93 protein-coding genes and 1 pseudogene are annotated in these 115343 nt (G+C 58.0%); 63 read left to right on the top strand and 31 right to left on the bottom strand.

What is annotated here, in order from left to right; all coding sequences use genetic code 11:
* The first annotated feature begins 124 nt into the window (after positions 1 to 124).
* The 5 genes from AOZ07_RS18820 to AOZ07_RS10745 all read left to right on the top strand — a co-directional run bounded on the left by AOZ07_RS18820 (position 125) and on the right by AOZ07_RS10745 (position 9100).
* Positions 125 to 685 carry a hypothetical protein gene (locus tag AOZ07_RS18820; protein WP_194943643.1) on the top strand — a complete coding sequence of 187 codons (561 nt, stop codon included), beginning with the start codon at positions 125 to 127 and terminating at the stop codon, positions 683 to 685.
* 92 nt (positions 686 to 777) lie between these two features.
* Positions 778 to 1437 (top strand): hypothetical protein, encoded by a 660-nt coding sequence (locus AOZ07_RS10760; protein ID WP_171918568.1) that lies wholly within the window; start codon positions 778 to 780, stop codon positions 1435 to 1437.
* Positions 1437 to 2684: a CpaE/TadZ family protein gene (locus AOZ07_RS10755; RefSeq protein ID WP_060701994.1), complete on the top strand. Its 1248-nt coding sequence runs from the start codon at positions 1437 to 1439 to the stop codon at positions 2682 to 2684. The genes AOZ07_RS10760 and AOZ07_RS10755 overlap by 1 nt, the downstream gene beginning before the upstream one ends.
* Before the next feature lie 110 nt (positions 2685 to 2794).
* A complete protein-coding gene (locus AOZ07_RS10750; RefSeq protein ID WP_060703418.1) occupies positions 2795 to 7603 on the top strand; it encodes an NAD-glutamate dehydrogenase in 4809 nt (1602 codons plus the stop codon).
* 9 nt (positions 7604 to 7612) lie between these two features.
* Entirely contained in the window at positions 7613 to 9100 is a 1488-nt protein-coding gene (locus tag AOZ07_RS10745; RefSeq protein WP_060701993.1) for a sensor histidine kinase, read from the top strand.
* A gap of 76 nt (positions 9101 to 9176) precedes the next feature.
* On the opposite strand, the gene AOZ07_RS10740 is transcribed toward AOZ07_RS10745, so the two are convergent.
* On the bottom strand, positions 9177 to 10871 hold the full coding sequence (locus tag AOZ07_RS10740) for a lytic transglycosylase domain-containing protein (protein ID WP_194943642.1): 1695 nt from the start codon (positions 10869 to 10871) through the stop codon (positions 9177 to 9179).
* 207 nt (positions 10872 to 11078) lie between these two features.
* Between AOZ07_RS10740 and AOZ07_RS10735 the strand changes: the two genes are divergently transcribed.
* The gene (locus tag AOZ07_RS10735) at positions 11079 to 11432 is read left to right on the top strand and encodes an Rv2175c family DNA-binding protein (protein ID WP_060701991.1); all 354 of its coding nucleotides are present in this window, start codon (positions 11079 to 11081) and stop codon (positions 11430 to 11432) included.
* 109 nt (positions 11433 to 11541) lie between these two features.
* Here the strand turns inward: AOZ07_RS10735 and AOZ07_RS10730 are convergent, their stop codons facing one another.
* On the bottom strand, positions 11542 to 12648 hold the full coding sequence (locus AOZ07_RS10730; protein WP_084793217.1) for a polyprenyl synthetase family protein: 1107 nt from the start codon (positions 12646 to 12648) through the stop codon (positions 11542 to 11544).
* A gap of 162 nt (positions 12649 to 12810) precedes the next feature.
* Between AOZ07_RS10730 and dinB the strand changes: the two genes are divergently transcribed.
* The 24 genes from dinB to nrdR all read left to right on the top strand — a co-directional run bounded on the left by dinB (position 12811) and on the right by nrdR (position 41232).
* Positions 12811 to 13977 carry a DNA polymerase IV gene (gene dinB / locus AOZ07_RS10725; protein WP_060701990.1) on the top strand — a complete coding sequence of 389 codons (1167 nt, stop codon included), beginning with the start codon at positions 12811 to 12813 and terminating at the stop codon, positions 13975 to 13977.
* A 182-nt stretch (positions 13978 to 14159) separates the two neighbouring features.
* Positions 14160 to 14543, top strand: coding sequence for a DUF3040 domain-containing protein (locus AOZ07_RS10720; protein WP_060701989.1), 384 nt, complete (start codon positions 14160 to 14162; stop codon positions 14541 to 14543).
* A gap of 559 nt (positions 14544 to 15102) precedes the next feature.
* Positions 15103 to 15516, top strand: coding sequence for a division/cell wall cluster transcriptional repressor MraZ (gene mraZ, locus AOZ07_RS10715; RefSeq protein WP_060701988.1), 414 nt, complete (start codon positions 15103 to 15105; stop codon positions 15514 to 15516).
* 171 nt (positions 15517 to 15687) lie between these two features.
* Positions 15688 to 16680, top strand: a complete 993-nt coding sequence (gene rsmH / locus AOZ07_RS10710) for a 16S rRNA (cytosine(1402)-N(4))-methyltransferase RsmH (RefSeq protein ID WP_060701987.1) — start codon at positions 15688 to 15690, stop codon at positions 16678 to 16680.
* A 1-nt stretch (position 16681) separates the two neighbouring features.
* Entirely contained in the window at positions 16682 to 17461 is a 780-nt protein-coding gene (ftsL, locus tag AOZ07_RS10705; RefSeq protein WP_060701986.1) for a cell division protein FtsL, read from the top strand.
* Positions 17462 to 17534: 73 nt separating this feature from the next.
* The gene (locus AOZ07_RS10700) at positions 17535 to 19349 is read left to right on the top strand and encodes a peptidoglycan D,D-transpeptidase FtsI family protein (RefSeq protein ID WP_236995171.1); all 1815 of its coding nucleotides are present in this window, start codon (positions 17535 to 17537) and stop codon (positions 19347 to 19349) included.
* Entirely contained in the window at positions 19343 to 20935 is a 1593-nt protein-coding gene (locus tag AOZ07_RS10695) for a UDP-N-acetylmuramoyl-L-alanyl-D-glutamate--2,6-diaminopimelate ligase (RefSeq protein WP_060701985.1), read from the top strand. The genes AOZ07_RS10700 and AOZ07_RS10695 overlap by 7 nt, the downstream gene beginning before the upstream one ends.
* 50 nt (positions 20936 to 20985) lie before the next feature.
* Positions 20986 to 22443: a UDP-N-acetylmuramoyl-tripeptide--D-alanyl-D-alanine ligase gene (locus AOZ07_RS10690; protein WP_060701984.1), complete on the top strand. Its 1458-nt coding sequence runs from the start codon at positions 20986 to 20988 to the stop codon at positions 22441 to 22443.
* Entirely contained in the window at positions 22440 to 23543 is a 1104-nt protein-coding gene (mraY, locus tag AOZ07_RS10685; protein ID WP_060701983.1) for a phospho-N-acetylmuramoyl-pentapeptide-transferase, read from the top strand. Before AOZ07_RS10690 ends, mraY begins: the two co-directional genes overlap by 4 nt.
* Positions 23525 to 25069: a UDP-N-acetylmuramoyl-L-alanine--D-glutamate ligase gene (murD, locus tag AOZ07_RS10680; protein WP_060701982.1), complete on the top strand. Its 1545-nt coding sequence runs from the start codon at positions 23525 to 23527 to the stop codon at positions 25067 to 25069. The genes mraY and murD overlap by 19 nt, the downstream gene beginning before the upstream one ends.
* A gap of 49 nt (positions 25070 to 25118) precedes the next feature.
* Complete coding sequence (ftsW, locus tag AOZ07_RS10675) at positions 25119 to 26357, top strand: putative lipid II flippase FtsW (RefSeq protein ID WP_236995170.1); 1239 nt, start codon at positions 25119 to 25121, stop codon at positions 26355 to 26357.
* A 97-nt stretch (positions 26358 to 26454) separates the two neighbouring features.
* Positions 26455 to 27576 (top strand): undecaprenyldiphospho-muramoylpentapeptide beta-N-acetylglucosaminyltransferase, encoded by a 1122-nt coding sequence (murG, locus tag AOZ07_RS10670; protein ID WP_060701980.1) that lies wholly within the window; start codon positions 26455 to 26457, stop codon positions 27574 to 27576.
* Between the two features lie 4 nt (positions 27577 to 27580).
* A complete protein-coding gene (gene murC, locus AOZ07_RS10665; protein ID WP_060701979.1) occupies positions 27581 to 28978 on the top strand; it encodes a UDP-N-acetylmuramate--L-alanine ligase in 1398 nt (465 codons plus the stop codon).
* Positions 28979 to 29039: 61 nt separating this feature from the next.
* Entirely contained in the window at positions 29040 to 29774 is a 735-nt protein-coding gene (locus AOZ07_RS10660) for a cell division protein FtsQ/DivIB (protein ID WP_060701978.1), read from the top strand.
* Positions 29775 to 29992: 218 nt separating this feature from the next.
* Positions 29993 to 31189: a cell division protein FtsZ gene (gene ftsZ / locus AOZ07_RS10655; RefSeq protein ID WP_060701977.1), complete on the top strand. Its 1197-nt coding sequence runs from the start codon at positions 29993 to 29995 to the stop codon at positions 31187 to 31189.
* 21 nt (positions 31190 to 31210) lie between these two features.
* A complete protein-coding gene (locus AOZ07_RS10650; RefSeq protein ID WP_060701976.1) occupies positions 31211 to 31933 on the top strand; it encodes a purine nucleoside phosphorylase YfiH/LACC1 family protein in 723 nt (240 codons plus the stop codon).
* Positions 31934 to 32058: 125 nt separating this feature from the next.
* Positions 32059 to 32610, top strand: a complete 552-nt coding sequence (locus AOZ07_RS10645; RefSeq protein ID WP_060701975.1) for a cell division protein SepF — start codon at positions 32059 to 32061, stop codon at positions 32608 to 32610.
* A gap of 23 nt (positions 32611 to 32633) precedes the next feature.
* Positions 32634 to 32930, top strand: a complete 297-nt coding sequence (locus AOZ07_RS10640; protein WP_060701974.1) for a YggT family protein — start codon at positions 32634 to 32636, stop codon at positions 32928 to 32930.
* Positions 32931 to 33159: 229 nt separating this feature from the next.
* Positions 33160 to 33915: a DivIVA domain-containing protein gene (locus AOZ07_RS10635; RefSeq protein ID WP_060701973.1), complete on the top strand. Its 756-nt coding sequence runs from the start codon at positions 33160 to 33162 to the stop codon at positions 33913 to 33915.
* A 109-nt stretch (positions 33916 to 34024) separates the two neighbouring features.
* Positions 34025 to 34594 carry a signal peptidase II gene (gene lspA, locus AOZ07_RS10630; RefSeq protein WP_236995168.1) on the top strand — a complete coding sequence of 190 codons (570 nt, stop codon included), beginning with the start codon at positions 34025 to 34027 and terminating at the stop codon, positions 34592 to 34594.
* Positions 34591 to 35535 (top strand): RluA family pseudouridine synthase, encoded by a 945-nt coding sequence (locus AOZ07_RS10625; RefSeq protein ID WP_060701971.1) that lies wholly within the window; start codon positions 34591 to 34593, stop codon positions 35533 to 35535. The genes lspA and AOZ07_RS10625 overlap by 4 nt, the downstream gene beginning before the upstream one ends.
* Positions 35536 to 35632: 97 nt before the next feature.
* Entirely contained in the window at positions 35633 to 39196 is a 3564-nt protein-coding gene (dnaE, locus tag AOZ07_RS10620) for a DNA polymerase III subunit alpha (protein WP_060701970.1), read from the top strand.
* Positions 39197 to 39307: 111 nt separating this feature from the next.
* The gene (gene hisD, locus AOZ07_RS10615) at positions 39308 to 40660 is read left to right on the top strand and encodes a histidinol dehydrogenase (RefSeq protein ID WP_060701969.1); all 1353 of its coding nucleotides are present in this window, start codon (positions 39308 to 39310) and stop codon (positions 40658 to 40660) included.
* An 83-nt stretch (positions 40661 to 40743) separates the two neighbouring features.
* Positions 40744 to 41232: a transcriptional regulator NrdR gene (gene nrdR, locus AOZ07_RS10610; protein ID WP_060701968.1), complete on the top strand. Its 489-nt coding sequence runs from the start codon at positions 40744 to 40746 to the stop codon at positions 41230 to 41232.
* Positions 41233 to 41312: 80 nt separating this feature from the next.
* Here the strand turns inward: nrdR and map are convergent, their stop codons facing one another.
* Positions 41313 to 42188, bottom strand: a complete 876-nt coding sequence (gene map / locus AOZ07_RS10605; RefSeq protein WP_060701967.1) for a type I methionyl aminopeptidase — start codon at positions 42186 to 42188, stop codon at positions 41313 to 41315.
* A 134-nt stretch (positions 42189 to 42322) separates the two neighbouring features.
* Here map and AOZ07_RS10600 point away from each other — a divergent pair, with 134 nt between their 5' ends.
* Positions 42323 to 42517, top strand: coding sequence for a hypothetical protein (locus tag AOZ07_RS10600; RefSeq protein ID WP_060701966.1), 195 nt, complete (start codon positions 42323 to 42325; stop codon positions 42515 to 42517).
* Between the two features lie 101 nt (positions 42518 to 42618).
* On the opposite strand, the gene panB is transcribed toward AOZ07_RS10600, so the two are convergent.
* Positions 42619 to 43455 carry a 3-methyl-2-oxobutanoate hydroxymethyltransferase gene (gene panB, locus AOZ07_RS10595; protein ID WP_060701965.1) on the bottom strand — a complete coding sequence of 279 codons (837 nt, stop codon included), beginning with the start codon at positions 43453 to 43455 and terminating at the stop codon, positions 42619 to 42621.
* A gap of 135 nt (positions 43456 to 43590) precedes the next feature.
* Here panB and glnA (AOZ07_RS10590) point away from each other — a divergent pair, with 135 nt between their 5' ends.
* From glnA (AOZ07_RS10590) to AOZ07_RS10580, 3 genes are read left to right on the top strand one after another with little or no spacing between them, the layout of a single operon-like run.
* Positions 43591 to 44931, top strand: coding sequence for a type I glutamate--ammonia ligase (glnA, locus tag AOZ07_RS10590; RefSeq protein WP_060701964.1), 1341 nt, complete (start codon positions 43591 to 43593; stop codon positions 44929 to 44931).
* Between the two features lie 53 nt (positions 44932 to 44984).
* The gene (locus AOZ07_RS10585; protein ID WP_060701963.1) at positions 44985 to 48011 is read left to right on the top strand and encodes a bifunctional [glutamine synthetase] adenylyltransferase/[glutamine synthetase]-adenylyl-L-tyrosine phosphorylase; all 3027 of its coding nucleotides are present in this window, start codon (positions 44985 to 44987) and stop codon (positions 48009 to 48011) included.
* A 6-nt stretch (positions 48012 to 48017) separates the two neighbouring features.
* The gene (locus AOZ07_RS10580; protein WP_060701962.1) at positions 48018 to 48506 is read left to right on the top strand and encodes a DUF1990 family protein; all 489 of its coding nucleotides are present in this window, start codon (positions 48018 to 48020) and stop codon (positions 48504 to 48506) included.
* 33 nt (positions 48507 to 48539) lie between these two features.
* On the opposite strand, the gene AOZ07_RS10575 is transcribed toward AOZ07_RS10580, so the two are convergent.
* Together AOZ07_RS10575 and glnA (AOZ07_RS10570) are read right to left on the bottom strand one after the other, a co-directional pair.
* Complete coding sequence (locus AOZ07_RS10575) at positions 48540 to 48917, bottom strand: hypothetical protein (RefSeq protein WP_060701961.1); 378 nt, start codon at positions 48915 to 48917, stop codon at positions 48540 to 48542.
* 95 nt (positions 48918 to 49012) lie between these two features.
* Positions 49013 to 50437, bottom strand: a complete 1425-nt coding sequence (gene glnA, locus AOZ07_RS10570; protein ID WP_060701960.1) for a type I glutamate--ammonia ligase — start codon at positions 50435 to 50437, stop codon at positions 49013 to 49015.
* A 417-nt stretch (positions 50438 to 50854) separates the two neighbouring features.
* Between glnA (AOZ07_RS10570) and AOZ07_RS10565 the strand changes: the two genes are divergently transcribed.
* Positions 50855 to 51157, top strand: a complete 303-nt coding sequence (locus AOZ07_RS10565) for an RDD family protein (protein WP_236995167.1) — start codon at positions 50855 to 50857, stop codon at positions 51155 to 51157.
* Positions 51158 to 51224: 67 nt separating this feature from the next.
* Here AOZ07_RS10565 and AOZ07_RS10560 read toward each other — a convergent pair whose 3' ends face one another.
* The 3 genes and pseudogenes from AOZ07_RS10560 to lipB all read right to left on the bottom strand — a co-directional run.
* Entirely contained in the window at positions 51225 to 51977 is a 753-nt protein-coding gene (locus AOZ07_RS10560) for a DUF4191 domain-containing protein (protein WP_060701958.1), read from the bottom strand.
* Between the two features lie 168 nt (positions 51978 to 52145).
* Positions 52146 to 53144 (bottom strand): lipoyl synthase, encoded by a 999-nt coding sequence (gene lipA / locus AOZ07_RS10555; RefSeq protein ID WP_060701957.1) that lies wholly within the window; start codon positions 53142 to 53144, stop codon positions 52146 to 52148.
* Between the two features lie 32 nt (positions 53145 to 53176).
* Positions 53177 to 53842, bottom strand: a pseudogene (gene lipB, locus AOZ07_RS10550) (lipoyl(octanoyl) transferase LipB); the annotation flags it as partial.
* A 210-nt stretch (positions 53843 to 54052) separates the two neighbouring features.
* On the opposite strand from lipB, the gene AOZ07_RS18205 reads away from it, so the two are divergent.
* On the top strand, positions 54053 to 55438 hold the full coding sequence (locus AOZ07_RS18205; protein WP_194943641.1) for a serine/threonine protein kinase: 1386 nt from the start codon (positions 54053 to 54055) through the stop codon (positions 55436 to 55438).
* 71 nt (positions 55439 to 55509) lie between these two features.
* Here AOZ07_RS18205 and AOZ07_RS10540 read toward each other — a convergent pair whose 3' ends face one another.
* The 4 genes from AOZ07_RS10540 to AOZ07_RS10525 form a co-directional block, all read right to left on the bottom strand.
* Positions 55510 to 55860, bottom strand: a complete 351-nt coding sequence (locus AOZ07_RS10540; RefSeq protein WP_060701954.1) for a hypothetical protein — start codon at positions 55858 to 55860, stop codon at positions 55510 to 55512.
* Positions 55861 to 55968: 108 nt separating this feature from the next.
* A complete protein-coding gene (gene sucB / locus AOZ07_RS10535) occupies positions 55969 to 57690 on the bottom strand; it encodes a 2-oxoglutarate dehydrogenase, E2 component, dihydrolipoamide succinyltransferase (protein ID WP_060701953.1) in 1722 nt (573 codons plus the stop codon).
* A 116-nt stretch (positions 57691 to 57806) separates the two neighbouring features.
* Positions 57807 to 59186, bottom strand: a complete 1380-nt coding sequence (gene lpdA / locus AOZ07_RS10530) for a dihydrolipoyl dehydrogenase (protein WP_060701952.1) — start codon at positions 59184 to 59186, stop codon at positions 57807 to 57809.
* 284 nt (positions 59187 to 59470) lie between these two features.
* The gene (locus tag AOZ07_RS10525) at positions 59471 to 60982 is read right to left on the bottom strand and encodes a leucyl aminopeptidase (RefSeq protein WP_060701951.1); all 1512 of its coding nucleotides are present in this window, start codon (positions 60980 to 60982) and stop codon (positions 59471 to 59473) included.
* Positions 60983 to 61260: 278 nt separating this feature from the next.
* Here AOZ07_RS10525 and AOZ07_RS10520 point away from each other — a divergent pair, with 278 nt between their 5' ends.
* The 4 genes from AOZ07_RS10520 to AOZ07_RS10505 all read left to right on the top strand — a co-directional run bounded on the left by AOZ07_RS10520 (position 61261) and on the right by AOZ07_RS10505 (position 66107).
* Complete coding sequence (locus AOZ07_RS10520; RefSeq protein ID WP_236995166.1) at positions 61261 to 62205, top strand: proteasome assembly chaperone family protein; 945 nt, start codon at positions 61261 to 61263, stop codon at positions 62203 to 62205.
* A complete protein-coding gene (locus AOZ07_RS10515; protein WP_060701949.1) occupies positions 62202 to 63464 on the top strand; it encodes an MFS transporter in 1263 nt (420 codons plus the stop codon). The genes AOZ07_RS10520 and AOZ07_RS10515 overlap by 4 nt, the downstream gene beginning before the upstream one ends.
* Positions 63465 to 63546: 82 nt before the next feature.
* On the top strand, positions 63547 to 64650 hold the full coding sequence (locus tag AOZ07_RS10510) for a DUF4192 domain-containing protein (protein WP_075972480.1): 1104 nt from the start codon (positions 63547 to 63549) through the stop codon (positions 64648 to 64650).
* 254 nt (positions 64651 to 64904) lie between these two features.
* The gene (locus AOZ07_RS10505; RefSeq protein WP_098945506.1) at positions 64905 to 66107 is read left to right on the top strand and encodes an RNA polymerase sigma factor; all 1203 of its coding nucleotides are present in this window, start codon (positions 64905 to 64907) and stop codon (positions 66105 to 66107) included.
* A gap of 126 nt (positions 66108 to 66233) precedes the next feature.
* Here AOZ07_RS10505 and AOZ07_RS10500 read toward each other — a convergent pair whose 3' ends face one another.
* Positions 66234 to 66458 carry a DUF7455 domain-containing protein gene (locus AOZ07_RS10500; protein WP_060701946.1) on the bottom strand — a complete coding sequence of 75 codons (225 nt, stop codon included), beginning with the start codon at positions 66456 to 66458 and terminating at the stop codon, positions 66234 to 66236.
* A gap of 221 nt (positions 66459 to 66679) precedes the next feature.
* Between AOZ07_RS10500 and AOZ07_RS10495 the strand changes: the two genes are divergently transcribed.
* The gene (locus AOZ07_RS10495; RefSeq protein WP_060701945.1) at positions 66680 to 68788 is read left to right on the top strand and encodes a DNA gyrase/topoisomerase IV subunit B; all 2109 of its coding nucleotides are present in this window, start codon (positions 66680 to 66682) and stop codon (positions 68786 to 68788) included.
* Positions 68789 to 68875: 87 nt separating this feature from the next.
* On the opposite strand, the gene AOZ07_RS10490 is transcribed toward AOZ07_RS10495, so the two are convergent.
* Both AOZ07_RS10490 and AOZ07_RS10485 read right to left on the bottom strand, forming a co-directional pair.
* Positions 68876 to 69838, bottom strand: coding sequence for a M56 family metallopeptidase (locus AOZ07_RS10490; protein ID WP_060701944.1), 963 nt, complete (start codon positions 69836 to 69838; stop codon positions 68876 to 68878).
* 23 nt (positions 69839 to 69861) lie between these two features.
* Positions 69862 to 70233 (bottom strand): BlaI/MecI/CopY family transcriptional regulator, encoded by a 372-nt coding sequence (locus tag AOZ07_RS10485; RefSeq protein ID WP_060701943.1) that lies wholly within the window; start codon positions 70231 to 70233, stop codon positions 69862 to 69864.
* 383 nt (positions 70234 to 70616) lie between these two features.
* Here AOZ07_RS10485 and AOZ07_RS10480 point away from each other — a divergent pair, with 383 nt between their 5' ends.
* The 3 genes from AOZ07_RS10480 to cydC are packed head-to-tail and all read left to right on the top strand — an operon-like array spanning position 70617 to position 76607.
* The gene (locus AOZ07_RS10480; RefSeq protein ID WP_060701942.1) at positions 70617 to 72218 is read left to right on the top strand and encodes a cytochrome ubiquinol oxidase subunit I; all 1602 of its coding nucleotides are present in this window, start codon (positions 70617 to 70619) and stop codon (positions 72216 to 72218) included.
* A 23-nt stretch (positions 72219 to 72241) separates the two neighbouring features.
* A complete protein-coding gene (gene cydB / locus AOZ07_RS10475) occupies positions 72242 to 73267 on the top strand; it encodes a cytochrome d ubiquinol oxidase subunit II (RefSeq protein WP_060701941.1) in 1026 nt (341 codons plus the stop codon).
* Positions 73268 to 73292: 25 nt separating this feature from the next.
* Positions 73293 to 76607, top strand: a complete 3315-nt coding sequence (cydC, locus tag AOZ07_RS10470; protein ID WP_075972479.1) for a thiol reductant ABC exporter subunit CydC — start codon at positions 73293 to 73295, stop codon at positions 76605 to 76607.
* Positions 76608 to 76677: 70 nt separating this feature from the next.
* Here the strand turns inward: cydC and AOZ07_RS10465 are convergent, their stop codons facing one another.
* Positions 76678 to 79302 (bottom strand): DNA gyrase/topoisomerase IV subunit A, encoded by a 2625-nt coding sequence (locus AOZ07_RS10465; protein WP_060701939.1) that lies wholly within the window; start codon positions 79300 to 79302, stop codon positions 76678 to 76680.
* A 98-nt stretch (positions 79303 to 79400) separates the two neighbouring features.
* On the opposite strand from AOZ07_RS10465, the gene AOZ07_RS10460 reads away from it, so the two are divergent.
* The 3 genes from AOZ07_RS10460 to AOZ07_RS10450 are packed head-to-tail and all read left to right on the top strand — an operon-like array spanning position 79401 to position 83886.
* Positions 79401 to 82061: a bifunctional acetate--CoA ligase family protein/GNAT family N-acetyltransferase gene (locus tag AOZ07_RS10460; protein WP_060701938.1), complete on the top strand. Its 2661-nt coding sequence runs from the start codon at positions 79401 to 79403 to the stop codon at positions 82059 to 82061.
* Between the two features lie 50 nt (positions 82062 to 82111).
* Positions 82112 to 82699 (top strand): DUF5998 family protein, encoded by a 588-nt coding sequence (locus AOZ07_RS10455; RefSeq protein WP_060701937.1) that lies wholly within the window; start codon positions 82112 to 82114, stop codon positions 82697 to 82699.
* Positions 82700 to 82701: 2 nt separating this feature from the next.
* On the top strand, positions 82702 to 83886 hold the full coding sequence (locus AOZ07_RS10450; RefSeq protein ID WP_060701936.1) for an alkaline phosphatase family protein: 1185 nt from the start codon (positions 82702 to 82704) through the stop codon (positions 83884 to 83886).
* A gap of 64 nt (positions 83887 to 83950) precedes the next feature.
* Here the strand turns inward: AOZ07_RS10450 and sepH are convergent, their stop codons facing one another.
* Positions 83951 to 85012 carry a septation protein SepH gene (gene sepH / locus AOZ07_RS10445; protein ID WP_060701935.1) on the bottom strand — a complete coding sequence of 354 codons (1062 nt, stop codon included), beginning with the start codon at positions 85010 to 85012 and terminating at the stop codon, positions 83951 to 83953.
* Between the two features lie 261 nt (positions 85013 to 85273).
* Between sepH and AOZ07_RS10440 the strand changes: the two genes are divergently transcribed.
* Entirely contained in the window at positions 85274 to 85573 is a 300-nt protein-coding gene (locus AOZ07_RS10440) for a DUF4193 family protein (protein WP_060701934.1), read from the top strand.
* 69 nt (positions 85574 to 85642) lie between these two features.
* Here the strand turns inward: AOZ07_RS10440 and AOZ07_RS10435 are convergent, their stop codons facing one another.
* A complete protein-coding gene (locus AOZ07_RS10435) occupies positions 85643 to 86176 on the bottom strand; it encodes a DUF3093 domain-containing protein (protein ID WP_060701933.1) in 534 nt (177 codons plus the stop codon).
* 140 nt (positions 86177 to 86316) lie between these two features.
* Here AOZ07_RS10435 and dut point away from each other — a divergent pair, with 140 nt between their 5' ends.
* The 4 genes from dut (at position 86317) to AOZ07_RS10415 (ending at position 88674) form a co-directional block, all read left to right on the top strand.
* Complete coding sequence (gene dut, locus AOZ07_RS10430) at positions 86317 to 86775, top strand: dUTP diphosphatase (RefSeq protein WP_060701932.1); 459 nt, start codon at positions 86317 to 86319, stop codon at positions 86773 to 86775.
* 38 nt (positions 86776 to 86813) lie between these two features.
* A complete protein-coding gene (locus AOZ07_RS10425) occupies positions 86814 to 87503 on the top strand; it encodes a DUF3710 domain-containing protein (protein ID WP_060701931.1) in 690 nt (229 codons plus the stop codon).
* Positions 87504 to 87505: 2 nt separating this feature from the next.
* Positions 87506 to 87880, top strand: coding sequence for a hypothetical protein (locus AOZ07_RS10420; RefSeq protein WP_060701930.1), 375 nt, complete (start codon positions 87506 to 87508; stop codon positions 87878 to 87880).
* A 65-nt stretch (positions 87881 to 87945) separates the two neighbouring features.
* Positions 87946 to 88674 (top strand): DUF3159 domain-containing protein, encoded by a 729-nt coding sequence (locus tag AOZ07_RS10415; protein ID WP_060703415.1) that lies wholly within the window; start codon positions 87946 to 87948, stop codon positions 88672 to 88674.
* Here AOZ07_RS10415 and AOZ07_RS10410 read toward each other — a convergent pair.
* Both AOZ07_RS10410 and AOZ07_RS10405 read right to left on the bottom strand, forming a co-directional pair.
* Complete coding sequence (locus AOZ07_RS10410) at positions 88671 to 89336, bottom strand: potassium channel family protein (RefSeq protein WP_060701929.1); 666 nt, start codon at positions 89334 to 89336, stop codon at positions 88671 to 88673. The two genes, AOZ07_RS10415 and AOZ07_RS10410, sit on opposite strands and share 4 nt — an antisense overlap.
* A 13-nt stretch (positions 89337 to 89349) precedes the next feature.
* Positions 89350 to 90027 carry a potassium channel family protein gene (locus AOZ07_RS10405; RefSeq protein WP_060701928.1) on the bottom strand — a complete coding sequence of 226 codons (678 nt, stop codon included), beginning with the start codon at positions 90025 to 90027 and terminating at the stop codon, positions 89350 to 89352.
* A gap of 145 nt (positions 90028 to 90172) precedes the next feature.
* Between AOZ07_RS10405 and AOZ07_RS10400 the strand changes: the two genes are divergently transcribed.
* From AOZ07_RS10400 to acnA, 3 genes are all read left to right on the top strand, one after another.
* Positions 90173 to 92167: an APC family permease gene (locus AOZ07_RS10400; RefSeq protein WP_098945505.1), complete on the top strand. Its 1995-nt coding sequence runs from the start codon at positions 90173 to 90175 to the stop codon at positions 92165 to 92167.
* A 26-nt stretch (positions 92168 to 92193) separates the two neighbouring features.
* A complete protein-coding gene (locus tag AOZ07_RS10395) occupies positions 92194 to 93516 on the top strand; it encodes a class I SAM-dependent RNA methyltransferase (protein ID WP_060703413.1) in 1323 nt (440 codons plus the stop codon).
* Between the two features lie 191 nt (positions 93517 to 93707).
* On the top strand, positions 93708 to 96416 hold the full coding sequence (gene acnA / locus AOZ07_RS10390) for an aconitate hydratase AcnA (protein WP_060701927.1): 2709 nt from the start codon (positions 93708 to 93710) through the stop codon (positions 96414 to 96416).
* A gap of 93 nt (positions 96417 to 96509) precedes the next feature.
* On the opposite strand, the gene AOZ07_RS10385 is transcribed toward acnA, so the two are convergent.
* Positions 96510 to 97145, bottom strand: coding sequence for a class I SAM-dependent methyltransferase (locus tag AOZ07_RS10385; RefSeq protein WP_060701926.1), 636 nt, complete (start codon positions 97143 to 97145; stop codon positions 96510 to 96512).
* 81 nt (positions 97146 to 97226) lie between these two features.
* Between AOZ07_RS10385 and AOZ07_RS10380 the strand changes: the two genes are divergently transcribed.
* The 7 genes from AOZ07_RS10380 to AOZ07_RS10350 all read left to right on the top strand — a co-directional run bounded on the left by AOZ07_RS10380 (position 97227) and on the right by AOZ07_RS10350 (position 102824).
* Positions 97227 to 97793, top strand: coding sequence for a GNAT family N-acetyltransferase (locus AOZ07_RS10380; RefSeq protein ID WP_060701925.1), 567 nt, complete (start codon positions 97227 to 97229; stop codon positions 97791 to 97793).
* Entirely contained in the window at positions 97790 to 98647 is an 858-nt protein-coding gene (locus AOZ07_RS10375) for a phosphotransferase (RefSeq protein ID WP_060701924.1), read from the top strand. The genes AOZ07_RS10380 and AOZ07_RS10375 overlap by 4 nt, the downstream gene beginning before the upstream one ends.
* 164 nt (positions 98648 to 98811) lie before the next feature.
* The gene (dxs, locus tag AOZ07_RS10370) at positions 98812 to 100779 is read left to right on the top strand and encodes a 1-deoxy-D-xylulose-5-phosphate synthase (RefSeq protein WP_060701923.1); all 1968 of its coding nucleotides are present in this window, start codon (positions 98812 to 98814) and stop codon (positions 100777 to 100779) included.
* Entirely contained in the window at positions 100776 to 101366 is a 591-nt protein-coding gene (locus AOZ07_RS10365; protein ID WP_060701922.1) for a DUF402 domain-containing protein, read from the top strand. The genes dxs and AOZ07_RS10365 overlap by 4 nt, the downstream gene beginning before the upstream one ends.
* 44 nt (positions 101367 to 101410) lie before the next feature.
* Positions 101411 to 101980, top strand: a complete 570-nt coding sequence (locus AOZ07_RS10360) for a hypothetical protein (protein WP_060701921.1) — start codon at positions 101411 to 101413, stop codon at positions 101978 to 101980.
* A 6-nt stretch (positions 101981 to 101986) separates the two neighbouring features.
* Positions 101987 to 102466 (top strand): GNAT family N-acetyltransferase, encoded by a 480-nt coding sequence (locus AOZ07_RS10355; protein WP_075972478.1) that lies wholly within the window; start codon positions 101987 to 101989, stop codon positions 102464 to 102466.
* A 22-nt stretch (positions 102467 to 102488) separates the two neighbouring features.
* On the top strand, positions 102489 to 102824 hold the full coding sequence (locus AOZ07_RS10350; RefSeq protein ID WP_194943638.1) for a hypothetical protein: 336 nt from the start codon (positions 102489 to 102491) through the stop codon (positions 102822 to 102824).
* A 352-nt stretch (positions 102825 to 103176) separates the two neighbouring features.
* Here the strand turns inward: AOZ07_RS10350 and argG are convergent, their stop codons facing one another.
* Positions 103177 to 104604, bottom strand: coding sequence for an argininosuccinate synthase (gene argG / locus AOZ07_RS10345; RefSeq protein ID WP_060701918.1), 1428 nt, complete (start codon positions 104602 to 104604; stop codon positions 103177 to 103179).
* Positions 104605 to 104736: 132 nt separating this feature from the next.
* Between argG and AOZ07_RS10340 the strand changes: the two genes are divergently transcribed.
* On the top strand, positions 104737 to 105711 hold the full coding sequence (locus tag AOZ07_RS10340; protein WP_060701917.1) for an aldo/keto reductase: 975 nt from the start codon (positions 104737 to 104739) through the stop codon (positions 105709 to 105711).
* A gap of 78 nt (positions 105712 to 105789) precedes the next feature.
* Here the strand turns inward: AOZ07_RS10340 and AOZ07_RS10335 are convergent, their stop codons facing one another.
* The 8 genes from AOZ07_RS10335 to AOZ07_RS10300 all read right to left on the bottom strand — a co-directional run bounded on the left by AOZ07_RS10335 (position 105790) and on the right by AOZ07_RS10300 (position 115242).
* Positions 105790 to 106263, bottom strand: a complete 474-nt coding sequence (locus tag AOZ07_RS10335; protein ID WP_060701916.1) for a QcrA and Rieske domain-containing protein — start codon at positions 106261 to 106263, stop codon at positions 105790 to 105792.
* 186 nt (positions 106264 to 106449) lie between these two features.
* Positions 106450 to 108573 carry a 3-hydroxyacyl-CoA dehydrogenase NAD-binding domain-containing protein gene (locus AOZ07_RS10330; RefSeq protein WP_060701915.1) on the bottom strand — a complete coding sequence of 708 codons (2124 nt, stop codon included), beginning with the start codon at positions 108571 to 108573 and terminating at the stop codon, positions 106450 to 106452.
* A gap of 10 nt (positions 108574 to 108583) precedes the next feature.
* Positions 108584 to 109834: a thiolase family protein gene (locus AOZ07_RS10325; RefSeq protein ID WP_084793214.1), complete on the bottom strand. Its 1251-nt coding sequence runs from the start codon at positions 109832 to 109834 to the stop codon at positions 108584 to 108586.
* 157 nt (positions 109835 to 109991) lie between these two features.
* Positions 109992 to 111242 (bottom strand): HRDC domain-containing protein, encoded by a 1251-nt coding sequence (locus AOZ07_RS10320; RefSeq protein WP_060701914.1) that lies wholly within the window; start codon positions 111240 to 111242, stop codon positions 109992 to 109994.
* Between the two features lie 49 nt (positions 111243 to 111291).
* On the bottom strand, positions 111292 to 111930 hold the full coding sequence (locus AOZ07_RS10315; RefSeq protein ID WP_060701913.1) for a DUF3000 domain-containing protein: 639 nt from the start codon (positions 111928 to 111930) through the stop codon (positions 111292 to 111294).
* Between the two features lie 61 nt (positions 111931 to 111991).
* A complete protein-coding gene (locus AOZ07_RS10310) occupies positions 111992 to 113053 on the bottom strand; it encodes a threonine aldolase family protein (protein WP_060701912.1) in 1062 nt (353 codons plus the stop codon).
* Between the two features lie 74 nt (positions 113054 to 113127).
* The gene (locus tag AOZ07_RS10305; protein WP_236995165.1) at positions 113128 to 113832 is read right to left on the bottom strand and encodes an SDR family NAD(P)-dependent oxidoreductase; all 705 of its coding nucleotides are present in this window, start codon (positions 113830 to 113832) and stop codon (positions 113128 to 113130) included.
* 24 nt (positions 113833 to 113856) lie between these two features.
* Positions 113857 to 115242 (bottom strand): DUF6421 family protein, encoded by a 1386-nt coding sequence (locus tag AOZ07_RS10300; RefSeq protein ID WP_060701911.1) that lies wholly within the window; start codon positions 115240 to 115242, stop codon positions 113857 to 113859.
* Positions 115243 to 115343 lie beyond the last annotated feature (101 nt).

Below are 115343 nucleotides of genomic sequence, written 5' to 3'. Positions count from 1 at the left end.
TATCGAAAACACTTCCTTAGATATCGTTTCATAGTATTTGGTGCTATTTGATAAAGATAATGACACTTAGAAGTGTTTTTGTGAAGACCTGTTGGAACAAGAATTTGTCTCGTACAGTTGGCACATGCGCTGGGATTCACTCTTTGACGATCTTGAGGCTCAACTTGCTGAACAAGGCCGCGCTCAACTGCGAGACGAAATCGCTGAGAATACTCGGATTGAGCGGGCGACTGCTGAACTGAGTGGAAGTTTGTCGCGATTTCACGGGTGCGAACTTTCAGTCAAGCTGGCCGGCCATACAGAGATCCGCGCGCGGCTGGGTCCTTGCGCTGAAGATTACTTTTGCCTGGAAACAGACCTGTCCCAATGGGTTATTCGATATCAAGCCGTCGAATCCATTGCCTTGCCTGCCGCCACTAGACCGGCTGCTGCAAGCAGTACACAAGGTAGGGCAATTAGATTTTCGGCGGTCATCCGCGGAATGCTGAGGGACAGGTCCCGCTGCCAAATCTACGGAATTCATGGGCTACCGATTGCGGAAGGAACTTTGGGCCAGGCTGCCAAGGATTTTCTGGTCATTTCAACGCACCAGCGTGATGAGTATGTGCGTTCCAGCGAGCCATCGGCGCAGCTGATGATTCCGCTGGGATCCATTGGCTGGGTCGTCGCGACGGCGCTAAATTAATCCACACCTAGTAAACGGGTCTTTTCTACCGGAGTAACTTGTCGTAGGCTCACCATCCATAAGCACAATTCCCGGTGGAAGGATGGGCCTCGATGAGTGAGCAAGGCGTCCAAGGGGCACAAGCGGCAAAAGCTGCGAGAATCAGGCGTCCAGGATGGAAGGATCCACGCTTGGCACTGGGCACGGTCCTCGTTGTCGCATCAGTGGCCGGAACCATGTACCTCGTCGGGGAAATGCATGAAACAACCACCGTATATGTGGCCCGCTCCAACATCACCCTCGGCGAGCAGCTCACGTCGGAGAACATGAAAACTCAAGAGGTTCAGCTCGGCGAGACGGCCGGTCGATACCTCCACCCGGAATCAGGCATGGATGAGCTGGCGCGAGCCAACACCTTCATCAGCGCAGGGGAATTAATCCCGGTAACCTCGGTGACGCATAGCGAACTTGGATCGCGTCGACCCATCAATGTCGAACTGCCAGCGGACCTAACTTCATCCATCGGACCGGGAAGCTTCGTTGACGTATGGATCGCTAAACGCGAGTCAGGCGGAAGCGCATACGGTGTCCCGGAAAAGCTCTCCTCGATGGTCGAGGTCGCAGCGCGTGTCGAAAGTGGAGGCGGACTAGTCAACCGGCGAGGCACCAATCTCGAACTCTTGGTGGAGCCGAACCAGCTGGAACCCCTGTTGCAAGCACTGGCAAATGAATCCCGGATTATCGTGATTTACAACCCTGCTGGAGCCGAATAATGAGTATCTCCGTAGTCCTGTTGGGTGAACAGGAATCCATGGTTCGCCAAATTGAGAGCTATCAAGGCGAACTGATCGTCACCAGAGTCTGTTCCGAAATCGCAGAAGCGGTTGCAGCCTGTCTAACGGCTGGCGCGGAGGTGCTTCTGATCGCCGATGCTCAACAATTTCCCCTCATGGAACAGGTTGATGAACTGTTGAGTCAGGGCACCGCGGTTGTATATTTGCTCGATGGCTCAGCTGCTATCAGTCCGATGCCCGAGGTGCTGCAGCTTCCGGCCGATATCGCGATGTCCGACTTGGAACAACGAATCACGGCAACCGTTCGATCCCTGAAACTGCCAGAAGGGAGCCCGGAAAAGGATGATCGGGAGACGACAGATCTCGAACCAAGGGACAAGGGGAGGATAGTTTCCTTCTGGAGTGCTCCGGGGTCTCCAGGACGCAGCACAGTGGCTCTGAACTTTGCCGTCGAGGCAGCGGCTGCAGGCAGATCCGTTGTCTTGCTGGATGCCGACACGTACGCTGCGTCGATCTCTATTCAACTTGGCCTGATGGATGAGTCAGCGTCCGTAGCGCAAATTTGTCGCATCATGGATTCCGGAAGCGCCGACATTAGCCGCCTCAATGCAGCGTGCTCGCTTGTCCAAGTAGGGGACACAACCATCCGGGTGGGCACCGGGATTCCCCGATCCAGCCGTTGGCCAGAAGTCAGGCCGTCCGCACTGCGTCGAGCGACTCTGGCGTTCAAGGACCATTACGATTTGGTTGTCTTGGACGTCGCACCGCATATCGCATTGGATGAGCAGTTAAGTTTCGATACCCAAGCACCGCAACGCAATGCCGTGACGGTTGAGATGCTGGGCTGCTCGGATGACATTTTCATGGTGGTGCAATCAGATAGCGTCGGCATTCCACGAGCCCTTCGAGCTATTGATGAACTTGAAGAATCCCATGCTGATCTACAACCGAAAATCATCTTCAACAGAGTCAGCGTTTCCCGTAGCGGAAGAAGCCCGAAGCGCAGACTTATCGAAGCTTGGGATCGCTTTGGTCCGATGCACGACGTCGTTGGCTTTCTGCCTAATGACAGCGCGGTATGCAGTGCGTCAGTGTTAGCAGGGAGCCCTTTACTCGAGATAGCTCCCAGAAGTTCATTGCGTATGGAAATACGTTCCTTGGCAGGCATAAAATCTTCGAATCTACCCAAGAAACGGGTTAGTCGTCGTTTTAGCAAGTCGGCATGAACTGAAGGCGTAAAAAACGGGTAGGGTTGACTAGACTAGTGACCCGCAACGGCGCGGGTCCATCGAACTTTGTTCTTGGAGGCGTTCAGTTGAACTCGTCGGAATCCAGCATGTCAGAATCATTCATGGATGCGACTCTCACCCCAAAATTGGTGAGCGAGTACTATAGCCAAATTGCGACCGAGGACGTGGCGGCCTACCGGCCAGACGAACTCGAGTCCCGCGTGGCTGCACACCTAGAAATCGGCTACGAACGCGAAGCGGAAAGCCCCAACGTCGCGATTACGCGAAACAACGGAATCTCGGTGGTGCACATTGTCACCGATGACATGCCGTTCTTGGTTGACTCGGTCACCGCGGCATTGGTGCGGCTTAATTCACCGATCCAGCTGGTAGTGCACCCAACGTTCGTGGTTTCCCGCAAAGCCGAGACGGGCGAGATCGTGAAGATCAGCCACGCCGGTCTGCAGCACGTGGCAAGCGGCGACACCGCGGCCCTGTCGGATCTGAGCACGCTCATTTCTGCAGGAACCGAAACTCACGTTGAATCGTGGATTTCTGTTGAGCTTGCACGCGAGCTGAGCGACGAACAGGCGGAGGAATTCGTAGATCGCCTGTACAGTGTCCTGGGCGATGTGCGCATTGCCGTCAAGGACTGGCCGTCAATGCTCGACCGCGCCAAGGACATCGCACGTACCTTGCCGCAGACCGCGCATGCAGAGCAGATTGCCGAGCTTCCCCAAGCTGCGGAATTGCTGGACTGGATGGCGGACGGACAATTCACCTTCCTTGGCTACCGAGAATATGACCTTGAATCCGTCAATGGCGAAGATGTCCTGGTAGCACGCGCCGGCAGCGGCCTGGGACTCATGCGCGAATTGGAAACGCAGGGGCCACAGCACCTGACCAAGCGCGGTCGCATTACCGCTCGCGACAAGAGCGCACTGATCATCACCAAGGCCAACGCCCGCTCAACGGTGCACCGTGGCGTGTACTTGGACTACGTCGGCGTCAAGAGCTTTGACGCTAACGGCGAGGTAAACGGCGAGCGTCGTTTCATCGGCCTGTTCTCGTCAAGCGTCTACACCTCGAGCGTCAAGACCGTACCCGTGGTCCGCGAAAAGGTCCAAGCCGTGTTGAAAAGCACCGGATTTGCCGCGAACTCCCACTCGGGCAAAGACATCACGACGATTCTGGAAACCTATCCTCGTGATGAGATGTTCCAGATTTCCGTCGACGATCTGACCCAGGCTGCCTTGGGCATCCTGCGCCTGCAGGAACGCCGGCGAACCTCCGTGTTCCTGCGCACCGACGACTACGGCCGCTTCGTGACGGCAATGGTGTTCTTGCCGCGAGATCGTTTCTCGACGGACGTGCGACTGCGCGTTGAAAAGGAACTCAAGGACAGCTTCGTCGCGGAATCCATTGAGTATGAAGCTCAGCTCGGTGCCGGCGCACTGGTGCGCTTGTTCTACCGCCTGCGCCTGCAGCGCGATGGCCAGCTTCCTGCAGTGGATCACGCCGCGCTGGAAGAGCGCATTGCCAAGGCAGTTCGCTCGTGGTCCGACGCCATCGTCGATACCGCGCGGGCAAGCCTGGAGCTAGGCGACGCCAATACCCTTTCGAACGCGTGGTCCGAAGCTTTCCCGGCCTCGTACAAAGTTCAGTTCGAGATCGAAGACGCGCTCAAAGACATCAACCTGCTCTCCAGCCTGAACGACTCTGCTGACAGCGGCCCGATCGTATCCTTCTACGACCCAACCCCGGTTGACGCAGATTCGCCAGTGTCCAAGCGCATGAAGATCTTCGTGACTCAGCCGCTGCTGCTGTCACGTATTTTGCCGGTCTTGCAGGATCTCGGTCTTCAGGTCGTCGATGAGCGTCCCTACCAGCTGAACCCGGAGGGCGTCGGACAGCGCTACATCTATGACATGGGCCTGAAATTCGACCCGGAGATCGAATTCAGCCGCATCGAAGGCAAGCTGGCTGAAGCTTACTGCGCCGTAGTACGCAATGAGGCGGAATCCGATAGCCTCAACGCCTTGGTGCTGCGTGAAGGCCTTTCCTGGCAGCAAGTAGCCATGCTTCGTGCCTACGCCCACTACCTCTTGCAGCTCGGGGTGCCGAACTCGACCGGCTTCATCGCCAACACCCTGGTCGGCAACGCCTCGGTCACGCACAGCATCGTCGAGCTGTTCCAAGCGACCTTCGATCCTGCGCTCAGCGCGGAAGCATCTGAGGCTGGCCGTGAACAGGCAAAAACGAAGATCACCGAGGCCTTGGAAGCTGTTCCAACTCTGGACGCAGATACGCTGCTTCGTCGTTTCGTGAAGGTCATCGAAGCCACAAAGCGCACCAATTACTTCACCGGCCACCAGGCTTTGGCCTTCAAGCTTGCGCCTGAGGAGATCGACTTCGCGCCGTTCCCTCGCCCCAAGCACGAGCTTTGGGTCTATTCGCCGCGTGTTGAGGGAACCCACTTCCGTTTCGGCGCCGTGGCCCGAGGCGGGCTGCGCTGGTCGGACCGTCGAGAAGATTTCCGCACCGAAGTCCTGGGCCTGGTGAAAGCCCAGATGGTCAAGAACTCCGTGATCGTTCCGACTGGTGCCAAGGGCGGCTTCTACGCCAAGCAGCTTCCGAACCCGGCACAAGATCGCGCTGCCTGGATGGAAGAAGGCAAGGGAGCCTACAAGGTCTTCATCCGCACGCTCTTGCAGCTCACGGACAACATGGTCACGGACGGAACCGGGGAGCACATTGTTCCCCCTGAAAACATCGTCCGCCGTGACGGTGATGATTCGTACCTAGTTGTTGCCGCCGATAAGGGCACCGCCAGCTTCTCCGACATCGCTAACTCGCTCTCTGCGGAAAAGGGCCATTGGCTGGGCGATGCCTTTGCCTCCGGAGGCTCCGTGGGCTACGACCACAAGGGCATGGGCATTACAGCCCGCGGTGCTTGGGAGTCCGTGAAGCGCCACTTCTTCCAGTTGGGTATCGACACCCAGCGCGATGAGTTCACCGCGGTAGGTGTCGGCGACATGTCTGGCGACGTGTTTGGCAACGGCTTGCGTCGTACTCCAACGGTCAAGCTCGTGGCTGCCTTCGATCACCGTGATATCTTCCTGGATCCGAATCCTGATGCCCAAGTCGCGTTTGACGAGCGCCAACGCCTCTATGACCTGCCCCGCTCCAGCTGGGCAGACTACAACAAGGACCTGATCTCGGCCGGCGGCGGCGTGTACTCACGCAGCTTGAAGTCGATTCCCATCAGCGCCGAGATTCGTGCCGTGCTGGGCTTGGCGGAGAACACCGTCAAGATGAGCCCCAATGAATTGCTGAAGGCAATCTTGTCGGCTCCGGTTGACCTCCTGTACAACGGCGGCATCGGGACGTACGTCAAGGCCTCCAGCGAAACCCATGGCCAGGTAGGCGACCGTGCGAACGATGCGATTCGCATCGACGGGCAGGATCTGCGCGCCAAGGTGGTTGGCGAGGGCGGTAACCTCGGCATGACCCAGCTTGGCCGTATCGAAGCTGCGCGCCGTGGCGTCCTGTTGAACACCGACGCCATCGACAACTCGGCCGGTGTGGACACCTCGGACCGCGAGGTCAACATCAAGATCTTCGTGGACCGCCAGATTGCCGCCGGCAATCTCACCGCCGATGAGCGCACTGATTTCCTGCTGTCGATGACCGACAATGTGGGAGACCTGGTTCTGAAAACCAACTTTGAGCAAAACATACTCTTGCTCAATGAAAAGCATGCCGCGTTGACGTGGGCTCCTGCCTACGAGCGTCTGATGCAATGGCTGGAAAGCGCAGCGGATCTGAACCGCGAGCTCGAATTCCTGCCAAGCACCGCAGCGCTGGAGGAACGCCGCTCCTCAGGTGGATCGATGACAACGCCGGAACTGTCGGTGCTGGCTGCCTACTCCAAGATCCAATTGGCCAATGCCCTGACAGAATCAGATTTGGCCGACGATCCGTACTTTGCTGAAACCCTGCGCCGCTACTTCCCTGAGAAGCTCGTGGAACGCTTTGGCGATCAGTTGGAGAGCCACCCGCTGCGCAAGGAAATCATCGCTACGGTGATCGCCAACGACATTGTGAACGTCGGAGGCATTACCTATGTCTTCCGCGCAATGGAAGAGACCGGCGCTAGCGAGGTCCAGATTGCCAAGGTCTTCTGCGCGTTGCGTGAGGTGTACGGCTTCGATCGACAGTTCGATGCAATCAACGCCCAGCCAGCCGGAACGAGCCTGAAGCACTGGGGACGCCAGCACCATGACATGCGCCGACTGCTGGATCGGGCCACGCGCTGGTTCATTAACCGTGTTGATGAGACCCTGCTGGTCACCGAGGCCGTAACGCGGTTCCAGAACACCGTGACCGAGCTGCGCAAGGCATTGCCATCGATCCTTCGGGGCAACGACCTGGTTCGCTTTAACGAATGGCGCGACGAAGCCCTGGGCTTCGGCATTCCGGAGTTGCGTGCCAGCATGTGGGCTACTCAGTTCGAGTCCTATGCCTTGCTCGATATTGCAGAGTATGTGCACCGTGCTTCGGTTGCCCCGGTCCAGGTCGCCGAGACGTACTTCGTGCTCTACGATCTGTTCGGCGTGGACAGCCTCTTGAACCGGATCACCATGTTGCCGCGTTCGGACCGCTGGCAGGCACTGGCTCGCGCGGCGATGCGCGATGACCTGTACACCACCATCATGGACCTGACCGGTAACATCTTGGATGCTCATGGCGACATTGCGGATCCTGCAGAGCGTGTTGCTGCGTGGGAAGAGGCAAACGCGGCTAACCTTGATCGTGCGAAGACTATGTTCGAGGAAGTAAACAGCCTCGAACGCGACGACATGGCTTCACTGTCCGTGGCACTTCGCCTGTTGCGTTCCATCGTAAGAAGGTAAACACCGCCAATGGCCCTCATCACCGAAGAATTACGTCAACGTGCCGCGCTAGCACCCGGTGATGAGGACTGGCTCCATCTCCTGGTGGGGGACTGGCAGTTGGTCTCGGACCTTGCGTTCTCAGACCTCGTGCTGTGGTTCCCCACTGGAGATGGTTCATATATCGCCTTGGCCCATGTTCGCCCTTCCACGTCCCATACGGCGTTCCATAGCGATTTCGTGGGAGAGCGAATCCGCAAGGATCTGCGCATCATGGTTGACCGGGCGTGGGAAAGCTTGCAGGTCCAGCGTTCCGCCGAGCAAGCGGGCAACGACATCATCATGGGCCTCACCACCGTCCAGGCGATCCCGCTGGTCCGTAAAAACCGCCCAGTTGCCGTGATCACCTCGCATTTCGACCCAAATCAGTCTCGCACCCCGTCCAACTTGGAATTGGTCTACCGGCAGAGCGCGGATGATCTGCTGCAAATGGGAACTCAGGGTCTATGGCCAGAGTTCTCCAGCCCAACAGGTTCCCGTCGAGGAGCTCCACGTGTGGGGGATGGATTCATCCGCTTGAACGTCGATGGTGCCGTCGAATTCGCCAGTCCCAACGCGGTTTCAGGATTCCGCCGGCTTGGAGCAGCCGATGTGCTCCAAGGCCAGCCCTTGGCGGACCTCACCATGGCCCTGGTTAGCGACCGGCGTGTGGTTGATGAGACGCTTCCCCTGGTGCTTCAGGGCAAAATGCCGTGGCGTACCGAAGTGGAACACCGCGGTGTGACCTTGTCGCTGCGAGCGATCCCCTTGCGCAACAAATCCAAACGCTGGGGTGCCTTGGTGCTCTGCCGCGATGTGACCGAACTTCGTCGGCGAGAAAAAGAACTCGTCACCAAGGATGCCACGATTCGAGAGATCCACCATCGGGTCAAGAACAACTTGCAGACTGTCGCGGCATTGCTGCGCATGCAGTCGCGCCGTATGAAGTCTGAAGATGGCAAGCAGGGCCTTGAACAGGCGATGCGCCGCGTCTCGACCATCGCCTCGGTCCACGATTTCCTGTCCAAGGGATTGAACGAGACAGTGAAGTTTGACGACCTGATGGATCGCCAGTTCCGGCTCATCGTGGAAATCGCTTCGCCTGAACAGCGGGTGTCAACACGACGCGAAGGCGAATTCGGCATGCTCGATGCCGATTTGGCTACGCCATTGTCGCTGGTTATTAATGAGCTGGTGACCAACGCCGTTGAGCATGGGCTGGCGCAACGTGACGGTGAGGTATCGTTGCTGGCCGAACGCTATCTCGGTGCGGATCGGACTGATTGGTTGCGAGTGGTCATCGAAGATGATGGGCACGGCTTGCCTGCGGAGCCTCGCCGCGAAGGGCTGGGCCTGCAGATTGTCCGTACGCTCGTCACGAGCGAGCTCTCTGGTGAAATTCGTTGGGACGCGGGGGAGAGCGGTGGCACCAGGGTTGTCATCGATATGCCATTGGACCTTGAACGCCGAAACTCCTGACTTTTTCACAGCGGACTTAAAAAGAATGATGGCGGGGCCAGCACCTAGGTGCTGGCCCCGCCATCATCGCGTTGTCTTAGCGGAAGTTCTTCACGTGTGCCTTGATGCTGGCAACATATCGCTTGGTATCTTCGTACATGCCGTTCTTGTTGACGCCAGCGAGACCCTGGTAGTACGCCGCAATGGCGGTATCCAAGTCATCGGTGTTGTCCAAGTTGTAGGCAATAACAGCGACACCAGCGGTGACATTGTCCCGAGGGTTCAAGACGTTGAGGTCCTGGCCGATTCGGGAAGCAATCCAGTCGCTTGTGCTAGGAAGTACCTGCATGACGCCCACAGCGTTGGCAGGTGATACTGCACGCATGTTGAATCCGGATTCCTGGTACGCGTGTGCCATGGCCAAAGCAGGGTCTACACCCATGCTCCGCGCCGTGGAGCGGATAAGCGCCTGCATTTCGGAGCGGCTTGGGACATTAATCGAGTCCAGGTAATCCTTGTTCGCGTTGGCATCGCGAACAACATGATCAGCGTAGGTGCGGCCTTCGAAGGTGTTACCGATTTTGTCCTTCTTGGTCTCACCAGTCGGAGCTACCGAGGAACCTGAAACCTTGAGCTTGGCACCAATCTTCAAAGGCGTGCTAGCGCTGAATTCAGGGTTCAGATCCAACAGGGACTTCAAGGACATGCCGTGCTTTACTGCAATGCCACCGAGCGTATCGCCTGACTTGACGGTATAAGTCGAGGTCGTAGCCTTGGGCTTGCTTGGGGCCTGCGGCTTCGACGTCGAAGATCCGCCCGACACCTTGATCTTGTCTCCAGGATAAATGCGCTTGCTCGAGGAGATGTTGTTGATCTTGAGCAACTCCGAGAGGCCCATTTGGTGCTTGGCCGCAATCCCACTGAGCGTATCGCCTGACTTGACGGTGTAGCTGGAAGTGTTCGATGAGGACTTCTTGTCAGAAGCATTGGACTCGTTCTTCGAAGCTGACCCGTTGATCTTGAGCTTGTCACCAGGGTAAATGACCTTGCTTGCCGAGATGTTGTTCTTGCTCAGCAAGGAGGACAGGCTCATATTGTGCTTGACCGCGATGCTACCTAGCGTGTCGCCTGACTTGACTGTGTAAGTCGCGGACCCCGACGAGGAGCCCTTGCTCTTGGTATGTGAGCTTGGCGACTTGGTATCTGAGCTGGAGCCGTTGACCTTGAGCTTGTTGCCAGGGTAGATGACCTTGCTTGCCGAGATGTCGTTCTTGCTCAGCAGCGAAGACAAGCTCATATTGTGCTTGCTGGCAATTGCACTGAGCGTATCGCCGTTCTTCACCGTATAGGTCGTCGTTCCTGAGGAGCCGCCCTTGGTCGACTTGGAGCTCGACGAATTGCCGGAGATCTTGAGGGTCTTGCCCGCAATGATCACGTCGCTCTTGAGCCCGTTGAGCTTCTTCAGCTCGGAGACAGAAGTGTGGTACTCGACAGCGATGCTCGACAAAGTAGCGCCAGCAGGAATCTTGATTTCCTTGACATCGCGCTTGGCGGGCAAACCGAGGGTTGAGACCCGCGACGCGATCAAATGAGCTTTGATCTGGTCTTCGGCGACCTTGATTGATTCTGGGGTGACCGCCTTAGCCAGGCTGCCTGAGGTCTTGGGGAGGGATACGGGGGCTGCCTGCGCGGCAGGTGCCAACGCGAGGCTACCAATGACCGCGGCTGGGATGGCCGCGCCTGCTACTACGCCTAACGCATGCTTCGAGACATGTTTGGATTCGTGGGGCATGGAGTCGATCCTCATATATACGGTGAAAATAACGGGCATTGCGTCACAGGTAACACCAGAGGCTTACGTTCCTAATGTTGTCTGTGATGCAATTGTTATCAAAGTGATACAAGGAAATTTACACTACTCATGTGGCGCATGGAAACTGCTGAGGCGAGTTTTCCCAAAGTTTCTGCGGAGTTTCCGAATTTGTGGGAACCTTGATGGGTGAAGGAAATCGTAGAATTAGTCGGCCAGTGGCTGACCCTGCCAGATGTGGCAGAAGAATTAGATGTAGACATTCGCCGCGTGCACCGCTTGCTGGACGAGCGTGCAATTATCTCGGTGCGAATCGGTGAACGGAACATCCGTTCCATCCCAGCTGATTTTCTCCAAGATGGCTCGGTGGTAGAGAGCCTGAAGGGAACTCTTTCGGTTCTATTGGACGCTGGTTATTCTGACGAAGAGTCAATTTCGTGGCTGTTCACGGACGATGACTCGCTGCCGGGTACGCCGATGAATGCCCTGCGTTCCGGACGTAAAACTGAAATTAGAAGGAGGGCGCAGGCGCTGGCCTGGTAGCTCTTTTCTTTGCGGAGTTTTGCTTGAAAAACAACGAACGGGTCTCAACCTGGCCCCGAGTGATCGGGGGGGGGTGAGACCCGTTGTTATATGCCGGTGATTATTGCATCTATTTTGTGCGCTTGGTGACGGCGTCGCTTAGTTGTTGGAGCCCGGCACGAGCCTGCGAGTCGATTGGCAATTTTTCGAGTGCTTGACGCGATTGTTCCGTTAGTTCGCTGATGCTGTCCTCTGTTGCTTCGAGAGCGCCGCTATCGCGGAGTATGCTGCTGAGCTGTTCTACTTCCTGTACGGACATATCTGCAGCACCGAGGCGCGACTGAATGAAGCTGCGCTCTTCCAAGGTTGAAAGCAGCAGGGCATGGGCGATGAGCTCTGTTCGCTTACCTTCCAATAGGTCTCCACCGGTTGGCTTGCCGGTAACGTCTGCGTCGCCAAATACCCCTAGGACATCGTCGCGAAGCTGGAAGGCTTCACCGAGGGGCAAAGCGAAGGCTGAATAGCTGTTCATGAGCTCGGCGTCAGCTCCGGCTAATGCGCCTCCTAGCAAAAGCGGATTTTCCGTGGAGTACTTCGCTGACTTGAACCTTACGATGGTGCGCGCGCGCTTCACCGCTTCACGAGGATCATAGGCTGGGCCGGCTGATTCCTCGAGAACGTCCAGATATTGACCGGCCATTACTTGAGTTCGCATCTGGTTGAAGATGACGCGAGCCTCTTTAGGAAGATGGTCGATTTCGGAGAATGCTTCTTCACTCAACGACAGGCAAAGGTCCCCGGTCAGAATGGCGCTCGCACTGCCGTACGCCGCGGCGCTTCCCGCTAATCCCAATTTTTGATGTTGCGCCTCGAAGCGCTTGTGCACGCTAGGTTGTCCGCGGCGCGTATCCGAATTGTCGATGATGTCATCGTGTATCAGCGCGGCCGCCTGGAACAGTTCCAATGCAACACCGAGGCGGACAATGTCGGTTGAATCTTTGTTCCCGCCGGCTCCTAGGTATCCCCAGAAAGCAAAGAGCGGACGCAAACGCTTTCCGCCCTTGGTGAGCGAGCTGATGGCGTTGACGATTTCGACTGCACTGGAAGTAATCCGGCTAACTTCAACACCTTTCGTGGCCAAGAATTCTTCTAGCAACCGTGCAACTTCAACGGTGTACGTTTGGCTCAAGTCCAAGGCTTTGGCCTCGACGGATGGCAAAGAATCAGGCAGCGACATGCAAAATCATTTCTTCGGGTAAGTGCGACTGGTTAGACACAACTCTACCGGTGATTGTTTGGGATCGCGCTTCGCAGGTCCTCAAATGCAACCAGAGTGTAATCCGAACATATATTCGAGTATGGTGGAGTTGTTCGTTGTATTAGGGACGGGGAGGCCTAGATGGTGCATCGCGCGGTATTGCATGTCGATATGGACGCCTTTTTCGTTTCCGTGGAACTGCGCAATCGTCCCGAATTGGTCGGCAAGCCAGTCATCGTCGGATTCCCCGAAGGGCGGAGCGTTGTGCTCTCAGCCTCGTACGACTGCCGTGCCAGAGGGATCCATTCTGCGATGCCAATGAGCCAGGCTATTCCGCTTATGCCAGAGGCGACAATAATTGAACCGAGCCACCACTTGTACGCTCAGGCTTCTGGGGAAATCATGGCCTACTTCCGCACGCTGACGCCCTTGGTTGAGCAAGTCAGCGTTGATGAAGCATTTTTGGATGTCACTGGAAGCATGCGCATGCTTGGCGGCCCTATGGAAATAGGCCGGACTATTCGAGAGCACATACGGAAAAACATGGGTTTGCCAGCGAGCGTGGGCATTGCCAAGAACAAATTCATCGCAAAGCTTGCATCCACTTATGCCAAGCCTGATGGCATGGCCGTAATCGCACCGGATCGCACGGAGGAGTTTCTCGAAGATCTTCCGGTGTCCAAAATGTGGGGTGTAGGAAAGCGCACCGGGCAGCAATTGCACGCACTGGGTATCGAGACCGTCGGGCAGCTGTCACGCGAGCCCGAAGAGCGATTGATTGTCCGGATGGGGGAGCATGGTCGATCCTTGCATCGACTTGCCAATGGGATTGATGAACGTCCAGTGGAGGTAACCCGTGACGAAAAGAGCATCTCAGCCGAACACACGTTTGCTGTTGATGTCTCTGAAGTGCGGGTGCTGGAAGATGAACTGCTGCGCCTGAGTCACCGTGTGGCCAAGCGCTTGAGGGATCATGGCAAGTCGGCTGGTGGCGTCGGGCTGAAAATTAAATATCGTGATTTCACTGGTCTGACGCGTTCAAGGGCGCTCGGAGCGGCGACGGACTCCTCGGCAACCGTGGGCGAGGCAGGCATGCTGCTCTTGAAAAAGTTGTTGCCGCTAACCCAGCCCGTGCGATTGATTGGTATTCGCGCTGAGCGGCTTGAGGATTCTGCCGCTGGACTGCAGCTGAGCCTTGATCCAAAGGATGAGAAGGTGAGGGATGCTGAACGGGTGGCTGACCTCATCGGACAGAAGTTCCCGCAATCGTTGGTGACTCCGGCACGTTTTTTGCGACCGAGGGAATAAAGGTATTCTGTGAGCCAGGTGAGTATATGAGACCAGTGGTGAAGATCAACTGGCAGGCTGGCCGTAAAAGAGACTATCCTAGTAGTAAGGCTCATAAGAATCGGGGAACTTTTTCCCTTGACTCGGCGTTGAACCTAAGGACGGTAAACGACCGTCGAGTTTGCCTTTGGAAGGAGAAGACGATGCCGCTATCGGAACACGAGCAGCGTTTGTTGGAGCAGCTTGAAAAGCAGTTGCATGAAGACCGTCGCTTCGCCTCTAGTATGAAGGGGCCTGCAAACGTAGGGCGCCTTTCTACGCGAAACATTGCGCTGGGCATTCTTCTGGTCATCATTGGCCTGGCCGGTCTGATTTTTGGTATCTCGCAGCACATCATCATCCTCGGGGTTGCTGGTTTCGCTGTCATGTTTGGCGGCGTGCTGTTGGCGCTGACCAAATCAGCCACAGGAAAAGTCGGTCGCGCAGCCGGTAATGGCGCGAAGTCTGCTGCGAAGAGCAATTCACAGTTCATGTCTAGCCTTGAAGAACGATGGAATCAGCGCAAACGGGATCAGTCCGACAGCTGATACGCGTACATTTAGACATTGAGGTGTAGCCCAAGGGTTACACCTCTTTTTTGCTTTAAAGCCTGTCTTTGATTAGAATCTCCAGTCGCATTGGCCACCTAACCCGCTTCTGACAGCCGACGGCATTGAAGCAGGCGCGGGATGGCTTCGCAGTGCCCCTGGGGCAGCGAGTCTCGCCGGGGGCGGTCACGGTTCGCGACACGCCTCAATCCGGGAATTCGGATTCTCTGGAGATTCCAAGATTCAGTTTTCAGCGGCGTTGCGAACCGTGCCCCACTTTCCTCCCCAAGGTCCTCCACTTCCCACCACGGGCCGTAGATTTGCCTAGATTCCGCAGGTTCCGCAGGAAAAATCCATGAAGCGAAGCTCGTATCCGAGTGTGATCTCCATTTTCGCTCCACCGGGAGTTGGCGCAAGAAACCGCTAAATTTAGCCAATTTTTAACTCCAGACTCTCGCGAAACCAGCAAAATCGCATTGACAGTGGGGGGTTGTGGAGTAAAGTGGAGGCAAGTAGAGAAGAGTGGGGGTTCCGGCCACTTCGCGGAAAGGCGGTGTGCATGTTCCTGGGAACGTACACGCCGAAACTTGACGAGAAGGGTCGACTGATTCTTCCTGCTAAATATCGTGATGAGTTGTCCTATGGGCTGGTGCTTACTCGTGGTCAGGAACGTTGTATTTACGTTTTTAGCCAGCGGGAGTTCGAGAAGCAGCACGAACAACTAGCGCAGGCATCTTTGACCTCACGACGAGCACGCGACTACGCACGTGTGTTCCTCTCTGGGGCCTCTGATGAAGTTCCGGACAAGCAGGGACGCGTCACGATTCCGCAAGTGCTTCGCACTTACGGCGGCCTTGACCGTGAAGTGACAGTTATTGGTGCGGGCAACCGCATTGAAATCTGGGACACGCAGGCTTGGCAGCAGTATTTGGACGAACAGGAAGATGTTTTCTCCGATACTGATGAGGACTGAGGCCGCCAGGCCAAGGTTCAATCCAGCAACAGATGATGTTGGGATGAGATCTCCAGCCACCTAGCGGGGCAAATCATCTGGCTTCACTTCCCCGGAGCCAGAGGGTGGACCACCACTTGGTTGGAGGGGGATCTGATCTCAACAACAGATCGAACAGCGAAAGGGGGCGCAGTGCCAAATCAGGATTCCCAGCGACCAGCATCCGAACGCCATGTTCCAGTACTTCTGGACCGTTGCGTCAATCTCCTCGCACCAGGTATTCAGCGTGCAAATGCTGAAGGCCGTAGGGCAATCGTTGTGGACTGCACCCTTGGAATGGGCGGACACTCGGAAGCAATTCTGAAACGATTCGACAACCTCCACCTCATCGGTCTCGACCGTGACGAGCAAGCTCACGAGCTGGCCGGCGCCCGGCTGAAGCCATTTGAGGATCGCATTGATCTCGTCCACGCCGTATATGACGAAATTGCCGACGTCGTCGAGGACCTGGGTTTTCCCGGTGTCGACGGGGTGCTTTTTGACCTCGGCGTTTCATCGCTCCAGCTTGATGAGCGCGAACGTGGTTTCGCCTACTCCTATGACGCTCCGCTGGATATGCGCATGGACACCTCGGTAGGGCCAACCGCCGAGGATCTGGTTAATGACTTGGAGCGCGACGAGTTGCTGCGAATCATTCGCCAGTGGGGTGAAGAGAAATTCGCGGGACGGATCTCAACAGCCATCGTTGAAGCACGCGCAAAATCGCGGATTACGACGACGGCGGAACTTGTCGAGATTATTCGGAATGTGGTTCCTGCCGCCGCCGCCAGAAATGGCGGACATCCAGCCAAGCGGACCTTCCAGGCCCTGCGCATCGCAGTCAATGAGGAACTCGACGTGCTGGAGCGCGCAATTCCTGCGGCGATGGGCGCTCTGAATGTCGGTGGCCGAGTCGTCGTGATGAGCTACCACTCCCTGGAAGACAAGATCACCAAGAGGCACTTTGTGCAGGGTGCAACCTCTTCTGCTCCTCCAGGATTCCCGGTGGAGCTGGAAGAACATAAGGCCGAATACAAGGTCCTGACCAAGGGCACCGAAAAGCCAAGCGACCAGGAAATTGCGGAAAATTCCCGTGCAGCCTCAGCTCGTTTGCGAGCTGTGGAGCGAGTGTTGAAGAGGAGCTAGGATGAGCCAACGAGCCCCGCGTCGCGTGCAGAAAATTGCAGCCGTGAACAACCAGCCAGTTGTCGAAGGCAGCGCTGCACGAGCCTTGCGCCCAGAGCCCGTGCTTGCCAGCCAATTGCCTAAAGGCGAGTCTCGTCAGCGAGTGACCCTTTCCTTGGTGCCTCGGATCAAGGAATCGAACCGTCGCTCCATGGTTACGATGTCCGCGATCCTCGTACTGCTGGCCTTCAGCGTCATTGTCACCCTGGTGCTGCTCAACACCTCCGTTGCCCAGCGACAGTACGACATAGTTTCGCTGCGCAACCAGGAGCGCGCACTGTCCCAAGAGAACCAGGCCCTGCTCAAGGAAGCCCAGTCACTGGCTGCACCGCAGGCTTTGGCGGCAAAGGCCAAGGACCTTGGACTGGTCTCGCCAGGGGCTCCCGGTCTGATCAGCCTCTCCGAAGGCAAGGTAACCCAGGAAGCCGAAGATGCCGTCAAGGCCAAAGGCAATAAGCAGGAATATGGAACCCTGCCATTGCCTGGTGCCAGTGTCAGCGAAGGCGAGGGGACCCAGGCGGACGCTGAATCCAAAAAATCTTCAACGCCAAAGACCACTGTGGGCAAGACCTCAACTGAAGCAGAGAAGAAGACCGAGTCTGCACAAGACTCCAAGGAAGCCGAAGTGAAGGCCGAAAAGCGCGATCGGGAGGTCGCTGAGGATGGTCGCCCGGTCTTCCAGGATGCCGAACTCAATGGCGGCACGATCCCGGCCCCAAGCATCAAATCCCCAGCAAATTAGCGAGATCTTTCTAAGCTGGAACTGAGCTAGCTGATACTGCTGGAAACCACGCTGAGGGAAAGTTAGGTTCATTGTGAGTTCGACGGCAATCGATACTGCGAAAAAGCGGATGCGCTTCGTACTGATCCTCTCGGTGACCCTGCTGGTAATCATTCTCGCCCGGCTCGTCTGGGTCCAGGGAATCAACGCCGCCACGGTTGCCAACGCGGCCCAGCAGAACCGCGAACGCGAAGAGGTCATTGCGCCCATGCGCGGTTCCATCGAAGACCGCAATGGAACCACCCTCGCCGTTTCCGTCGACCGCTACGACCTCGTCATCGATCAGCGCGAACAGAATGAGGATATTCGCCGCGCCAAACGCGACGGCTCCAACGGCCACGAACGCATCAGCTGGGACCAGGCCATCCAGGAATTGGCCAAGGCGCTCGATCAGGATCCCGAGGAACTGGCCAAGAAGGTTCGCCCGCAAGGGGACGCCAAGCCCAAGGGGTACGTGGTGCTCGCCAAGAGCGTCACCCCGGAAGTTCGCAACGAAGTCCGTGAAATCGGAATCCCTCGCCTCTCATCGCTGTTGCGCAGCGAACGCCAGTACCCGCAGGGCGTTATCGCCGGCCCGCTGCTCGGCTTTGTGCGCAACTCGGAGGACCAGACATCCGTGGTCGGTGCCGAGGGGCTCGAACTGAGCCAAGAAGACCACCTCGCCGGCACCGCGGGCAGCCGCAAATACGAAATCAGCGCCGACGGTGTGCGCATTCCGGTCACCGAGGTTGAAGAAACTCCAGCGGTCAATGGACAAGACGTCATCCTGACCATCGACTCGGACATCAACTACGTCGCCCAGCGCGCAGCTGAAAAGAAGCAGGCGCAGTTCAACGCCGAGTGGGTGTCAGTGATCGCCATGGAGGTCAAGACGGGCAAGATCCTGGCCATTGGCGATTCTGCAGAGCTGGATCCCAACGACCCCGGTGCCACCGCTCCGGAGTTCCGGCGCTCAACGTCGATCACCCGTGCCTTCGAACCAGGCTCGACCGGCAAGGCACCGATCTTCGCCGCTGCCCTCGACCAAGGGGTAATCAAGCCCACCGACGAATTCACCGTCCCGAACAAAAAGACCTTTACCAAGGAAACAATCAACGACTCCTTGGAACACGCCACCTATGACATGACCGCCGCGGGCATCTTCGCCCGCTCGTACAACACCGGTACCGTGATGGTCGGCAACAAGATGAGCAAGCAGACCCGCTATGACTACATGAGGGCCTTCGGCCTTGGCACTCCAATCCAGGTTGGACTGAACGGTGCCAGCGCTGGCCAGCTTGCGGCTCCAGAAAATTGGGATCGCCGACAGCAGTACACCACCATGTTCGGCCAGGGCTACTCGCAAACCGTGCTGCACACGGCATCGATCTTCCAGACCCTGGCTAATGGCGGCGTCCGCTTGTCGCCGAGCCTGATCGAAGGCTACCGGAACGATGATGGCTCGGTCACGAAGATTCCAGACCCCGAAGAGAAGCGCGTCGTCAAGGAATCCACCTCCAAGGAAATGCTGAAGATCATGGAATCCGTGGTCGACTTCGGAACCGGCTACAAGGAAGCGATTCCCGGCTACCGCGTGGGAGGCAAGACCGGTACCGGCCAGGCCGCCAGTGCCAAGGGCTACGACGGCTATACTTATTCATTTGCAGGTGTTGCCCCGCTGGAAGATCCGCAGTTCGTTGTTGTTGCGACCATGTACCGCCCCAAGGGCAACTGGAAGGACTTCTCGGTAGCGGACACGTTTACCGACGTGATGAGCCATGCGCTCAACACATTCAATGTGCCACCGAGCACGACTAAGTCAGAGGCGTACGACGTCTTTGTAGGCAAGGAACAAAAGAAATCTTGGTAGTCCAGAATCCCGGTACTCCGCGCGAGTTGGAACGGTACCTTCGTCCAGAGAATATGGCCGGCGTGGGCTTTGACCAGGTGTGCGGCGCTGCCGGCGCCGTGCGGACCGGAGCGCAATTCAACGCCGCTCCGCAGATTCTCGGTGTCAGCCTGAACCCGCAGATCGTCCAGCCAGGCGACGTCTTCCTGGGCATCTCGGGGGCTAAGCGCCACGGTGCCGAATTCGTTGACACTGCCATTTCCAACGGTGCCCGCGCCATCATCACCGATACCGCTGGCTTGGACTTCCTGCCAGAAGAACTATCGATTCCTGTGGCTGTTGTCGCCGATGTGCGCAAGGCCGCCGCCCAGGTTGCCCAGGCGGTCTACGGCACCGATCAGCGCAGCCCTCAGCTATTTGCGGTGACCGGCACCAACGGCAAGACCACCACGACGTTCATGATTCGCGCGATCCTCGAGGCCCTCGGTGAAGAAACCGGCCTGATTGGAACCATCGAGATGTCCGCCCGCGGACAGATCATCCCGAGCGTGCTGACCACCCCGGAATCCACGCAGCTCCATGGCGTCTTGGCTCGTATGGCACAACAAGACGTGAGTTCTGTGGCGATGGAGGTTTCCAGCCACTCGCTGAGCTACGGACGCGTCGATGCATTGAATTTTGCCGTCGCCGGCTATACCAACCTGACCCAGGATCATCTGGACCTGCACGGGACGATGGAAGACTACTTCCAGACCAAGGCCCAGCTGTTCACCCCCGAACACAGCGCCTCGGCGGTCGTCATGGTTGATGACCCCTATGGCGCTCGCCTCGCCGAGCATGCGCAGATCCCCACCCAGTCGCTGAGCCTGGACGAGAATAACGAATTAGCCGACTGGCGTGTCACCGACTTGGCGCACTCCGGGCTCGGACATAGCTTCACGCTGCGCAACCGTGACGGACGACTGCTGCGCACGCGCACCGCACTGCCCGGCATGTTCAACGTCGCCAACGCCGCTTTGGCCACCGTCATGGTGCTGGCCAGCGGGGCAGAGCTTGATGCACTTCAGAAGGCCCTTGACGCCAAGGACCCGCTGTCGGTAGCAGTACCGGGACGCATGCAGGTGGTTGCCGAATCCCCAGTGGCCGTAGTCGACTTCGCGCATAACTCCGACGCACTGGCCAAGGCCCTGGATTCCATCCGTCCGGGCGCCAACGGGCGCAGGATCGTGGTCTTCGGTGCCACCGGTGAGCGGGACAAGACCAAGCGCCCGGATATGGGAGCGGTGGCCGCACGCCACGCAGACATCGTAATTGTCACCGATGACGACCCGCATGGCGAAGCGCCGGAGCCGATCCGCGAGCAACTAGCTGCCGGTGCGCAAGGCGCCATTGACACCGAACGGGCAGAAACCCAGCTTTTCAACATCGCGCCACGCGCTAAAGCCGTGGAATTCGCTGTGAGTTTAGCGCAGGCCAATGACGCGATCCTGGTCGCTGGTCGCGGACACGAAGTCAGCCAAGACGTCGCGGGAATCGATGTAGAACTCGATGACCGGGTTGAACTGGCAAATGCCCTGAAACTTCATGGATTTGTGACCAATTCCTAGTCGGCACAAGACCACGATCACCACCGCTCAAGTGTAAAGTCCTTAATGCCATGATTGAACTGTCTTTAACCGACCTTTTGAAGATCACCGGGGGAGAAGCGACTGCTTCAGCCGCTTCCGACACGGTGGTTACTTCTGTGACCACGGATTCACGCGAAGTCACCGCTGGTTGCTTATTTGTTGCCAAGCCCGGGGAATTTTCCGACGGGCACGCTTTCATTGATAAAGCTCTGGCCTCCGGCGCCGTATTGGCATTGGCCGAGCGCCAGACCTACGACGATGCCCGCGCGGTGCACCCCTCGATCATCGTCGACGACGCTGTTGAAGCCATGGGCAAGATTGCCGCTCACATCGTCGAATACCTTAAAGCCAAAAACGATGCCAAGGTCATCGGGATAACCGGTTCAGCCGGCAAGACCACGACCAAGGACCTGCTGGCCGGAATTCTGTCCCGGGTAGCCCCGACCGTTTCACCGATCGGCTCCTACAACGGCGAAGTTGGCGTGCCGCTGACCGTCTTTAGCGCGACCGAAGATACCAAGTTTTTTGTCATCGAAATGGGCGCTACCGGGGTAGGCCACCTGACCTACCTGACCGATATGGTGCATCCGCACGTTGGCGTGGTGCTCTGTGTTGGCACCGCGCACGCGGGAGAATTTGGCGGGGTAGAGAATATCGAGAAGGCCAAGGGCGAACTTGTAGAAGCCCTGGACGCCGACGGCATTGCCATCCTGAATGCAGAGGATCCCCGCGTTGCCCGCATGGAATCGCGGGCCCGGGCGCAGGTGCGATTCTTCGGCACCAGCGAGCAAAAGCCCGAACGCGCAGGGGTCTGGGCCGCCGACGTGGTCGTCAACGGCTCCGGCCAGCCGCAGCTGACCTTGCAGTTCCCCGACGGCTACAGCCAGCGGATTACTTCCGGTTTGCTGGGCCGCCACCATGTGGGCAATATCCTGGCTGCCGCCAATGCCGCCTATGCGCTGGATATCAGCCCGCAGATCATCGCCGAAAGCCTGGAGGGCCAAAGAGCCAACAGCCGATGGCGCATGGAACGCAGCGAGCGTGCCGACGGCGTGAGCATCATCAACGATGCCTACAACGCCAATCCGGAATCCATGCGTGCGGCCCTGGTGACACTGGCCGAGCTGGGCCTGGGCGAGGACGGTGCACCTGGCCGCCGCACCTGGGCTGTCCTGGGCGAGATGCTGGAGCTTGGCGACAAGAGCATCCACGAACATGATTTGCTCGGACGCATGGCAGTTCGAATGAACATCAAGAAACTTGTTGTGGTTGGCCGGGGAGCGAAGCCAGCATATAACTCTGCAGTGCTTGAAGGCAGCTGGGGTGACGAAGCCTTCTACGTGGAGAGCGTGGACGAGGCTCGTGACCTGCTGCAAAAGGAACTCCAGCCAGGCGATATCGCCTTGTTCAAGTCCTCTAATGGGGCCGGTCTGCGCTTCCTCGGCGACGACATCGCAGCGTTCGTGAAGGAAGGCGAAGACGCGTGATCGCATTGATCCTGGGCGCAGGTATTGCCCTTGTACTAACCATGGTGGCCATGCCGCTGTACATCCGGCTTCTGACCAAAAAGCAGTATGGCCAGGTGGTTCGCGATGATGGGCCGAACTCCCACGCCGTCAAGTCCGGTACCCCCACCATGGGTGGTGTCGTCTTTGTCCTGGCCGTCTTCGTTGCCTACTTCGCCACCCATGGCATCCTGGCCTTGATGGGACGTTCCTCCTCCGGGATTACGGCCACTGGCCTTCTCGTCCTCCTGCTCTTCGGCGGCATGGGCCTGGTTGGCTTCCTCGATGACTTCATCAAGATCTTCAAGAAGCGCTCGCTGGGCCTTCGCGCCTGGCAGAAGATCGTGCTGCAGGCTGTCATCGGCATCAGCTTCGCCGTGCTGGCCCTTCAGTTCCCGAACGAGCAGGGCCTGACCCCAGGTTCTACCGCGATTTCCTTCCTGCGCGACAGCAATATCGATTTGGCCTTCGCCGGCCCGATGCTGGGATTGATCCTGTTTGTCATCTGGGCGAACTTCATCGTTACCGGCACCACCAATGCCGTCAACCTCACCGACGGACTCGATGGCCTGGCCACCGGTGCCTCGATCATGGTCTTCGGCGCCTACACCCTGATGGGCATCTGGCAGCAGAACCAGGCCTGCTCCAATATGAACTCGCTGGATGTTTGCTACTCGGTGCGCGATCCCCAGGACCTCGCCCTGCTGGGCGCCACCCTTTCGGGAGCGCTCATTGCCTTCCTCTGGTTCAATGCCAAGCCGGCAAAGATCTTCATGGGCGATACCGGTTCGCTGGCCATCGGCGGTGCTGTCGCCGCCTTCGCGATCCTCTCGCGCACCCAGCTGCTGCTGGTGGTGATCGCCGGCCTGTTCGTGATCATCTCGCTGTCGGTGATCATCCAGGTGGGCTACTTCAAGCTCTCCGGTGGCAAGCGCGTGTTCAAGATGGCGCCGCTGCAACACCACTTCGAGCTCTCAGGCTGGTCCGAGGAAAATGTCGTTATCCGCTTCTGGATCCTGGCCGGCCTCTTTGTCGCCGCCGGACTGGGACTCTTCTACTCTGAATGGGTTGTCGCACTGTGAGCGCAGATGCCAAGAAAATGCTGGATTCGCTAACCAGCTGGGATGCCGACTGGAAAGGGCTGCGGGTCGTCGTTGCGGGCCTCGGGCTCTCCGGATTCTCCGCGGCCGACACGCTGATCGAGCTGGGCGCGATCGTCACCGTCATTGACGGCAAAGACGACCAGCTGAACCAGCAGCGGGCAGAAACCCTGAAGATCGTCGGCGCACACGATGTGCTGCTTGGCGCCCACAATGTCCAGAGCCTGCCCCTGGTGGATGGCCAGCCGGCACAGCTGGTGATGGTGTCGCCAGGCTGGAACCCGCGCCACCCGGCTATCGCCGAGGCCGATGAAGCCGGGATCGAGATCTGGAGCGATATCGAGTTGGCATGGCGCGTGCAGAATCGTGCCGGGCACTCGGCTCCGAAGTGGCTGGCGATCACCGGTACCAATGGCAAAACCACCACCGTGGGCATGACCGAGTCGATTCTGCAGGCTGCAGGCCTCAAGGCCATCGCCGTGGGAAACGTCGGCACCCCGATCTTGGACGCGGTCCGCGAACCGGTGGACTACGATGTTTTCGCGGTGGAGCTCTCCAGCTTCCAGCTGCACTATACCCACAGCATTTCCCCGCTGGCCTCCGTGGTGCTGAACATCGCCGAGGACCATGTGGATTGGCATGGCGGATTCGAGAACTACAAGGCAGCCAAGGCCAAGATCTACGAGCGCACCCAGGTCGCTGCGATCTTCAACGCCGAAGAAGAAGCCACCATCCGCATGGTTGAAAATGCCGACGTGATCGATGGCTGCCGAGCCATTGGCTTCACCACCGATTCGCCGGCGGTGTCCATGATCGGCGTTGTCGAAAACCTCCTGGTGGATCGCGCCTATATCGAGGACCGCAGGACCAATGCGGTTGAACTGATTCCGCTGGACCAGATCGGCGAGATTGTCCCGCGGCACACTGCCGCCAACGCCGCTGCCGCAGCCGCCCTGACCCGCGCCTATGGTGTGGAACCCGAGGCAATCGCCCAGGGACTGAGCGGATTCGATGCCGGGGATCACCGCATCCAGGCAGTCGCGCGCAAGAACGACATTCTGTGGATCAACGATTCCAAGGCCACCAACCCCCATGCAGCCGATGCCTCGCTGGCAGCATTTACGCGCGTCGTATGGATCGCTGGCGGCCTGTCCAAGGGCGTGGAATACGACGAGCTGATCGCCAAGCACGCCCACCGGCTGGCGAAGGTGCTGCTGATCGGCACCGATACCGCAGGCCTGGTTGAGGCACTGGTTGCCAAGGCGCCCCAGGTGGAAGTCATCAACATCACCGCCCAGGCGCTAGCCGCTGATGGGATCGCGCCATCCGGTACGCAGGTGATGACCCGGGCTGTCCACAAGGCAGCCGAGGTGGCCCAGCCAGGAGACACCGTCCTGATGGCGCCGGCGGCAGCTTCCATGGATCAATTCAGCTCCTATGCCCAGCGTGGCAACGCATTTATCAGCGCCGTCAGTGATCTGATGGATAGAGCTGGCGAAGGCAACTAGGCAACCGTTTACCGAACAGATGACACCGAGGCAGGAGGCACCGATGGCGATGAAGCAGCAACGACCGTCCACGGGCGCCAAGCAGAAAACGCCCTGGTTCGCCAAGCTGATCGGCGGCGTCGAAAACGCCAGCGGTCGCATGGCTTCGATGGACTACTGGCTAGTCGTTGTGGTCTCCATCGTGCTCGCGATTTTCGGCGTGCTGATGGTGCAGTCCTCCGCATCGGTTGAGGCAATTGCCAAAGGCAAGGACGGATTCACTGTCGCCTTGTCGCAAGCGATGTTTGCCGGCATCGGAATAATTTGCATGCTCGGGATGCAGTTCATAAAACCCGAGAATCTGAAGAAGCTCGCGTGGTTATCGGTAATCGCGGCATTCCTCCTGCTGTTCCTCGTTGCCTTTACGCCCCTTGGGCATACCGTCCTCGGCAACCGAAACTGGATCAAGATCGGCCCCGTCGGCCTGCAGCCCAGTGAGTTCGCCAAGCTTGCCCTGGCAGTTTTTGCAGCATTCATGCTTGAACGGAAACAGCACATGCTGCATGACATCAAGCACCTGGTGGTTCCGGTGGTGGCACCGGCAGGCATTGCCATCGTTGGCCTCGTGGTTGTCGGCAAGGACGTTGGCACCGCGCTGGTGCTGCTGATGATCATTGCGTCGGCGATGTTCCTCGGTGGCATCAAGATGAAGTGGCTCGCGGGGTTCGGCTTTGTCGGCATGGTGGGCCTGGCGGTTGCAGTGATGGGATCTTCCAACCGCCGACAGCGCGTTTTGGCATGGCTTGATACCGACTGCGGTCCAAGCGATCAGCTGTGCTACCAGGCGAGCATGGGCCTTCACGCCTTCGCCTCCGGCGGATGGTTCGGTGTTGGCGCCGGCCAGTCGCGCATGAAGTGGTCCTACGTGCCCGAAGCGCAAAATGACTTCATCTTCTCCATCTTGGGTGAAGAGTTCGGCCTGATCGGCGTCCTGTTCGTGCTGGTGATGTTCATCCTGCTGGCGCTGGCCATGTACCGCATCGCTTTGCGTGCCAGCGACCTCTACACCAAGGTCCTGATGGGCTGCTTGATGTCGTGGGTCATCGGGCAGACTTTCGTGAACCTTGGCACCGTGACCGGCGTCCTGCCGGTAATCGGCGTGCCGCTGCCGTTCATCTCTTCTGGTGGTTCGGCCATGTTGGCAATCATGCTGGCCATGGGGTTTGTACTGTCTTCGGCCAGGGCCCAAAAACTTGCCTTTGATTCCTCGGAAGAGAAGAAAACCGCTAAGCCGAATAACGCAAAGTAGCCTGTGATTTTCACATGCTAAGTGAAGTTGTAGCCCTTCGAATCGATAACGTCGGGCGCTGATCCCGCATGATCGGGACGAAGGAGCATAAGACCAGATGACTGAAGCAATGCGTCTTGTTGTTGCCGGCGGCGGAACCGCCGGTCATATCTCGCCCATGCTGGCAATTGCTGACGCCGTCAAGGATGAGCAAGCCGATGCTCAGATCACCGCACTTGGTTCACCTGGCGGCCTGGAAACAAAATTGGTTCCCGACGCCGGCTACCCGCTTGAATTGATTCCCAAGGCGCCGATGCCACGCAGCCTCAACCTTGATTTGCTGAAGTTCCCGTTCCGATTTATCGCTGCCTTGAATCAAGCCAAGCGCGTCTTGAAGCAGACGGGCGCTGAGGCAGTTCTGGGCGTTGGCGGATATGTGTGCACCCCCGCCTACCTGGCAGCCAAGCAACTCAGGATTCCAATTTTTGTCCACGAAGCCAATTCTGTGGCAGGCATGGCCAACAAGCTGGGCGCAAAGTCCGCTGCCTTTGTCGGGACGACTTTCGCCAATACCGGCTTGCCCGGTGAAGTGAAGGTGGGCATGCCAATGCGTTCGAACGTGGCCCAGATGAACCGCGAAACTCTTCGAGATGAGGCCCGCGAGTATTTCGGTGTGACCGGTGAGAAGATCGTTCTGCTGGTGACTGGCGGATCCTCCGGCGCTCAAAGCATCAATACCTCCATCGCCGCCTCGCTGGCGGAACTGAATGAGGCCGGGGTGCACACGGTGCACATCACCGGTCGAGGGAAACAGATTCTCGATGCGGATGGCCAGGTCTTGGCCCACGAGGGATACACCCAGATCGAGTACGTGGACCGCATGGACTACGCATACGCCGTCGCGGATCTGATGGTGTGCCGCTCGGGTGCCGGAACGGTGTGCGAGCTCGCCGTCGCCGGAACCGCTGCTGTTCTGGTTCCGCTGCCCATTGGCAACGGGGAACAGAAGCTCAATGCCCGCGAACTTGTAGCAGCCGGTGGAGCAGTTCTTGTCTCGGACGATGATTTCACCAAGTCCTACATCACCGAAAATGTCATTAAGTTGCTTGGCGATCAGCATAAACTTGAACAGATGTCTCAGGCAGCCAGCTCGCTAGGGCAACGCGACGCCGCACAAATCATGGCGCGTCGAATTATTGAAGAAGTTTCAACCCGTCGTCGTGCGGGGCAGGAAGGGTAGGACCATGGCATTGCGCGCCAACGAACTGCACGCTGAACTTGGCAAGGTACACCTCATGGGCGTTGGCGGTGTAGGCGTTTCAGCGGTTGCTCGATTGCTGCTGGATTATGGCCTGGAAGTTTCTGGAACAGATGCCAAGGACCTGCCGGTGCTGGAGGATCTGCGCCAGCGCGGAGCCCGAATTGAGGTCGGATATGATCCTGCCAATTTGGGCGATGCGCAAACCGTGGTGATTTCTTCGATCATCAAACCGGGCAACCCGGAATATGACGAGGCAGTTCGCAGAGGCCTGAAGATCCTGCACCGCTCTGAAGGCCTGGAAGCCACCATGCGCGGCCACGAGAAGATCGTGACTATCGCGGGCACCCACGGAAAGACCACCACAACTTCGCTCACCGCCCACATGCTCAAGGCTGTTGGCGCTCGTCCCAGCTTCGCCGTAGGAGCCAACATAGCGAGCCTGGGTACCAACGCCGAGCTGGGAGAGGGTGGCTACTTTGTTGCCGAAGCCGATGAATCCGATGCCTCGTTCCTGAACTACCGTCCTGACGTCATCATCGTGACCAATGTGGAAGCGGACCACCTGGACCACTACGGCACCGAAGAGGCAGTTCACCAGGCCTTTGTCGATTTTGCCCGGTTGCTTCCGGAGGATGGGCTGCTGATTTGCTGCGCCGATGATCCGGGTGCCAATAACCTTGCTCGCAAGATGCGCCATGAACGCAGTGACCTTCGAGTTCAGACCTATGGATTCAGCGACCATGCGGACCGCCGACTCTCACAAGCACAAGCAACCGACAACGGCCGGTTCACCGCACGCGTCGAGTGGGGCAGCGGCCAGAGCTATACCTTGGACCTGGCTGTTCCCGGCCAGCACAACTTGCTCAATGCCACTGCGGCCCTGTCGGTTGGCATGGATGCCGGTCTCGACGTCGAGGAAGCACTGGCAGCTCTGGCGAGCTTCTCGGGTGCTGCCCGTCGATTCGAGCTCAAGGGCAGCGTCGGCGGTGTGAGGGTTTACGACGACTACGCCCACCACCCGACCGAGGTGCTCGCTGCGCTCTCCGCAGGCCGTACGATGGCGGGGGAAGGGCATCTTCATGTGGTGTTCCAGCCCCACCTGTTCAGCCGCACAAAGGAGTTCTACCGCGAGTTCGCGAAGGCTCTTTCTCTTGCCGACTCAGTGGCAGTTCTTGAAATCTACCCTGCGCGTGAAGAACCAATTCCAGGCGTTACCAGTGAATTAATTGCCTCGCGTGTTGAGGTCCCAGCTCACGTGCTGAATCCTGCCGCGGCGGTCGCGCATGTGGTGGAGCAAGCCGAGCCAGGAGATGTTGTGATGACCATCGGTGCCGGAGATGTTACGGCGCTGGGTTCGCAGATCATTGAGTCCCTGAGCTAGCGTCAACTTGAAATTGTCATAGGCCACTGACGTTGGTCGTTTCAACCAAACAAGGTGTTCCATGGGTGAAGAAGCAAAAGTCGTAGAACTTCCAGAAAGTCCAGAGAAGAGACGGCGCAAGCTCTTGATTATTATCGCTGCCTGCATCGTGGTCTTGAGCCTGGCAGCGGTATTGATTTTGAGTTTTTCACCTGTCCTTGCGGCAAAGAAAATTGAGGTCACTGGAACGAAACTGGTCAATGCCGGCAAGCTGGCCGAATCGCTGGAACCGCTCAAAGGCACCCCGTTGCCGAGAATTTCCGAATCCAAGGTTCAAGAGCTGATGGGCAACCAGCCGGCCATCGACCAAATCGTGGTGAAGGCGCAAATGCCTGACACCCTGGTAGTCGAAGTCATCGAAGCAGTTCCTGTGGCCATCCTGGTGGAAGGCGACAAGCAGTATTTGGTGGCGGATACCGGCAAGAAGCTGCGAACCTTGGGCAAGAACGACAAGACGAAGCTGCCCAAAGTCAAAGCCAGTGATGAAACCAAGGACCCGGAGAAGTTCAAGCTGCTGACCGGGATCTTGAGCACGGTTGACGAGTCGGTGCTGAAACAGGTTTCCACTGCGTCGCTGTCCAAAGCAGGGTTCGCCGAATTGTCGTTGCCGAAGAAACGGACGTTGATTTGGGGGGACGCTTCAAAACCGGCACTGAAAAACGAGGTCGCGAAAATCTTCGTCAAAGGCTTGAGCGACAAATACGCCTCAAAGACCACTATCGACGTGACCAATCCAGAGAATCCGGTGGTTTATTAAGTCGCGTTCCTCTGGGCGCGGGAAGACCAATAAGCCGACAAATTCTGGAAAGATAGTTTTGAATAAGCGACACGCCTCAGCGGTCGTTGCAGAAAGACCATACGGCTCATAGCGTTTCTAATAGCGATAGCTTGACAGATCCTAAACCTTAAGGCTAAAGGTGAAGGTTTTTGGCTGGAGTCGTAAACATGTAGCACATCTAACAAGGGAAGCGGGACGTGGCAGCTCCACAGAATTACCTCGCGGTCATTAAAGTCGTCGGAATCGGCGGTGGCGGTGTAAACGCAGTCAATCGAATGATCGAAGTCGGTCTCAAGGGCGTTGAGTTCATCGCCATTAATACCGATGCCCAGGCTCTGCTTATGAGTGATGCCGACGTCAAGCTCGACGTGGGACGCGAACTTACTCGTGGCCTGGGCGCCGGCGCCAACCCTGATGTGGGACGCCAGGCAGCTGAAGATCATGTAGAAGAAATCGAAGACGTCCTGCGCGGCGCCGATATGGTCTTCGTGACCGCAGGCGAAGGCGGCGGTACCGGTACCGGTGGCGCACCAGTCGTGGCACGCATTGCCCGTTCGCTCGGCGCACTGACCATCGGTGTCGTCACCCGTCCATTCACCTTCGAGGGTCGCCGCCGTGCGAACTCCGCCGAGTCGGGCATTGAAGCCCTGCGCGACGAAGTAGATACCCTCATCGTGATCCCGAACGATCGACTGCTGTCGATCTCGGATCGCAACGTATCGGTGCTCGATGCATTCCGCCAAGCAGACCAGGTGCTGCTTTCCGGTGTGCAGGGCATTACCGACCTGATCACCACCTCGGGCCTGATCAACCTCGACTTCGCCGACGTGAAGTCCGTGATGCAGGGTGCAGGCTCGGCACTCATGGGCATCGGTTCGGCACGGGGCGAAGACCGCGCAGTCAAGGCAGCCGAACTGGCTATTGCCTCGCCACTGCTCGAAGCTTCCATCGATGGCGCCCACGGCGTCCTGCTGTCCATCCAAGGCGGCTCGGACCTCGGCCTGTTCGAAATCAACGAAGCTGCACGCCTGGTGCAGGAAGTTGCCCACCCGGAAGCCAACATCATCTTCGGTGCCGTCATTGACGACGCCCTGGGCGATGAAGCACGCGTTACCGTGATTGCTGCCGGCTTCGACGAGCCAGATGTCACCAGCAAGCCAATGGCACCGGTCGCAGCAAAGCCAGCTGTATCATCGCGTCCAGTTGAGCCGGTACCTGCTTCGGTTCCAGAAGCGCAGTCGCACCCAGCGCCAGAAGCTGCAAAGCCAGCACCTGTAGCTGAGGAAAAGCCTGCCGCTGAAAGCGCGGGCTCGTTCCAGGACCTTCCTGATGTTGTCGATTCGGATCTCAACGGTTCCAATGACGACCTGGATGTCCCTGACTTCCTGAAGTAAATAACAGCGAGAAGCTGAGCAGTGCTACATTTCACGTCGGACCTTGATCCGAGTATTCAACTGGCGTTCACATCGCAGGATGAGGGAAACCTTGCCCTGCATGTGAACGATGATCCTCGCCGTGTGGCAGAGAATCGAAGCCGGCTGGAGGACTTGATCGGGGTCCGGCGTTTCTCGCTTTATTTCATGAACCAGGTGCATTCGGCAGATGTCCTGACGGTGCAACCTGCGGCGCGCACGTCATGGTCAGAGCCTCCGGCTCCAACCTGCGACGGACTTGTTGATCCGACTGGGACCCAAGCCCTGGCGGTCATGGTTGCAGATTGCCTACCGGTTCTTTTTGTCGGACGAAGCAAAAACGGCCAAGAAACGTTGACAGCCGCGACGCATGCAGGACGCCGTGGATTGCTGGACGGCATCCTTACCCGCACCGTGGAGCAGCTGAGCATGCTGGGCGCCACAGAGATCGAAGCAGCTATCGGCCCATCGATTTGCGGGTCTTGTTATGAAGTTTCCCCTGAGATGGCAGAAGAGTCTGAGCGCATCAGAACCGGGATTCGTTCAGAGACTCGTTGGGGCACGGCCGGATTGGACCTTCCAGCCTCAGCCGGTCAAGAACTAGCCCAGCTTGGAGTCGTAGTGCGACAAAGTGGCGTGTGCACTTTGGAAGATGAAAACTACTTCTCCTATCGCCGTTCAAGCGACGCCGGACGGCTGGCTGGTCTGATCTGGCCCGCAGCCTAGGCGTGCGCGACACACCGCGCAAAATTGAGCGAATGAACGTTATCTGCCGAAATTTGTGCGGTAGCGTCGAAGTAGCGGAAGCATGCACTGGGGTTGCGTGCAAGGGATAAACAAGGAGAAACATCGTGGCTGACGGACTGCGTAAAGCAATGGTATATCTCGGCTTGGCGGATGCCGTCGAGCAAGAAGAAACCCAAACAGCACAAGCCGAGCCTAGGAGCCAGGTACGTGTTGTCGAAGATGCAGCCCCCAAGCGCACTGCTGAAGCCCCACGCCCGCAGGCTGTCGCACGGCCGGCTGCACCGCAAACACAAGCTAGAGAACCAGAGTCGGAATACCGCGCTCCGGTCACCCCAATCAAGCGTGCCCCTTCAGTACGGGATGAGGATTCCGAATTGCGTCAGATTACAACCGTTCACCCGCGTTCTTACAACGATGCCAAGATCATCGGTGAGAACTTCCGTGACGGAATCCCAGTGATTATGAATGTCACTGATATGGGAGAGACCGATGCCAAGCGCCTCGTAGATTTCTCCGCAGGGCTGGTTTTCGCCCTGCACGGCTCCATCGAGCGGGTTACCAACAAGGTGTTCCTGCTCTCTCCAGCGACCGTTGAGGTGCTTGGAGAAGACCGTAAGCAGTCTGAAGCCCAGGCTACTTTCTTCAATCAGAGCTAAGTTACCAGGAGCACAAGCGCAAAATGGTGTTCGGGATCATCTATCTCGCTTTAGCAATCCTGCAAATTCTGCTCTTGATGCGAATTGTGCTGGATATAACTGAAAGCTTTGCTCGCCACTGGCGTCCCACGGGTATCGCCTTGATCGCTGCAACGGCGATTGTGTCGATAACCGACCCTCCTCTGCGGTGGTTGCGCAGAAGAATTAAACCCCTAGATCTCGGCGGAATCCGTCTTGACCTGTCGTTTCTGCTGCTGTTTATCGTTGTAATGCTTCTCAAAGCTGTGGTAAGTAGTTTAGGCAGTACTACAGGGATCTGATTAGGCGATTTTCGTCTAAACCGGGGATTGTTCTAAGAGTTCAAACCCTGTAGATTCAAAGAATATGAGACACGGGCGTAAGCTCGATTTCGTATTTAGTGTCCAAATCGTTATATCCTTTAGGAAATGGTGCTCCGACTTCACCGGTCGCGACACTGACAACAACGGTAAGTGTTTCGCAAGGCAAGACATGGTCGTGCGGAAATGATCCCAGTATTGAGGTGACCCAATGGCTTTGACGCCAGAAGACGTAGTCAATAAGCGGTTTCAGCCGACCAAGTTCCGTGAAGGCTACGACCAAGACGAGGTAGATGACTTCCTCGACGAAATCGTAGTGGAGCTGCGTCGCCTAACCGGTGAGAACGAGGCTCTTCGTAGTCGACTTGCCGAACTTGGTGAGGATGCCGGTTCGGTATCGAAGGAGCAGGCAGTGCCTGCACCTGTTTCGGCTGCTCCTGCTGCAAAGCCAGCTGAGGAGAAGAAGGCTGAGGCTAAGCCAGCTGAGCCAGCCAAGGCTGCAACTCCAGCTCCGAAGCCGGCCGAAGAGAAGAAGGCCGAAGCCAAGCCTGCTGCCGCAGAGAAGCCAGCCGCAGCTCCTGCTGCAGCTGCTCCAGCAGCTCAGGCTGCCCCAGCTGCAGCTCCTGCCGCAGCACCACGTACCGAATCCGCCGAGTCTGCAGCCAACGTGCTGTCGATGGCTCAGCGTTTGCACGACGAGTACGTTGCTGCCGGTGTAGAACAGCGCGACAAGATCATTTCGGAAGCAAAGACCGAGGCGAACTCGCTGGTTACCTCTGCTGAAGAAAAGAGCCGCAAGACCTTGTCCGCCCTTGAACAGCAGAAGTCTGTTCTTGAGCGCAAGCTTGAGCAGCTGCGCGGATTCGAGCGCGACTACCGTGCTCGCCTGAAGACCTACATCGAAGGTCAGTTGCGCGACCTCGAGTCCCAGGGCTCGATTGATGCAGACGCAAGCAAGTCGAACTAGTCGCTGACAGGTAAGAACCTGATCTAGCTTTCTAGTAAGATCAACGGTGGTGCACGGATTTTATCCGGGTACCACCGTTGACGTTTAAGAGGAACTAATAGGTATCACTGTGGACGCAGTTCAAACTGGGGGTAAGTCCCCGTCACCGAAGAAATTCTTGGGCACGGGCCTAGTAATTGCGCTGATCGCTTTGGTCATTGACCAGGTCGTGAAGATTTTGGTGGAGCGGAACATGCGGCTCGGCGAGTCGATTGAAGTCATCCCCGGGATCTTCAATATTCATTACATCTTGAATCCAGGCGCCGCATTCTCCATCGGTGAAGACTTTACGATCATCTTCGCGCTGCTCCAAGCAGCAGTGGCCATTTTCGTGATCTACCTTCTGGCACGCAAGGTATTGGTTCGCAGTTGGGCAGTCGTATTGGGCTGCTTGCTCGGCGGTGTTCTCGGAAATCTGGGAGACCGAATTTTCCGCCAGCCAGCCTTCGGATTCGGCCACGTCGTGGACATGTTCTCCGTAACCCATTTTGCGATCTTCAATGTTGCGGACTCATTCATCGTTTGTTCGATGATCGTTGTCGCTTACATGCTGATTCGAGGACGCAACTTGGACGGAACCATCGGGGATGCTCCGGCTAAGCAGAAATCAGACCAGGGCGAAACGGAATCCAAAGAATGATTTCTGACGAAACCGTTATCCAGGATCTCCTTGTCGAACCAGCTGATGCTGGAGCCCGGCTCGACGCCTACCTCGCGCGACATCTTGACATTCCTCGTACTTTGGCCTCAAGCCTGTGCAAGGACTCTCACGTTCAAGTAAATGGGCGCATCATTGCAAAATCATTGAAGCTCAAGGCTGGCGATCGTGTGAACGTGACGATTCCTCCGCAACGAGACCCATTGGAAATTAAGGTTGAGAAAGTGGAAGAGCTGAAGATCATCGCGGATGACGATGACTATGTAGTCATTGACAAGCCGGTTGGAGTTGCCGCTCACCCTTCTCCGGGCTGGGTAGGACCCACGGTTGTCGGCGCCTTGATGGCAGAGGGATATAACATCTCGACGTCCGGTGCCTCGGAACGCCAGGGCATTGTTCATCGCCTGGATGTCGGTACCAGCGGCCTGATGGTGGTAGCCAAGTCCGAACGCGCGTACACCGCGTTGAAGCGGGCTTTTAAAGAGCGCACCCCCAAGAAGATTTATCACGCAGTGGTTCAAGGATTGCCTGATCCATTGGAGGGCACCATCGATGCTCCTATCGGGCGCCATCCAGGGCACGATTGGAAGTTCGCAGTCCTGGAAGGTGGACGCCAATCGGTCACGCACTACACGGTGATCGAAGCCTTCGGCCGTGCATCACTGGTGGAAGTGCATCTGGAAACCGGGCGTACCCACCAGATTCGAGTCCACTTCTCAGCCTTTGGCCATCCTTGTGCAGGCGACCAGACCTATGGCGCTGATCCAAAACTTGGCGCAGCACTCGGGCTCACCCGCCAGTGGCTGCATGCCAAAAAGCTCGGTTTCAGCCACCCGGTCTCGGGCCAGTGGGTGGAATATGAAAGTGATTACCCGGCCGACCTTGAAGGTGCCGTCGAACTCCTTCGTAGCGGCGACTACTAGGCCAACGGGCAGAGGAATCCATGCTGTCGCAATAACCACATCTACCGCTCGGGCTTTGCTGAACCCCGCCAAGGGTTTTCATCGCTAGACTGGATGGGTGAGTGCAACACGCGACGGATTCGTTCATCTTCATACCCATACCGAATACTCCATGCTGGACGGTGCTGCGCGTCTCGGCGAGCTTTTTGCCGAGGCCAATCGCCAGGGCATGGAGGCTTTGGCGATCACTGACCACGGTTATCTCTTCGGTGCCTTCGACTTCTGGCGGCAGGCAACTGGTGCTGGGGTGAAGCCCATTATCGGCGTTGAAGCCTACGTAACTCCGGGCACTGCGCGTGATGACAAGACGCGCGTCAAATGGCGCACCGACGAATCGCAAAAAGGCGACGACGTTTCCGGTGGTGGCTTGTACAACCACATGACGCTGCTGTCCTACAACAACGTGGGCATGAACAACCTTTTCAAAGGTTCCTCCCGCGCATCGCTGGACTCCGTTTTCGGAAAGTACCCTCGATGGGACCGCGAGCTGCTCAACGAACACCACGAAGGCCTTATTGCGACCACCGGTTGCCCTTCAGGCGAAGTGCAAACGAAACTTCGCTTGGGACAGTATGACGCGGCCAAGGCAGCGGCGGCTGAACTGCAGGACCTCTTTGGCAAGGAGAATTACTTCTGCGAGATCATGGACCATGGCCTGGAGATCGAGCGACGGATCACCAAGGACCTGCTGCGCCTCGCCAAGGAACTGAACATTCCGCTGGTCGCCACAAATGACCTGCATTACACTCACGAGGCAGACGCCAAGGCGCACGAAGCCTTGCTCGCGATCAACTCGGGGTCCACGCTTGATGAGCCGACCTATGATCAAGGCGGAAGCCGCTTCGCCTTCTCCGGCACCGGCTACTATCTGAAGAGCGCGCGCGAAATGCGCGAACTATTTAAAGAATTTCCTGACGCGTGTGACAACACCCTGGAGATCGCAGACCGCGTTGAGGTTTCATTCGACACCAGCGCGAACTACATGCCAAAGTTCCCATGCCCACCGGGCGAGGATGAAACCAGCTGGCTGATCAAGGAAGTCGATAAGGGGCTTCACTACCGTTACCCCGATGGAGTGCCCGAAGCCTCGCGCAAGCAGGCTGACTATGAGCTCGACGTCATCATCAAGATGGGCTTCCCGGGCTACTTCCTCGTGGTGGCCGACTTTATCAACTGGTCCAAGGACCACGGAATCCGTGTAGGTCCCGGCCGTGGCTCCGGTGCAGGTTCCATGGTTGCCTACGCGATGCGAATTACCGACCTGGACCCGCTCAAGCACGGTTTGATCTTCGAACGCTTCTTGAACCCGGAACGCGTTTCAATGCCCGACTTCGACGTCGACTTCGATGATCGCCGCCGTTCTGAGGTCATCAAGTATGTGACCGAGAAATATGGCGATGAACGTGTATCAATGATCGTGACCTACGGTTCCATCAAGACCAAGCAGGCCCTGAAGGACTCCTCGCGCGTACTCGGATATCCATTTAGCATGGGCGAGACCCTGACCAAGGCGTTGCCACCGGCCGTGATGGCCAAGGACATTCCGCTCAACGACATCGAGAACCAGAACTCCAAGCGCTACTCGGAAGCAGGGGACTTCCGCAATTTGGTCGCCAACGACCCTGAAGCCGCACGAGTCTTCGAAACCGCCAAGGGGCTTGAAGGCCTGAAGCGCCAATGGGGCGTGCACGCGGCAGGTGTCATCATGAGCTCGGATCCGATTATTGATGTGATCCCAATCATGCGACGCATCCAGGACGGCCAGGTTATTACCCAATTCGACTACCCGACCTGCGAGGGCTTGGGCTTGATCAAGATGGACTTCTTGGGATTGCGAAATCTCACCATCATCTCCGATGCGCTGGAGAACATCCGGTATAACACCGGAGACGAGATTGACCTTGAAACCCTGAGCATCGAGGATCCGGAAGCCTATAGCTTGCTGGCCCGAGGCGATACCCTCGGCGTGTTCCAGCTCGATGGCGGCCCGATGCGCTCACTGCTGAAAATGATGCGCCCGGATAACTTCGAAGACATCTCCGCAGTGATCGCGCTGTACCGCCCGGGTCCCATGGGCGCCAACTCGCACACCAACTACGCTTTGCGCAAGACTGGGCTGCAGGAAGTTACCCCGATCCACGCCGAGCTCGAAGAGCCGTTGGCTGAAATCCTCGGCGGTACCTATGGCTTGATTGTGTATCAAGAGCAGGTTATGGCTATTGCCCAGAAGCTGGCTGGGTACTCCTTGGGCCAGGCTGATATCTTGCGTCGAGCCATGGGCAAGAAGAAGAAGTCCGAGCTGGACAAGCAGTTCGCTGGCTTCAAGCAGGGCATGAACGATAACGGATATTCCGACGCTGCCGTTCAGACGCTGTGGGATATTCTGCTGCCGTTCTCCGACTATGCGTTCAACAAGGCCCACTCGGCCGCCTACGGTGTGGTGTCGTATTGGACCGCATATCTGAAAGCGCATTATCCTGCCGAATACATGGCTGCGTTGCTGACTTCGGTCGGTGACGACAAGGACAAGCTGGCCCTGTATCTGAATGAATGCCGGCATATCGGTATTACCGTGTTGCCACCTGACGTGAACGAATCGGCCTTGAACTTCACTCCTGTCGGCAAGGACATCCGCTTCGGCATGGGCGCTATTCGCAACGTGGGCACCAACGCCGTGGCTGGCATCGTAGAAGCCCGCAAGGAAAAGGGGCACTACAACGACTTCAGCGACTTCCTGGGCAAGGTCCCGGCGGTTGTCTGCAATAAGCGAACCATTGAATCGCTGATCAAGGCCGGTGCCTTCGACTCCTTGAAGCACCCGCGCCGCGCGCTGGTCGCCATTCACGAAGAAGCTGTTGATTCAGTTATCCAAGTCAAGCGCAACGAAGCTGCCAACCAGTTTGACTTGTTCAGCGCGCTCGGCTCCGAAGAGGCCTCGGAATCTATGAGCGTGGCCATTCCGGATTTGCCCGACTGGGACAAGAAGGAAAAGCTCGCGTACGAACGCGACATGCTGGGCCTGTACGTATCGGATCACCCGTTGCAGGGGCTGGGGTCCGCCCTGGACCAGTACGCGGACATGCCAGTGACCCATGTTCTCTCGGATGACGGTCCGCAGGACGGGCACATCATCTCCATTGCGGGCATGATTTCAGGTTTGCAGCGCCGCATCGCCAAGAAGAGCGGCAATCCCTATGCGCGCTGTGAAATCGAAGACCTGTCCGGTTCCATGGAAGTGATGTTCTTCGGACAGGCCTACCAGCCGATTGCCGAGATCCTGGCCGATGACCTGATCGTGGTGATCAAGGGACGCGTCCAGCGGCGCGACGACGGCTCGATTACGTTGAACGCCCAGGAAATGATGATTCCCGAAATTTCAGAGGACGCCAATGGCGGCCCTGTGGTGATCGGCATCCCGACGCACAAGGCCACCGAGTCGCTGGTGCAACGCCTTGGCGACGTGCTTAGGACCCACAGCGGGAACACCGAAGTGCGCGTTAAGCTCACCGGCAGCCGAGGGACGTCGCTGATGCGACTGGGGATGAACTTCCGAGTCAACCCGAATCCAGCGCTCTTTGGCGACTTGAAGGTGCTGCTTGGCCCGCACTGCCTGGATGTGTAGCGCCGGAAATCAGCTAGTTCGTTGACCTGTCAGATCCCATAATGGTGGCTTGAATGACCGGGTGAGGTAATCAATAAAACCTCACCCGGTCATCGACGTTAAACTAGGTAGGTGAGCACAATTCCAGAGACCGAATTTTCAGACCTCGCCACCATCGACTGGCGCAACGAATCCCTGAGCTATGCACAGCTCAAAGCTCATTTGCCGCGTCCCGAGATGAACACGCAGACCGCTACCGAGACCGTGCAGGCGATCATCGATGACGTCCGCAGTCGTGGCATGCATACTCTCAAGGATCTTGCCAAGAGATTTGACCATGTGGATCTGGACCACACGCGCGTGCCCCAGCATGAGCTGGATCGGGCCCTTGAAGAGCTCGATCCGCAAGTCCGCCTGGCCCTGGAAGAGTCGATTGACCGTGCCCGGGTATTTGCCGCAGCCCAGCGCCCACAGGACACGGAAGTGAACTACGCCAATGGCGCAACGGTAACCCAGCGTTGGGTTGCCGTACGGCGCGTTGGCTTGTACGTGCCAGGTGGCCTGGCCGTGTATCCATCCTCGGTCATCATGAACACCGTGCCGGCCCAGGCCGCCGGTGTTGCTTCCCTTGCGCTGGCCAGCCCGCCGCAGCAAGAATTCGGGGGATTGCCGCACCCAACCATCTTGGCTGCTGCCAAGCTGCTGGGCATTGATGAAGTCCACGCCATGGGCGGGGCGCAGGCCGTGGCCGCCTTCGCCTACGGTGTTGAGGTCGACAATGACGAGCGTGGAGGGATCGAGCCGGTTGACGTGATCTCCGGGCCGGGCAACGTTTTTGTGGCCACTGCCAAGCGCCTGGTTAAGGGTGTTGTCGGCATTGATGCTGAAGCCGGTCCTACGGAAATTGCGATCCTTGCCGACCAGGGCGCGGATCCCAGCTTTGTCGCTGCCGACATGATCTCCCAGGCCGAACACGACGCCAACGCCGCTGCGGTGTTGATTACCGACTCTGCTCAACTAGCAAGCTCGGTACGGGGCGAACTGCTCAAGCAGGTTGCAGCCACGAAGCACTCCGAGCGTGTTCGCCAGGCCTTGTCGGGAACCCAGTCAGCCATCATCCTGGTCAAGGACTTGGAACAGGGCATCGAGGTCTGCAATGCCTATGCGGCCGAGCACCTTGAAATCATGGTCAGCGATCCAGAATCTACGGCGGCACGCATTACCGCTGCCGGGGCAATTTTCGTAGGACCGTATGCCCCGGTATCGCTAGGGGACTACTGCGCCGGATCAAACCACGTACTTCCCACCAACGGCACTGCCCTGCACGCCTCGGGCCTGAACGTGAATACCTTCTTGAAGGCAATCCAGGTGATCAATTACAACAAGGCCGCGCTTGGCGATGTGGCTGCGCACGTGATCAATCTTGCCAATGCCGAGGACCTGCCAGCGCACGGCGACGCTGTCGCAGTGCGAAACGCGCAATAGACGCTAAACTGGTAGGTGACATGAGTGGATTCTCGTCACCGTGAATAGCCGAGAATGCTTCGATAGCTACAGATGGAGGTGCCGTGAATTGCCCGTATTGCCGTAATGCTGATTCCCGCGTGGTCGACAGCCGAGTTGCTGACGACGGCGTGTCCATCCGCAGGCGTCGCCAGTGCACCGCGTGTTCTCGGCGCTTCACGACCACTGAGACAGCGAGCCTCAGCGTGCTCAAGCAGTCCGGCGCGGTGGAGCCATTCTCGCGCAATAAGGTCATCAACGGCGTGCGCAAAGCCTGCCAGGGCCGTCCGGTTACCGACCACGATCTGGCAATTCTTGCTCAAGAAGTGGAAGAAGCTGTGCGTACGTCGGGAGCGGCCGAAATTCCGGCGCACCAGGTGGGCTTGGCCATCCTTGAACCGCTATCGCGTTTGGACGAAGTGGCCTATCTGCGATTTGCCAGCGTTTATCACAATTTCCAGTCGTTGACTGATTTTGAAAACGCGATCGGACGACTGCGCGACCGCCGAAGCAACACTCCGCAGGGCAACCAGCGGCCGCTGACCGCGGAGTGACAATGTAATAAAGAATGAGCAAGGCCGGCGTTCAATCCCAACTGGGAGATGAATGCCGGCCTTGCTCTTTCCTGCGGGGGCTATGGGAGAGTCAGGATTTCCGCGCCGGTGTCGGTCACCAGCAGGGTGTGCTCGAACTGCGCGGTGCGCTTCTTGTCCTTGGTCGTTACGGTCCAGTCATCCGCCCACATGTCCCATTCAATAGTTCCAAGGGTGAGCATCGGCTCGATGGTGAAGACCATGCCCGGTTCAATCAGCGTGTTGTAGGCCGGGGCCGCATCGTAATGCGGAATGATCAAACCCGAATGGAAGGATTCGCCCACGCCGTGGCCGGTGAAGTCCTTGACTACGCCGTAGCCAAAACGCTTGGCATAAGTTTCGATGCTGCGGCCAATCACGTTGATTTCACGGCCAGGCATGACGGCCTTGATGGCACGCTTCAGCGAGTTCTCCGTGCGTTCAACCAACAAGCGCGATTCTTCGTCGACGTCACCGACCAGGAACGTAGCGTTATTATCGCCATGAACGCCACCAATGTAGGCAGTGATATCAATGTTGATGATGTCGCCATCCTGGAGCACCGTGCTATCAGGGATGCCGTGGCAGATCACTTCATTGAGCGAGGAGCACAGGGACTTCGGGAAGCCGCGGTAGCCGAGCGTCGAAGGGTAGGCGTTGTGGTCCATGAGGAACTCGTGTCCAAGACGATCCAATTCGTCCGTGGTGGTACCCGGCTGGCACGCTTTGCCAACCTCTTGGAGGGCCTGTGCCGCGATTCTGGAAGCCACGCGTATGCGTTCAATTACTTCGGGGCTCTTGACTTCCGACGCAGTGTTCTCTGACGGTTCTTTTTTGCCCACGTACTCAGGTCGCTCGATATGTTTCGGGACTGGAAGCTCGGGGGAGATGGTTCCGGCGGTGAGGTTTCCAATGGGTGCGGTTGAAGCTGTAGCCATAGGACTCATTCTAGCTTCACACGGGTTTTGGCTTGCTCAGGATTGGCCGTGGCATAGGGTGGTGTTCCACCTATTTCTCTCGTGGTGGTCTAACGTGGAGATGGAAGTACCAACCTAGAATTGAGGAGTTTCCAATGAGCTCAGCTGGCACCCCTGGTGAAGGCCAGTACTGGTATAACGTTTCCACCAAGAGCGTGGAAAAGGGACCCCAGTCAGATTGGTCGCAATTATTAGGTCCATATGAGACTGCTGCGGAAGCAGAAGCCGCAATGAGCAAAGTCCAGGCGCGCAATGAGGCGTGGGATGAGGCCGAGGAAAACGACGAGTAGTCCAAATGGCCCATCGCCCTGTAGGCAACGGCAAAGGCGGTGCCCGGAACCAGATCAAAACTTGGTTCGGGGCACCGCCTTTGGCGTGCGGCACGAAGGGGCTATTCCTTGAATTCGTACTCTTCCGAGGGGAACGAACCGGAAATGACGTCCTGGTGGTATTCGCTGACGGCCTGTCCTATGACGCTGCGAAGATCGGCGTACTTTTTGACGAATCGAGGCGTGCGGCGCGCGCCGAGGCCCAGCATGTCCTGCCAAACCAGCACCTGTCCCGTGGTCGATGCTCCTGCGCCAATGCCGATGGTCGGAACCCTCAAGGCGGCGTCAATTTCGGCTGCAGCCGTGCTTGGCACCATCTCCATCAAGATGCAGAAGGCTCCCGCGTCCTGCAACGCCAGTGCATCAGCCTTCATTTGAGACATGGCATCGCCGCGGCCCTGAACTCGGAATCCTCCAAGAGCATGCTCTGACTGCGGAGTGAACCCGATGTGGCCGATGACCGGGACGCCGGCGAGCACCATGGCGCGAACATGTTCCGCATACTGGGCGGTGCCCTCCATCTTGACGGCTTGGGCGCCGCCCTCTTTCATGAGGCGAACTGCAGTCTCAACCGCTTGTGCAGGAGATTGCTCGTAACTTCCGAAAGGCAGATCTGCAACCACCATGGCTCGTTGGGTGCCATTCGCCACGGCCTTGGTGAAGACCACCATTTCGTCGAGGGTGATGGGCAGGGTTGAGTCGTAGCCAATGACCGTATTGGCTGCTGAATCGCCAACCAGCAGGATCTCGATGCCGGCTGAATCGAAAATTTCGGCCATCATTACGTCGTAGGCAGTTAACATCGCGAATTTTTCACCGCGATCTTTTGCCTGCTGCAAATGATGAATTCGGATGCGGGATGGGCCTTTCTCAGGATTCCCTAGGTAAGGTTGAGGCATAAAATGACTTTATCGTACTTGAACTGGGCGATGCTTACTGGATGCCCCGGTGGGAACCGATATAGTGTTGCCACAGGTCAATTTTCTTACCGGCCGTAATCAGTGCCGGTATTAGAAATTCAAAGGTGGTGGAAAATGGATCGTCAGCAGGAATTTGTGCTGCGCACCATTGAAGAACGTGATGTTCGATTTGTGCGAATGTGGTTTACCGACGTCGTTGGATCACTGAAATCCGTGGCGTTGGCTCCTGCTGAAGTTGAAGATGCCTTTGAAGAGGGTCTGGGCTTCGACGGTTCGTCCATTGACGGGCTTTCCCGGATCTCGGAATCTGACATGCTGCTTCAGCCGGATCCGTCCACTTTCCAGATTTTGCCATGGCGAGGTGAGGTCGAGCCGACCTCTCGCATGTTCTGCGACATCCTGACACCAGAGGGCCAGCCATCCAGTGCTGACCCGCGCCAGGTTCTCAAGCGCCAGCTGGGCGAAGCCTCCGATATGGGCTTCACATGCTACACCCATCCAGAAATCGAGTTCTACCTTCTGGAATCCTCGGAGCTGGATGCCAACGGGCGCCCGCGTCCCATCGACACTGGTGGCTACTTCGACCATGTGCCCGACGGCGTAGGACAAGATTTCCGCCGCGCCTCCGTGACGACCTTGGAAGCGCTGGGCATTTCGGTGGAGTTCTCCCACCATGAAACCGGTCCAGGCCAGAATGAAATCGACCTGCGCTACGCGGATGCGCTGCAAACAGCCGATAACATCATGACCTTCCGCACTGTCATCAAGGAGATGGCAATGCAGAAGGGGATTCATGCCACTTTCATGCCCAAGCCCTTCTCTGAGCACCCGGGCAGCGGCATGCACACGCACTTCTCGCTCTTCGAGGGAGACAGCAACGCCTTCTTTGAGGCTGGGCGCGAATACCAGCTCTCTGATGTTGCCCGCTCCTTCATTGCAGGCATATTGCACCATGCTCCGGAAATGACCGCGATCACCAATCAGTACGTGAACTCGTACAAGCGCTTGTGGGGCGGGGGAGAAGCCCCAAGCCACCGTTCGTGGGGCCACAACAACCGATCGGCGCTGCTTCGTGTTCCGCTGTACAAGCCGGGCAAGGGGCAAAGCGCTCGAGTTGAGTACCGCGGCATCGACTCTGCAGCCAACCCGTACCTCGCCTACGCCTGCCTATTGGGCGCTGGCCTGAAGGGCATCCGTGAAGGCTACGAGCTCGAAGAGCCAACCGAGGATGACGTCTGGAACCTGTCCACCGCGGAGCGTCGTGCTTCGGGCCACGTGCCGTTGCCAGGCAGCCTGCATGAAGCGCTGCGTGTGATGGAAGAATCCGAATTCATGGCCGAGATCCTCGGTGAACAGGTATTCAATTCCTTCATCTCGAACAAGAAGGCCGAATGGGAAGAATACCGCCAGGTCGTGACTCCCTACGAGCTCAATAAAAATCTAAGTATCCTCTAGAAATGTCGCCGTGTGCCCGCACACGGCGACTTGTGGGAGAAACAAGAATCACCATGCCGGACGTATCCTCTCGATCATTGATCAACGCTGGTTTCAGCGATATAGAACGGGCCAAGAAATTCCTTCAAGCCAAGGAACTGGCACCGATTGATCCGAAATTGATCGTGAGCAAGATGGCTCATGCGCCCGATCCTGACCAGGCCCTGCTTTTGGCCCTGCGCCTGGTTGACCGCCATCCTGAAGCCATTGATATCTTCATGGACCCGGAGAGCTGCCAAGGGCTGGTCCGAATACTGGGCAGTTCGTCGGCGCTCGGTGAATTCCTGATACGTTGCCCCCAGGCACTCGACACAGTCCGCACTGCGCCATCGGCAGAGTTCGTGCAGGTCACCAGCGAGCACCTGGTGCAAAGCATGCTCGCATCCATCGATGCCCAGCGCACCAGCCGAGGCCATTGGGTCTCCTCGGTTACCGGTGCCGAAGCCAGGCAACGTTTGCGCACGAGCTACCGGATGGCACTGCTCTCCTTGGCACACCGTGATCTGGGCTCGGGCAACCCGCAACGAATCCTGCCGAACGTCGCGGCCGAGCTGGCCGACATGGCCGGAGCGGTGCTGGAAGGCGCACTGGCCATCGCCCGCGCTGAGGTAGCTGAACAATACGACCCGGTTGATGTGGACCTCGTTAACATCGCCGTTATCGGCATGGGCAAATGCGGCGCCCGAGAGCTCAATTACATTTCAGACGTTGATGTCATTTACGTCCACGGTTCTGCGCCGGGCATTGAAGAGGACCTGGCAGCGGCCATTGCCACCGTGATCTGCGGGAATACTGCCCGTGCCCTGATGGTCCCCGGCCCCGAGCCGATGCTCTGGGAAGTGGATGCGAACCTGCGCCCAGAAGGCAAAGACGGGGCGCTCACCCGAACCTTATCCTCCCATGAGGCCTACTACCGCAGGTGGGCACATTCGTGGGAGTTCCAGGCATTGCTCAAGGCACGCTGTATCGCCGGCGACGCAGAACTCGGTCGTTCCTACGAGCGCATGGTCTCGCCCATGGTCTGGTCCAGTTCCGAACGCGATGGCTTCGTTGAATCTGTTCAAGCCATGCGTCGACGGGTCAGCAACAACATCGACAAGGACGACGTTGCGTGGCAAATCAAACTCGGCCCGGGCGGCCTGAGGGATGTTGAATTCACCGTCCAGCTTCTCCAGCTGGTTCACGGCCGTGTAGATCCGGATATCCAGATTCCCACGACCACCTTGGCAATCCACGCCATGAGCGAGATTGGCTATATCGGACGCGAAGACGCAACGCATTTTGATGATTCGTACCGCTTCCTGCGGCTGCTGGAACACCGAATTCAGCTGAACCAGCTCCGGCGGACCCACCTGATGCCACGCGTGGAAAGCGCACAGCGAGTTCTGGCACGCTCGATTCGCGGCGCAGGGGATCTGCAGCCGACAAGCCCAGAGAAGCTCATGCGCCGATGGAACGAGACCAAGCGCATGGTGCGTTCCCTCCACGAACGGATTTTCTACCGCCCATTGCTGGTCAGCAGCTCCAATCTCTCGGCAGACGACGTCAAGCTCACCGCCGAATCTGCACAAGCGCGCCTTCGAGCTCTGGGCTATCTGGATCCCAAGGCGGCCATGCGCCATATTGAAGCGTTGACCGGGGGAGTATCCCGCAGGTCCTCGCTGCAACGCCAGCTGCTGCCCGTTCTGCTGGACTGGTTCGCCCGTGGAGTCGATCCCGACGCCGGGCTGCTGGGCTTCCGGCGGTTGAGCGAGTCGCTGGGCAAGTCCCATTGGTTCCTTGGCATGCTGCGCGATACCAACGCGGCGGCGGAGAGGCTGAGCCATTTGCTTTCCAACACCCGTTTCCTGACCGACCTGCTGGCTAATGAACCGGCCGCCGCCGCGTGGCTGGGCTCGGATTCATCCTTGATGCCACAGAACCTTGAAAGCCTGTTGCAGCAGAACCAGTCGATCATTCACCGCACCAAGCAGCCCGAAAGCGCCATTCGGATGATCCGCATGGTGCGCCGGCGTGAGTTCTTGCGTGTGGCCCTGGCCGATGGCGCGGGATTGCTGTCGGTCGATGAAGTGGGCAAGGCCCTGTCGAATATTGATGGAGCAATGGTCGACGGCGTGCTTCAGGTCCTGCTCGCGGCAGACCGCCAGAAGCATGGCGAACACGCCGTAATTTCAGTGATCGCGATGGGGCGCCAAGGAGGCCAGGAAATCGGCTACGGCTCCGATGCCGACGTATTGTTCATTCAGCGCCCGCTTCCCGGAGTCGAGGCCCAAGCGGCGCAGGAACAAGCCTTGCGCGTGGTGACCGAGCTCGTTTCGTGGACTTCCAAGCCCTTGAAGCCGGCAATTCCTGCTGAAGTGAAACTCAAGGTCGATTCGGACCTGCGTCCCGAAGGACGCCAGGGAATTCTGGTTCGGTCCATCGATGCCTATGCGAGCTATTACGAGCGCTGGGTTGAGGTCTGGGAGCGGCAGGCCCTGCAGCGAGCGCGTCCCTTCGCTGGTGATGCCGCGCTGGCGCAGGACTTCATCGACCTGATCAAGCCCGTGCGCTACGGCAAAGGCCTGGACGACAGCGAAATCCGGGACATCCGCAAGATCAAGGCCCGTGTTGAATCTGAAAGGCTTCCACGCGGCGCCGATCCCAATCGCCATTTGAAGCTAGGTCGCGGTTCGCTGTCCGACATTGAATGGCTAGTCCAGTTCTACCAGCTCCAGCACGCATGGAAGCATGAGACGCTGCAAACCACCTCGACCCTGAAAGCCCTCGAAGAGCTGGCGAAGCTGGAGTTCATCACCGAGGACGACAGCGAACAGCTCGCCGTCGCCTGGCGGTTGGCAACGCGTATCCGAAGCGCCGAAATCATCACTTCGGGACGCTCCAGCGATGTCCTGCCAAGTTCATCGAGGGATATGGAAGCTGTGGCACGATGGTGCGGCTATGAGCCGCACTTCGGCGTTGAGCTAGAGGAAGATTACCTGCGCGCCACTCGTCATGCCCGAAGCGTTTTTGAACAGCTCTTTTACGGCTTCGAAGACTGACTCGGCATGTCGCTGACCCGCATCCAGCAAGAGCATTGGGCCCCAGAAACCACCACCCATCGGGTTTGGCAACGGCGGCACTACCTGGGCTCTGGTGACTTGGTGTGGAGCGAAGCTGCCGAGTCGCTCATGCGCTGGGAAATAAAAACCCGCAGCGGGTTCGTCGTACAACCGCAAGAACCGGTGCGAATGGGCGCACGTCCCCAGCTCCGTGCCGTGCTCGGGCCCATAGCCATCGACGAGCCCATTGAAGTTGTGGATACAGTCCACAGCGCTGATCGCGTGGGATTCGCCTACAAAACCCGCCCCGGGCATCCCGTCAGTGGCGAGGAAGCGTTTATTCTCACGCGTAGCGCTGCGCACGTCTTCCTGGAGATCCGTTCCTTGACCGCGCCTTCTGATCTTCTTGGGTGGCGGGTCGTATTTCCATTGCTATTGGTGGCGCAAAAATTCACGCGGTGGAGGTATGGCAGGGCGCTCACCCTCAATTGTTGAAAAATGGCCGCCCAATCATTCGTTGCTCGAAATTCATGGTCTGGCGCGTGACGCAGCAGGTTTCAGCCGTTGCTCCACATCGGGCCAGTCCACGTGGATCCGCTCGGTTGGTTTCAGCGCCTTAGTGCGCAGCGCATTGGCCACAACGATCCCTTGGGTGGAAAGTTCTATGATCGCCAGCTCGCTGGTTGCCTCGCCGAAGTCCCCGTTGAGCGTCCACGGCTGCATTAGCTCCTTGATTCCACGTTCTTGCAAGAGACCGTCACCGTCAGCATAGTCGCAGGCATCGGAAATTGCGTGGCCTAGTATATTGCGGGGCAGGACCCTGCTGTAGTCCTCAGCCACTGGTTCAAGATAGCCGACTATTTCTCCGTCGTCGCGTTGTACGCTGATCCACTGGGAAGTGTCCATGGCCTATAGGCTAGCAAAAGCCAAAAAGCTGGGCCCCACCAAAGGGTGGGGCCCAGCTTTTGACCAACTAATCCGCTACTAGCGCAGGATCAAAATTAGCAACCGTAGTACAGCTCGAACTCGTATGGGTTCGGGCGCAGGCTCAGTGGCTTGATTTCGTTTTCACGCTTGTACTCGATCCAAGTCTGGACCAGGTCCTCGGTGAAGACGCCGCCTTCGAGCAGGAAGTCGTGGTCGGCTTCCAGTGCCTTCAGGGCATCTTCAAGGCTCTCCGGAGCGCGCTGGATGTCCTTGGCTTCCTCGGCAGGAAGCTCGTAGAGGTCCTTGTCGATTGGCTCTGCTGGTTCGATGCGGTTCTTGATGCCGTCCAGGCCAGCCATCAGCTGGGCTGCGAAAGCCAGGTAAGGGTTGGAAGAAGCATCCGGTGCGCGGAACTCGATGCGCTTCGCCTTAGGGTTCGAACCGGTGATCGGGATACGGATACCTGCTGAACGGTTACTCTGCGAGTAAACCATGTTCACTGGAGCCTCGAAGCCCTTGACCAGTCGACGGTAGGAGTTCACGGTTGGGTTGGTGAATGCAAGCACTGCGTCAGCGTGCTTCAGCAGGCCACCGATGTACCAGCGAGCGACGTCGGACAGGCCAGCGTAGCCCTTTTCGTCGTAGAACAGCGGGTCGCCGTTGGACCACAGCGACTGGTGCACGTGCATGCCCGAACCGTTGTCGCCGAAGACAGGCTTTGGCATGAAGGTTGCGGACTTGCCCCAGGCGTCTGCCACGTTCTTGACTACGTACTTGAAGAGCATCAGTTCGTCAGCGGCGTGAACCATGGTGTTGAACTTGTAGTTGATTTCAGCCTGGCCAGCAGCGCCAACTTCGTGGTGGCTGCGCTCGACCTCAAGGCCAGCCTTGTCCAGCTCAACGCAGATAGCGTCGCGCAGGTCAGCCTGCTTGTCAGTTGGTGCAACTGGGAAGTAGCCGCCCTTGAAAGCGGTCTTGTAACCCTGGTTGCCGCCCTCTTCCTTGCGGCCGGTGTTCCATGGAGCTTCATCGGAATCGATCGAGTAGAAAGCGCCTTCTGGCTTCGACTCGTAGCGAACGTCCTCGAAGATGAAGAATTCTGCTTCTGGAGCGAAGAATGCGGTATCGGCGATTCCGGTGGACTCGAGGTAAGCTTCGGCACGCTCTGCAACGCCACGCGGATCGCGGTGGTAAGGCTCACCGGTACGCGGGTTGATGATCGAGAAGTTGAATGCCAAGGTCTTTTCGATGCGGAATGGATCGATGAAACCGGTGGTGACATCTGGGATCAACTGCATGTCTGATTCAGAGATGCCAGCGAAGCCGCGGATGGACGAACCATCGAAGAGCTGGCCGTTGACGAAGAAGTCGGCATCTACAGACTTTGCTGGCACGTTGAAGTGCTGCTGTACGCCTGGAAGATCGGTGAAACGGATATCGACGAACTTGATGTCCTCATCGGCAATATATGCCAAGACTTCTTCTGGACTGGTAAACATGTGCAGGTGACTCCCTGGTGAGATATGAGAATTGGTAAACAGAACGATCAGACAGAATGAGCTGGCTGGTTCCCTTGCTTACGTATAGAGCTTACCCACAATCCATTTCTGAATGGTGTCTCTATTGTTTCCAGCCTGTTACAAGGGTGAGGCTCGGGCGTATCGTATTGCGCTGATTTGGGACGATGCAATTCGTAACAAACTGACTTGGAGCCTTGGCGGGCTCAGACAGGGCAAATTGAGCCCGAACTGATGCACAGAATCCCTCGATAGAATGTAGCCGTGGAAAGAAAAGACTTCAGTTCGTGGCTTGAAGGCCCGCCACAACATAACTCGCAGGAGTGGCCTGGACAGGATCTAGGCCGACCGGACAAGGGCCCCGGGGCAATCGGAAGATTCCCTCGCAGGATTGGAGCCTTGTGCATCGACTGGGGACTGTCGATGCTGCTGAGCTGGTGGCTCTTCAACTTCAATGACCTTGCAACCCTGTTGCTGTTTTGCGTCGGGCAGATTATTGGCGTCGGATTGACCGGTCATACTATTGGCCATCGGACCTTTGGCCTTCAAGTGCAGTCAATGGACGGCAGTGCAGTGAAGCCCCTGCAGGGGTTGATTCGCTCGCTGCTGCTTTGCCTGGCCATCCCGGTCTTTGTTACCGATAAGGATCAGCGGGGATTGCACGATCGGCTACCGAAGACCATCTTGGTCAACATCAAATAATTCAATTGGCCCATGACAACGAAGAAGCCGCAACAGGGATGTTGCGGCTTCTTATATATTGAGGTTTTTAGCGACCGCGGGTTGCGCGGCGGTTAGGCCGAACGCGGGTGGGGTCTACGCCCTTGGGGATCGGCAGGCGATTTGCAGTCAGGGTGCTCAGTCGCTTGTCGATGGCACTGACTTCGAGCTTGGTGATGGACTTGGGAAGCTTCTTCATTTCCTTGCTGACATCAACCAAGCTGGTCTGGTCCGCGTCCTGTCCTGCATGGATCACGTGAACTGGCACGTTCGGCAGAACACGGGCAATGCGCTTGCGTTCCGATGCGACGAGTTCGCGAACTCGCGACTTAGGCCCTTCAGCGACCAGGACGATGCCTGGGCGGCCAATGGCGAGGAAGACCAAATCCTGGTGACGGTTATAGGCGACTGGTTCCTGCTTGAGGATCCATCCGCGACGCAGCACGCTCATGGCTGCACCTGCAGCGCCTGGGCGTCCTTCTAGCTGGGAGAAGGCAGCTTTTTCAGCCCGACGGGACATGATGAACATCGCCGCAAGAAGAGCCAACGGAATGGAAATGATCAACATGGTGATCCAGTTGTTGATCAAGATACCGATAACCAAGCAGACTGCGATTACAGCCAAGGCAGCCAGTGCCATCCACCAAACGACCATGGGGTCGTTGCGGCGCGTCATCTGGAAGACTTGGCCGATTTGCTTCAGCCGGCCTGGTTCTTTGTTCTTTTTCTCAGCTTTTGGTTTACGCGAAAACAAACCGCGCTTTGGTTGCGCAGCAGCGTCGTTGTCGGAGTTTTTGGCCATAGTTCCTCAATTCTACGCGATGTTGACGATAGTTCTAAGCCGCGCTGGATCACGAGCGAAATTTTTTGGTGCATATGTCGCTAGCAAGATGGCAGGCAACCCCGCAGCCAGGGCGTGTGAGATGCCAGGAGCTGCGGGGTCGTGGTCTGCCGAACGTTCAATCGATCATTATTTGATCAGGGATGCTGCTTCCTGACGCGTGTTCCCGGAAGACTCGATGTGGGAGAGAGCCTCTGGAATTTCGCGGCCCTTCTTGCGCATCGCTCCGGCCCACAACCGTCCTGCACGGTAGGAAGAGCGGACCAGCGGACCAGACATGACGCCGGCGAATCCGATTTCTTCTGCCTCTTGCTGCAGTTCAATGAATTCTTGTGGGGTGACCCAGCGGTCCACTGGAAGGTGGAGATCGGTGGGGCGAAGGTATTGGGTCAGGGTCAACAGGTCGCAACCGGCTTCGTGCAGGTCGCGCATGGCCTCGGAAATTTCTTCGCGGGTTTCGCCCATACCGAGGATCAGGTTCGACTTGGTGATCAGTCCACGCTTGCGTCCGTGCGAAATGACGTCCATGGAACGGTCATAGCGGAAAGCGGGACGGATGCGCTTGAAAATACGAGGAACGGTCTCGACGTTGTGGGCGTAGACTTCCGGGGCCGAATCGCAGATGGCGTCCAGGTTCTCTGGTTTTCCGCTGAAGTCCGGGATCAGCAATTCGACACCGGTGGTTGGGTTCATCTTGTGGATCTGGCGAACCGTCTCCGCATACAGCCACACGCCCTCATCTTCGAGGTCATCGCGGGCCACACCAGTAACGGTCGCGTAGCGAAGATCCATCTTCTTCACGCTCATCGCAACCTTGAATGGTTCGGAGCGATCGATAGGTGATGGTTTACCGGTAGCGATTTGGCAGAAATCGCAGCGGCGGGTGCACTCGGAACCGCCGATGAGGAAAGACGCTTCACGGTCTTCCCAGCATTCAAAGATGTTTGGGCAGCCTGCTTCTTCGCAGACGGTGTGCAGTCCTTCGGACTGTACGAGATTCTTTAGGCCTACGTATTCGGGACCAATGTTTAGTTTGGCTTTGATCCACTCGGGCTTACGCTCCACTGGTACGGCAGCGTTGCGCTTTTCAACGCGAAGCATGCGGCGGCCTTCAGGTGCGACGCTCATTATCGGCTCTTTCTTTTGGAGGGAATGATTGTCTAGACGACTTGTGGGGTGAGGAGACGTTCGAGTTCGGTCTGGACTCGGTCGACAACGTCTTCCGGGGTTACGGTTCGGCCGAGCTCTTCCGAGATGGAAGTGACTCCTGCATCGGTGATACCGCAAGGAATGATTTGTTCGTAGGCTGCTAGCTCGTTGGAGCAGTTCAATGCAAAACCGTGCATGGTTACTCCGTGGCTGATACGAAGTCCGATGGCTGCGATTTTTCGGTCTTGTTCGCCGTTTTTGCCGGGAACCCAGACACCTGAGCGGCCCTTGATCTGCGCCGTGGCAATGCCCATGTCGCTCACGACATTGATCAGCGCTTCTTCGATGGTTTCCACATAAAGTCGAATCGCACTCATTTTGCGAAGTTTGACGATGGGGTAGCCAATAAGTTGTCCTGGCCCGTGCCAGGTGAGCTTGCCGCCTCGATCCACGTCTACGACAGGGGTTCCGTCTAACGGGAGATCTTCGGGTTCAGTTCTTTTGCCTGCGGTGTATACCGCTTCATGCTCCAGGAACAGGACTCTCGGGGACTGTTCGTCCGCGGCTACCGCATCATGTAACTGGATTTGGTAGTCCCAGGCTTCCATGTAGGGCACAAATTTTGAGCCAAGTCCGACTCGTTCGAATTCGATCGCCATGAAGGTTACCCTACGCCGTTGTCCCGCTGGTCGCTAATTCGATAGATGACGGCAAACTTGTGGATAACGAACTTGTGTTTTCCGTTTTTGAACTACAACGGAGCTATGAATGAATCAACAAATGTCCTTGCATGGCCCTTGAGCTCTGGACATGTCACAGTTAGACCATTAAGTACCAAGTCACCATGTAAAGTTTGGCTAATCCGCAGGGAGAGTGACCAAACTTACATGGTGCTAAAACTTAGTTTGACTATGGAAGATGTCTCGTCCTTGAGGCAGAATTCGGTCACTCGGACGCGGAAATATGTCGTTGATTTTTACGGCACGCTCTCGACCCAGCTGGGTGATGGTTTGATCATGGAATATTGCCCGGGCGGAAGCATCGGCGACCTCGTGAACAGCCGAGGTGTTTTCAGCCTGGGCGAATGCATCACTGCGTTGGCTCCCGTGGCGCAGACGCTATCGATGATGCACGCAGAAGGTATCCGCCATGGGGACATATCACCGGCAAACGTTTTGCTGACTGCTAGCGGCATGCCAAAGATTATTGACTTTCAGGAGTCCGCCTCAGATGCCCAATCGTTGTCGGGCGCTGGCACGCCAGGATTTATGGCTCCAGAAATAGTTCCTGGCGGACGAGAACTATTGGTGGGGGAGCAGGACGTCTACTCCCTGGGCGCCTGCTTATGGTTCCTCTTGGCAGGCAAGCCACCGGATGCGCAAAACATTCGGCCACCGGTGCAGGTCAAGTTTCCAAGTATTCCGCAGATCATCCAAGAGCTATTGATTGATTGCCTCAACCCGGATCCAAATGAACGACCAAGCGCCGAACAATTCGCCAGGACGCTGTTCTCCAGCGCCCAGGCTGAACCTATCAGGTGGGAAGGCCACGTTTCGCCGGAAGCTACCCATCTGATGGAAACCATTCATCCAGATATCCCGACGCATCATAGGGCAGGACGACGGAGGGGGAGGAAACAAGCATCATTGACACCACAAGACCAGGGACAGCCTGAAAATTGGGCTGTTCATCCGCTGCGGCGGACCCCTGGAGCCATGAAAATTGTTGGTGCCGGCGTGCTGGGTATTGCGGTATTGGTCGGAAGCCTTGTGGGCGTCAACCATCTCCGCGCGGCGACAGCCTCTGATGCGGGATCTGCACCGTCGGCACCGGTTGAATCCTCGTGCCGCATCAATGATGTCGCCCAAGTTCCAGCGTGCGCTTTGAACCAGGACACCATTGTCTCGGCCTTCCTGAGCCTGACGCAACGGCGTGATCAGGCCATGAGCAAATTGGCGGCTGGAGACTTGAAAGCCATTTATGCACCTGGCTCTGAGCAGCTGCAGCGGGATCTGGAAACGATCAGAACGCTGCGGGAAATGGATCTGAGTTTTAAGGGGTTGGCGACGCAGCTTCGGAATGTTTCCGTTGTTGCCCGTGGCCAAGGCGATGCCGTGATTCTGGCTGCGGATTCAACCCAAGGCGAATACCATTATGTGGATCGCAAGGGAAAACAAATCCACACGGTCAAGGCTGCCCAGACTCAGCGGATCGAAATTGAACTGGTGCTTTCAGAGCACGGCTGGAAAATCGGCAAGGTTCTTCGCCATTAAATGCAGGAACCGCAATCCAATGCATGCTCAGTGCATCGGATTACGGTTCCTGCAGCGGATCCCAATAAGGATTAGGACCAGAGGGTCGCCACCGCGATATTGATGAAGGCCATGCCTCCAACAGCGTGAGCAATGCCCGTCGATACTTCTTCGCCAGCCTTGATCTTCTTGCGGCCGATAAACGCAGCTACAGCGATCACGATGGCGATGACCAGCTTCACGCCAATCTTTGCGTGGTTGACTGGGTCAGTGCCGGCTTCAGCAATACCCACGAGTGCCAATCCGGTCACCAGCTGAACGAGGGCACCGTACCACTGCCAGACACTGACGGTAGGGGTCTTGAAGTTAGCTAGCCAGCCACCGAAAATCGCGGCTGCACCAAGTACATGCACAAATACCAAAATGAGTTTCAGGAATTCCATAGTCCTAGCCTAATCTAAATTCGACTGAACGTAGAAAAGCGACGATCGCCCCTGCTGATTCCTCAGCAGGGGGCGATCGTCGCTACGGCTAGAAGCCCTATTGGGAGCTTAGAGTCCCAAGTCTCCCTCGAAAGCGCCACCCTCAAGGCGAGCCTTGACGGTCTGCAGGAAGCGGCCTGCGTCAGCGCCGTCAACCAGGCGGTGATCGTAGGTCAGGCACAGGTACATCATGTGGCGGATGGCAATCGAATCGTTGCCATCTGCATCGGTGATGACCATTGGACGCTTGACGATCGCACCGGTGCCCAGGATAGCTACCTGCGGCTGGTTGATGATCGGGGTGTCGAACAGTGCGCCAACCGAACCGATGTTGGTGATCGAGAAGGTGCCGCCGGACAGCTCATCTGGACCGATCTTGTTGCTGCGGGTACGTGCAGCAACGTCGGCGATGCGCGAAGCCAGGCCAGCCAGGTTCAGGTCACCAGCGTTCGAAACCACTGGAACCAACAGGCCCTTGTCGGTATCGACTGCGAATGCCAGGTGCTCGGCATTGTGGTAGGTGATTTGCTGGGTCTCTTCGTTGTACTCAGCGTTCAGCTTCGGGTGAGCCTTCAGGCCTTCGGCAACAGCCTTGGCGATGAATGGCAGGTAGGTCAGGTTCACGCCGTTGGTGGCCTTGAAGCTGGCCTTGGCCGAACCGCGCAGCTTGACGATGCGGGTCATATCGATCTCGTGGACCTGGGTCAGCTGAGTCGATACGTCCAGGGACTCGCGCATGCGACGGGCGATGACCTGACGGATGCGTGGAGCCTTCTCGGTGGTGCCACGCAGCGAGGAAACCTCAACTGCTGGCGCAGCTGGCTTTGCAGCAGCTGGTGCAGCGGCAACAGGAGCGGCCGGTGCAGCTGCTTCCTTGGCAGCAACTGCGTCAAGCACGTCCTGCTTGCGGATGCGACCGCCAACGCCGGTGCCCTTGACCGAGGCGATGTCGATGTCGTGCTGGTTGGCAAGGCGGCGAACCAGCGGGGTTACATAACCCGACTCGTTGTTCGACTCGGCAGCTGGAGCAGCTGGAGCAGCTGGAGCAGCTGGAGCGGCCGGAGCCGGAGCAGCTGGTGCCGGTGCTGCAGGAGCGGCCGGGGCCTCTTCCTTTGCAGGCGCTGGAGCAGCAGCTGGTGCTTCTTCCTTGGCTGGGGCAGCGGCAGGTGCAGCGCCAGCGGCACCGATCACTGCGAGCACGGCGCCAACTTCAGCGGTCTCGTCTTCTGGAACGCGAATTTCCAGCAGAGTACCGGCTACTGGCGAAGGAACTTCGGTGTCAACCTTGTCGGTGGAAACTTCGAGCAGCGGCTCGTCAACGGCGACTTCCTCGCCAACTTCCTTCAACCAGCGGGTAACGGTACCTTCGGTCACCGATTCGCCCAGTGCAGGCAAAGTGACCTCGGTGCCGGAAGCGGAGCCGGCTGCAGCTGGTGCAGCAGGTGCTTCTTCCTTGGCTGGTGCTTCCTGTGCAGCGGGTGCAGCTGGAGCTTCTTCCTTCGCTGGTGCTGCTTCGGCAGCTGGTGCAGCTGGAGCTGATTCGCCCGAACCGGAACCATCGCCAATGCGGACCAGAGGCGCGCCAACTTCAGCGTCCTCGTCCTCTGCGACAAAAATTTCCTCGATGACGCCAGCTACTGGCGAAGGAACTTCAGTGTCTACCTTGTCGGTGGAAACTTCCACCAACGGCTCGTCTACCTCTACACGGTCGCCAACTTGCTTCAGCCAGCGGGTTACCGTACCTTCGGTAACGCTTTCACCCAGTGCGGGTAGGTTTACGGTTTCAGACATCGTCCCGTATCTCCTTGGTTTTTAAAACTTGAATTGTGGGTGGAGGCTAAGCCTCCGAGCTTTGCGGACTAGGCAGCGCGTTGCAAAAACGCGCTGCCTAGGTGAGCCAAAAGCTATTAGCCGTGCAGTGGAGCACCGGCGAGAGCCATTGCGGCTTCGCCAAGGGACTCGTTCTGAGTTGGGTGTGCGTGAATCAGCTGCGAAACATCCTCTGGGTAAGCTTCCCAGTTGACGATCAGCTGGGCTTCGCCGATCTGCTCGCCGATACGGCCGCCGATGCCGTGAACGCCCACGATTGGGCCGTTCTTGACGCGAACCATCTTGATCAGGCCGCTGGTGCCCAGGATCGAAGACTTGCCGTTGCCAGCCAGGTTGTATTCGGTGGTTTCGATCTGGTCGGCGCCGAACTTCTCCTTGGCCTTTGGCTCGGAGTAACCGACCGAAGCGATCTCCGGCTCGCAGAAGGTCACCTTCGGGATGTTGATGTCCTCGATGATGGTTGGCTTCATGCCGTGGATTTCCTCGGCAACGAAGCGGCCATGCTGGTAGCCGCGGTGTGCCAGCTGTACGCCTGGGACGATGTCGCCAATTGCGTAGATGTTGCCGACGCCGGTGTGCAGGCGCTCGTCGGTGATCACGAAGCCGCGATCGATGGTGACGCCCTGCTCCTCGAAGCCCAAGCCTTCGGTGACTGGGCCACGGCCGACTGCAACCAGAACGATGTCTGCTTCCAGTACGTTGCCGTCAGCCAGCGAGACCTTGACGCCGTTGGCATCCTGCTCGACCTTTTCGAAGAAGACGCCGGTGTTGAACTTGATGCCGCGCTTCTTGAAAGCGCGCTCCAAGGTCTTGATGATGGCTGGGTCTTCGTTCGGCACGAGCGAAGGCAGGCCTTCAACGATGGTGACATCGACACCGAAGGAGTTCCATACCGATGCGAATTCAACGCCGATGACACCGCCACCGAGCACGATGGCGCTCTTTGGCAGGTCTTCCATGTTCAGCGCTTCGGTGCTGGTCAGCACGCGACCGCCGATTTCCAGACCGAAGGTCTTGGAGGTGGAGCCGGTAGCCAGGATGATGTACTTGCCCTTGTAAACGGTGCCATCAACGTCGATGGAATCCTGGGAGACAAGACGGCCGTTACCAGTGATAACGTTGACCTTCTTCATCTTGAGCAAACCCTGCAGGCCCTTGTGCTTTCCAGCAACAATGCCTTCCTTGTACTTGCGCACGCCAGCCAAGTCGATCGACTCCAGCGAGGTGTTGATGCCGTACTTGGCACCCTCGCGAGCGTTTTCGGCCAGCTCTGCAGCGTGCAGGTAGGCCTTGGTTGGGATGCAGCCGGTGTGCAGGCAGGTGCCGCCCAGCTTTTCTTTTTCAATCAATCCAACGGTGTAGCCCAGCTGGATGGCACGCAATGCTGCCGAGTATCCAGCGGATCCACCGCCGAGGATGAGGACATCAAATTCTTGCGTTGCTGCCGAATCGGCCACGTGAACGCTCCCTCGTATTCGCTAAGTGTGGCCGGCTTTGGCCGACCAGGGGATCGGTCGCAGATCATTGGGAGCATGACGCCTGTTAGCGCGCACCATTGATCCACGGTGATGTTTCAAAACTTACCTTAGTACCGCTAACCGGAAAGAGTCACCTTCGCGGGCGTAAAAGTCAGGCATGTCTCTTATTTTTAATCTGTTCCCGGCAGCAATCGCAGGTGCGCGTTGATGCCGGGAACACTTTTGTTTCAGCGCAGCCCAATCAGTGAGCTGTCAGGCGGTCATTAATTTGAGGCCAGCTGCTCTGCGTAGGCTACGAGAGTGCGCACCTGCGAGCCGGTGCCGTTCTTCGGCGTGTAGCCCCAGGCACTGCCTTCATTGAATGCTGGACCAGCGAAGTCAATGTGAGCCCACGGAATCTTCTTGCCGTCGACCTCGCCAACAAATTCTTCCAGGAATACGGCGGCGGTCATCATGCCACCCATGCGCTCACCAATATTTGCCAAGTCGGCTACCTGGGACTCAATGCTTGGACGCAGTTCCTCGGGCAGCGGCATGCCCCAGGCCAATTCGCCAACCTTGTCCGAAACGGACACGAGATCGTCCCGCACCTGCTCATTGCCCATGATTCCCGCGGTGCGCAGACCCAAAGCAAGCATCTGGGCGCCGGTCAGGGTAGCGATGTCGATCATGACATCCGGCTTTTCCAAGCTGGCGGCAGCCAACCCATCGGCCATGACCAGGCGGCCTTCTGCGTCCGTATTCAATACCTCAACAGTCTTGCCGCCGAACATGGTCAGCACGTCCCCCGGACGGGTCGACGCGCCACCGGGCATATTCTCGGCCAGGCACAGCCATGCAGTGACCTTGACGTTCAACCCCAACTCCGAGATGGCAGCGACGGCCTGGAAAGCCGCAGCGGCGCCGGACATGTCCGACTTCATGGCGTGCATGCCGGCAGCTGGCTTCAGCGAGGTGCCACCGGTATCAAACGTGATGCCCTTGCCGATCAGCGCAATATGCTTAGCGGCCTTGGCGGGGGAGTACTCGACCTTGACCATGCGAGGCTGGCGCACCGAACCGCCACCGACGCCAAGCAAACCGCCAAAACCGTCCTTGGCCAAGCGCTTCTCATCGAAGACCGTGACCTTCAACGGCAGTGGCTTTGAGTAGTCCTTGACTGCGGTTGCGAAGGATTCCGGGTACAGCAAGTTTGCCGGGGCATTGATCAAGTCCCGCGTGCCGCGCACTGCGCGGCCGAGAATGGCAGCGCGCTTGAGCGCTGCGGGGACGTCCTTGGAAGTCGCGACGGCGGTGGCGATCTGCGCCTCGGCCAGCACCGGCTTGTCGCTCTTCTTCGAGCGCTGGTTCTCGTAGCGGTAGCTGCCCAGGGCAATGCCTTCGGCAATAGCCGCCACGCGCTCGACGCTTTCGGAAGGCAGCGCGAAGATGGCTGTTTTGGCATTGCTGAGCTGACGGGCAGCTGATCCGGCCGCACGGCGAAGCTGTTCATCGGTCAGGTCGGACAATTTCGCGATGCCCAGGCCAATGAACAACAGGACCTTTGCCTTAGAACCCTCTACTCCTGGAAGCAGGGTAACTTCATCGGCTTTCCCTGACATCCCCAAGGCAGTCAGTGACTGCTCTAGCGACGATGTGGTTTCCGAGGTGAACGGTGAAGCTGCGATGGTTGCTTTTCCATCGTTCTTCAGCACGCCCAATACCAAGGTGTCGGCGCTCTTGCGTTTAATGTCAGTGCCAATGGCGCTCAAAGTGAGGTCACTTGAGTTGATCACAAAATCATTCCTTCTGTGCCTTTGTAGGGTCTAAGGTCAAGAATTCCGGAATGGTAATCCGGAAGGTAGTGCATGCTCGCGGGCAACGCATCTGCTATCTCCGATGTTATCCGAGGAATCAGTTCATCGTGCGTCACTTCACAGCGAGCGTAAGCGCAGAAGCGATAGTATGTAATATCGCTCTGAATATGGGGTGCCAAGCAGTGTCTAGTGGTGCTGAACTCGGGTTTTAGGGAGTTCGACATCGAATCGAGGAGAAAATGTCCAAGGAATCGTTGATGACGATGGTCGCAAACGACTTGGATGATTCACGCCTCCAAGGACTTGGCATGTACGTCCTGCTCAAGAGCATGAGCGATGCCGGGCAGACGCATTCCCAAGTGACAAATGAACTTTTCGGGCGCCTCGATTCCATGCTCTTTGCCACGTTCGACGCCGATGAATTGGTTGCCTACACCTCTCAGCGACCTCGGCTGACTTTCCTCGGTGACCACTTTGCCGGATACCAGGCACCTCGCATCGAGATCTACTTGATGACCGATGAGATGGACCGCAACTTCTGGTTCTTAACCGGAGTGGAACCTGACCTCAAATGGGAGCGGGTTATCGCCGAACTCCTGGGCTTCATCGAAGCCTTCAATGTCTCTCTCGTTGTTGGATCAGCATCGCTTCCAATGCCGGTTCCGCACACTCGGCCTGTGGGCGTGACCGCTCACGGAAACCGCAAGGATTTGATTGAGAACATTTCCACTTGGAGCCCCACGGTGGAATCGCCAGCCGGGATCACATCCCTGTTGGAGATCCGGATGGCTGAAATTGGCAGAGACATCGTAGGATACTCACTTCATACGCCTCACTACCTTGCTGAATCCGAATATCCGGCAGTTGCCGTGGCAACTTTGGAATATGTTGGAGCAGCACTGAAACTCGCACTTCCAACGGACAAGCTTCGTGAAGCTGGCCGCCTGGTCGATCAGCAGCTGGCTGAGCAGCTCGAGGCAAATAATGACGTGCGCCAGATGGTCGACGGATTTGAAGAACGCTTTGATGCGCATGTTCAGGAACATGAGCCCCGTTCACTATTGCTTGACGAAGACAAGCAAATGCCGGACGCAGAAGAACTGGGAGCCAGCGCTGAGCACTTCCTGGCGGCCATCGAAAATACCGATGACTGGTTAAGAAACGGACAAGACGATTCGTCGTCAGGTGATCAAGACCAGTGAGCCAACCGCATTTGAATTCGACCAAAGCATGGTTGGTTTATGGCTTTGCCATCGTTGCCTACATATCTGCAATATCCCAGCGCACTAGTTTCGGCGTGGCAGGCATTGAAGCAACAGAACGCTTTCACGCCAGTGCTCAAATTCTCGCGACCTTCTCCGTCGTCCAGCTAGTCGTTTATGCGGGCGCGCAAGTGCCAGTCGGATTGCTTCTGGATAAATTCGGCCCGAGGATCCTGATTACCTGCGGTGCGTTGCTGATGGCTGCCGGGCAAGCTTTCCTTGCCATCTCAGTGAACGTCCCTATGGGATTGATCGGCCGCGTGATGGTAGGCATGGGCGACGCGATGGTCTTCGTCTCAGTCCTCAAGCTCCTGCCGCTATGGTTCTCTGGATCGAAAATTCCGGTCCTCACCCAGCTCACCGGAACATTTGGCCAGCTCGGCCAGCTGATCAGCATTTTCCCGTTCCACATGATGTTGCTGAACGCCGGATGGTCTACCTCATTCTCGGTCATGTCGGGTTTTGCTTTCGCCACATTTATTACCACGATCGCCTTCGTGCGCAACGGCAACGGCTGGGCTGGTCCTTCACACGGAACACACTCTTCCAGGTCGCGCATTGCGCAAGCGCTCAAGCAGCCTGGCACCCGACTTGGTTTCTGGACGCACTTCACCACCGCGTTCATGATTAACACGTTCATGATGACTTGGGGATACCCCTTCCTAGTTGAGGGCCAAGGCCTGGATAGCGCGCTAGCGTCGGGAATGATGTCGATCTTCGTCGTCGTAGCTGTTGTGCTAGGACCTGTACTTGGCGCCCTTACCGCGCGACGTGCCGACCACCGTTCGAACTATGCTCTGGGCATCATTGGATTGATGCTCGCCATGTGGGCAGTAGTCCTGTGCTGGCCAGGGCAGGCTCCGCTCTGGGTGCTCATCGTATTGATGATTAGCGTGGCAGCAGGCGGTCCCGCATCGGTCATCGGATTCGATTTCGCCCGAACTTTTAATCCCCCACGTGTATTGGGGACGGCAACAGGGCTAGTAAACACCGGCGGTTTCATTGGCGCATTCATCACTATTTATGTCATTGGATTCATCCTCGACATGCTGAACAAAGCCAATGGTTCTTCAGGTGAGCTGTACAACCTGGGGTCGTTCAGAATTGCGCTCTCGTTCCAGTTCGTCATGGCAGCGCTGGGCATAACCTTCATGCTGATCGAACGCCGGAAGGCACGGCGCTACCTGGCGGAGCAGTAAAACCTGTTTCAGGGCTTCGAAGTTCTCCACAAGTAGTGGCGAGTGCAGCACCTGATGATTCATGCTCGTGCACCGTGGATGCATGACAACTACTCCAGAACGCCAGCCAATTTCACTGTCCAGCTACAAGGACATCTTGGCCTATGTGCCGCATGCTTTGGGATTTCATCCACGCAATTCAGCGGTATTGCTGCTAATCGACGACGATCGTCTCGAAGCGACTCTCCGGGTCGATCTACCGCCTACGGAACATGCGCCCGATCTTGAAATCTGGATCGACCAGGTCTGCCGTTTGCTGCACCGTATTCCGAACATCGATGATATCGCTGTAGTCATCTATGTTGCAGGCAATGCCGGTGGCTCGCAGGTTGTGCCGCTATCGAGTCTAGTTGCCAAACTAGAGACCGCTCTGACGCATCAATCGATTCGTTTGCGACATGCTTGGTGCCGGCAGGATTCCAGAATCTGGACCTACGGCACCGAGGACGGGCTAGATGTGCAAGATGTGCCGGCGCTCGATACAAATGAAACTAATCTGTCCATGGTCCTGGCAGGCTCGGCGCCGTTGGACCAGCCGTGGGATGGCAGTGGCGTACCGGAATGGTCGAACGCTGACGACGTGCTCCAATTGGTGGGTAACCAAGATGCCAACATCATGGTGTCTCTCGATGCGTGGCACGAATCATTGTCACAGCCAGCCACCGTATCAACAGCCGAGCTTCATTCAGATCCGCAGCGGGCGGCCATCCACTTGGGATCGCTGCAAACAAAATTAGTCAGGGACCTGTTGCCGTTTTTGGCGGGCGAGGGTTTGGAAAGCGCGCTGGACATTATTTTCGGGATTTCGGTCGACGAGCGAGAGGGCGCGGTCGCCCCGTTGGCAGACTACCTATTGGGCCGCGGATGGTACGCGCCGGATTGGGAGAGAGTTGACCGGTTGTGGGAACTGTCCCGTGATCTATTGGGTGTAGCCCAAGATGAACCACGACAGGCGCTGCTGTGCATATTGGCCTGGATTGAATGGGCGCGAGGTCGCGGTTCGATGGCGCTGGTGCTATTGGAACAGGCAGTGCTGGAGAACGAAAAGTATGAACTAGCCATGCTTCTCCAAAAGCTTATGGAACACGGCGTGATGCCCTCGTGGGCAACTGATCAACTGCGGGCGTGGCGCGCGAACTTTTCCTGAAACTCGGTCCTTGGGGTGTCTCAAGTGGTGTCTGGGTGGTAATTCATGGATAATGAGATAACAGACCCGGTTAGGTTCGAATTGCCTTCGCCTGAAATCTATGGATTTTGGGAACATAAGGCGGGCTTGAAGCGTTGATAACAATGTGCCAGCCCTGCGGCGTTTAGTCAGTGATTAAACGTCATCGGACTTGACAGGGTCATAGTGGTGTTACCGGCAGGTGCATCCGGAACGCATCGTTAGAAAGGTTATTCGTGTCATCTTCTGAGACGAACGCTAATCGTCAAGCAACTGAAGCCGAGGTCAACGAGGCTGAAGCATCGGCAGAAACTCCTGCGGCGAAGAAGCGTGCTACCAAGGCCAAGCCTCGGACCAAAAAGGTAGCTGCAGACAGTGCAGCGCAGGACGAATCAACCGCAGCGGTGGCAGAAGGCGACGAGGAAGCCGAGGCTGGAGCGGATTCCAAGCCTGAAGACGATTCCAAGGGCTTCACGCTTTCCACCGGAGATGACGATGCCCCGCAGCAGCAGGTCATGGTTGCCGGCGCAACCGCGGACCCCGTCAAGGACTACCTGAAGCAGATCGGTAAAGTCGCCCTGCTGAACGCAGAGCAGGAAGTCGACTTGGCGCTGCGCATCGAAGCTGGCCTGTTTGCAGCAGACAAGCTGGAAAAAGACGACGGCTCAATGGATCAGCGTTTGCGCTGGGACTACGAGCAGATCATTCACGACGGCAAGATCGCCAAGAACCACTTGCTCGAAGCCAACCTCCGCTTGGTTGTATCGCTGGCAAAGCGCTACACCGGTCGCGGCATGCTCTTCTTGGACCTGATCCAGGAAGGCAACCTGGGCCTGATCCGCGCGGTTGAAAAATTCGATTACACCAAGGGCTTCAAGTTCTCGACGTACGCAACTTGGTGGATCCGACAGGCAATTACCCGTGCAATGGCTGACCAGGCTCGCACCATCCGTATTCCGGTTCACATGGTGGAAGTCATCAACAAGCTGGCTCGCGTACAGCGCCAGATGTTGCAGGATCTTGGTCGTGAACCAACCCCTGAAGAGCTGGCCAAGGAACTGGACATGACCCCTGAAAAGGTTGTTGAAGTTCAGAAGTACGGTCGCGAGCCTATTTCCCTGCACACGCCACTGGGTGAAGATGGCGACTCCGAATTCGGTGACCTCATTGAAGACTCCGAAGCTGTCGTTCCCGCTGACGCAGTCTCGTTCACGCTGTTGCAGGAGCAGCTTCACTCCGTTCTGGACACGCTCTCAGAGCGTGAAGCGGGCGTTGTTGCAATGCGCTTCGGCTTGACCGATGGCCAGCCTAAGACTTTAGACGAAATTGGCAAGGTCTATGGTGTTACGCGTGAGCGTATCCGCCAGATCGAATCCAAGACCATGTCCAAGCTTCGCCATCCGTCGCGCTCCCAGGTGCTGCGCGACTACCTCGACTAAGCCAACATGATCATATGGCCAGCGGAACAGACTGTTCCGCTGGCCATATTTTTTGTTCGCCGTTTAAAAAGAACTGGTGGCTCAACGCTTGTTGGGCCACCAGTTTGCAATTAGTCTCGAACGGAATCAGTCGTTGGCTTCGACCTTCGGCTTTTCGTAGAGTCGCGAAGATTCGTCCTGCCAAACTGAGGACTGCGGGCGCAGCTTTGGTTCCACATCGCGGGCGTGGTGAGCGCAAAACAGCAGTTCACCGCCGGTTGAAGCCAGCACGGCTCGCACATAGGCCTGTGCGCCGCAACGGTCGCACCGGTCGAGTGCGTTCAATTCACGACTAGCGGTCGTAGTAGTCATTGCCAGCCTCCTAAAGTTGATGGTTACTCAATAGAACCAGTTCGAGCCCTGACTTTATCCCGAAAACCGGTGTCTTTCGCTCACCGCGTAGTAGATGTGGATAAGGTCATAGCTATCGAAAGCACGCGAAGACAGCGGAAAATGGCGGATATTCGAACACATTAACGATTAGAATAGGACTCACGACGTCCTTTCTTATGTAGGTAGGAGACAAAGGCCCAGTGGCTTCATCCGACAATTACAACGCTCGACACCTTTCAGTCCTTGAAGGATTGGAAGCGGTCCGCAAACGTCCCGGCATGTACATCGGATCCACGGACTCGCGAGGCTTGATGCATTGCCTCTGGGAGATCATCGATAACTCGGTTGACGAAGCATTGGGCGGTTTCGGCCAGGCGATTGGCGTAGTCCTGCATGCCGATGGCTCCGTTGAAGTCCGAGATGATGGCCGCGGTATTCCCGTGGATATCGAACCTAAAACTGGACTGAGTGGCCTGGAAGTCGTATTCACCAAGCTTCACGCTGGTGGAAAATTTGGTGGGGGATCGTATAGCGCCTCCGGAGGCCTTCACGGCGTCGGTGCTTCGGTCGTTAACGCACTTTCCGCACGTCTAGATGTGGAAGTGGACCGCGGTGGAAAAACATACGGCATGCAGTTCCGTCGTGGCGAGCCAGGAAATTTTGCCGACAAGGGGCGGAAGAAGGCTGAAGCAGCATTCACTCCCTACGAGGCAGCAACGTCCCCAGAAGTCATTGGCAAAGCTAAGCGTGGAGTAACCGGTACACGCATTCGGTACTGGGCGGATAATCATATCTTCACCCCCGATGCGAAGTTCTCGTACAAGGACCTGCAAGACCGGGCACGGCAGACCTCGTTCTTGGTTCCCGGCCTGCGCATCACGCTTCGTGACGAACGGGGCCTGCCGGATACACCCGGTGCTGATGGACCGCATGAAGAGATTTTCCAGCACGACGGTGGCATCAGCGAGTTTGCGGAATATCTCAGCAGCGACTCGCCAGTAACTGATATTTGGCGTTTTCAGGGAAGCGGCTCTTTCCATGAGAAGGTCCCTGTCATTGACGACAAGGGTCGCAGCCACATCGAAGACGTCCAGCGCGTGTGCGAGGTCGACGTCGCGCTACGGTGGGGGATCGGCTATGACACTTCGATCCGCAGTTTCGTCAACATTATCGCCACGCCCAAGGGCGGTACACATAGCGCCGGATTTGAGCAGGCGCTGCTCAAGTCATTCCGCAAAAACGTCGAGGCAAATGCCCGAAAGCTCAAGTTCGGGCAGAAGGACAAGCTAGAAAAGGACGATGTTCTAGCCGGGTTGACTGCAGTTCTTACGGTCCGTCTCGCCGAGCCGCAGTTCGAGGGGCAGACGAAAGAAATTCTGGGCACTCCGCAGGTACGCCAGATCGTCTCCAAAGTAGTCGAGAAGGCGCTTAACGACCGGCTGGGCTCCAGCAAGCGTGCGGAAAAGGCTGAAGCTTCCACTTTGTTGGAAAAGGTGGTTAACGAGATGAAATCTCGTGTCTCCGCCCGGATGCACAAGGAAACTCAGCGGCGGAAAACCGCTTTGGAATCCTCAACGCTTCCCACAAAATTGTTGGACTGCCGGAGCAAGGAAGTCGGCAAGTCTGAACTGTTCATCGTCGAAGGTGACAGCGCCCTGGGCACGGCACGCCTAGCTCGTTCCAGCGAGTACCAGGCGTTGTTGCCCATCCGAGGTAAGATCCTGAACGTCCAGAAGGCCTCCATCTCGGATATGCTCTCCAATGCGGAATGTGCCGCGATGATCCAGGTCATTGGTGCTGGCTCGGGCCGAAGCTTCGATATCGAGCAAGCCCGGTACGGAAAAATTATTCTCATGACCGATGCCGACGTGGACGGTGCACATATCCGCACGCTGTTGCTCACTCTCTTCTACCGCTACATGCGACCGATGATTGAGCATGGTCGTGTCTATGCTGCTGTGCCGCCATTGCATCGCATCGAAGTGATCAATCCTGGATCGAAACAAAATGAAGTGGTGTACACCTATTCAGAAGCAGAGATGAACAAGCTGCTTGCTCAGTTGGAAAAGGACGGCAAGCGATACAAGGAGCCGATTCAGCGCTACAAGGGCCTTGGCGAAATGGATGCCGATCAGCTGGCAGAGACTACCATGGACCAGCGTCATCGAATGCTGCGCCGAGTGGGAATCGAACACGCCCAGGCTGCTGAAGAAGTTTTTGATTTGCTTATGGGATCTGATGTTGCGCCGCGCAAGAAATTCATTATTGACGGTGCGGACGATCTGGAACGCGAACGAATCGATGTCTAGGCATTAAAAGTCGAAGCCGTTGGCTTGGGCAATTCTGCTCAAGCCAGCGGCTTCATGCATTAACGCGAAAACGACAAGACCGCTTCATTACGCAAGCAGCCGCGGCGCCACGAGCAGGACGGTCGGGCAGACCAGCAAGAGAATCGTGCAAGCTAATACGAGATAGCGTGAGGCCCGTCCTAGCGGAGCAACTGGAGTCAGCAAGCGTTGCAAGCGTCGTGACGAAACTTCACCGCCGGGCATCCCCACCATCTCTGCGTTCGATGCGTTTCGCTGGCCGGATACTCCATCAGCGTCTGCTGCGGCGGTGGCTACCGCAATGATGGCCTTCAGGAGGGTTTGGCGGTTTACCTTTTCCAGGGCCTTATCATCGGCCAGCATTTCAATTAGCTGGCGCACTGCCTCCAGCGAGAGCTTAGACGTTGGCAGCCAAGGCAGGGCTTCGTTCCATGCTGTGAAAGCCAGAATTAGCAAGTCATGCCGTTGATCCAGATGCGAGCGCTCGTGGGAGATGACTGCCTGTTGTTCTTCGGCAGTGAGTTGCGTGATCAGTCCACGGGAGAGAACAGTCACGGATTGCGAGATGCCCGGAACACAGTAGGCTACAGGCATATCGTGATCAATGACCAAGGTGTTGGGGCGAGTTTCCGACGGGTTGCTGAGCAATCGCAGGAGGTGCCGGTGTTTTGCCCGCTGCCTAGAAGTTCTCCAGGCGGCGCGAATCAGGGTCAACACCAAATGCAACCCGAATAGAAGCGCCGTGCTCAGCGCAAAAAGATGGACGACACCGGGGTAGCGTACGGTCGGATCGCCTGTGAGAAGCCGCCAGCTGCCGTGCAAGGCCGAGATGAGATCGTCGCCCAATGGAGTCAGTCCCCAGACCAGCATCGAGCCGATCATGGACAGGCCACCGCCCAAAGCGATGGCTTGCCATAGGAGTACAGCCTGGACAGGCGCACGAGTGGTCCATTTAGCCTTTGATAAGGCCAACGGCGTCGGCCAGGCTAATGCGATGGCCAACGCCGCTAGGAAATATGAGGTGAGAAGCACTCAGTCCCCGAAGTGTGAATAAATTATGCGGACTTTACTGAGTCCAAGATAGCACGCAATGAAGCTGCCTCATCTGCGGAGATTCCACCGATGAATCGAGCAAGAACTGCTTCGCGATCCTGGGCTGTGCCCAGTGCTTCGTTAAGAAGGCCAACGGTGTGGTCTTCTCGTGAGGATGAAGCAGCGTAGCGGTGTGGGCGGCTAGAGCGCTCGCGCTCAACCAAGCCCTTCTTTTCAAGGCGCGCAAGCACAGTGAGCACCGTTGTAACTGCGAGTTCTTTCGCATCGGCGCCAAGTGCCGCGAGCTCATCGCGAAGGTCGTTCGCGGTGAGCGGTTCTGTGGAATCCCACAGCAAATCCATGACGGAACGTTCTAGATCGCCAAGGCTGGCCACTAGGTCTTACCTCACTTGCATTAGTACTTTCGCCGCATGCTCCAGGACTAGCCCTCGGCACACTGCTTGAAACACCTATTGTAGCGATTTTTGTTCGAGATTTCTACGACACGTAAAAGAGTGACAGATTCGGCTTTCCGCTTGCCGTCGCCGGGCCAATGGCCGGCTTCTACCTGCAGTGCGAACGGATGCCGAACCCGTAAGGGCCCTTCGGGCTGGTGCTTGCTTTCTTCTGGTGGGACCGAGTCTTCGCGATGTGGCTGGGATCAATCTCCCGCGACTTCTACAAGCTGTCGAAATGGTCTATGGTGATACTTGAAGGCATTTCTACGGAACGTAGAAAAGTCTTGGAAGATCCCAACACGCAATAAATTGAGGATTCAATGGATGCACTAGAAATTGCCCGCTGGCAGTTTGGCATAACCACGGTCTACCACTTCCTGATGGTTCCGCTGACCATCGGGCTGGGACTAACAGTCGCCGTCTTGCAAACTATGTGGCATCGCACCGGTAACGAACACTGGCTGCGGATGACAAAATTCTGGGGCAAGTTGTTTCTGATCAACTTCATCATGGGCGTGGCCACCGGCATCGTGCAGGAATTCCAGTTCGGGATGGCTTGGAGCGAATACAGCCGTTATGTCGGCGACGTATTCGGTGCGCCACTGGCCATGGAGGCGCTCCTCGCATTCTTCGTAGAATCCACCTTCCTCGGGCTCTGGATTTTTGGCTGGAAAAAATTGCCGAAGCGCCTGCATCTGGCAACTATCTGGTGCGCGTCGCTGGCTACCATGGTCTCGGCGTATTTCATTCTCGTCGCGAATTCGTGGATGCAACATCCGGTCGGCACCCAGATTATCGATGGTCGCGCCGTAATGACCGATGCCTGGGCAGTATTCACCAACAACACAGCGCTGGTCACCTTCCCGCACACACTTTTCGGGGCGTTCGCCGTCGCAGGCGGATTCTTGCTTGGGATCTCCTGGTTCCACCTTTACCGGCGTCGCAAAGCTGGAATCGACACAGTTGATGCAAACGGCCGAGTGATCATTGGCGAGGATCTGAGCCGGGGGAAGAACCGCGACAAGACCGACTATCAAGTATGGATCAAATCCTTGCGGATCGGTGCAAGCGTTGCCGTGGTCGCATTCCTCGGCGTCGCGTTGACCGGGCACGAACAGGCCAAGCTCATGTTCGAGCAGCAACCGATGAAAATGGCCTCTGCCGAAGCTGCATGCCACGACGGGACGGGTTTCTCGGTCCTGTCACTGGGCGATATCACTGCTCATGGCTCAACCGACTGCGACGATGTCGTGGCAGTATTTGAAATCCCTGGAATTCTTTCCTTCCTTGCCAACGGAGATTTCACCACCGAAATTAAAGGCGTCAACTCACTGATTCCGGAATACCAGGAAAAATACGGAAAATACTACCCCGAGGATGAATCCTTCGGCCAGTATGCAGGGCAAGAAATCGACTACCTGCCAGTCATGGAAGTTACCTACTGGGGTTTCCGCTTGATGATCACCTTCGGCGGGCTCTCCGCAGTTGCTGCCGCTATCGCGTTATGGATCACGCGCAAGGGAACCGTTCCAGATAATAAATGGATCTCCCGACTCGCAGTATTGGGAATTGCGGCTCCCTTCGGAGCCAACGCCACCGGGTGGATCTTCACCGAAATGGGCCGTCAGCCATTCACCGTGGCACCCAACCCTCAAATGGGAGGGGTTGACCAGGTCTTCATGTACACGGCGGCCTCTGTCTCGCCCACGGTAAGCGCTGGAGAACTTTTGTTCTCGCTGATCTCCCTGACTTCGATCTACGCCGTCCTGCTCGTTGTGGAACTGGTGCTTTTGACCCGTTATATTCGCGGCGGAGTAGCTTCTGCCATGCCGGAACTCGAATCAGCAGAAAAACACGATGATACCGGCGCAACACCACACGATGGCAATGACGACGATGACGTCTTGGCATTCGCCTACTAGCCTTACGGACGAAGGAGAAAACCATGGAATGGCTACCAACACTCTGGTTCATTGTCATTGCGATACTTTGGTGTGGCTACCTCTTTCTTGAGGGCTTCGACCTCGGCGTAGGCATGCTTATCGGCCTCGGTAAGAGCACCGAAAAACGAAAGCGTTTGCTGCTCAATACCATCGGCCCGGTATGGGACGGCAACGAAGTATGGCTGCTTACTGCCGGTGGTGCCACTTTCGCCGCCTTCCCGCATTGGTACGCTTCGCTCTTCTCTGCGCTCTACATTCCGCTCACCATAGTGCTGATCGCCTTGATCTTCCGTGCGGTTGCAATCGAATATCGAGGCAAGGCAATCACTGCGCTGACCCGCAGGGCATGGGATCTCGCATTGGGCCTGGGCTCCCTAGTTGCAGCATTTGGCGTCGGCGCTTTGCTCGCGTCCACCACGCTGGGCCTGCCGCTGAACCAAAATGGGGACCGCATCGGTGGCGCTTTCGCTTGGCTCACGTGGCATGCGGTGCTCGGTGGAGTCGCCGTGGTGGCGTTCTGCTGGATTCATGCACTGGCTTTCCTGCGGTTGAAAACCGATGGACCAGTACGGGAGGAAGCCGGAAAGCTTGTGGGACGCTGGCTGCCGGTAGCTGCACTTCCAATGCTGCTTTGGGCTGTCTGGGTGCTCGCCAACAACAATTCAACAATCGCCTGGGTATGCCTAGCGCTGTCAGTTGTGGCGCTGATCGCCGCAGGTGTCATGGGCCGGTCTGGAAAAGAAGGAAAATCCTTCATCGCGCTCGGAGTCATGCTCCTGGCAGCAGTTGCAGCGATATTTGTCGCGGCCTATCCAGTGGTACTGCCTTCAACGCTGGACTCGGCGTTTGATCTAACCGTTGACAACGCATCCAGCACTCCCTACACGCTCAAGCTGATGAGCATCGTGGCTGCTTTTGGCGTGCCATTGGTTTTGGCCTATCAGGCGTGGAGCTACTGGGTATTCCGCAAACGGCTGCGTGAGGAACATATTCCTGAAACCCACCACGTGACTTCAATCGTTAAATAATTGAACCGGACCTGAAAGTCGAGCTATGCCAGCCCCAAGATTCCTTCCAAAAGAACTGATTTCACCACGCCAATTCGCTGTGTTGACGTGTTTTTCAGTCTTCAAGGTCTTGGGGCTGGTGCTTGTCGCCTACTCGTTGGGAACGTGGATTGCGACCATGGCCTCCGGTGCAAAGAGCGATCCCCAACTTTTGCTCGTTGCAGGCGCTGGCGCCATACTGCGCGCACTCGCCGCGTGGGGATTAAACGCGGGCGCGAGGCGTATGGGGATGGGAGCCAAGGAACGGATGCGGATGCAGCTGCTAAGCTCCGAGGCCTCGCACCCTGTGATTGTTCCGGCAACGCAAAACTCAATCCCTGTGGTAGCCACACTGGCCAGCCATGGAATTGAGAAGCTGGACGATTACTTCACAAAGTTCATTCCAGCTCTCATTGGTGCCGCTGCTGTTCCGCTTTTGCTCGGCATCTACATTCTGCGACTCGACTGGATCAGCGCGGTGATACTGCTACTGACGGTTCCCTTGATTCCGGTGTTCATGGCGCTCATTGGAATGCATACGCAAGACACGCTCAAAGAATCGCAATCATCCCTCGACAGGTTGGCGAGCCAGCTCTATGAACTAGCCCAAGGGCTACCTGCGCTCCTAGGCCTGGGCCGGGCACGTCAACAAGGCAACGCCATCGCGCAGGTCGGCGAGAAGTACCGTATTGCCACCATGGCCAATCTCAGGACCGTGTTTATGTCCAGCTTCTGGCTGGAACTTATTTCAACGCTCTCTGTAGCAGTGCTAGCGGTTTTCATCGGCGTGAGACTCGTCAACGGTTCGATGGAACTGTCCGCAGGATTTACCATCCTGATTCTGGCGCCGGAGCTCTTTTCGGCCCTTCGTGAAGTCGGGTCTGCCTATCACGCGGCCGACGACGGCCTGGCAGCCTATCAGCGGTACCAGAATATGACTGCGGCTGCTCCAAGCACTGCCACTATCGGTGCCTCGCCAGCGCGGGCATCCAAGGTTCTGGAAATTGAGAATCTCAGTGTGCGATACGAAGGCAATGAACAAATATGCAAAAACCTGAACCTCAGCCTGGGTGCGGGGGAGCGGAAGATCATCGCTACGTCTAGCGGTACGGGCAAGACAACTCTGATCACGCTAATCGCGGAAGCAAGCTGCAGCGACAATGCTTTTGATCCAGAATTGGTTCAAGGCACCATTCGAACTTCGGGTTCCATAGCCTTGATCAATCAGCATCCGCGTTTTGATGCGGAGACCGGGGAAGAGCAACTAGCTCAAGACATTCACACACCAAGGCCCGGACTTGTCAGTGAGCTGGCAGAACGCCTGTCGATGGATCACATGCTTGGGCGCAAAATCGCCGAATACTCGCCCGGCGAACTACGCCGATTAGAAGTACTGCGGGCCGTGGCACGCCTGCACAGCGACCCCCAATGCACCTTGCTCCTGGCTGATGAGCCGACGGCTCACCTTGATGACGATAACGCGTCGGTGGTACGCCAATTGCTCAGCGAAATCCCTGCACGCTGCGCAGTTCTCATTGCAAGCCATGATCCATTGATCGACAACTCGCAGGGACGTGGAGCCAGTATCACGCCGAAACCAGCATGGTCGGGCCAGGAATCCGATCATCGGGCTAGCGGCATTCAAGATGCAGTGCCCTCCACGGCATTGGATCAGAGCCGACAGCGGTTTAACCCTCGTCGAGAACTGCTCAGAGGCTACAGGAGCGCGCCCAAAGCCGTGGCGTGGGGAACGATCAGTGTCTTGTGTGCCGTCGCCTTGGCGGCATTGAGCGGATGGCTGATTGTTGAAGCCAGCTATCAGCCACCGATCCTCCACTTGAGCGTCGCTTTTGTCATGGTCCGCGCCCTGGGAATCGGCAGAGCAGCTTTCCGCTACTTGGAACAGCTGGCCATTCACGATGCAGTCCTCGAATACGCCGGGAAGCTTCGCGAAAAAATTTGGAACGCCATGGTGGCCGACCCTGCCCGCTGGGGACTTTTTAGCCGGTCGTCTGTCGTATTGCGTTTCTTCCTGGCGGAAGTGGATGAACTGCGTGACCAGCTTGCGCGAGTGGTTTTCCCGCCAATCTCAGCAATATCCCTCTGGGGCGTCGCAACCGTAGCCTTGTTCCTCATCCAGCCGGAATTCGGATGGACAGCGGTCATCGCTGGCATTCTCCTGGCTTTCCCCGTTAGATGGCTGGTCCAGAGAATTGAAGGACAGCATCTGGTACGCCAAATGACCCATCGAATGGCCATGAACGAATCCGTTCTGGGAATCTTGCGGCATAAATCAGCATTGCGGATTAACGGTTCCCTCAACGCGGCTCTCGCTTCAGTCAATAGCGCTGAACAGGAAAATACCAAGGACGCGCAACGCCACGCGCTTGGCCAGGGGAGTGCTCCTGCGCTCGCCGTATTGCTCAGCGTGCTGATGGCGATTGTGGTGGCCGCGGTTTCCCAAAGCTCGGCATCGTTGACTGCGTTGGCCGTGCTGCTCAGCCTGGCCTTGGGTGATAGCGCCACCAGCGCCCTGCTGGCGGTCCAGCAAGGGCAAGCCTTGAAACAATTGACCGGGCTTCTGGAGCAACACGGGCTATCCACCCAGGACCAGCAAAGCCGCGAAAACGATCACGCTGCCAGTCTCACCCCGGAGGTTGCAGGATTCGAGCTGGACGAAGTCAGCCTGGGGTACGGCCATGGACCAAATGTGCTCGACAAGCTGACCGCGACCATTCCGCAACGCCGATGGACCGCAATCGTTGGTCCTTCCGGTTCCGGGAAGTCCACTCTTATGACCGCATTGCTTGGGGCCTTGCCGGTGCGCGCCGGCACCTTGAGCCTCATTGACGAACGCGGCATGCGCAGTCCGGTTCACGGGGCCAAGCTGAACTCCGTGGCGTGGTGCCCGCAGGAAGCCCACCTGTTTGATTCCTCGATACGTCGCAACCTGATGCTCGGCGTAGCCGAAGGGGAGCAACGCGAGGATGCGCAACTTGTCGAGGTGCTACAGCACGTAGGATTGCACTCCTGGTATCAGCAGCAAGCCGAGGGGCTGGAAACAAGGATTGGTTCTGGCGGACATCATCTTTCAGGAGGCCAGCGCTGCAAGATGGCCGTTGCCCGTGCCCTGCTTGGCGGACATCAAGTGGTTCTGCTCGATGAGCCCACAGCGCACTTGGGAGCAGACGAGGCCGCTGAACTGATGGATACGCTGCGCCGTGCTCTGCAAGATCGCACGGTCGTGCTCATTACCCACGATGAGCGATTGGCCGAACAGTGCCATGAACGCATCCAGCTGGAAGCCAAGGTTGCTGCTTGATCCAACTAGAAAAGTGCTGCAACAGATCGCGAATCCGTTGCAGCACCTTTTCCGTGTCGAACCCAGCTGCCTAGAGAATTACTCCGCCGTCGTCAAAGGGCAAGGTATCTTCGCCCGGGTTGAACGCCGGGGCTGCCTTCGGATGCTCGTCTTGAACTGCGTTGCCCACTGGTGCGTCGGCAGGTGAGTCCGGTGCCTGGGCAGCGGATGATTCGGCAGCGCTCAAAGAACCGCCGAGGATGTTGACGGTCTGTGCAAGCGGTGCCCCGGATCCATCACGCTTTCCGAACTCTGTCGGCAAGGCCCGAACCACACCGGCACTTGAACTAGCTCGCGCTGGTCCCTGCCCGGCAAAGGCAAGCTGCAGGTGGTCTTCACCCTTGATGAAACGGTGGGCGCGAACACCGGCCGTGGCACGCCCCTTGGCGGGGAACTCGGCAAACTCGGTGAGCTTCACCGACTGGCCAGAAGTTCCAGGCAAGGTTTGCGAACCCGCAGCAATGGTCGCCACTACGGCATTCTGTGCCGACGGGGGGACGACACCAAAGAAGATGACGTGGTCATCGGCGCTGAGCTTGATTCCGGCCATGCCGCGGCCGGTGCGCCCCTGCGGGCGCACAGCAGAGGCAGGGAATCGCAGCAGTTGCGCACCGCGGGTGAGGAAGACCAATTCGTCGTCTTCTCCAGCCACCGCAGCGGCAACCACCGCATCGCCGTCCTTGAGCGTAATGGCCTCGAACTCGTCACGGTTCAACGGGTACTCCGGGGTCACTCGCTTCACGACGCCCTGACGGGTACCAATGGCCAGGACCTCATTTAATGGAACGAGCGCGATGACCGTTTCATTCTTGGGAAGTTTCAGGAACTCGGCCACCGGAACACCCTGTGCCAGCTGCGGGAACCCGTGGGACTCAGGCAGCACGGGCACGTCAATCAGGGAAATGCGCATGATCCTGCCGGTGCTGGTTAGTGCGCCGATTTCGCCGCGGGCACTGGAGGCCACCTGGGAGATCAGCACATCGTGCTTAATCCGGGCTGAGGCGAAGTCCAGCTGGGCGCGATCGTGGGTGCGAGCGATCTGGCCGGTGGCTGAGAGCAGCGCCCAGCACGCGCTATCGGAAATCTCCATAGTCAGCTTCACCTGCTTGCCGCTGCCGACCGCTTCCGGCAAGGCGGTGCCCTTGAGCGGAGCGAGCTGCGCGGACTTGAGGAGTTTTGTCCGACGAGGCGTGCCGAAGGTCTCCGCCATGGCTTCCAACTCCTCGGAGACCACAGAACGCAGCAATTGGTCGGATTCCAGGATGGCTCGCAGCTTCTCGATTTCCTCGCGCAGCTGCTCTGCTTCGGTTTCCAGCTCAAGCTTGGAATATTTGGTCAGCTGGCGCAGGCGCAGTTCCAGAATATGGTTTGCCTGTGGCTCGCTGAGGTCAAAGACCGTCATCAGCCTCTGGCGTGCTTCATTGGTCTGTTCCGACGAACGGATGATGGCGATAACGTCATCAATATCTACGATGGCGATCAGCAAGCCCTCGACCAGATGCAGGCGGTCTTCACGCTTGGCCAAACGGTAAACGGTGCGTCGGCGCACGACATCAAGCCGGTGGTCGACATAGACCGTGAGCAGTTCACGCAATCCCATGGTCCGCGGTTGCCCATTGACCAGGGCAACGTTATTGATGCCGAAGGAATCCTCCATGGGGGTGTACTTGAACAGGCTAGCCAGCACCGCATTGGCGTTGAAGCCATTCTTCAGCTCAATGACCAGCTTCAGGCCGTGGTGGCGATCAGTCAGATCAACAACATCAGAGATGCCGACGATCTTCTTGTTGTTGACGCCGTCCTTGATCTTTTCGATCACCTTTTCAGGCCCTACGCCGTACGGCAGCTCGGTGACCACCAGCGCCGACTTGCGTGCCGAGACCTTTTCCAGCTCTACCGTAGCTCGGGTGCGGAACAGGCCCCGCCCGGTGCGGTACGCATCTTTAACGCCGTCGAGGCCGATGATGCTTCCGCCTGACGGCAAGTCAGGACCCGGGATGAACTTCATCAGTTCTTCGACCGTGGCTTCGGGCTCAATGAGCAGATGCCGCGCGGCCGCGATCACTTCGCCCAGGTTATGCGGTGCCATGTTCGTTGCCATGCCCACGGCGATGCCGGTGGTTCCGTTAACCAAGAGGTTGGGGAAAGCCGCCGGGAGCACCTCGGGCTGCATGAACTGGTTGTCGTAGTTCGGAATGAAGTTCACGACGTCTTCATCCAGGTTCGCCGTCATCGCCACAGCGGATGCGGCCAGTCGCGCCTCGGTATAGCGTGGCGCCGCAGGTCCATCATCCAGCGAGCCGAAGTTGCCGTGCCCATCAATGAGCGGCAAGCGCAGCGAGAAGTCCTGGGCCAGTCGAACCATCGCATCATAAATGGCGGCGTCGCCATGCGGGTGCAGCTTTCCCATGACTTCGCCCACCACGCGGGCGGACTTGACATGGCCCTTTTCGGGGCGCAGCCCCATTTGGGACATCTGAAAAAGAATTCGACGCTGTACTGGTTTCAGTCCGTCACGGGCGTCGGGAAGGGCACGTGAATAGATGACGGAATAGGCGTACTCCAAGAAGGAGGATTCCATTTCATTGGTGACGTCGATATCGACGATATTTTCAACGAAATCCTCTGGAATCTCTTCAGACTTCTTACGAGCCATTACTCTATTTGTCCTTCATCTGCTGTGGTGCGGCCGGGGCCGTCGATACTTCGTGTTGCGTCTGGGCACATCACCAAGGTCGCGACTATTCTAAGCCTATGGTGGATCGTAAACTTTCGGCGGCATATCCAGCGCATTGGGAAGCAGATGTTGTGCTTCGCGACGGAACAACGGCACATCTGCGGCCCATCACCCCAATGGATGCGCAGGCCCTGCAAGAGATGCACAAGCATCAATCCGAAACCTCGGTCTACCTACGCTATTTTACGTACAAGTCCTCCCTGACCCCTAAAGAGCTCGAACGGTTCACCAACGTCGACCATGTGAATCGAGTCGCCTTCACAGTGGTGCGCGGATCAAGGATTATTGGTGTTGGCCGTTATGACCGGCTCGATGATCCAAAAGAGGCCGAAGTTGCCTTCAACGTCTCCGACGAATATCAGGGGACTGGCATTGGCTCGATCTTGCTGGAGCACTTGGCAGCAGCAGCCCGCGAAAACGGCATCGAGAAATTCTCGGCCGAGGTACTTCCGGAAAACCGCAAGATGCTGACGGTCTTCTCGGATGCAGGTTACGCGGTGGCCAGGCACTTTGAAGACGGGGTGGTGATGCTGGAATTTTCCATCAGCCCCACCGAGAAGTCTCGTGAAGTCACCGAGTCCCGGGAGCACCGAGCGGAAGCGAGCAGTGTTGCAGGCCTATTATCACCACAGTCGATAGCGGTGATCGGTGCAAGCCGCACCTGGGGAAAATTAGGCCATGACGTTTTGGAGAGGATCGTCGAGTCCGGTTACACAGGCACCGTCTATGCGGTGAACGATGCTGCCCTTGAAGTTGGAGGTATGGTCGCTTATGGCAGGGTCACCGAACTTCCCGGCGCCGTTGACGTGGCGGTCCTATGCATCCCAAGAGAGCGAGTCCTGGAAGCCATCCAGGACTGCGCCAAACATGGGGTGAAGGCACTGATCATCATGTCCGCTGGGTATGAATCTGCTCAAGGGCTCTCGGCCCAACGCGAATTGGTCGCTTTGGCCCGGGCCAACGGCATGCGTGTGGTGGGGCCGGCATCCCTTGGACTCATCAATACCGATCCCTCGGTCAATCTGCATGTTTCGGGTAGTCCCGGAGTTCCGAGCCGGGGCAATGTGGGTTTTTTCAGCCAATCGGCTGCGATGGGGATGATCCTCCAGGGCGTGGGCATTCAACAAGGCGTCGGCGTCAGCAGCGCAATTTCTGCTGGCTTGCGCGCCGACGTGTCCGGCAATGACGCCATGCAGTTTTTCGAGGATGATCCGCGCACGGACGTTGTTGCCATGTACTTGGAATCCTTCGGCAACCCACGAAAATTTGCCCGCATTGCGCGCAGGCTAGCGCGTCGCAAGCCAGTGGTCGTGGCGAAAACTGATGTCATGGGCCGCCGGCTCCCGCCAGGCCACTCGGTACGCGTCGGGCAAGCGCCAGCAGGAGCGATGAACGCCATCTTGCGCCAATCCGGTGTCATTCGCGTTCGCTCATCGGAAGAATTATTGGATGTGACGTCCTTGCTGTCGGTATTCCCGCCACCCCAGGGGCCAAATGTCGCAATCATCTCGAATTCTTTGACCATCGCCGAAGTCATTTGCGATGTCGCCGAGGACCGGAACCTCAACGCCGCCATTCACGGCGAAGAACTTGATTACAGCATCGGGCAATCACGGGCCATTCCCATGCTCCGGCGGCGGCTCAAAGAGCTCGTTGAGGACTCGGACGTGCATACTGTGCTTCTGGCGCACCTGCCCTATTCCGGACTTGAAACCTCAGCGGTTTTAGAAGTTGCCCGCGAATTCCTTGACCAGCCGAAGCCGATTGTGGCTTTGGTGCCAGGCCTGTCAAGCTCTGAAATTACCGGCGGCGTGAAGCAAGGAGTTCCGCTATACACGTCGCCCACTACGGCCATTGGCGCCTTGGCGAAAGCGTACGGCTATCAGCAATGGGTGGATGTTCCCTACGAACCCATCGAGGACCCGGACGGAATAGACGCCGAAGGGGCAGGCGAATACCTCGCAGAACTAGTGGCCACGGTTTCAGGCACCAACCTGCTTGAACTTTCCGAAGCCCAAGCGCAAAAGCTGCTGGGGTTCTACGGAATTCAGATCTACGGTTCCCGGGTAGTCAACACGGTTTCAGAAGCCATAGATGCGGCGGATGAACTTGGCTGGCCGGTCGCCCTGAAAGCCAACGATCCAGACCTGCGCCAAAGACTGGACCTCGGAGGGGTCCGCTTGAGCATTCCAGATAAGCAGAGCCTGGAGGCAAACTTCACCCATATGAAGCTGCTGATGCGCAACTACGGCGTCGATGCTCTCGAGGTTCAAAGCATGGCGCCGGCCGGGCAAGCCTGTGTAGTGAAAGCGGTCGAGGACCCATTGCTTGGCCCCGTGATCTCCTTTGGGCTCAGCGGCGATCCCGTGAACCTCTTGGACGATTGGGCCCACGGCGTGGCACCCCTCTCAACACATGATCTGGAGCAACTGATTCGTCGTCCCCGAAGCAGCGTCAGGCTACTGGGATATCAAGGGCTTGCCGCGGTGGATCTGGAGGCATTAAAAGACTTTGTTACCCGCGTATCGCTCTTCAAGGACAATCATCCTGAGGTCACTGTCGCAAAGTTCGCTCCAATCTCGGTCTCGGCCAATTCGCTGAGTGTCTTGTCAGTTAATATCCAGATCAGCAACGCTGAGCAACGGACTGACAGCGTGCGCCGAGCATTGCGAAGCTGAGCAGTTGGGCAAAACGTGAATTGGGCGTAGCTACTGAGTAGAATTGGCTTATGAGTTCTCCAACATATTCGACTGCTCCGGGCGCTGAGCTTCTCGACGATCTGGTACGGGCGGGCTTCTACCCGCAGATGGTTCAGGATGTCCTTGCCGAAGCAATGACCGGGCAGCCAGTACTCGACCACTATGTACATCTGGAAACTCATTTCGACCACACCGAAGTGCACCGCCATATTACGGTCATGGTGAAGAGCGAAAAGGTGCTTTTCATTTTGCACGTCGATGACCAGCAGCTTGATGACCATGGCAAGGACGTTATGGCTCAGGTTTCCGTTGAAATGATTGCACTATCACGTATCTCGTCGGTAGCAACGAGCTATGTGTACCACCAGCCACAGCACTATTCATCCGGGGATCCAGTGAAGGAATTGACCTTCGGCATGTCCTGGGGCGGCACCAAGCGCATTGACCTGGCTCCGGCTGCCTGTGGCGATCCCCAATGCGATGCCGACCACGGGCTCAACGGCACGTCCCAGCCCGAAGACCTGGTTATCCGTGTCAGCGCCGAGGCTGATGGACAGCGTGCTGTCAATAAAGCACGCGAATTTGCGGTGCGACTGCGATTGGCTACGATCGCTTGAGCATGCACGAGTCGCTGAACGCAGCTGAACTTTCGGTGCCAGCACAAAAAATCCCGGATGCGCCGCAGTATGGCCAAGCGACGCTATCTGAAATTCTTCCTTCGGCTGCAACTGCCTTGGGGGTTCCTGGATTCAGCAACGCCCTGGGGCTCCAACCGACTAGGCGCGTTGTGGTGATCATGGTTGATGGCCTGGGCTGGAACCAGCTCAAAAGCCACGTTGGGCATGCACCGTTTTTGCGTTCACTATTTGCCGAAGGCCGCAAGCTTGGAACAGGATTCCCCTCGACCACGGCAACCTCTCTGAGCAGTCTTGCCACCGGCGTTACCCCGGGCGAACACGGAATGCTCGGCTATGACGTGGTGGATCCGGCCCGGCGTCGCGTTGTCAACCAGCTTGGCGGCTGGCCTAGCGACCTCAACCCGGAAGCCTGGCAAACCCGTCCTACGGTTTTCGAAAAGGTGGCGGAGCACGGCATACATGTCGCAACGGTGTCCATCCCAATGTTTGCGAAGTCCGCATTAACCAGGGCATCGCTGCGCGGGCCTAAATTTGTGGCGGCGAATCAGCCGTTGGCACGGGCACGAGCTACGCACACCGTCTTTGAATCCCAGCGCAATGCGCTGGTGTACACGTACTTTAATGAGCTGGACAAGACTGGCCACAAATTCGGTGTCGATTCCAGCCAGTGGCGCGACACTTTGGAAGAGCTTGACTACGTCATCAAGAGCCTCGTGTCACGGTTGCCGGAAGAAACCACGGTGCTGATTACGGGCGACCACGGGATGGTGGATGTTCCCGAATCGCAGCGGATCGACTACAGCAGGTATCCGGAACTGGTTGATGGCGTCGAGCTGACGAGCGGGGAACCGCGTGGAGTCCAGCTGACCTTCGCACCGGGGACAGACGAAACCAGCAGGCTCAAAGTCAAGCACGCATGGCATAAGGAATTTGGTTCCAAAGCGTGGATCTTGACCCGCCAAGAGGCCATAGATCGTGGCTATTTTGGGCCGATCACCCCAGAACATGAAGCCAGGCTCGGGGATCTGATGATCCTGGCTGCGGAATCCATTGCTTTTTACGATGGCCGCAGGGTCGCTCCCATGGCTTTTGAAATGGTTGGGCAGCATGGCTCTCTCACATCGGGGGAGCGATACGTTCCGCTGCTGGTGCATCGAACCAAATAGAAAATGCGATCGGGCAACACCTTCAGGTGTTGCCCGATCGCATTCAAGCACGGCTGGTTCCGGATTAGGAATCCGTATCCTTTTTGCGCTTGCCGAACATGATGTCGTCCCAGCTCGGTACCGATGAGCGCTTCGCCTTGCGCGGCGAGGAATCATCGTTGTTCTGCTCGCCTTGCTTGTCCTCGGCGTCGGAGTCACCTTGATCGGAACCGGTGACGACAACCAACTGCGAAGTCCGCGGCGAAATTCCCTGCGGAAGGTGAGGCAGCGAATCCTCTTCATCAGTGTCGTACTTGCTCATGCCGCGTTCAATGATGTCATTGAAACGGGATTCGCGTTCTGGATCCTGATCCTTTGGCCGCTGGCCTCGACGAGCATTGAGCAGTGTTACCAGCTCTTCAGTTTCATCAGCTTCAGGGGTGTTGGTCGCAGGCTGCTCTGGTTCCGGCTGGCTTACTGCCGAGATCGGGCGAAAGTATTCCGGCGCGACCTGTTCGCTGAGCGTCTGGGCCCAGCGATTCAGGTTCTTCAACGTTTTGCGTGCCGGGGCAAAGGCCCAGCGGGCGACGTTCCCGGAAACCTCAGAGGAGTCAGCTCCCAAGGATTCAACATTTTCGGTTGGCAACGGCGAATCGAATTCAACGGTAATGATCCACTGGCCTTCTGGATCCTTCCACGAGTTCCACCGAGCGGTTTCGCTATCGATGTGCAACTGGTTGAAGCGGTGCACGACCATGGAGCCCAGATCGGCAGGTTCTTCTCCAAAGACTTCGCGATATTCAGCATCGGTCTGAGGACCGGAGACCTCCACACGGCGAGCCAGCTCGGCTATGTGTTCGCGCTCGGCAAGCACCGGACCTTCGTACTTCACGATGTCCTCAACGGGAATATCCCATTCAAGGGACAGATCGTAGGCAGAAGCACCGGCACGCACGCGGGCCTGAATTTCACGTGGCGAGTGGACCGAGGACTCTTCGCGATTTCTCGGAGCCCGCGAGCGAGCTATTTCTGCCATTGCACTGCGCAGTGCATCGTCAACGGGGAGCTCGTAGCTCATCCCGTCGTCGCTGCTGACCTGCAGGCTGGAACCATTTTCATGAATTCCTACCAGTCTCAGCTGACGCATTAATACCCTCCACACGCTCTATTTCCTGAGTAAAACTCTGCCACCTCGAAGGCTGAATTCCTACCACCGCCCCGGGTGTGGCGCAAGAATAGTCATCAACTTCACGCCTTATTTCCCGATAACTTCAGCCGGTGGCTGATGTCCTGCCCCATGGGAATGGATTGCCCGGAAGAACGTTATACTTTTAGGCCGGTGTGAATTTTTCACGTTGTGGACCTACCGGCTCGATTGAATACCTGCAGGAAAGAGCGAAAAACGATCATGGCAATTGAATCTGCTGCACCAGCCGTTATCTCGGAAGAGGATCGCGCCAAGGAGATCGCTGAGCTTAAAGCGGGCAAGACCGCTGAAATGGCAAACCTGATCGATGAGTCTGAAGCATCGTTGGCCGAAGAATATGTGTTGCCGGGCGGAGAGGCAGCCCAGGAGGAAGCCAGCGTAGAGATTCTTAGCGAACAAGCTGATGAATTCACATGCGCGTCCTGCTTCATGGTCCGGCACCGTACGCAGCTGGTGCGCGAAGAGAACGGCCAGAAGTTCTGCAGCGAGTGCGAAGGATAAATCCCCAACACTGATCGTTCAGTATTGGGGATCTTCTATGCGGATATTCCTGCTCTGGCAGCCTCGAAATCAGTCTTCAGGAGTCAGCGGAGAGTCTTCCCCGGCTTCGGCTTCTGCCTTGCCTTCTTCGGTGAACTCATACATGACTCCGCCTAGGGAAGCTGCCAATTCTTCGGGGCGGCGGGTGGAAGTAAGCCAGTACGGAGTGGTATCCCGCTCATCGGTAACTTCCATTTTGACCACGCCATCTAGCCATCCACGCAACAACATGTAAGCCAGGCCGTGCAATTTCTGCCCACGCTGCTTGAAGGCTTCTTCGCCGCGGTAGCCCACTACTTCACCGACAAACTGTCGTTCGATGCTGGCACGGCCGACAGTTACCGTCGAATCGGTGACTTCGATGCTCGGCACGCGCACGAGGAAAATGACCACGAGGGCAACGAGCATTGCCGCTCCGATGCCCCAGCCGAGCGGGGCGCTGATCGGCGCAACAGCGATACCGGCGGTCAATGCGATAATGATTGGCCAAATCCAGGTGCTGGCCGAAGGCCAAAGTTTTTCGCTGTACAGGACGCTCGATGCCGCAGGGCTGGTGTTACTCATGATTCCAAGTCTAGGCAATAATTCTTTGAGCCAAGAACGGGGCGCATGTGACAGCCCATTCCTAGCCGCGCACGATAGAGTTAACTCAACAAAACTGTCGAACGACCACTTCACAAAACTCCCGGGGGATAACCAAACTGATGAGTGAGCCAACAATCTCGATCGCCATCAAGATGCTAGACAGCGAATTGCCAGTGCCTGGTTATGCTCACCCTTCGGACGCTGGCGCTGACTTGCACGCACGCGAAGGACTGGTGCTTCAGCCAGGTGAACGCGCACTGGTTCGTACAGGCATCGCGTTGGCTATTCCCCACGGGTATGTCGGGCTGGTGCACCCGCGCAGCGGGCTGGCTACCAAGCATGGGATAACGGTTGTTAATGCCCCGGGCACTGTTGACGCGGGGTACCGCGGTGAGATCATGGTCACGCTGTTGAATACTGACAAGAAGGAAGCCTTTTCGATCAACCGCGGCGACCGCATTGCCCAGCTTGTGATCCAGAAGGTCGAACAGGCGGTGTTCACCCAAGTCGATTCCCTCGAGGAGACGGCCCGTGGCGCCGGTGGCTTCGGATCCACTGGTGGATTCAGCGCCAATTAAGCACTGATTGACAATCAGCCAAGTTTTCTAAGGAAACCATGATTTTTAAGCGCAAGAAAACCAAAGAGCAGGAAGCCCCGGTTGAATCGAACGAGGTTTCCGCCAGTTCTGAAGAACCAAAAACTGGTCCGTACGACATCAACGATGTGGCGGACACTAATGAGTACCTCGACTTCGGTTCGATCCTGATCAAGCCGGTGAGCGGGCTCAAGGTTCGAATGGACGTCGAAGAATCCAATAAGCGAGTGATCGCGGTTTCGCTGGAAATTGCGGAGTCGCGAGTACAGCTCATGGCCTTCTCCTCTTCGAAGTCCGAGTCGCTATGGCCTGGCATCAAGGACAAGATCAAGAGCGATATCACCGCGCAAAACGGCGAGATATTCAAGCGCGATGGCGACTATGGAGAAGAGCTGCTGGCCAAAGTTCCACAGCAGTTGCCAGATGGCCGTGCCGGCCACGTCGCACTGCGTTTCGTGGGAATCGACGGACCTCGCTGGTTCCTTCGTGCAGTCATCGGCGGCAATGCAATTGCCAATGAAGAAGCAGCGGCAACCGTGGATGGGATCTTGCGCGATGTCATCGTCAACCGCGGCGACAAGCCATTGCCTCCCGCAGAATTGCTGCCCTTGAATGTGCCGGCAAATGCTCAGACCCGTCCAGTTCAGGAAGACGCTCAGCCTGAGATCAAGCGGCCCGAGCGCGGACCAGAGATTACCCAGATCGGCTAATCATGTCGTTGAAGGATAAGCCGGTCGCGGCGCATCTGGGCCCATCGGATCCGACATTGAACTATCAGTGCCTGGACTCGCTGGACCAGTTGCCCGTCAAAGGCAGGGTCAAGCACACCGGGTACGTCCAATCTGTCAGCTACTCCGCGCCCAACGAGGCGCCATTGCTCAAAGCTGTGGTAGTCGACAAGCTTGGCAGCGTTGCGGCTCGACGTGGCACGGTGGCCCATGTGCGTTTGATCTTCATGGGGCAAAAGTCGGTACCGGGTATCAAGCCCGGGGTGAAAGTTACCTATTCTGGGATGGTCGCTCCGGTGGAACAGATCCCAACGATCTTTAATCCGCGTTATGTAATTGTCCCGGTACCCCGCGGGTAGCTGGAGACTAATTTCCGCAGTGGCGGGGCAGCCTGTGTGCTGTTGGAAATATGGAAGTGGGCATCATGCACGACGAGGAATCCGGGCGCGACGGCGACCAGCAACCTGAGCCAGAGGCCAAACCGTCTTTTGCGTCGATGATTGGCGCGAATTCCAATATCGCCCAGAACGCGGATGGCGGGATCGATCTGCTGTCGACCGTCGGCGGCGTACGCGGAATCCTTGAAACGGTGCTGCCCGGCTTTATCTTCATCATGGTTTTTGCCTTGAGCAGCAACCTGACCTGGGCACTGTTTGCCTCGATCGGCCTTGGAGTGATTTTCATGGTCATCCGACTGGCCAAGCGCTCTACATTGATTCAGTCCGCTTCTGGCCTGATCGGCATCTTGATTTGTGCCTTCGCCGCCCGTCATACGGGCAACGCGAAAGACTACTACATCCCCGGGTTCTATACTTCCGGCGCCTACCTGCTCGCACTGGTTGTCTCCGTAGTTCTCCGCTGGCCGTTGATTGGCCTGCTGTTCGGATTCATCCGCAATGAAGGCGTCGAATGGCGCAATAAGGCCGATCGGCTGCGCCGCTACCAGATCGCGACGTGGATCATCATCGGGGTCTTTGCCTTGCGCCTGGCGGTGCAACTGCCGATGTACTACACCGATCATGTGGTGGCGTTGGGCGTTGCCCGGGCCTTGATGGGCGTTCCGCTGTACGCCGCCGGGCTGTGGTTTGCCTGGCTCTTGTCCAAGCCAGCTGAAACCGCAACCGGCGACTCCTCGGGGGCAGTGGCGAACTAGCGGGTGGCTTCGCGCAAGGTCCGGCGCAACAGCGGTTCTGCTTGGGGGGTGGTGATGAAGAAGATTTCATCGCCACCCTCAACTACGTCATCTGCACTTGGCGGGAAGGGCGTCTTGTCGCGGACCACTGCCATGAGCGTGGTGTCCTGCGGCCAGGGAATTCGCCCGATGGTGCGTCCAATGAGCGCGGAGTCGTGGGGAACGGTAAATTCCACCATGTAGACCTCGCCGGTTTTCAATGTCAGCAGGCGCACCAGGTCGCCGACTTCCACGGCTTCCTCGACCAGGGCAGTCATCAAGCGCGGGGTGCTGACCGCAACGTCGACTCCCCAAGCATCGTCGAACATCCACTCATTTTTTGGATTATTCACCCGGCCTACGGTGCGACGGATGCCAAATTCGCTCTTTGCCAACAGCGAGACAACAAGATTGACCTTGTCATCACCGCTGGCGGAGACCACCACATCGTAATCCTCTAGATGCGCTTGCTGCAGAACCGCAAGCTCGCAGGCGTCGCCGATCAGCCATTTCACTCCTTGGAGATCTTCGCGCTGCGCCATCTCGGGTTGGATATCGATGAGCAAGACCTCGTGGTCGTTGATTAGCAGTTCGCGGGCGATGGAGGAACCGACCGAACCGGCTCCGGCAATCATGACCTTCATGGGGTCCTCTCAGTCAGTCGTTGGGCAGGGGAGCGGGAGGGCTGGCAAGGATCTTTTCAACGTCCTTGAGCTGATCTATGCGCATCATGACATGGACCAGATCCCCGCCTTGCAGGCGGGTGCGGTTCTGCGGAATAGTGCCTTCGCCAAATCGAGTGAGGTAGGCAACGCGCACGCCAGCGGCGGCTTCCAGATCCTTGACCAGGCGGCCGTACCAGTCCCGGTTCAGTGCTACTTCAGTGAGAACCAAACGTCCCGACGGTTCCCGGAAGTCCCCGCGCATCGAATAGTCGGGCAGAATTCGGCGCAATACCTGGTCGGTGCTCCAACGCACCGCAGCTACCGTGGGTATGCCCAGGCGCTGGTAGATTTCGGCGCGTCCCGGATCATAAATACGGGCCACCACATGGGGAACGTTATAGGTTTCGCGGGCTACGCGAGTAGCGAGAATGTTGGAATTATCACCGCTGGATACGGCAGCAAACGCATAGGCGCCATCAATCTTGGCCGCTTCCAAGGTGTCGCGGTCAAATCCTCGTCCGGTCACCGTAAGACCGGCGAAGTCCTTGCCCAGACGGCGGAAAGCATGGGGGTCTTGATCGATGATTGCCACCGAATGTCCCGCTGAATCCAGTGTATGGGCTAGCGAAACGCCGACGCGGCCGCACCCCATGATCACAAAATGTGCCACCGAGAACTCCTTGGATTGCTGCTTGCGATGATTAGTCCGGAGCACCGCCTAACGGTGCTCCGAATGCAACAATAGCGCTGTTCGGTCCAAGATTATTGGCGGCGAACCGCCCGTGTGCCTTGCGCACCTGCGATAACGTTATGACGTGCCTGCATTATTTGATGGTCTCAAGAGGATTTTGGTGGGACGGCCCTTCAGCACCGAACAGCTGAAAAAGAAGCCGTTGCCACCGAATGTTGCGTTGCCGATTTTCTCCTCCAGCGCCTTGTCGTCATTGGCCTATGCGCCAGATGAAATTCTGCTGACCCTGGCCATGGCCGGCATTGCTGCAACGATGCTCTCCCCGGCGGTGGGCGTCGCCGTTTTGGCCGTACTGGTGGTATTGGTGCTTTCCTACCGTCAATCGGTGGTTGAGTATCCTTCTGGCGGCGGCGATTACGAGATCGTCAAAAAGAATCTTGGCGCACGCTCGGGCACTGCCGTAGCTGCCGCCTTGCTCGTCGACTTTGTGCTGACAGTTGCGGTCTCCAGCTCTTCGGCGGCCGCGTATCTCAGCGCAATATTCCCGTTCCTGGGCGAGCACAAGGCCTGGGTTGCGGCCGCTCTGGTGGCCTTGCTGGTGGTGGGAAACCTCCGTGGCACCGGCCAGGGGCGGTGGACCCTGGCCATTCCGGTGTATCTCTTTGTTGCCGGGATGCTGTTGCTCATTGCCATTGGCGGCGTCATGGCTCTCACCGGAAACCTCGGCCTGGCGCCTAGCGCAGAATTCACGATCGTCCCCGAAGCGGAATTTTCTACCGGTTTGCAGGGGATGGTGGGCGCACTTCTGATCCTCCGTGCCTTTAGCACCGGATCGGCCGCCTTGACCGGTATCGAAGTGCCGATTTCCAATGTCCAGACACTGGCCAAGCCCCGGGCCAAAAACGCGGGCCGGATCCTGCTGGTACTGGGCTTGCTTTCCGGCGTACTCACCCTTGGCACCCTGATGCTTGCACGCGCCACCGGCATTAAAGTGGTCGCCGACCCGCACGAATCATTCCTGCTCCACGGCGGACCGATCCCCGAGGGCTTCGTCCAGGTGCCGGTATTGGGGCAATTGGCCCAGGCGGTCTTCGGCGACTACACGCTGGGCCTCATCCTCGTGTCGGTGTTGACTATCGCGGTGCTGCTCCTGGCTGGAAACCAGGCCTTTAATTCATTCCCGTCGCTGGCCAGCCACTTGGCCACCGACGGTTTCCTGCCGCGCCAATTGCGAACCCGCGGAGACCGGCTGGGGTTCTCCAACGGCATCCTGTCCTTGGGCGTGGCCGCCATTGCCCTGGTGCTGCTCTTCCAAGGCGACGTGACATTGCTGGTGCAGCTCTACGTTGTCGGCGTTTTCGTCTCCTTTACACTCAGCCAGCTGGGCATGCTCAAGCACTGGAAGCGTGTTCTGGTTCCTGTCGCGGACCGGAGGATTCGCGCTGCGAAACAGCGCAAGCGCATGCTGAATCTGGTCGGCTTGATCCTCTCGGCCCTGGTGCTGGTGGTCGTCCTGGCTACCAGGTTCGTGCACGGCGCGTGGCTGGCGCTGCTGGGCATCGTGGTGCTGATGCTGATCATGGATTCCCTGCAGCGTCACTATCAGAAGGTCGATGCGGAATTGGCAGTCGACGAGGATTATGCGGCCACCGCCTTGCCTTCGCGAGTGCATGCCCTGGTTCTGGTCTCCACGGTGCGCAAGCCCGTGCTTCGCGCACTGGCGTTCGCCCGCGCTTCCCGGCCTTCGAAGCTGGAGGCAATCATCGTTGACGTCGAGCGCGCGAAAACTGAAAAGACCCTTGAGGACTGGGAGCGTTTGGGCATTCCCGTGCCGATTACGGCCTTGGCTTCGCCCTACCGCGACATCCCCGGTGCGCTGATCGAACATATTCGTTCCATCAAGCGCGAGTCGCCACGCGAACTGATCGTGGTGTACATCCCCGAATACGTGGTCGGGCATTGGTGGGAGCAACTGGTCCACAACCAGACCGCGCTGAGAGTGAAAAATCGCCTGCACTATGAACCAGGGGTGCTCATCGCCTCGGTGCCCTGGCGCTTGCTTAGCGCTTCGCGCGCTGTCGGTGGCGGGGCCACCGAAGAATACTCGGCACACCGCTAACAATGCTTCTGACGAAAGACGAAAACATGACTGAATCACCACTGCTGCAGGTTCGCTTGGGCAATATCGCCCATGGAGGGCACACGGTGGCCCGCCACGAGGGTCGCGTGATTTTTGTGCGCCACGGCATTCCCGGCGAATTGGTATCGGTTCGGCTGACCGATTCGGCGCCCGATGCAAAATTCTGGCGCGCCGACGTCGTTGAGGTGCACGAGGCCAGCGAGCACCGGGTACCGCATTTCTGGGATGCAGCTGACGCGCTGAAGCACCGCGACCCGGTGGGTGGCGCAGAATTCGGCCATATTTCGCTGGAGCATCAGCGCGAGCTCAAGGCGCGGGTGGCCGCCGAACAGTTCACTCGCCTGGCCGGGCTGAAGGCAGAGGACTACAACTTCCCGCCGGTTCAAGCGGTCGCTGGAGCAGCCGATGGCCTGGGGTGGCGTACCCGCATGTCGTACTCGGTGGATGGCTCGGGCCACTTGGCGATGAGCGCTTTTCGCAGCAATAAGCTCACGAGCATCGAGTCGATGCCCTTGGCGCATTCCGCCATCGAGAGCAGCGGGATCTACGCAGTGGACTACACGGGCATTGACCGCGTGGAAGTTGCGGTGTCCAGCGCGGATGATCAAACGATCCTGGTGCTGCTTTCTGAAGCCAAGCAAGGTGCAGCCGCCAAGGTAGCCAAGCAATTCCCCGAAGGGGTGAATGTTGCCTCTTTCAGCCAGCATGGCGGGTCGGCGGCAGATGGCAAGGGATCGTTGCAGGTTTTGGCCGGCAACCCATGGCTGGGCGAAAAAGTCCTGGGGGAGAAGTATCGCATTACCGGCGAAGGTTTCTGGCAGGTGCACCGTTCAGCAGCCAGCTTGCTCAGCGAACGCGTTCTCGACTTGATCGAGCCGTCGCGCGGTGAGCACATCGCCGATCTTTATGCCGGAGCAGGATTGTTCTCGTTGCCTTTGGCTAAGTCGGTGGGACAGCAAGGACGGATTTTTTCGATCGAGGGTGCCCCGGGAACCCACGCCGATGCGAAGAAAAATCTGAAGGCGTTCGGGCAAGCTACCGTGATTCGCGGCCGCGTTGAGCGGGTTTTGCGCCAGGTGTCCCGCGATGCCCAGCTGGACGCGGTGGTGCTTGATCCGCCGCGTGCAGGAATCGACAAGCAAGTCGCCACGGAACTGGGCTCCAGCGCTGTATCGCGCATTTGTTACGTCTCCTGCGACCCGGCGTCTTTTGCCCGGGATATCGCCAGATTGACGTCACGCGGCTATGAATTAGAGCACGTCGAGATTCACGATTTATACCCGCATACCCACCATATGGAGTCCATCGGGCTCTTTGTCCGCCAGTAACGAGCTGAAATCGTACATTCTGACACGAATTTCGATGAAAGTTTATTCCGAGGAGTCTTTTTCCCACAGTTGGCGATAGACTGTTTTTAGCTCTGCCGCGCTAGGAACCTGACTATCTCAGTTAGGAACTCCTAACTGGAATTACAGTGTGCGCGTGCAACAGAATGAGTGTCTGGCGAGAGGAGTCCCACGTGAGCAATGTGGACAGCTTCGGTGCCAAAGGCGTACTTGACGTCAATGGAACCGAATATGAAATTTACCGACTGAACAAGGTTGAAGGCTCAGAAAGCCTTCCCTACAGCCTTAAGGTTCTGCTGGAGAACCTGCTTCGTACCGAAGACGGCGCGAACGTAACGAGCGAGCACATCAATGCACTGGGTCAGTGGGATGCTTCGGCTCAGCCGAACACCGAAATCCAGTTCACCCCGGCTCGTGTCATCATGCAGGACTTCACCGGTGTCCCTTGTGTTGTCGACCTGGCAACCATGCGCGAAGCCGTCAAGGACCTTGGTGGCGATCCAACCCGTGTGAACCCATTGGCACCTGCCGAAATGGTCATCGACCACTCCGTGCAGATCGACACCTTCGGTTTCGAAGGCGCTGTCGAGCGCAACATGGAAATTGAATACCAGCGCAATGGCGAGCGTTACCAGTTCCTGCGCTGGGGACAGACCGCATTTGACGACTTCAAGGTCGTCCCGCCGGGAACCGGCATCGTGCACCAGGTCAACATCGAGTTCCTGGCTCGCACCGTCATGACCCGCGAAGTGGGCGGCGTACTGCGCGCTTACCCTGATACCTGCGTCGGCACCGACTCGCACACCACCATGGTCAACGGCCTGGGCGTGCTGGGCTGGGGCGTTGGCGGCATCGAGGCCGAAGCAGCAATGCTCGGCCAGCCAGTGTCCATGCTGATCCCGCGCGTTGTCGGCTTCAAGCTCGCTGGCTCGATCCCAGCTGGCGCCACCGCAACCGACGTGGTTTTGACCATCACCGAAATGCTGCGCAAGCACGGTGTGGTCGGCAAGTTCGTCGAGTTCTACGGCGAGGGCGTGGCAGCTGTGCCACTGGCCAACCGTGCAACCATCGGCAACATGTCCCCAGAATTCGGCTCGACCGCCGCAATGTTCCCGATCGACGATGTCACCCTCGACTACCTGCGCCTGACCGGCCGCAGCGAAGAGAACGTGGCACTGGTCGAGGCTTACGCCAAGGAACAGGGCATGTGGCACGATGCAAGCCGCGAAATCCGTTTCTCGGAATACCTCGAGCTGGACCTGTCCACCGTTGTTCCATCGATCTCCGGCCCGAAGCGTCCGCAGGACCGCATCGAGCTGTCCTCTGCGAAGGAGCAGTTCCGCAAGGACCTGCACAACTACGTATCGGACTCCGAGGACACCCAGGGCGCTGGCCGCCCATCGGTAGCCGTGGACGTGACCAAGGAAGATGGCACCCAGTTCACCCTGGACCACGGCCTGGTTTCGATCGCTTCGATCACCTCGTGCACCAACACCTCCAACCCTTCGGTCATGCTGGCCGCAGCCGTTCTGGCTCGCAACGCCGCCGAAAAGGGCCTGACCTCCAAGCCTTGGGTCAAGACTTCGGTCGCACCAGGCTCGAAGGTTGTCACCGAGTACTACGAGAAGTCCGGCCTGCTGCCATACCTGGAGAAGCTCGGCTTCTTCGTTGTCGGCTACGGTTGCGCAACGTGCATCGGCAACTCCGGTCCATTGGATGCCGAGATCTCCGAAGCCATCCAGGCCAACGACCTCGCAGCCACCGCAGTCCTGTCGGGTAACCGCAACTTCGAAGGCCGCATCAACCCAGACGTGAAGATGAACTACCTGGCTTCCCCGCCACTGGTCATCGCCTACGCACTGGCTGGCACCATGGACTTCGACTTCGAAACCGACGCACTGGGCCAGGACGCCGAGGGTAACGATGTCTTCCTGAAGGACATCTGGCCATCGCCTGTCGAGGTCCAGGAGATCATCGATTCTTCGATCGACAAGGACATGTTCGCCAAGGGCTACGAAGGCGTCTTCGACGGCGATGACCGCTGGAAGGCACTGGACACCCCAGAGGGTTCGACCTTCGCTTGGGACGAGAAGTCGACCTATGCGCGCAAGGCACCATACTTCGAGGGCATGACCGCTGAGCCACAGCCTGTGTCGGACATTTCCGGCGCTCGCGTGCTGCTGAAGCTGGGCGACTCGGTCACCACCGACCACATCTCTCCTGCAGGTTCGTTCAAGTCGGAGACCCCGGCTGGCCGCTACCTCATCGAGAATGGCGTGGATCGCAAGGACTTCAACTCCTACGGCTCGCGCCGTGGCAACCACGAGGTCATGATCCGCGGTACCTTCGCGAACATCCGCATCAAGAACCAGCTGCTGGACGGCGTCGAGGGTGGCTTCACCCGCGACTTCACCCAGGAAGGTGCTCCGCAGGCTTACGTCTACGACGCTGCAGAGAACTACAAGGCTGCCGGCACCCCGCTGGTCGTTCTGGGTGGCAAGGAATACGGTTCGGGATCCTCGCGTGACTGGGCTGCCAAGGGCACCGCATTGCTGGGCGTCAAGGCCGTCATCACCGAGTCCTTCGAGCGCATCCACCGCTCGAACCTGATCGGCATGGGCGTTCTGCCACTGCAGTTCCCAGAGGGCGAGTCCGCTGATTCGCTGGGCCTGACCGGTACCGAGACCTTCGCAGTCGCCGGCGTGACCGAGCTGAACAACGGCACCACCCCGAAGACCCTGAAGGTTACCGCCACCGCTGTTGACGGCAAGGTGACCGAGTTCGACGCAGTTCTGCGCATCGATACCCCAGGTGAAGCTGACTACTACCGCAACGGCGGCATCTTGCAGTACGTACTGCGCCAGATCGCTGCTGCTAACTAGCAGATCCGTCCCGGCACACGCCGGGGTGATTCTCAAGTAGTTACGCAACACACAAAGATTTGAGGCCCAAGGCATTTGCCTTGGGCCTCAAATCTATTTAATCCCCGAGCCATCTGCGTGTTTGCGCTGGGCCACGATCTGCCCATGGCACCTGGCCCCGCTTCGGTCCCTGGTACCCCGATCCATGATCTCGAAACCTGCAGCCTCAACCAGCTTCGATAGCTCCCCAACCGGCCAGTACCACGCGGGTGCGACCTTGTGCTCGAATGGATGAACCTTCTGGGCAGCGAAAAAGCCCAGGAGCAATGCCCCGCCCGGTTGCAGCACTCTGGCCAATGAATTCAGAACTTCAGGCAGCTGCTCCGGCTGCGTGTGGATGATTGAATACCATGCGAGAACCCCTGAAAAACTGCCATCGGGGAAGGGCAACGCACTCATGTCAGCTAGCTGAAAAGTGCACTCTGAATAGTTTGCTGCGGCATGTTCTATGAATTCGGGCACCATGTCCACACCGATGGCCGGGCGTTCAGCGCTTGCAACGGCATGCGTCCACTGCCCGGGGCCGCAACCCGCATCCAGCACAGGGCCTGCCAAGTCCTGGGCCCATCGGGCGATCAGTTCCCGGTCTTCCGGCTCCGCCTGCTCGACTCGGCCGAACAACTCAATATAGGCTTCGGACAAGGAAGCGTAGCACTGGGCCGTGGGAATTGCGGAGTAAATCTGTGGCATGCTCACAGCCTAGCGAGCTGCACGGCCAACCCCGGTGGAACCTTGCCCAAGAGGCGCAAACGTGGCGTGGAAGGAGGGCCTGTGAAAGAGCTTCGCACCCATCGATTGATCCTGCGTGCGTGGGAGCCCTCGGACGCTTCATTCCTGCTGGATTTGGAATCACGCACGGAAACCATGCGGTACTTGGGGCCCGGTGCAACGCTCATGACGACGATGGAGGAAGCATTGGCCTCCATTGGCCGTCGACGCGCTGTGCGCGGAGCCGGGCAAGGGATTTGGGCAGTAGCGCGCCACGACACCGGCAGGCTCATCGGAAACCTATTGTGCAAGCCCATGAGCGAAGAAATGCAGCGCGCCATCGGCATCGGCTTCGAACAGCAACCCAGCGAAATAGGGTGGCATTTGCACCCCGCGGCTCAAGGCCAAGGGTGCGCCACGGAAGCTGCTCGTGCAGTGCTTGGCTACGCCAACCAGGCGAACGTGGATCAGCCGGTTTTCGCCATTGTAGATCCGCGCAACGAGGCATCGCAGAAAATTTGCGATCGTTTGGGGCTGCAGCGTTTCGGCCGCACCCGCGGATACGCCAGTGCTGAACACCTGGTCTATGTGGCCCCTTCGGCCAGAAGGCAGCCCGTGGGATTGCGATGACTGGAAATGATCCTGCGCAGTTCCTGGCCGCTGAACAAGCAGCTCAACTGCGTGCCTGGCTTGGCAACGTTGAGGTAGTTCGCGACCTTTCATGGAATCTTACCGACACAAGAGTGCTGCACCTTCGCACGAGCCAGCAGGATTGCATTCTCAAAACCGGGGGAGAAGGCAACCACCATATTTCTCGTGAGCTTATCGCGCATCAAAGTTACACCAGGGAACTGAAAACGCGCGGTCTCGCTGCGGAAATGCTGTTTTATAGCGAGGAACTGCGCCTAATGGTTTTGGACTACTTGCCAGGCACGCTCTGCGCGGGTACGGGAGACGAATTGAGTCCAGATATCCACCGTCAGGCCGGTGCCGCGCTAAAGATCTTCCATTCCCAGGCTTACCGGCTGGACCCGGACTACGAATCCCGATTGCTCGTAAAGTTCCGTCGGCTATTGTCCTCGGAACATCGAATCAGCGTGAGCCAATGCAAGGAGATCGAACGGATCTTTGCCGCGCAAGAGCCCCAAGATGCGGTGCTTGTTCCAACTCATGGTGACTGGCAGCCACGCAATTGGCTGGTGGATCAAGGCCAATTGCGAGCCATAGATTTTGGCAGATTCGAGTTTCGACCAGCTGCCAGCGACCTGGCCAGATTGGGCAGCCAGCAATTCAAAGGGCACCCGGAGCTGGAGTCCGCCTTCATCGAAGGCTACGGTGAGGATCCTCGCCACGAGCCGTCATGGCGGCTCATGCTCCTGCGAGAAGCCATCGGAACGGCCATTTGGGCATATCAAGTGGGCGATGCCGAATTCGAGGCGCAAGGACACCGGATGATTCAGGACGCGCTGGCGAGGTTCGAATAAGTGTCAGCTGTTCGCCAATGCAGGACGAGGTATTGAACGTCATTGCCTGGAAATTCGCGCTATCCGGAGCAGTGGCGGATAATAGGAGAAGCTTCCAACGCGGTAGACTAAGTATTTCGCATGGGCTCACGGCCACCACGGGCGAATTTGTAAAGGGGACGAGCGTGTCTTTGCTGAAGACCATCAAGAAACCAAGCGATCTGCGGGCGCTGACCCTGGAACAACTTCACGAGCTCGCGGATGAAATTCGTACTTTTCTCATTGATAACGTTGCTCGCACCGGCGGCCACCTGGGCCCTAACCTCGGCGTCGTCGAATTGACTCTGGGCATCCACCGAGTCTTTGACTCGCCACAGGACTCCATCGTCTTTGACACCGGACACCAGTCGTATGTCCATAAGCTCGTGACCGGGCGCCAGAACTTTGAGACCTTGCGCCAGCAGGGTGGCTTGTCGGGCTACCCCGACCGTGCCGAATCAGAACACGACGTGGTCGAGTCCTCCCACGCTTCCTCCTCGCTTTCGTGGATTGATGGCATTTCCCGTGCCAATAAGCTGATGCGCAACAATGAGCGCTATGCCGTGGCCCTCGTCGGCGACGGTGCCTTGACCGGCGGCATGGCCTGGGAAGCTGTAAACAACATCGCGGCCGATAAGGACCGCAAGGCCGTGATTGTGGTCAACGATAACGGCCGTTCGTACGCCCCGACTATTGGCGGCTTGGCTAATCAGCTCTCGGGACTTCGGCAGCAACTGGATAAGTTCCGCACCCATCCTGCGTACGAAACCGCGATGGAAAAGCTCAAGGACAAGCTCAAGGGCTCAGGACCCATTGGTGGTTTCACCTACAAGTCCCTTCATGCAACCAAAAAGGGAATCAAGGACTGGTGGGCTCCGCAGGGGCTTTTCGAAGATCTCGGGCTGAAATACATTGGCCCGATTGATGGGCACAACCAGCGCGCAGTCGAAGAAGCCCTGCAGCAGGCCAAGCAATATTCCGGTCCGGTGCTTGTCCATGCCCTGACCGAAAAGGGACACGGCTACGCGCCTGCCCGAGCCGATGAAGCTGACCAGTTCCATGCGGTGGGCATTATCGACCCGGTGACCGGCCTGCCCGTATCCAAGTCCAGCGCGCAAAGCTGGACCAGCGTCTTTGGCGAAGAAATCGCCAAGGTGGCCAAGGAACGCGACGATATTGTCGCGATCACCGGCGCCATGCTGCAACCGGTGGGCCTCAAGAAAATGGCCCAGGAGCATCCCGAGCGCGTGATCGATGTCGGCATCGCCGAACAGCATGCCATGACCACCGCAGCCGGATTGGCTTTCGGCGGACTGCACCCAGTGGTCTGCGTTTATGCGACCTTCCTGAACCGTGCCTTCGATCAATTGCTCATGGACGTCGCCTTGCACAAGGCCGGGGTTACCATCGTTCTCGACCGTGCCGGCGTTACAGGCCCGGATGGTGCAAGCCACCATGGCATGTGGGACATGGCGCTGACCCAAATTGTCCCGAACCTGCATTTGGCGGCACCACGCGACGCAGCACGTCTGCGTGAAGAGCTGCGTGAAGCATTGGATATCAATGATGCGCCGAGCGTTGTTCGCTTCTCCAAGGGCTCTGTGGGCGAACCCATTGATGCAATCGACCGCTTGCCAGATGGCGTAGATGTATTGGCGCGCCTGGGTGACAGGGCTGCGCCGGACGTCCTGATCGTTTCGGTCGGCGCCATGAGCGAGTTGTCACTTGACGTTGCCCAGCGGCTCAATAGCCAAGGTGTTTCGGTTACCGTGGTGGATCCTCGTTGGGTCTTGCCGATGCCGAAATCGGTGATTTCATTGGCTGCGCGCCACCGCATCGTGGTGTGCATCGAAGATGGAGTCCGGGCTGGCGGCGTTGGCTCCCGCCTGCGTACCGAAATGCGTGCAGCTGGTGTCGACACTGCACTGAACGAAGTCGGCCTGCCTACCGAATTCCTTGCCCACGGTTCACGAGCCGAAGTTCTTGATCGCGTCGGCTTGACCGCCCAGCAGGTGGCAAGGGACACGCTCGCCCAAGTGCTTGGCACCAAGGTTCCGTTTGCCCGTCCACTGCCAGGCCAGGATCTGCCCACGGGACAGATTCCCAAGCTATGAGTGCACTGCACAGCTTCCCCGTTGATTTGCCGCGCAACCCTGAAAGCATCGATTTCGGGGCCTTGGTGGTAGCCCGCGCCTGGAAATACAACGGCCTGCCGCATTGGGTGGTTCCGGGGTTCTACCTCGGGAAAGATGCGCACGGGCACTGGTTGTTCCAACCCGCTGGCTCACTGGTCGCAAGGCCTGGCGCAGCCCACTTGGCCCAAACAAATGCTCTGTGCCTGATTCCTCACGCGGGCTCATGGATCGCCACGCTGTATGCGGATTCTGCCGAGGATTTTGATGTCTACATCGATCTCTCCCATGCCATCGGATGGCGTCCGTTGCAGCATGGCGGCTGGGAAGTGAATTCGGTGGACCTTGACCTCGACGTCATCCGGTCGCGAAGCCGCGGTACTTTCCTCGACGACGAAGACGAATTCGAGGAACATGGGCGGTCAATGGACTACCCCGAGGTACTCAAGAACGAGATACGCGCAGCCAGCACGAAACTCCTCGATGCGGTTCAACGGGATGAAGCTCCCTTCAACCACTCGCACCGCCAAGGCTGGCTTGAAAAGGCCGACCAGCTTCACAACTTATAACCACATGCACTTCATTGATCTACTGACCTTGTAAAGGGAAACCAATGGCGATTATTCGCACCTATCGTTTGGACGAGAAAAACGTACTGCACTTCCGCGAAGCGTGGTTCCAGCAATTCGAGGACGAAGAAGTAGGCCAGTTCGTCATTAACCATGGCAGCGTGGGCCACATGTCCACCACCAGCAATGTCCAGGACGTGGATAACGATCGTGCCGATGAGCTGTTCGCTGGATTCTTGCAGGCTTGCGCCGATGAAGGCTACGCCGAAATCAGCGAGGAAGATCAGTCCTGGGTCATCGTGCAATACGCGTTGAAGTCGGCCACCGGCACCGAGCGTGACCACTACTTGGAAAAGAAGGCCAAGGAAGCTTTGACCGGGCACCTGGCATGGCGTGGATTGGGCACCGTGGAGTCCAGCGACTTTGCACCTCGGAAGATCAACATCCGTATTCTCACCCCGGCGCCTAAACAGGCAGTCGCAGCGATCAAGACGTGCATCCGTGAAGCGAAGCTGGACTTCACCAAAATGAGCATTGGCACCGCGGAATACGCAACGCCCGAGAAGCTCAAGAGCGTGCACCCAATGCCGCCGAAGCCAATGACCCTCGACTAGAGAACCATGCCTGCCCTTCAGCCCGAAGCCATGCAGGCTTCTGACCACGAAGCCATACGGAAACTGTCGCGGTCCCTGGGGCGTTCTTCAGAACCCTCCCGCTTTGGCGATAATGAATGCCAATTGGTGCTGAAAGATCCGCAAGGCCAGCTTGTCGGGTGGGCGAGAGCTGGCTGGTGGGGTCCAAGCGATCAGCTAGCTCCGGCTGGCTACTACCTCTCTGGTGTCGAAATTTCGCGAGAGCATCAGCATCGTGGATTCGCCTCGATACTGACCGCTGCGCGGCTGAAGTGGGTCGCCGAGCGGGACACTACAGCATGGTGCATCGTCAATGCACGGAATACCGGCTCGCTTGCCTTGCAGGCATCTTTCGGCTTCAAAGAAATAGCGAGAGCTTCCCACTTCGGGGCGGTGTCGTTCAGCGGAGGCTGTGGTCTATTGCTTCGCAAAGAACTCAGCGAAGACGCCATGATCCTCTGGGCTTGATTGTTATAGGAAATTAGGAGATATGATTCCTCAGGAAGATCGGGATGAGACTCCCGGTGCCCCTCGTAAGTCGTCGCAGATGGGCGCTACCCGCGTGCCCCTTCATCTGGTATTCCAAGCATTCGTCGGTGCCATTATTGGAATTGGGATTGTTTCGCTTCTCAGCGAGGTAGCTCCTGCGCAATTGGCTCTGGCCGGTGTCTTGGTGACGATCGTGGCCTGGATTATCGAGCACGGGTTCAACCTTCCAGCACCTAATTCCAAGCAAGGTGCCCGCGTGCGCTTGATCCTGCGGATGGTCTCGCTCATTGGCTTCACGCTGGCTGTCAGCCCGCTGCTGGCAATGCTGGAAGCTTAAGTTCGGGTGGACTTCGCAGCATCGGTGCAAACGGCGGCTGGATTTGTCATCGGGCTGGAAACGGGCAAGTCGATGGCCATGCCTAACGAGCAAGCGGCCCTGCTCGGTACCTAAATCAGCCTCGGGGCCCGCTTGGGCTATGAAGCGTTCATGATCATGCCGTAGTGCACCAAGGCCAGGGCAATTATTCATGGATTTCTGCGGCTATTCGCCCTGGGTGATTCCATCACGGAGTTGCAGTTCCTCGCAGCTGCCAATGGATTGTTCTGCTGGGAACCAAGGTAAAAATAAAAACGGATCAGGGCTTCTCTTCAAGAGAAGCCCTGATCCGCTTTTGACTAGCGGCAAGCCTTTAGTCGGTACCAGCGTCGAAAGCAGCCGATTCGATGGCGCGATCGGTAGCCAGATCGTCGCTGTCCACAGCGGTGGCGTTGACGATATCATTGGCGCCACCGGCTTCCAGCGAACCAACGAGTTCTGCGGTGGTTCCACCGACCAGGCCCATGTTGGCGTACTGCTCCAGGCGGCCGCGCGAGTCGGCGATGTCCAGGTTGCGCATGGTCAGCTGGCCGATGCGGTCAACTGGACCGAAGGCCGCGTCGCCCACGCGTTCCATCGACAGCTTGTCCGGGTGGTAGCTGAGGTTCTCGCCCTCGGTGTTCACGATCGTGTAGTCGTCGCCGCGGCGCAGGCGGATGGTGACGGTACCGGTGATGGCCGAACCGACCCAGCGCTGCAGCGATTCGCGCAGCATCAGGGCCTGTGGGTCCAACCAGCGGCCTTCGTACATCAGGCGGCCCAGGCGGCGGCCCTCGTTGTGGTAGCTGGCCACGGTGTCTTCGTTGTGGATGGCGTTGACCAGGCGCTCGTACGCGATGTACAGCAGAGCCATGGCAGGCGCTTCGTAGATGCCGCGCGACTTGGCCTCGATGATGCGGTTCTCGATCTGGTCGCTCATGCCCAGACCGTGGCGTCCACCAATGATGTTGGCTTCATTCACGAGAGCCACAGCGTCGGTGTATTCCTTGCCGTTGATGGCTACCGGGCGGCCGGCAACGAAGGAAACCGAGACGTCTTCGGTCTTGATCTCAACGTTCTCGTCCCAGTACTTCACGCCCATGATCGGTTCAACGGTCTCAATCGAGCTGTTGAGCAGTTCCAGGGTCTTGGCTTCGTGGGTTGCGCCCCAGATGTTGGCATCGGTCGAGTAGGCCTTTTCGGCCGAGTCACGGTATGGGAAGCCGTGCTCCTGCAGCCACTCCGACATTTCCTGGCGACCGCCGAGCTCAGCGACGAAGTTCGGGTCAAGCCATGGCTTGTAGATGCGCAGCTTCGGGTTGGCCATCAGGCCGTAGCGGTAGAAGCGCTCGATGTCGTTGCCCTTGTAGGTCGAACCATCGCCCCAGACATCCACACCGTCTTCGCGCATGGCACGTACCAGCAGCGTGCCGGTGACGGCGCGGCCCAGCGGGGTGGTGTTGAAGTAGGTTTTGCCACCGGTGCGGATATGGAAGGCGCCGCAGGCAAGTGCTGCAAAGCCTTCCTCGACGAGTGCCGGCTTGCAGTCGACCAGACGGGAGTTCTCGGCGCCGTACTCCAGCGCACGGCCAGGAACGGCGTCGATATCTGGTTCGTCGTACTGGCCGAGATCGCCAGTGTAGGTGTAAGGAATGGCGCCCTTGTCGCGCATCCAAGCTACTGCCACCGACGTGTCGAGGCCACCGGAGAACGCGATTCCGACGCGTTCGCCTACAGGAAGATTGGTAAGAACTTTAGACATGTTTCCATCCTAATGGATAAATATGCAATGCAGTGAATTGTGTCGTGAACTCTTCGGTTACAGCACCTACCCGATAGCCTATGGGTATAAGGTCGCGCAGAAAAGCGGCGAAGGAAAAACAGCGAGGTGTGCATGGAATTCCGTCAACTAGGACACAGTGGCTTGAGCGTTTCCGTCGTGGGTTTGGGCTGCAACAATTTGGGCCGAACCGGTACCGCTACCGAGTCCCAGGAAGGCTCGGACGCAGTAGTTCACGCCGCGTTGGACGCCGGTATCACGTTCTTCGACGTCGCGGACAACTACGGAAAAACTGCAGGATTATCCGAGCAGCGCCTGGGCAAGGCCCTGGGCAAGAACCGCGAGAACATTGTCCTGGCCACCAAATTCGGCATGGATGTCAGTGGGGCCAACGGGCCGGACTTCAATGCCCGCGGTTCCCGCCGGTACATCATGAAGGCAGTGGAAGCTTCCCTGAAGCGCCTTGGGACGGATCATATCGATCTGTACCAATTCCACACGCCAGATGCTAACACCCCGATCGACGAGACGCTGCGCGCCTTGGACGATCTGGTCACCAGCGGAAAGGTCCGCTATATCGGCCATTCCAACCGCGCTGGGTGGCAGATCGCCCAGGCAGAGTATGTGGCCCGTGAGCTGGGCACCGAGCGATTCATCTCGGCACAGAACCATTACAATCTCATCGATCGTCGCGCAGAACTGGAAGTGCTGCCTGCTGCGCGCGAGTTTGGACTCGGCGTTCTTCCATACTTCCCGCTAGCCAACGGATTGCTGACCGGAAAGTATTCCAAGGGATACGCCCCTGAAGGCAGCCGCCTGACTCATGCTCGTCAGCAGCTGGTTGAAACCTCTGATTTTGAGCAACTTGATCGTTTTGCGCGGTTTGCCGCTGATCGCGATCTGGCGCCAATCGAGCTTGCTTTCTCCTGGCTGGCAGCGCAGCTACCCGTGTCATCGGTCATCGCTGGAGCGACCCGCCCCGAGCAAATCCAGATGAATGCCAAGGCAGTACGCTGGGTTCCATCGGATGCCGAGCGTGCCGAACTTGATTCCATCTTCCCTGCTCCGCAGAAGGTGGCACTTTTCTAATTGCCGGTTGAGCACAAAGCGGAATGCTGCAACCTGCCAAGGGTCGCAGCATTCCGCTTTTCTGCAAGATTTCTCGACTTATTTGGTGTCGGTGACGAAGACGATGACCTTGTCGTCCTTGATCTTCGTCGCGTAGCGCGCCAGGGGAGCGATCGCCGGTCCATCGGTCACCGTGCCGTCCGATGGTTGGAAGCGTGATCCGTGGCAGGCGCAGAAAAAGTCGTCTTTTGTGGATTTTGTTGTGACCACGCAGCCCTGGTGCGTGCAGACACTGGAATAGGCGAGGACCGATTTCTCGTCCGGCCGGAAGAGCAGCACCGGAATTTCAGCCCCCGTTGGATGCTTGGCTTGCACAGTGGCTCTCGCCCCAACCGCCAATTCGGCCAGGTCGATCACCGCCTGGCCTTCACCGGTAGGTGACGGAACTGGCGAGGCCTGAGGAACTTGCGCTTCAGAATGTCCGTCGCCACATGCAGTCAAAAGAGCTGCGGAACCGAGGGCGGCGGAGGCGCACATGACGGTGCGGCGGGCTGGTTGAGCGATGTCAGTCATGGGGTTATTCTGACAGAACACCCTGTGGCGGCGCTAAGAGCCAAGACAAACTTTCATTAGCAGTTCAGCCTTGCGAACCGGCTATCGCTAATGGCCCGGTCTCGTTTGAGCAGTGGGCGGCCGTGCGCGACAGAAACCTCTGGGCTTCAACCCGCAAGGAATGGAGCCCAGAGGTTCAGCCGGATGCTAGCTGTTGAATTTCTTGCCGTTTACGCGCTCGGAAGCGCCGACCTGGTCGAGGTACGGGGTGATCCCGCCCAAGTGCATGGGCCAGCCGGCACCAGTGATCATGCACAGGTCGACATCCGCTGCTTCGGCGACGACGCCTTCAGCAAGGAGCAAGCCGATTTCTTCCGCAAGCGCATCTTGCACGCGAAGAAGAATTTCCTCGCTGGTAGATGGGTTCGAACCCTGAACCAGCAGCTCTTCGGCCAAGGGGTTGAGCACTTGTGCGCCTTGTTCGCCCTTAACCCACAGGGCGGTGATCTTTGCATCGATCAGCTTTTGAAGGTTCTCGGAAACCACGAAGCGGTCACCGAAAGCGGCATTCAGGGACTCGTTGACGTGCTGTGCCACCGGCAGCCCGACCATGGACAGCAGCGTGAATGGGCTCATCGGAAGCCCCATCGGAGTCAAGGCAGAATCGGCAGTAGCTGCGTCAGTGCCCTCATCGAAGGCTGCCTGCACTTCACTCATCAGGCGCAGCAAGACGCGGTTCACGACAAATGCCGCCGCGTCCTGGGTTTTGACGGTTGTCTTCTTCAGTTTCTTGCCAAGCACAAAAGCGGTGGACAGCGAGGATTCATTGGTCCATTGCGTCGCAGCGATTTCCAGCAGCGGCATCACGGCTACCGGGTTGAAGAAGTGGAAGCCAACGAGGCGTTCCGGGTGCTTGAGGTCGCGTCCCATCTCGGTCACCGACAGCGAGGAGGTATTTGTTGCGAGAATGCACTCGGGGGAGACGACGGCTTCGACTTCGGCGAAGACCTGCTTCTTGACGTTGAGCTCTTCGAAGACTGCCTCGATGACAAAATCGGCATCGGCAAAGGCATCCTTGGTGATCGAACCGGTGACCAGGGCCTTGGCGCGGTTCACCGCGTCTTGGCTCATGCGGCCCTTGCTGTGCAGCTTGTCGATTTCACCGCTGATGTAGGCCAGGCCCTTATCCACGCGTGACTGATCCAGATCGGTGATCACCACAGGCACGCTCAAGCGGCGCACAAAGAGCAACGCCAGCTGGCTGGCCATCAGCCCGGCGCCGACAACGCCGACCTTCGAGACGGGGCGGGCGAGTTTTGCATCCGGTGCTCCGGCCGGACGCTTGCCACGCTTTTGCACCAAGTCCAAGAAGGCGTACACGGTGTTCTGGAATTGATTGGTGCTCATCAGGCCGGTCAGGGCGTCAACTTCAAGTTGCGCCGATTCAGGCTGGGTCAGGCCCGTTCCCTTGCGGAAAACCTCCAATACCTTGTACGGCGCGGGCGCTGCACCAGAGAGCTTGGCATCGACAAATTTTTCGGCCTGGTCAGCTGCGTCGAGCCAGCGGCGAGCCACCTCGGGATCGCTGGGATCAACAGCGTTGGGGCGTTGAACCTCGGTTTCGCCGGACAAGACGGCGCCAACAAATTTGGTGGAGTGCTCGATGAAATCCGCGGCTTCGAACAGCGCGTCGGCAACACCCATCTTGAAGGCGGCTGGGCCGGACAGGGTCCGGTTGTTGTTCAGCGGGTTTTCGATCATCACCTTCAAGGCGTTCTCCGGGCCCACCAGCCGTGGCAGGCGGTAGACACCGGCCCATCCGGGGATCAGGCCAAGGAAGGATTCAGGCAGTCCGAGGGCCCCGGCCGCGGTGCTCACCGTGCGGTAGTTGCACGCCAGGGCGATTTCCAGCCCGCCACCGAGCGCCAGCCCGTTGATGAAGGCGAAGGTGGGAACTCCGAGATCGGCAAGCAGCTCATAGGTGTAATGGCCGAGCGAAGCCATAGCGGTGGCCTGGTCCGGGGCGCTGAGGCGGGTGACCGCCGACAGGTCTGCGCCGGCAATCAGGAAGTATGGCTTGCCGGTGATGGCAAGGGCGTCGATCTCGCCGGCCTTGGCACGTGCTGCTTGGGTTTCAAGGGTGGAGCGCAGCTCCAGCAGTCCGTTAGGTCCCAGTGTGGTTGGCTTCTTGTGGTCCAGGCCGTTGTCCAGGGTCAACAGGGCCAGGGTTTTGCCTCCGGGCAAAGCCACATCGCTGACGTAGGAGTGGGTTACGGTCTCGTCCTGCATGAGCTCGGCGACAGCCGAGTAGGAAGTGGTGGTTGCAGTCATGGTCTTTTCCTTACGCCTTGCTGCCGAAATCTGGATGATTGGGGTTTTCCCAAATGACGGTGCCACCCATTCCCAGGCCAATGCACATGGTGGTGATGCCGTATCGCACGGAGTGGTCTTCGGAAAACTGGCGAGCCAGCTGGGTCATCAGGCGAACGCCCGAGGAAGCCAGCGGGTGGCCGACCGCAATGGCGCCACCGTATCGGTTGACCCGATCGTTATCCTGATCGATGCCGTAGTAGTCCAGGAAGGAGAGCACCTGGACGGCGAACGCCTCGTTGATCTCGAACAGGCCAATGTCCGCTATGCCCAATCCGGCCTTGGCCAGCGCCTTTTCGGTGGCGGGAACCGGCCCGTAGCCCATGACATCTGGTTCAACACCGGCAAAGGCGAAGGAGACCATGCGCATCTTGGGCTCCAGCCCCAATTCCCGAACTGCTTGGCCGCTGGCGAGCAGGGCTGCGGTGGCACCGTCGTTGAGGCCCGCGGCGTTGCCGGCGCTGACTCGTCCATGAGCACGGAACGGCGTGCGCAGCTGGGCCAGCGATTCCATGGTGGTGCCAGGGCGAGGCGGCTCGTCGCGGGTATTCACGGCCCAGCCTTCGCCCGGGCGCTTGGCAGCCACGGGAATCAGGTCCGGCTGGATCTGCTGGTTCTCGTAGGCCTTGGCAAGCTTGGACTGCGAAGCCACTGCGTAGCGGTCGGCGCGCTCCTTGGTGATAGCGGGGAATCGGTCGTGCAGGTTCTCCGCGGTATTGCCCATGTTCAGGGCCTGCGGGTCCACGATCCTTTCCGAGAGGAAACGCGGGTTGGGGTCGGCCCCTGCGCCCATCGGGTGGTTTCCCATATGTTCCACGCCGCCGGCGACAACTACGTCATAGGCGCCAAAGGCAATGCCGCCTGCGGTTGCGGTGACAGCGGTCATCGCGCCGGCGCACATGCGGTCGATGGCAAAGCCGGGAACCGACTTCGGGATGCCGGACAGCAGCCCCACGGTGCGGCCCAGGGTCAGTCCCTGGTCCCCGGATTGCGTGGTGGCGGCGATGGAGATTTCGTCGATCTTCTCGGCAGGAACTTTTTGGTTGCGTTCAAGCAGTCCCCGGACCGCTTTGACGGCCAGATCATCGGCACGGGTTCCATGGTAGATGCCCTTTTCGCCTGCTTTGCCGAAAGGGGTGCGCACTCCATCAATGAACACGACGTCGCGGTCGTCCAGGGAGGGATGCGCGGTATGGGGCGCGGTCGAAGCGTTGGCACTCACCGTAAGGCTCCTTGTGGTTGATTCATGCTGCCCAGGCGTGGGCAGCGGCCAGCATCACTGTGACCTAAACCATAGGTTACTCAGGAGTAACTTGAAGTGCAAGTGCGGCACATCACAAGGCGCCATGTCGTGGGCGCCTGGAGGCGGCCAGGAGGCCCTAGCTGCTGGCGAACGACTGGGCCAAAGCTGCCGAGAGCAGCTCTTGCTGCCATGGCCGGGCGCCCATCGAATCCAGCTTTTCAGCTACGGTTTCGACGCTGATCAGCGCTGGCGGGTTCCAGCACAGATCCCGCAGGTATTTGGGCGTCAGCAGATTTTCCGCCGGGATGTTCCAGTGTTCGCCCACTTCGCCGAGCACGGCCTTCGCGGCGTCGAGCCGGGCCGCTGCCGCCGGGTTCTTCTCCGCCCATGACCGGGGATGGGGCAGGCCGGCTTTGCTCGAGCGCAGTTCGGGCAAATCGCGGGTATTGCGCCCACGCTGAATCGCATCCATCCATCGCGGAGCATCGCGCTTGGCATTTCTGGTGTGGAACCCGGGGATCTGCAGCAGTGCCGGGACGCTGGCCGCCCGCTGTTCAATGGCCGCCATGATGGCGCGATCGGGCAGCAGCCGCCCGGGGGCGACATCCTGGGTGCGAGCCAGGGCTTCGCGCGAGAGCCACAGCTCGCGGGCGATGGCCAGGTTGCGCCGCCCCTTGAGCTTGTGGATCCCGGAGAGCTTGCGCCATGGTTCCTCGGCCGGCTGCGGATCAGGCAGGTTCCGCTCGTATTCGAATTCCTGGAGGGCAAAGTCCATCTTGCCCTGCTCTTCGAGGACCTTGGTGATTTCCTGGCGCAGCTCTTCGAGGACCTCGACGTCCAGCGCGGCGTAGTTCAACCAGGACTCGGGCAATGGGCGGGTGGACCAATCTACCGCCGAATGCTCCTTGGCCAGCTGCAATCCCAGCAATTCGCCGACCATCGTTCCAAGGGAGACCCGGGGGAAACCAGCCAGACGGCCCGCCAACTCGGTGTCGAACAAGGCGGTAGGCGACATGCCCAATTCATGGAGGCAGGGCAGATCCTGGGTTGCGGCGTGAAGAATCCATGGCTGCTGGTTCACAAAGCTGCGCAACTCGCCCAGGTCATCCAATACCTCGGGGTCGATGAGCCAGGTGCCGGCGCCTTCGCGGCGAATCTGCAGCAGGAAAGCGCGCTGCCCGTAGCGGAAACCGCTGGCTCGCTCGGTATCAACAGCAAGATCGCCGGTTCCAGCGCTCAGTTCGCGCACCGCGCGGGACAGGGCCGCTTGGGTATTGATGACCTCGGGAATGCCATCACGTGGATGGGTGAGCGGGGTCAGCGCCGGTTGATTGGGCTCAAGGCCGGCGGCGGATGATGCGGAAGCGGTGGAGTCAGAATTCGGCATGATGCTTCCATTCTAGGTCCAACCGGCATCTCCCGCGGGGAACAGGCGGTTAACTCAGCCGGCGATGCGGCAGCTGCTGCACGCCCTCGGGCAGTGGTGGCAACCCTGCGAAGGTGCACACCAAGTCCGCCCAAGCGCTCAAATGGGGGCCGAGGTGCTCCGAATCGGGGGACCAGGATGCCCTCAGCTCGATGTCGATATGGTCTTGTTCCCCGGCAAGATCGCCAAAGGACTCGGAGATCACGCGCGTGGCGGTGCCCCCGGCCGAGTGGTGGAACGCCTCGCGTTCGCGCAGGGAATCTTCCAGCCACGACCAGGCCACCGAGGCGAGCATGGCATCTTGGCCCATGTCGTGGTCCAAGCGCGCCCGGATATAGGTGACAATGCGGAACTGCCCATTCCACAGTTCCTGGCCAGCCGGATCGTAGAGGAGGATGAATCGCCCGGTGGCCAATTGCTCCTGGGGCTGCAGGAACGGCGTGCGGCCAATCTCTTGCCCGTGCGGACCGTGGTCGGGAGGAACAACGTCGATCACATCTCCGCTGAGCGCCAGCGCGAAGGGAGCGAGTCGGCCCGGCGCCGGAATTTCGGTGAACTTCAGTTCCTTGCGCACCTCGGCATGCGACAACTCATCGAGGGCCTTCGCAAAGGCGCTCGGGATGGCGGAAGCAGGGCGATCGTAGGTCACAATTTGAGTCTAAACGTGCCGTACCCGAGGTGCGGTACGGCACGCCGACCCATCCTGCAAGCTACGCGGCCAGATGCGCGTTCATCAGCTCGCGCAGCTTGGCGATGAATGCCGCCACGTCCTGTTCGGTGGTGTCGAAGGAGCACATCCAGCGCACCTCGCCGGCTGCCCGATCCCAGTCGTAGAAGCGGAAATGCTTGCGCAGTTCATCGCTGACCTCGGTTGGCAGCTGCGCGAAGACGCCGTTGGCCTGTGTCGGGTAGACCAGCTCAACGCCGTCGATCTGCTCCACCGCCTCGGAGAGCTTGGCTGCCATCAGGTTCGAGTGGCTGGCAAGTTCGCGCCATAGCCCGGTGCCGTAAAGCTCGATCAGCTGGGCTGAGATGAAGCGCATTTTGCTGCCCAGCTGCATGTTCATCTTGCGCAGGTACTTCATGTCCTGCGCAAGTTCCTTGCGCAGGGTCAAGATTCCCTCGCCCAGCAGGATGCCGTTCTTGGTCCCGCCCAGCGAGACGATGTCGACGCCGGCATCGGTGGTCAGCGCGCGCAAGGGAACACCCAGGGAAGCTGCTGCATTGGACAAGCGCGAACCATCGAGGTGGACCTTCATGCCCAGCTTGTGCGCGTGCTCGGTGATAGCCTTGATCTCTTCGGGGGAGTACAGGGTTCCGAGCTCGGTGGCTTGGGTGATGGAGACCGCCAGCGGCTGGGCGCGGTGCTCGTCGCCGAAGCCCCAGGCTTCCTGGTCGATCAGTTCCGGGGTGAGCTTGCCATCAGGAGTTGCCACCTGGAGCAGCTTGAATCCGCCGACCCGTTCGGGGGCGCCATTTTCATCGACGTTGATATGCGCCGTGGTGGCGCAGATGACCGCGCCCCAGCGCGGCAGGAGCGACTGCAGTGCGGTGACGTTCGCCCCGGTGCCATTGAAGACCGGGAAGATCGCTGCATCCTCGCCAAAGACATCGTGCGCGACCTGGCCCAATGCTTCGGTGTACTGGTCTTCGCCATAGGAAATCTGGTGCCCGCCATTAGCCCGTGCGATCGCATCGAGGATTCGCGGATGAACGCCAGAGTAGTTGTCTGAAGCAAAACCCCGCACAGCGGTGTCATGAAGTGTGGTCATCGTTATGTGGTCCTTAAAAGGGTAAAGAGAAAAACTAGGTCACTGCGTTTGCGGGCTGCCATGGCGCGGCAGACTCAGGCTTGGGGCAGGGCAACCCGGGTGCCGTTGAGCGCTACCGCCTGATCTGTAAGCAATTCGAGTGCCGCGTCGGCGAGCCACGCCACCGGAGTATGCCCCGCAGCAGCTTCTCCAGGCGCCGAGTCGCTGAGCGCTTTGACCACCCAGCTGATCGCAGAGGCATTTTCGGCGTTCTTGCTGAACAGCCGTGCGATCGCGTTGACCCAGTGCTCAGCCGCGGCCTTGGCCGCCCCGTAGTTGGCATTGGAGGGAGTCGGGTTCTGCACCGCTTCGGAGCTGACGATCGCCAAGCGGCCGGACGGCGACGCGAGCAGATCGTCGACAAAGACTCGCGTGGTGTTGCGCAGGGTGGTCAATATGCTGCGATGCAGGAAATCCCAGTCCTCATCGCTTTGGCCGGCAATAGACTTGCCGCCGCGCCAGCCGCCGACCAGGTGGATCAGCCCATCAATCGGCCCGTAAGCCGCGTGGATGCTTTCGGCCAGTTCGCGCACTGCCGCGAAATCCGCGAGGTCGCAGGCGAAGCGGGCCTCGGCAAAGGGCAGGCGTTCATTTAATCGGGCTTGATTGCTGCCGACGGCAAGCACCCGTACTCCGGCATCGCTCAGCGCTTGGGCGCAGGCGATGCCGGAGGCCGAGGTGGCACCGGCGATGAGCACTAATCGTGGTGTTTGGTTCAAGAAGAAACTTTCTTTGCTCACGCTTCCTAGCCTAAGGCAGAAGTGCTAGATTTCGGTGGCGCCGGTCATGCCCTTGGTGGATTCGATAACGCTGGACATCTTCTTGTTCAGTGCTTCGTAGAACATCGACAGCGGGAATTCATCGTCCATCACCTGGTCGGTGATTTCCCGCAGTGGCGCGGTCAGCGGCAGTGCTTCCGGGCCCTTGGCCCACTGCGAAGCAGGGTTGGGAGTGACTGTTGCCGAAACCAGCTCGTAGGCGGCCAGCCAGTGGGCCAGCTTCGGGCGATCGATGGACTTCCAGTACAGTTCGTCGATCGCATCTCCCAAGGAGGCAACCACCTCGGGAACCTGGTCCCAGTCGATGCTCAACTTGGTGTCGGTCCAGTGCAGTACGTGGTGCTGGTGCATCCACGCGAAGAGCAGCTGGCCACCGAGTCCATCGTAGTTTCGAACGCGCGAGCCGGTGATGGCAAAACGGAAGATCCGATCGAAGATCACCGCGTACTGGACCAGCTTGGCCATCTTGGCGGTTTTCTCATCGGTCTTCGGGTTGCCCGCAATCTTCATGGACTCGCGGAAGGCGGTCAGATCGCAGCGCAGCTCTTCGAGCGAGTAGAGGAAGAACGGCATGCGCTGCTTGATCATGAACGGGTCGAAGGGAAGATCGCCGCGCATGTGGGTGCGGTCGTGGATCAGATCCCACATGATGAAGGTTTCTTCGGTCAGGTGCTGATCTGCCAGTAGCTCGGCCGCGTCGTCAGGCAACTGCAAATTGGTGATGGAAGCGGCCTCCTGCAGCACCTTGCGGAACCGGGCTGCTTCGCGATCCTGGAAGATTGCGCCCCAGGTGAATGAGGGGGTCTCTCGAATGGCTACGGATTCCGGGAACAGCACCGCTGAATTGGTGTCGTAGCCTTCGGTGAAGTCGACAAAGCGCAGTGGAACGAACAGCGCGTTCGTGTAGTCGGTGCCCTCCAGGTTCGCAATGAACTCCGGCCACATGACCTGGACCAGAACGGCTTCCAAATGGCGGCTGGTCGAACCATTCTGCGTGTACATCGGGAAGAGCACCAGGTGCATCAAGCCATCGATGCGCTGGGCCTGTGGCTGGAACTGGACCAGCGAATCCAGGAAATCAGGCACACCGAACCCGGCATCCGACCACTTTTGCAAATCGGCAACGAGCTGTTCGAGGTATTCAGCGTCGTGCTCGAAATGGGCTTTGAGGCTCTGGATGGAGGCGATGGCGGTTTCAATGAGCTCGGTGGCCCGTGGCGCGGCGGCCGAATCCGCGAGCGACCCGTCTTTGGCCTGCAGGCCCTGGAATTCTGCAGTGGCAGCCTTCAGGGACAGCCATGCGTCGGAGTTCGCGATCTGCAGTACTTCAGCATCGCTGGCCGGCATTGGCTTTGCGGAAATCTGGGTCATTTCAGTACACCTTCTTTTCATGTTTGGGGAGCGCTCATGTGCTTGATATGAACGCTACGCCCAAACAATAGAAAAGTTGATGCTAAGTCACTCATGAATAA

Origin of the sequence: Glutamicibacter halophytocola, assembly GCF_001302565.1 — a bacterium.
GTDB lineage: Bacteria > Actinomycetota > Actinomycetes > Actinomycetales > Micrococcaceae > Glutamicibacter > Glutamicibacter halophytocola.
This window is presented reverse-complemented; position numbering and strand designations above follow the sequence as displayed.

Bases quoted from the DNA above. Each gene is read 5' to 3' on its own strand.
- AOZ07_RS18205 (WP_194943641.1), top strand. From the start codon at position 54,053: ATGGTGCTAAAACTTAGTTTGACTATGGAAGATGTCTCGTCCTTGAGG.
- lipA (WP_060701957.1), bottom strand. From the start codon at position 53,144: ATGAGCGTCGCACCTGAAGGCCGCCGCATGCTTCGCGTTGAAAAGCGC.
- AOZ07_RS10450 (WP_060701936.1), top strand. From the start codon at position 82,702: ATGCACGAGTCGCTGAACGCAGCTGAACTTTCGGTGCCAGCACAAAAA.
- AOZ07_RS10340 (WP_060701917.1), top strand. From the start codon at position 104,737: ATGGAATTCCGTCAACTAGGACACAGTGGCTTGAGCGTTTCCGTCGTG.
- cydB (WP_060701941.1), top strand. From the start codon at position 72,242: ATGGAATGGCTACCAACACTCTGGTTCATTGTCATTGCGATACTTTGG.
- AOZ07_RS10415 (WP_060703415.1), top strand. From the start codon at position 87,946: ATGCACGACGAGGAATCCGGGCGCGACGGCGACCAGCAACCTGAGCCA.
- dut (WP_060701932.1), top strand. From the start codon at position 86,317: ATGAGTGAGCCAACAATCTCGATCGCCATCAAGATGCTAGACAGCGAA.
- ftsL (WP_060701986.1), top strand. From the start codon at position 16,682: ATGAGCCAACGAGCCCCGCGTCGCGTGCAGAAAATTGCAGCCGTGAAC.
- map (WP_060701967.1), bottom strand. From the start codon at position 42,188: ATGGCTACAGCTTCAACCGCACCCATTGGAAACCTCACCGCCGGAACC.
- AOZ07_RS10350 (WP_194943638.1), top strand. From the start codon at position 102,489: ATGATTCCTCAGGAAGATCGGGATGAGACTCCCGGTGCCCCTCGTAAG.
- sepH (WP_060701935.1), bottom strand. From the start codon at position 85,012: ATGCGTCAGCTGAGACTGGTAGGAATTCATGAAAATGGTTCCAGCCTG.
- AOZ07_RS10540 (WP_060701954.1), bottom strand. From the start codon at position 55,860: ATGGAATTCCTGAAACTCATTTTGGTATTTGTGCATGTACTTGGTGCA.
- AOZ07_RS10435 (WP_060701933.1), bottom strand. From the start codon at position 86,176: ATGAGTAACACCAGCCCTGCGGCATCGAGCGTCCTGTACAGCGAAAAA.
- AOZ07_RS10690 (WP_060701984.1), top strand. From the start codon at position 20,986: ATGATTGAACTGTCTTTAACCGACCTTTTGAAGATCACCGGGGGAGAA.
- mraZ (WP_060701988.1), top strand. From the start codon at position 15,103: ATGTTCCTGGGAACGTACACGCCGAAACTTGACGAGAAGGGTCGACTG.
- AOZ07_RS10465 (WP_060701939.1), bottom strand. From the start codon at position 79,302: ATGGCTCGTAAGAAGTCTGAAGAGATTCCAGAGGATTTCGTTGAAAAT.
- AOZ07_RS10385 (WP_060701926.1), bottom strand. From the start codon at position 97,145: ATGCCACAGATTTACTCCGCAATTCCCACGGCCCAGTGCTACGCTTCC.
- cydC (WP_075972479.1), top strand. From the start codon at position 73,293: ATGCCAGCCCCAAGATTCCTTCCAAAAGAACTGATTTCACCACGCCAA.
- AOZ07_RS10575 (WP_060701961.1), bottom strand. From the start codon at position 48,917: ATGGACACTTCCCAGTGGATCAGCGTACAACGCGACGACGGAGAAATA.
- murC (WP_060701979.1), top strand. From the start codon at position 27,581: ATGGCATTGCGCGCCAACGAACTGCACGCTGAACTTGGCAAGGTACAC.
- panB (WP_060701965.1), bottom strand. From the start codon at position 43,455: ATGCCTCAACCTTACCTAGGGAATCCTGAGAAAGGCCCATCCCGCATC.
- glnA (WP_060701964.1), top strand. From the start codon at position 43,591: ATGGATCGTCAGCAGGAATTTGTGCTGCGCACCATTGAAGAACGTGAT.
- AOZ07_RS10600 (WP_060701966.1), top strand. From the start codon at position 42,323: ATGAGCTCAGCTGGCACCCCTGGTGAAGGCCAGTACTGGTATAACGTT.
- AOZ07_RS10480 (WP_060701942.1), top strand. From the start codon at position 70,617: ATGGATGCACTAGAAATTGCCCGCTGGCAGTTTGGCATAACCACGGTC.
- murG (WP_060701980.1), top strand. From the start codon at position 26,455: ATGACTGAAGCAATGCGTCTTGTTGTTGCCGGCGGCGGAACCGCCGGT.
- AOZ07_RS10750 (WP_060703418.1), top strand. From the start codon at position 2,795: ATGTCAGAATCATTCATGGATGCGACTCTCACCCCAAAATTGGTGAGC.
- AOZ07_RS10510 (WP_075972480.1), top strand. From the start codon at position 63,547: ATGACAACTACTCCAGAACGCCAGCCAATTTCACTGTCCAGCTACAAG.
- AOZ07_RS10720 (WP_060701989.1), top strand. From the start codon at position 14,160: ATGCCGCTATCGGAACACGAGCAGCGTTTGTTGGAGCAGCTTGAAAAG.
- AOZ07_RS10455 (WP_060701937.1), top strand. From the start codon at position 82,112: ATGAGTTCTCCAACATATTCGACTGCTCCGGGCGCTGAGCTTCTCGAC.
- AOZ07_RS10585 (WP_060701963.1), top strand. From the start codon at position 44,985: ATGCCGGACGTATCCTCTCGATCATTGATCAACGCTGGTTTCAGCGAT.
- AOZ07_RS10365 (WP_060701922.1), top strand. From the start codon at position 100,776: ATGAGTGCACTGCACAGCTTCCCCGTTGATTTGCCGCGCAACCCTGAA.
- AOZ07_RS10355 (WP_075972478.1), top strand. From the start codon at position 101,987: ATGCCTGCCCTTCAGCCCGAAGCCATGCAGGCTTCTGACCACGAAGCC.
- AOZ07_RS10360 (WP_060701921.1), top strand. From the start codon at position 101,411: ATGGCGATTATTCGCACCTATCGTTTGGACGAGAAAAACGTACTGCAC.
- AOZ07_RS10745 (WP_060701993.1), top strand. From the start codon at position 7,613: ATGGCCCTCATCACCGAAGAATTACGTCAACGTGCCGCGCTAGCACCC.
- AOZ07_RS10320 (WP_060701914.1), bottom strand. From the start codon at position 111,242: ATGCCGAATTCTGACTCCACCGCTTCCGCATCATCCGCCGCCGGCCTT.
- AOZ07_RS10330 (WP_060701915.1), bottom strand. From the start codon at position 108,573: ATGACTGCAACCACCACTTCCTACTCGGCTGTCGCCGAGCTCATGCAG.
- AOZ07_RS10755 (WP_060701994.1), top strand. From the start codon at position 1,437: ATGAGTATCTCCGTAGTCCTGTTGGGTGAACAGGAATCCATGGTTCGC.
- dinB (WP_060701990.1), top strand. From the start codon at position 12,811: ATGGTGCATCGCGCGGTATTGCATGTCGATATGGACGCCTTTTTCGTT.
- AOZ07_RS10410 (WP_060701929.1), bottom strand. From the start codon at position 89,336: ATGAAGGTCATGATTGCCGGAGCCGGTTCGGTCGGTTCCTCCATCGCC.
- sucB (WP_060701953.1), bottom strand. From the start codon at position 57,690: ATGTCTGAAACCGTAAACCTACCCGCACTGGGTGAAAGCGTTACCGAA.
- AOZ07_RS10395 (WP_060703413.1), top strand. From the start codon at position 92,194: ATGACTGAATCACCACTGCTGCAGGTTCGCTTGGGCAATATCGCCCAT.
- AOZ07_RS10310 (WP_060701912.1), bottom strand. From the start codon at position 113,053: ATGACCACACTTCATGACACCGCTGTGCGGGGTTTTGCTTCAGACAAC.
- argG (WP_060701918.1), bottom strand. From the start codon at position 104,604: ATGTCTAAAGTTCTTACCAATCTTCCTGTAGGCGAACGCGTCGGAATC.
- AOZ07_RS10660 (WP_060701978.1), top strand. From the start codon at position 29,040: ATGGGTGAAGAAGCAAAAGTCGTAGAACTTCCAGAAAGTCCAGAGAAG.
- AOZ07_RS10500 (WP_060701946.1), bottom strand. From the start codon at position 66,458: ATGACTACTACGACCGCTAGTCGTGAATTGAACGCACTCGACCGGTGC.
- AOZ07_RS10740 (WP_194943642.1), bottom strand. From the start codon at position 10,871: ATGCCCCACGAATCCAAACATGTCTCGAAGCATGCGTTAGGCGTAGTA.
- AOZ07_RS10420 (WP_060701930.1), top strand. From the start codon at position 87,506: ATGTCGTTGAAGGATAAGCCGGTCGCGGCGCATCTGGGCCCATCGGAT.
- AOZ07_RS10520 (WP_236995166.1), top strand. From the start codon at position 61,261: ATGACGATGGTCGCAAACGACTTGGATGATTCACGCCTCCAAGGACTT.
- AOZ07_RS10760 (WP_171918568.1), top strand. From the start codon at position 778: ATGAGTGAGCAAGGCGTCCAAGGGGCACAAGCGGCAAAAGCTGCGAGA.
- AOZ07_RS10335 (WP_060701916.1), bottom strand. From the start codon at position 106,263: ATGACTGACATCGCTCAACCAGCCCGCCGCACCGTCATGTGCGCCTCC.
- AOZ07_RS10640 (WP_060701974.1), top strand. From the start codon at position 32,634: ATGGTGTTCGGGATCATCTATCTCGCTTTAGCAATCCTGCAAATTCTG.
- murD (WP_060701982.1), top strand. From the start codon at position 23,525: ATGGGTTGTCGCACTGTGAGCGCAGATGCCAAGAAAATGCTGGATTCG.
- AOZ07_RS10460 (WP_060701938.1), top strand. From the start codon at position 79,401: ATGGTGGATCGTAAACTTTCGGCGGCATATCCAGCGCATTGGGAAGCA.
- AOZ07_RS10375 (WP_060701924.1), top strand. From the start codon at position 97,790: ATGACTGGAAATGATCCTGCGCAGTTCCTGGCCGCTGAACAAGCAGCT.
- AOZ07_RS10300 (WP_060701911.1), bottom strand. From the start codon at position 115,242: ATGACCCAGATTTCCGCAAAGCCAATGCCGGCCAGCGATGCTGAAGTA.
- AOZ07_RS10625 (WP_060701971.1), top strand. From the start codon at position 34,591: ATGATTTCTGACGAAACCGTTATCCAGGATCTCCTTGTCGAACCAGCT.
- glnA (WP_060701960.1), bottom strand. From the start codon at position 50,437: ATGTTTACCAGTCCAGAAGAAGTCTTGGCATATATTGCCGATGAGGAC.
- AOZ07_RS10560 (WP_060701958.1), bottom strand. From the start codon at position 51,977: ATGGCCAAAAACTCCGACAACGACGCTGCTGCGCAACCAAAGCGCGGT.
- AOZ07_RS18820 (WP_194943643.1), top strand. From the start codon at position 125: ATGCGCTGGGATTCACTCTTTGACGATCTTGAGGCTCAACTTGCTGAA.
- AOZ07_RS10580 (WP_060701962.1), top strand. From the start codon at position 48,018: ATGTCGCTGACCCGCATCCAGCAAGAGCATTGGGCCCCAGAAACCACC.
- AOZ07_RS10440 (WP_060701934.1), top strand. From the start codon at position 85,274: ATGGCAATTGAATCTGCTGCACCAGCCGTTATCTCGGAAGAGGATCGC.
- AOZ07_RS10730 (WP_084793217.1), bottom strand. From the start codon at position 12,648: ATGTCGCTGCCTGATTCTTTGCCATCCGTCGAGGCCAAAGCCTTGGAC.
- ftsW (WP_236995170.1), top strand. From the start codon at position 25,119: ATGAAGCAGCAACGACCGTCCACGGGCGCCAAGCAGAAAACGCCCTGG.
- AOZ07_RS10635 (WP_060701973.1), top strand. From the start codon at position 33,160: ATGGCTTTGACGCCAGAAGACGTAGTCAATAAGCGGTTTCAGCCGACC.
- AOZ07_RS10425 (WP_060701931.1), top strand. From the start codon at position 86,814: ATGATTTTTAAGCGCAAGAAAACCAAAGAGCAGGAAGCCCCGGTTGAA.